We start from the raw sequence: 97,048 nt of genomic DNA on the forward strand, positions 1-97,048 counted from the left end.
TTAGCGTGTGCAAGCTCTATAATTGATTGATTAAGCCCATTTAACTGCGCTGTTGTTTGGCTTAGGTTTTGCGCTGCGGCAACACGCACCGACTTTAATTTGTCGGTTAATAGTTGTTTGTAGCTTTTTAAGCGCTCTGCTTCGGGCAGTAAAAAACCTACTCTAGCAATCGCCAAGCGAATAAGCGGAAGCGGTGAATTAACCCAACTTTTTACTGTGGCATCGTTTAGCTCAGCCCCTGAATTGCCTAAATAAGCAATCGCACTGGCGCGATCTATTTCGTTTAACGAAAAGTCATTAATTAAGCGTATATGTGCATTTTGCGATATGGCTTTTAATGAGCGCAACTCAAGCATACTGTGCTCGCTTGCACTTAATGCCGATGCTTTACCATGCCATTTTTCAAGCGTGCTTGCTGCCCATTCATTTGTTTGACCGTCGTGGCATTGCACACAGGCATTGGGTGTATCGTATTTTATTGATATATCAGGGCGAGGAATTTTAAAGCTATGGTCGCGCCTGTCATCAACGCCCATGTATCTGTTGGTTGGCATATGACAGCTAACACATTGTGCACCGGTTGATTGTTCTTTATGACGATGATGCTCGGGTTTGTTGTATTCACTGGCACTGTGACACTGCAAGCATAGCCCATTCGTTTTTGTTTTTACTTTCATAGTGTGTTTATCGTGGCAGTCAACGCAGTTAACACCGGCTTTGTACATTTTACTTTGTGTAAAAGAGCTAAACACATACACTTCTTCTTTAATTTGACCATCGGCGTGATACAAATTAGGTTCTAAAAATGAAGGACTAAATTGGTCCAAAAATGCTTGGCTGTTATCAAAACCATCAGTAAGCGGGCTTCTAAGCGAGTGGCACGCATAACAGCCTTGCATAAAGCTGTTATCGCGGGGTTCACCTTGCCAAGTAGCAATTTTATTATCGCCAATTATTTTCCACTGCGACATATTGGTCGGGCTTGTTTGAGCTGTCTTTATGATTTTTTTAGTTTTATGTTCATCCTTTATATCGCTGTGGCAAGATTTACAGCCTACATTTATATTTGAAAAGTGCGTATCAAAGCGCTCTTTTTCACTGTTGAAATTACGTTTTAAATTATCTGAGTGGCAATCGGCGCACATGCCGTTCCAATTTTGCAGAGGTTGCAGCCAATGAAGGCGGTCGTTTGGTTTTACATCCTCGTTAGCGTAGTTGGCATACCATCGTTTGCCGCCTTTGTTTTTAGGGCGGCTATCCCATGCAAAAGGAAATACTTGGTACTTACCTTTTTCAACTTCAATTAAATACTGTTGCAGCGGGTCAAAGCCAAATACATAACTTACGGCGTACGTTTTTTTAGTGCCTTGCTCGGTTAAATCAACTAAAAAGGCATCATTTTCTTTATAAAATTCGGCTTTTTGGGAAAAGTGGGTCGTCGTTACATTATTAAAATCCCCAAGCACGGTATCTTTATTGGCTAAAGCCATTGAACTGGCATGGTCTGATTGTTTCCAATCGCTGGTTTGTTTTTGATGACAAGATTGGCATTCATCGTTTGCAATAGCTGAAAAACAGCTGCATAAAAAAGAATAGCAAAGAGGCTCTTTATTATATTTATCATTTTGGACTCGATCCATAGTCTTTATTTATATTAGCAAGTATTAAATTCTCGCTTGAGATTTATTCATGTATTTCATTGCAATCAACAGAGCTTGTCTTGGTAATAGCTGAAAAGTGACACTCGCCGTTATCAAGCCCTGTATAACTAAAATAGATATTTTTAAGTGAAACTTTATAATATTAGTGGTTTTATTTGCATATTTATTGGTGCTTTAAATCCTGATCACACTTGCAACCCTTATCAAATACTCTATTCCTCGTGATTTGAAATAGTACGACCCTTAATCTTAATTAGTTCGAATTGGAGATTTATATTGACCATTGATAAAAGCATGATTGTCAACCGTTAACAATAACAAAAAGACATCAAATATTAAACTTCATTAGCATTAATATTTAAGAGTAATTAGATGTTAGATAACACAGCGATGCAGCTTTATAAGTTATTAAGTTACATCGATATAATGACCTTAGGCATAAACGCTAATAGTCGGGTATAGCTGACTAAATTGTAAAATTCATTTTTGTATATAAGTGAGACATAACTAAGGTCATAACTTCACTGGTCGTTGACATTTTTGAGTGTCATCGTCGAGTAATTGCTTGTTTCATTGAGGGGAGTATTTTGCAAAAATCGTCGACATCGACATCGAAAACTAATTCAACAGTTTTAATCATGCCTGTTCCTTGTTTATCCAATCGTTCTTGAGCGAAAGTTCGGAACTCGGGACAGGCACTTAGTTCAATTTCTTAAACAAGATTCAGCTTAGTTAATTTATTACTACTGACTTTAAATTCGATTTGCAGTGGCGTTGATTAAGCATAAAGTTTATTTCATCACTTGATATTATGTTTTACGGCTTTAATTGCTGCGGCGCTATCTTGTGCTTTTAGTGCTTCTAAAATAGCGCGATGCTCGTTTACACATTCAGAGCTTGAGGTGATGCGTTTATAATTTAAACGCATACGCATGACATACGGGTACCAAATATTAACTAACTCTTCACCACCCGCTTGATAAATTAAGTATTGGTGAAATGAGATATCGATTTTAGTTACTTCGGTGTAATCTTCGCGATCAAGGGCATCTTCTAGAGATGCTAAGATACCTTCAAGTTCTGCAATGTTTTGATCAGTTAAATTACCGTTTAATTCAGTGATTGCATACTCTTCTATGCTGCGGCGAAGTTTAATCATTAAACGTTGTAACTTAGGCTCTAGTACGCTGTTGACTGATGCACCGCAATTGTTTCGCGAAATCAACAGACCTTCTTTTGTTAATTGCAAAATCACATCTCGAATTGGACCTCTGGAGAGACCAAAGCGCTCAGCCAGCTCTTTTTCATTTAACTTAGTTTGTGGTGGCATTTCACCAGAGATTATATCTGAACGTAATTGTTCAGCGATTTGATCTTTTACAGACAAAATTTTTGTTGCTCTGTTACCAGCCATATTTATTCCTAGATTTAATTTACTTTATGTGACCTTAGCTGCGGTTAAAAAATAGTCGTTATTCGAGTTAAGATCATGTACTTATCTCAGTGTATATAAAAAAAAAGGAATGGTCTATTGTTAACACATTACAACAGACCAATAAATGTACAATTAAATGATGAATGTGCAATTATTTTTTAAATCGTCGCTCATACATAGACTCATTCATCGCTTTAGCGGCTTCAATCATTTCAATGTAGGGTCTATCAGTGACACTTATAAAGCCTACGTTATAATTTTCGCCATCGTAAGCTCTGCCTGTAATCGGAGAATCTATATACTGAAACCAATGAGCACCTATAAAGTAGGGGTTGTCGATCACTGAGTTCATATAATCGGTATACATATTTGCTCTGTCTTGTTGATTAGCAGCATGTATTAACCCAGGATGAAATAATCCTGAATCAGATGAACCAACATGAAACTCACCAATTATAGCGGGTTTGTCAAATTGTGATAAAAACGCCCACTTGTCATCCCTTAGGCCTTCTTTGTATGCGTTAAAACTTATTACATCAACATATTTAGCCGAGGCTTTAACAACTTCTATAGGCATGCCCCAATCAGGAAAACGCGCACCTAAATACATATGATTTGGTAGGTATTTATCCATAGCGGCATTTACCACACTAAAGTACTTATCAGCATAGGCGGTGAGTAATATAGAAAAATCGACAAGCTGCTCTTCATTTTTTATATCAATCGTTACACCTTTGTCAAACTCAGCCCATGAGGCTAAGTTTAAGTGCCATACCTTATTAAGTTCAGCGACATCAGTATATTTTTCTTTCATTAAGCGAGAAAATTCAGCTTTAGTAGGCACTGTTTTAGCATCACGGCCTAATGTGTTTATTACAATACCATAATGGCTTTTAACAGAATCAGGGCGGCCAAAGCTTTTTTCGTTATCAATGAATACACCTACTGCCCAAGGCGAATTTTTAACTTCTTTTGCAACAACACTAACGGTTTCGTTAGCACGCACTGTAAATTCAGGGTCGAATACATCCGGCATGGCTCCCCAAAAATCGTTGCCGCTTGATACGGTTTTAAAATCACCTATAATCCAACCATTGGCAAAATAGGGCACTTTTTGATTATCGTAGTAGCTCGGATCTGTCCAGTTGCCTAATGAACTAAAGCCCCATGTAATCATTCTATCGAGGGTAACTTCTCGCCATTTTTGCATGTAATCTGCATTATTTTGACCATATTTGCGTTCTAAATTAGCAGCGTAGAAGCTATATGTTTCACCGTGTTCTAACGGACCCGAATGCGCACTTTTACGATAGCCAAAATGTTTACCGAGTGTATCGCTATAATCAGGTAGCCATTCAAATAAATTTTTACGCACTTGTGACGCTACAAAGCGGCTTTTAAGCGCTTCTTTATTTACTTGGTTTAAACCTTTTGAATCCTCAGGTGTTACACCTGCATCAGCTGGTTTAGCTAACAACGCTTGATCAAAATCGTAACCCGTCAGTGTTGTTGAGTTTGCAAGACGAATAATATCAATGCCAGTTGCAAGATATAAATAGCCATCAGGGTCGACTAATGACCATTTATCATTGTATTTAGCCGTTCTAAAATAACCAGTCGCTTCTAATTTTGGACCTTCTGCCCAGCCACCAAAGCGTGAGCGATTAGTAGGGCGTTTAGAAAGTAACTGTGTTGCTTCTTGTTTTTTGTCGCTCAATAGCTCGGCTTCTGAATGTACTTTCCCTGCAAATTCTTGTTTTGCATTTTGGCCAAATTCATCAACAATTTTGGTTAAAAAAGCGGTATTAAATTGAGGGTTTTTACGAAGTGAAATAGATTTTATTGCCAGCTCTTTGTCATGTAATGTACTTTGCACGCTAATTGCTATTTTAGCGATGCCTTTTAAGTTGAGATTTTTTTTACCCCACATAGAAATAAACTGTACCTCATCAGACTCCCACGTATCTGGGTTAGAGCGAAGACCAGAAGTAAAGTTAAGTTCTACATTTTCTTTGCCATCGGGCGTTGCAAGGTCGTGGCCGTCAAGTTTTGCGTAATACGTGTTGTATCCACCTACCGGCACATTAACGCTACGCGTATAGTTAGCACCGTCAATATCGGAGATATCTAAATAAATTTGTACAGAGTGTGTTCCCGGGTTTGCCAATTCAAAGGCAAGATTGAAATCATTAAATTCACTCCAATCCCAAGGTTTTTCCGGTGAAAAAACAATACTAGCGTACGAGTTTTTCTTAGATTGAAACTGTACATTTAAAACCGAGTTTTCATTTTTTACTATAGCGGAATTACTTTGGTAATCAACAGACGTCGCTGTATGGTGAGTGTCATCTGCAAATAAATACATTAATGTATTAGTAGATTTAATCTGTACGGCATCTGTTGTGGGGCGAGCAACTTTAACGTCTTCTTGATTACAGGCACTTAACGCAAGCAAGAGCGATGTGAGGAGTATGTTCTTTTTATATGTCATTGCTGTTTAACCTTTAATTACAATTTAACATACCATACATTAAAAAAACAAATTTGAAAATTGTTAACAATGTGCAATTTTGGCTTTTTAGAATATACACCAGTAAGGTAATGATTTTATTTAATTATTTTTTTATATTTATTACAAAACAAATGAACATAAAGTAACGTTCTTTAAAATATAGGTTGCAAGTATATTAATTTTAAAATACTCTCGAAATCACACCCATGGTTAATTGTTAACAATATATGATTTGGTACAACCCCTTACTTTATTCTCTACATAAAGTAACACACAATAACAACAAAGTTGGATTGAAGTATGAATGGTAGTAAACGTAATGTGTTTTTCTTTGCATTTATTGTCGCCTTTGGTGGCTTTATATTTGGATTAGACGCTGCTCTTATTTCAGGTACGGTTCGTTTTGTATCGGCAGAATTCAATTTATCAGACATTCAAATTGGCACAGTCGTGAGTGCGCCTGGTTTTGGTGTGCTATTTGCTTTAGTCATTACCGGTTACATATGCAATATGTTTGGCCGAAAAAATACTTTAATAGGCATTGCGTTTATATACATACTGTCGGCAATTGCATCGGTTTTAGCGCCAAGTTACGAGCTATTAGTTGCTGCTCGTTTTATAGGTGGATTAGCATTCACGTCTTTATCGGTCGCTGCTATGTATATAGGTGAAGTTGCACCGTCTAAGTACCGTGGTAAATTAGTGTCTATGATTCAAATAAATATTGTTGTTGGATTATCCGCAGCGTATTTTGCTAACTACTTACTTGTTGATTTAGCTCACAGTAATTTTGAGTGGGTAACACAGTGGAATGTGCAAGATAATTTATGGCGCTGGATGCTAGGCGTTGAGATTGTTCCTGCTGTTTTATGGTTTTTATTATTATTTACTATTCCTCAAAGCCCGCGTTGGTTAGTTATGAAAGGCAACGAAACACGCGCTATAACTATCTTGCATCGTTTAAATAAAAATACTGAATTGGCCCAAGAGCAACTTAAGAGTATTAAAGAGAGCTTGGTTGATTACAGCGAAACAGGTGGGTATTTTTCTTCATTTAAACAACTACTCGAAAGTCGTGTTCGCGCCGCTGTCATTATTGCTTTTACTATTGCTATTGTGCAGCAAGTGACGGGGATTAACGCCATAATGTTTTATGCTCCAACGGTGTTTGAACAACTGGGAGTCGGCACTGATGCGGCTTTTCTTAACGCTGTTTTAATTGGTTTAGTCAGTATTGTATTTACTGTGGTAGCTATTGCTTTGATAGATAAGTTAGGGCGCAGACCCCTTGTTATTTGGGGATTAGCAGCTGCAACACTTAGTTTGTTTATGTGTTATTTAGGCTTTAGCCAGGCAGAATATAGTTTGTCGGCTGAGGATATAGCCTCATTTTCAGCGTTAAATTCTATTACAGGACTGGAGCACATAATTGGTACTGTGTATCACAGTGATATTGAATTTAAGCAAGCACTAGCGAGCGTACTTACTGCTTCGCAACAGCAATTATTTGAAAGCGATTTAATTTCACGCGCAGCAACTATAAACGCGCCACTTATATCATTTGGTATAGCGGGCTTTATTGCAGCCTTTCACTTTTCGATTGGGCCAATTATGTGGGTGATATTTTCTGAAATATTCCCGACTCGTATTCGAGGTGTGGCCATTCCTACCTTCGCATTTATTGCCAGTGTAATTAGCTATTTTGTTCAGCAGTTTTTCCCATGGCAGCTAAGTAATTTAGGCGCTGCAAACATCTTTTTACTTTATACCGTATCGGGTGTTGCCGGCTTTGCATTGCTATTTAAGTTTATGCCAGAGACTAAAAATAAATCGATAGAAGAAATTGAAGTCTACCTAGAAGGCCTACACACTAAAAAAGTACAGGAGGGTGTGTGAGTACTTTACTCGCTATTGGCGAATGTATGGTCGAGCTAGTACCAACAGGTATTAGCGAATGTAAGCAGTCTTTTGCGGGCGATACTTACAATGCTCTTGTGTATGCAAAGCGTTTTGCAAACACACTAAATTGCGCGCTATTTACAGCTGTAGGTAGCGACGTACTGAGTGCCAATATGCTCAAATGTTGGCAACAAGAAGGTATTAGCACGCAAAACGTGATTACAACAGCAGACTATAACGTGGGTATTTACGCTATTTCAACGGATGCTGATGGTGAGCGAAGCTTTGATTATTGGCGTAATCAATCAGCAGCGAAGCATATGATGAGTTTATATACTCAAAAGCCATTTAATTTAGGTTTGAAAGAATCAGACTGGGTGTTTTTCAGTGGCATTAGTTTAGGTATTTTAGATGATGAATCTAAACAAAGTTTACTCACATTATTAGCTGATTTTAAAAAACAAGGCTGCACAATTGCGTTCGACCCTAATTATCGCGCGCGTATGTGGCAATCAAAAAGCCACGCTATTGAATGGCTAGAGCGTGCTTATGCGCTTAGTAATGTAGTTTTACCAGGTCTTGATGATCACCGTGTGTTATTCGGTCATTCAAGCAGTGCAGAGATTGTTAAGTACTGTACACAATTTGATATCGACGAAATTGTTATTAAAGCTGGTAGTGCCGGGATGCAGGTTTATTGCAAAGATGATCTTAAAGCGTCATGTCCGTTTACACCCGCTGCAAAGCAAGTTGACAGTACAGCGGCAGGTGACTCATTTGCGGGAACCTACTTAGCCGCCAGAATGTGTGCCCAAAACCCTCAAAATGCATTAGAAATGGCTGACAGTGTTGCCTCACAAGTTGTGCAGCATCAAGGCGCGATTTTACCTCTTGACGTATACCAGTCGCTAAATATAAGCCTAGGTAAGTAAGGAATTAACATGTCTGATAAAAAATTAAGTTTAGCAAGTAAGCGTGCAATAGAGCGTGGCTACGATAAATATGGCCCGCAGTGGCTGACAGAATTTGATGTAGAACCTTTGCTGGGTGATTTTGCCTATGAAGAAGGGGTTATACGTCGCGATCCTTCATCTGTTTTATACATTGATGGTGTTTATCATTGTTGGTACACCAAAGGTGAGGGAGAAACAGTTGGTTTTAATACACAAGACTCAAGTGCAAAAGTGTTTCCTTGGGATTTAACGCAAGTTTGGCATGCAACGTCAAAAGATAGCATAACGTGGCAAGAACAAGGGATCGCTGTGAGTCGAGGCGACGCTGGTAACTATGACGATCGCGCTATTTTTACCCCTGAAGTATTCGCGCATCAAGGTAAGTATTACTTGGTGTATCAAACGGTACAAACACCGTACACCAATCGCCAATATGAGCATATTGCCATAGCGCATTGCGATACCCCTTTTGGTCCTTGGATTAAATCACCTGAACCTATTGTTAGCCCAAGTAAAGATGGTCAATGGCACGGTGATGAAGATAATCGCTTTGCAGTAACAACTAAAGGTAGTTTTGATAGCCATAAAGTACACGATCCATGTTTAGTATTTTTTAATAACAAATTTTACTTGTATTACAAAGGTGAGACCCAAGGTGAGGGAATGAACTTTGGTGGTCGTGAAATCAAACACGGTGTTGCTATTGCTGATGATGTATTAGGACCTTATGTTAAATCGCCTTACAACCCTATTTCTAATAGCGGTCATGAGGTCGTTGTTTGGAATTACAAAGGTGGTATTGCTAGTTTGCTAACAACCGATGGCCCTGAAAAAAATACTATTCAATTTGCTCAGGACGGTATTAATTTTGAAATTATGGCGCATATAAAAGGCGGTCCAGAAGCAATTGGCTTATATAGACCTGCACAAGGGTTTGATCAAAACCCAGCGCCAGGCATTAGTTGGGGCTTGTGCCATAAATACGATGCCAGTTGGAACTGGAACTATATTTGTCGTTTTACTCCTCGTAAGCAAGTGCTCGACGCCGGTACCTTTCAAAACAGTAACTAGGGAAAGTAAACAATGAGTGAGCAACAAAATCAATTTGACCCGACAGAGCATCCACATCGGCGTTTAAACCCATTATTAAATGAATATGTGTTGGTGTCGCCACACAGGGCTAAACGACCATGGCAAGGTCAAGAAGAAAGTGTAGATATTGAGGTTAAACCAGAATACGACAAAAGCTGTTTTTTATGTAAAGGCAATACGCGTATTAACGGCGAAGTAAATCCAGATTACAAAAACACCTTTGTGTTTACTAATGACTTTGCCGCCTTGCGTGAAGGTGTGCCTGATGTGGAGCAAACCGATCCCCTATTTAGCATGCATACAGAGCGTGGCACTGCGCGTGTTATTTGTTTTTCGCCTAATCATGCAAAAACACTACCAGAGCTCAGTGTTTCGCAAATTACAAATGTAGTAAGCACATGGCAAGAGCAATGCCAAGAGTTATCAAAAACTTACAACTGGGTTCAGGTATTTGAAAATAAAGGCGCTGTAATGGGATGCTCTAACCCGCATCCACATGGTCAAATTTGGGCACAAAATAAATTACCGAGTTTGGTTGCACGTAAACATACAAACCTTAGTAACTATTATAAACAGTATGGCAGTAGTTTATTGCTCGATTACGCAAAACGTGAGATGGAATTAAATGAACGCGTAGTATGTGTAAACGATGATTGGCTTGTGGTTGTTCCTTATTGGGCTGCATGGCCATTTGAAACACTGCTATTACCTCGGTTTGCGGTTACTCAAATGATAGAGCTGACAGACGCTCAACAAAGTACTCTAGCTGAAATTATTAAAAATATAACGACTCGTTACGATAACTTATTTCAGTGCTCGTTCCCTTACTCTATGGGCTGGCATGGCGCGCCTTATGATGGTCAAAGCCACTTATTTTGGCAATTACATGCGCAGTTTTTACCGCCATTACTACGATCAGCCAGTGTTAAAAAATTTATGGTTGGTTACGAAATGATGGCCGAAGCACAGCGTGATATAACACCCGAGCAAGCTGCCACTATTTTGAAGAAACAATCACTAACGCATTATAAAGAGAACACTAAATGAATGTTGAACAAAGCGCACGGTTAGCTTTTTTAAACCACTTTGGACGCGATGCCGACTTTGTTGTCAAAGCCCCTGGGCGTGTTAATTTAATTGGTGAGCACACCGATTACAATGACGGTTTTGTACTGCCTTGTGCCATTGAATACGCTACTTACATTGCAGTGTCACCTCGAACTGACGATGTAGTAAATGTACTTGCACTTGATTGCGATAACCAAACCGACAACTTTTTAGTAAATAAACCGCTTAATAGCCACAGTACGCAAACGTGGAGTAATTATGTTCGCGGCGTAGTTGATGAACTGCAAAAACGAAATCATCAACTCAGTGGCTGCGACATATGCATCACAGGTAATGTCCCGCAAGGAGCTGGTCTTAGCTCATCGGCTGCACTTGAGGTAGGTATTGCTTATGCGTTTAATCATTTATGTGAATTGTTTATTGAACGTAAAGAGATTGCAAAAATAGCACAAGCAGCAGAGAACAACTTTGTAGGGTGTAACTGTGGAATTATGGATCAGCTTATATCGGCGTGTGGTACACAAGGTAAAGCACTAGGGATAGATTGCCGCTCACTTGATTTAGTGGAAGTGAGCATTGACCCTGCTATGACCATTTTAATGATTAATTCCAACGTTAAACGCGGCTTACTCGATAGCGAGTATAACCTTCGACGCGAGCAATGCTATAGCGGCGCTAAAGCTTTTTCAAAGTCAAGTTTACGTGAGGTGAGTATTGAGGAGTATGAATCGCAAAAACATATGCTAAATAAAGACGTTGCTAAACGTGTAGAGCACATTGTTTATGAAAATCTCCGCACCCTTGAAGCTATGCAGGCTTTTACTCATAACGACATAACGAAACTTAGTACATTAATGGCTCAAAGCCATGGCTCTATGCGTGATTTATTTGAAATAACTACACCGCAAATAGACACATTGGTGGATATTATTAGCCAAGTAATACAAAACAATGGTGGTGTAAGAATGACTGGTGGAGGCTTTGGCGGGTGTGTCGTCGCATTTGTACCCAATATACTGGTAAAAGATGTTATTGCTGCTGTTGAGTCGCAATACGAGCGTTTAACAGGCTTGAAAGAGTCTATTTATACCAGCTTACCGTCTGCTGGTGTATCACTCATAAGAACGTGAGGAAAATTCAATGAAAAAAGTACTGGTTACGGGAGGCGCAGGCTATATAGGTAGCCACACTGTTTTAAGCTTATTAAAAGATGGCTATAACGTTGTTGTGATTGACGATTTAAGTAACTCGAGTCGTGAATCGTTAACTCGTGTTGAAGCTTTAGCGCAACGTAAAGTTGAATTTATTCATGCCAGTTTACTTGATTACGATAAGTTATGCGCCGCATTTACAACGCATCAGTTTGATTCGGTCATTCATTTTGCAGGTTTAAAGGCGGTGGGGGAGTCAATAGAAAAACCACTTGAGTATTATTATACCAACTTGGTGTCTACCTTAAATTTATGCCAATGCATGCTTAAATATAATGTTAATAAACTCGTGTTTAGCTCATCAGCTACAGTTTATGGGCAAGGGGCATCAGTGCCTTATACCGAAAACTTACCTCTAGGGCGTGCAGCAAGCCCGTATGGGCAAACAAAAGTAATGATTGAGCAAATACTACAAGAAATAGTAGCGTCAAATACTGGTTTGCAAGTAGCAAGCTTACGCTACTTTAACCCTATTGGCGCAGATATTAGCGGCCAAATAGGGGAAGATCCATTAGGTATTCCAAATAATTTAATGCCCTTTATAGCTCAGGTAGCGGTAGGTAAACGTGACAAATTAGCTATTTTTGGAGGCGATTACCCTACTGAAGACGGTACATGTGAGCGGGACTATATACACGTTAGTGATTTAGCCAAGGGTCATATTAAAGCGCTTAAATGGCTTGGCGAGCAACACCATAGCTTATATGAAGCATTTAACTTAGGCACTGGCACTCCTTATTCTGTGCTTGGTATCGTAAAAGCATTTATTGAGTATACCGGAGTTGATATTAACTTTGACATTGTAAAGCGCCGCGATGGCGACTTAGCTGCTTTTTGGGCCGATTCATCTAAAGCCAAGGCTATTTTAGGCTGGCAATGTAAATACACCCTTGCAGACATGATGAAAGACACGTGGCGCTGGCAAAGCAATAACCCTAATGGCTACCCAAATGTATAACCTCCTTATGTAAAAACACTGTCTACACAAGGCGTCCTAATTCACACACAATAATAAAGGTGATTAAAATGAAACGCAGAAGTTTTTTAAAGCTCAGCGCCGGCCTACTAAGTTCAAGTATGCTCTGTGGTTGCAGCGGTTTATTTGCATCATACCGAGGTGACTTAACCTCAACTGCACCATTAGATAATACGAATTTAAGCAAGCAAGTGTGGCTCGGTAAGCATTTTTGGGGGAACAGACTCCAAGACTGGCAACGCATAGGTAATGAGCTTTTATGTACTCGAGAAGAAAAAGATTTTGAAGCGCGTACCGTATCGTTACTCACCAGGCAGCTTAATAGCTCTTTACAAAGTGGGCGTATAAAAGCCACCGTACGCAATTTAACGCCGAACGAAAAAGGCTTTTGTGGATTTTTATTAGGGATTGGTAAAGGTGAGCTAACAGCTAAAGGTGCTGCTTTAGCGCAGCGAGCTGGTGGCGAAAATGGCGGAATAATTGCGGCCTTTGACAGTTTAGGTAAATTATCATTTAGACAGTTTGATGATGAAAGCAAAGCCCTTGATTTTACTATTATTAATCGTACTCCATTTAATATACAACAATATAAAAGCGGCGATAAAATAACACTCGATTGCCATTTAGACCCAATAGATGCAAACCATTTTGATATTCGTCTTGTGGCAAGTAACACAAATACTGCCCAGGAGTTAGGATTTGCAGTACTTCACAAAGTCCCCGCAGATCAACTGCAAGGAGGTATTTCGTTATTAAGCTCCTCAGAGCCTTTTGTAGCAGGTGCTCGTTGGGGGTTTAGTGATATTGAAACCGGTGGAGGTAAAATAACTCTAAATAATGCCAATACCTTAGGCCCCGTTATGGGGTGTATGTATAGTGTTAATCAGCAGGTACTCAAGTTATCTTGTCAGTTAATGCCTATTAATATTAAAGAATTTTCACGCGTAGAGCTGCAATATAAGTTTGAAAACCAATCCGATTGGCAGCATGCAGGCACAGCAAAAATTGAAGATGGTTTTGTAGCAAGGTTTAGATTAAGTAATTGGGATTATTTAAAACAAGCTCAATACAGAATTGTTAACCCACAAAAGCCTGATGACACTTTATATTCTGGAACTATTGCTAAGGACCCACAAAGTAGTAAAGAATTTACGATTGCATTGTACTCTTGTATTATTCCTACTTCTAAAAGCTTAGACAACACACATTACACACGCCTTATTAGTAGCGAGCGCGATTTAGGACGTTACACCAAAGACAATATTTTATTTCCTCACACTGAACTTGTAGAAAATGCTAATTACCATAACCCTGATATGTATGTCTTTTGTGGCGATCAGTACTACGAAACATACCCGACTCGCTATGGTCGCCACACCAAAGATGCCAAACTAGATACCTTATATAAATGGTACTTATGGTACTGGGCGTTTGCCGATAGTATGAAAGATAAGCCTACACTTGTTTTAGTTGATGACCATGATGTGCTGCAAGGTAACTTGTGGGGCGATGGTGGCGATCACTCCGATATGCTAAAAGAAGAAGATGGCGGTTATAAGTGGGACAAAGACCTTGTTAGAATGATCTACCGTATGCAAAATGGGCATAATCCGGACCCTTACGATCCCACACCGATAAAATATGATATTCCGGTTAGTTATGCTGCATTTGAATATGGCGGTATTAGTTTTGCGATGGTTGAGGATCGTAAATTTAAAACGCCACCTGATTACAAAGCAAATAAACTTGCCACAACGGGGGAGTTATTAGGCAAACGCCAAGAAGCCTTTCTAAAAAATTGGCAAAGCATGCATCCAGGAAAACCAAAAATATGTATTACAGCCTCAATGTGGGGGTCGCCTCAAACCGATGAAAATGGTAAAGGACTCATTGATTACGATTCTAATGGCTATCCAGCGGATGGGCGTACACGCGCAGTAAAATTAGTAAGTGATGCTAATGCATTAGTAATTGCGGGAGATCAACACCTCGGATTGCTTGCCTATCAAGGAATCAATACTTTTGATGATGGTAGCTTGTTTTTTGCAGGCCCAGCTAGCGCAGCATTTTGGCAGCGATGGTTTGAACCCCACGCACCTTTACCAAATCAGCGAAACAACGACAAAAACACCGGTGATTTTACAGACACGTTTGGCAATAAAATGCGAGTTCTAGCGGCAGCTAACCCAAAAGTTACGCATAAAGTTTTTGCTAAACAAAATACAACGTGGGGTAAGTTTTTAGCTGACAGAAACTTAAAAAGTGAAGGTTATGGGATTATTAAAATAAACCATGCAAAAAAATATTATCAATTAGAGTGCTGGGAGTGGAATACAGATCCATCAACAGAAAAGCAGTTTACTGGTTGGCCGTATATAAAAGAATTTTGATTAGGCTAGAACTATTGACGATAAACTCTGTGTAAATATTTACTTTAACACAGTTACTTAAGAGCAATTTAATGCTTACGCATTAAGTTGTTTTTTTATAATTAAACTAATATTGTTAACAAAATACAGTTGACAATTGTTTGGTTATTATATTATTGTTTACAAAAGATTAACCTGCCAACATAATAAAACCTTAGAAAGGGAACACACACATGACAATCATCAACAAAGCGTTCAAATTGAGCGCGATTACGGCCGCAGTACTTGCAACACAATTGGTGTATGCCAAGCAAGACGAAAGCACACAAGAAAAAACGAAAGTAGAAGCCGATATTGAAATAATTGAAGTAAGCGGTTTAGCGGCGAGTCTTAAAAAATCCATTAATGATAAGCGTTTTGCTGAAAACGTTGTTGACTCCATAAACGCTGAAGACATTGGTAAGTCCACTGATCAAAACATCGCTGATGCGCTTTCACGCGTAACAGGGGTATCTGTACAAACTGTTGATGGTGAAGGCGCACGGGTAACTGTTCGTGGCGCTAATTCACAACAAAACAATATTAGTATGAATGGGGTGCAATTGGGCTCAACTGGCTATAGCCAAGGTGTCGATTTATCACAGTATTCTTCAGATATCTTATCTAAGATAGAGGTTGTAAAAACCCCAAGTGCAGATCATGAAGAAGGTGCGTTGGGCGCAAATATTAACCTTAGTACAACCAAACCACTTGATTTAAATTATGAAATAAATACGGTAACACTTGAAGGCCGTTATAACGATCTGTCTGAAGAAGATAACTACAAAGTATCAGGTACTTTTTCAAGAAAGTTTTTTGATGATACGTTTGGTGTGGTGGTTACCGCAGTTAAAGAAACAAATACTTATCGTAAAGATCAATTTTCAGCAACGGAGTGGTATGCATTAGAGTCGCCTCTAGCTACAGATACAAACGGTAATATTGTTGAAAACGTTGTTGGTATAACCCCTCGTAATGTTCAGTATCAATATCATGAAAGTGAAAACGATAGAACTAATTTTAATATTGGTTTGCAATGGATAGCATCAGAGAATACTGAATTTAATTTTAATGCTATTTTGGGTAAGCAAGATATAAATAACTCAATGCATGGTATTAACACGCGCTCTTCTCAATATGGAAATTTAATTGAAGGTGTTGAGCCTGGCTTAGGCGGTACAGGCCCTGCATTATTTACAGATCCCGAAGCAAGTTGGCGGACTATTGATCTTGAAACGAATACGTTTACAAAATTTGTAAACCGTTTTAGTAATGGTGGACTTGTGCAATCTGAAGGCGATTTTGAAAATAAAAATCAGATCCTGTCATTAGATATGAATCATAGTTTTACCGATTCATTGATGATGAAAGCAGGTGTTGGCTATTCAAAAACACAGCAAATACCTAATAACTCAGTTTACGTTGCATTACAAAACTTTGGAAATATTAATGCGTGGATAATCAATAATGTACCACCAGAAGATATAGAGCCTGTTGGTTATGATTGTACTAGCAGCTCCGTGTGTACGCTAGTTGCGGGTCAGGGTTTAATTGATTATGGCCCTAATGACAATTTTGGTGATCCGCTGAATGTGTGGGATAACTATAGTACAACAGGTTTTAATCCTGATGAACTAAGGGCTCAACATCTATCATATATGAGCCGTTCATTAAATGAAGTTGAAGATACCCAAAAATCATTATTTGTAGATTTTGATTACGCTCTTAATTTCGATAATTTCAGATCGATTGAGTTTGGTGCTAAATGGTCAAACCGTACAAAATACGTTGATGCGCAAATTGGTACATTCAGCTCAGTGGGTGAGGGCGTTGTGGTAACAAACCCTTACACTGGTAACCCGGCTGTATTGGGCAGTGGATTGCGCGATATTTCTGGCGATTTGATAACCAATGGCGAAGAGTTTCCAGTTCATGACTTTATGGCTGGTCTTGGTTATGCTCGTGATAGCATTACAGATGGTTGGAATCGTTTTTCAGCATTTAAAGCATTTGAAGTTGCCCAAGGTAGTAGTGAAGTTGCTTTTAATACGGATGATTCGAATACACGCAATACTGAACTAGACAACTTAGCATTTTACACTAAGTTAAACTTTGAATTAATGGATGGTAAGATTTCTGGTGATTTTGGCGTTCGTTATGTTAAAACCACAGTAGAGGTTCAAGGTGCATCAGGAGTACAGTTTGCATTTGACCCATCTAACGCAGCTCGTTTAATGGACCCATTTAAACTGGCAGAGCTACGCGATACTAGTTTACCTGAATGTGCGCCAATTTTATTCTATGGTACTGATTATAATGCAGAAACACGTTGGTCTCGTGTAGACGGTTTGGGCTACGACACAAATGCTACAAAAGACTTAAGAGATGATACTGCGTTAGCTAACCAAGGTGCATGTCACGATCCTAATGCTGTACGCGGGAATCCAAATGAATCTGAGTGGTGGTTATGGCGCCATTCTGATGTATCAACAGAAAAAAATTATGTTTATGGCGAACGCAAGTTTGATGATAACGGCAACTTATTACCAACTGAGGACCGAAGCCTTCGTTCATTCAGTGTGACAGATGAGCATGACTATGATTTATTCTTGCCAAGTTTAAATATTAATTATTTATATGATGAAGATACTATAATTCGTTTTGCGGCCTCCAAAACAATGGCTCGCCCTCAAATAGACTCGTTGCGACCTGGCTTCAAGGTAAAAGAAACACAGTGGGGTGGTGAAAATCGTAATAATACTATCACGCTCACTAACCCTAAACTTGATCCATTAGAATCAATTAACTTAGATATTTCTTATGAGTGGTACTTTAATGAGTCTGGTCTGTTAGCTGCAACTTTGTTTTACAAAGATATGACTAATTTTGAAGAGTCAGAAACTATTGTGACTTATATGGATGATTTACGTGGTATAGGTTTAACGGAAGGTGAAACTTACGACCCGAATGATCTTGTACTTATTTCAGGACAAGACAGCCTTGAAGGATGTATGCCTAGACGTTTTCAAGGCAGTACAGACTACCAAGAAGAATGGCTATATTCTGATGATTTAGAACAGTTGTGTGCCAAGTTCAATACTACGCGTATTAAAAACGGTAAAGGCGCGTCGATCAAAGGTCTAGAGCTACAATACATGCAAACTTACGACAATTTGCCAGGTATTTGGTCTGGTTTGGGACTACAAGCTAACTACACATATCAAGATAGTGAGTATGACCAAGAAGTATCATCAATTGATAGCAATGTTAAGCTACCATCGCTTGCTGTTGCTTATACACCAAAGCATAGCTACAACCTGACAGGTTTTTGGGAAAAGGACGGCCATCAACTCCGTCTATCATACCAAGGTACAACTGATCAGTTAGTACAACGCTCTTGGGAAAATGGTTCTTTGTGGGAAGAGGGACGCCAGACGCTTGATTTTTCAGCAAGCTATAAAGTAAATGATAAAATGACGGTTTCACTGCAAGTAGCAAACTTAACGGATGAGGGCGTACGCCAGTACTTTACTAGTCGCTTCTTATCCGCTGGTGGTCAGACTTTCTCTGAAGGTAGTCCACTTGAAGGCGAAGCAACCAAGTCGCGTACGGTTTATCAATACCATACTGGCCGAACACTTAGACTTAATGCCCGTATTAACTTCTAAAACGATAAGATAATGAAAAAGCCCGCAGTATTACTGCGGGCTTTTTTATTTTTTAATAAAAATAGTGTCATTTTGATTTCTCAAGACAATACCTAGCATGAAATAAAACTTATAACTCGTTAGATAAAACAACAAGAAAGGGTAAAACATGTTTAAAGTATTTTCTAAATGTACGCTGGCAACAATAGTTGTCACATCGTTTTTTGCTGGTGCTGATCAACCACGCGAACTTGACTCCTCAACATGGCAATTACAGTGGAATGATGAGTTTAATTATGCAAATGCTGAATTAGATAAAAACTGGGTTTCTCAAAATGGGCCGACAGAAAACCCATGGGTATTAAGTAGTCGCTGGCGCGATAATGCACAAGTTAAAGACGGAATACTGCACTTATTAGCAAAGAAAGAACCTCGAGGTGGCCAAGACTGGACGACAGGTAATATTTGGTCAAAACGCTCATTTCATTATGGCTATTATGAAGCTCGCTTTAAATATGCTGGTGCCTATGGCACGAATAACTCATTTTGGTTTTGGCCAAAACAAGGGGTTAAAGATGGCTTAAAGGCATGCGAGATTGATATTAATGAAGGGCATTTCCCTAATATAATTAATACCAACGTACATAACTGGACTGATACTTATACACTACCAAATGGCCGTGTTACTCACAGTGATAACCAGTTACACCACACTTTAATCGGCAAGCCTGATCACACTGTTGAGTTTAACAAGCCAGTTAAAACCAAAAAAATACGATTAACATCGACTAATCCTACGTCTCTTCATATTTCTGAATTTAGAGTCTTTGCGCCTAGCGCTCAATACCCTGATGCATTTGACGAAGAAAAAATAAAGAATATAAGCAATTTAGCGCAAGCTGACGATGTTTCTATAAAAACGAATGGGTTATTTAATAAGTTAATATCAGAAGAGTCTTTTGCTATTGATGGTAATCCGCAAACACGCTGGGTGTCAGAAAAGCATGGTGAAAAGTTTTTAGAACTCAGTTGGGATAAGTCGCATGAAATTGGCGCTATTCAATTTATAAATGGTTGGTTGCAAGAGCATGGTGTTGATAAAGGTGCTTATCGCAATTTAATTTCCGATTACAACATCGAGTATCACGATGGAGAAAATTGGCAAAAAATCACTTCATATAATGCCGCTAACGTTGCTGATTTTTCAAAAGAGTTTCATACCTATGGGCTTGAGTGGGATAAAGATTACTTTAATTTTTATTTTGACGGTGAACTCTATTACACCATGAGAAATGATGTCTGCTTTAGTGAAACAACGATGTTATTTAGTTTAGCTATTTTAAAAGCGGCGATTGCAGGTCCTGTAAGTGATGATATTGATGGTACCAGCATGGCGATAGATTGGGTTAGGTACTACACCCGAAAAGAAAATAGCGAGGACTAAGGCTATGCATATTATTGATATAAGTGTAGTCGTTATATTTTCTTTGTTGATCATTGGGTGTGGCTTAAGTTTTTCTGCTGCTGGAAAGAATATGAAAAGCTTTTTCTCTGCGGGAGGCGCGCTACCTTGGTGGATGAGCGGGTTGTCACTGTTTATGAGTTTCTTCTCGGCAGGTACATTTGTTGTATGGGGAGCTATTGCATATAAGCATGGCTGGGTGGCGATTACTATTCAATGGACTATGTGTTTAGCAGGGGTGTTGATTGCTTTATTTATTGCGCCTAAATGGCAGAAAACCGGTGTATTAACCGCAGCAGAATTTATTAAGCAGCGCCTTGGCTTAAATGTACAAAGAACTTATACCTATATTTTTCTCTTAATTGCGAGCTTTTCGACTGGTGCTTTTTTATATCCTGTGGCAAAAATAGTTGAAGTCGCTACGGGTTTATCTCTTGAATATACCGTCATCATTTTAGGACTATTGATCTTAGCCTATACCGCTGTTGGCGGTTTATGGGCGGTGATAATTACCGACATTTTGCAATTTGTGGTGCTCACTGCAGCGGTATTAATTGTGGTACCGCTATCATTTGAGGCGATTGGCGGCATTGAGAACTTTATCGACAAAGCACCTGATGATTTTTTTAACTTAGTAAATGATGAGTATTCATGGGAGTTTATCTTTGCCTTTGGACTCTATAACTTATTTTTTATTGCTGGTAACTGGTCTTATATTCAACGCTTCACCAGTGTGAAAACACCAAAGGATGCAAAAAAGGTTGGGGGACTATTTGCGATTCTTTATCTTATTTGCCCAGTAGTTTGGATGTTAGCCCCGATGATTTACCGAACGATGAACCCCAGTCTAGTTGGGTTTGAAAGTGAAGGAGCTTATTTGCAAATGTGCAAAGAAGTATTGCCGGTAGGGATGCTTGGATTAATGCTAGCAGGAATGGTATTTGCGACATCAAGCTCAATTAATACGTCTTTAAACATCGCCGCAGGTGTTATCAGTAATGACATATATAAAAATATAAAACCAGATGCTTCCCAAGCTACGCTAGTCAAGGTCGGTCGAATTGCAACTGGCGTACTCGGGCTAATTACGATTATTGTTGCGTTACTAATTCCCTTACTTGGTGGTGTAGTTGAAGTGGTAATGACCATGGCTGCGCTCACTGGTGGACCGTTGTTTTTACCGCCCATTTGGTTGCTTTTTTCTCGTTATCAAACTGGGAAAACGATTTTAATAACCACTATTTTTAGTTTACTGGTGAATGCTTTTTTTAAGTTTGTGAGTCCTTGGTTATTTGATTTTAGCTTAGATAGAGCGCAGGAGATGATGATGGGGGTGTTATTTCCTGTATTGATGCTAACGGTATTTGAGTTGTACTTAAGAGCACAAAGAAAAACACCTGCGTGTTATGAAAACTACTTAGTCGAATTAAGCCAAATTAAACCGACGGCCGAATTAATAACTCCAGAAAAAAGCGCGGATAACAATCATGGTATTCGAGTTTTAGGGTTTGGTATTCTCTCTACTGGCGCGATTATGCTTTCGTTGGCCGCAATTGCCACCATCGGAAAAATCGAAATAACATTAATAAGCAGTGGCATTTTTATATTAGGGGGTGTTTTAGTTTTTAAGTTTAGAAGTAAGGCAGTAAAGGTACGTATCAATGAGCAATAGCAATAACAAATTAAAGCAGCAAAGTTACCCATGGGATATTCCAGCTAAAAAACCAGCACGAGAATTGAGTGCAGCAATGTCGAGGTTGTATGACAATTATTTAACCCCTCGTCCGGAAGACAATCCTTTATTTACTAGTTTTAAGTACACTGAGCTCACGGGCTTTAACTATCATAATAATGATGGGACTATTTCAAGACGCGACCCATCTAAAATTATCAAAGTTGATGGTCTTTATTATGTTTGGTACACAAAACGGTGTACTCAATTTCCACCAAAAGGGGCGCAGCACTGTAACGAGTTGACTCCATCCACTGATTGGGATTTATCCGAAATTGGCTATGCCATTAGTATTAATGGATTTGACTGGGTTGAACAAGGTATTGCCGTCACTAGGCCCAAGCACCCGCAGTTAGGTTGGCGCTCGGTTAGTACACCAGATATCTTGATTTATGAAAATAAATATTATCTTTATTATCAAGCCTTTAATGAAGCTAGCGGTAAGAAAGGTGATCATTGTCCGGTAACACTATCAGTTGCCGATACGCCAGATGGACCGTGGTTGCCACATGGTGAGGTTATTATTGAAAATGGTGAGCCGGGAAGTTGGGATCAATTCTCGATTCATGACCCTTATTTATTAATTTATAACGGAAAAATACATTTATACTATAAAGCCGCCTACGGAGATAGACCTGATTACTTAGTGGGTAATGGCTTGGCAACCGCGAATAATCCTTTTGGGCCTTTTGAAAAACACCCTCTGAACCCTATTTTAAACTCAGGCCACGAAACTACTTATTTTCCGTTTAAATCAGGAATAGCTGCTTTTACTATCAGAAATGGCAATGAAAGTAACACCATTCAATATTCACCTGATGGGGTGAACTTTTCGATTGCCGCAGTGACCTCCCTCATGCCAATTGCAGCAGGTCCTTATGTTGCCAATGCATTTGACTGTGCAAGCAAAGCAAACGGGATTGAGTGGGGCTTGTGCCACTTTTCAGACAAACAAGCGCGCAATAAACACAGTTTTTTAGCCAGATTTGATTGTAGTTTAATGGTAAATGAGCTTGAAAAAGAATTAAAAGTCACGGATGTACCTCACCAGCCTAGTGTTTATTTTGCGCAGTCATTAAGCCCAGAATTAAAAAATAAACGCTCATATCAAAAACAAGAAAAAGAGATCAAGAGTTATGATTAAGCAAAACTTTAATGAAGCTGCACGCGAAAATAAGAAACAACAATTAAATACTCAGTTTGTGGTTGCCGGTGGTGGCTTAGCAGGTACATGTGCAGCAATCAGTGCGGCGCGAGCGGGTAGTAAGGTTGTGTTAATTCAAGATCGTCCCGTACTCGGTGGTAATGCGTCAAGCGAAGTAAGATTATGGGCGTTGGGGGCAACATCGCATATGGGCAACAATAATCGCTGGTCACGCGAGGGTGGGGTTATTGATGAAATCATGCTGGACAATCTTAAGTTAAACAGACACGGTAACCCATTAATTTTCGATACCATTTTGCTCGACAAAGTAATTGCCGAAAAAAATATTACCTTGTTGTTAAATACCTCTGTGGTTGATGTAAATAAACAACACAGCACTAAGATTGCCAGTGTAGAGGCATTTTGCAGTCAAAATTCTACTCATTACATTATTAGTGCGCCGTTATTTTGTGATGCGACCGGTGATGGCCTTGTTGCGTTTAATGCTGGAGCGGGGTTCAGAATTGGTGCTGAATCAAAAGCAGAGTTTGGTGAGCTGTTAGCATCTGATGAAGAGAACATGGAGTTACTTGGTCATACATTATTTTTCTACAGTAAAAAAATGGATCAGCCTATTAGTTACAAAGCCCCTGATTTTGCTTACTCGTATGAACAAATAGAGGCGATACCTCGCTGTAAAGATATTGCCGGAAGTGACTCTGGCTGTAAGTTTTGGTGGATAGAATTTGGCGGAATACGCGATACTATTTATGAAACGGAGGATATTAAATGGGAGCTTTGGAAACTCGTTTACGGAATTTGGGACTACATAAAAAATAGCGGCAGGTTTGATGATGTCGAAAATCTAACTTTAGAATGGGTAGGCACAATTCCTGGCAAACGCGAAAGCAGGCGCTTTGAAGGGGAATATATGATAAAACAGCAAGATATTATTGAGCAAACCCAGTTCAATGATGCTGTATCTTTTGGTGGATGGGCGATTGATATTCACCCCGCTGAAGGCATATACAGCGAACGACCTCCTTGCTCTCAATATCATTCAAAAGGGGTTTACCAAATACCGTACCGCTGCTTTGTTAGCCGTGATATAGAAAATTTATATTATGCAGGACGAATAATCAGCGCAACACATATGGCGTTTGGTTCAACACGAGTTATGATTACCTGCGCACACGGCGGACAAGCGGTGGGGGCAGCTGCTGCTATGTGTAATAAACTCAATATCACACCCAAAGAGCTATTACAGCCAGAACACATAGCACAGTTACAGCAAAACCTGAATCTAAATGGCCAAAGTATCCCTGGGATCCGTTTAGATAAGCACAATAATTTAGCAGCCCAAGCCTCTATTACTGCATCGAGTGAATTAGTGTTCAATGGTTTTCAACCTGGCGGCCGTAGAATGCAATTAGATTCATCGTGTGCACAGTTGGTTGCTTTTGCAAAAGGCCAAGGACCAACAATTAGCATAACGGTTTTTGCTCATAAAGAGACAGAGTTAACGTGCCAATTACGCACTAGTATCAAGCATGAAAACTATACGCCAGATGTTATAAATAAAACTATCAGTTTGTCTGTCACGGCGGGCGAAAGTACGCTCGAATTTGATTTTAGTGATTGCAGCTTAGAGATGCAGTACGGGTTCATTTGTTTTTTACAAAACAGTGATATGGAGCTTGCTACCACAGAGCAGCTTATTACGGGCACTATGGTTGTGTTCAATAAAGTTCACAAAGCGGTATCAAATAAAGGCAAACAAACAGTGCCTGAGAATAGTGGTCTTGAAGAGTTTGAATTTTGGACACCAGCGCGGCGGCCAAACGGTCAAAATTTGGCAATCGGTATATCTCCCGCCATTCATAATAACCAAGCGACGCAGGTAATTAACGGCTTTGTGAGGCCTTGGCTACAAACGAATGCATGGGTTGCTGATTTAGCAGATCCATCGCCAACCCTAAGGTTAGCATGGCCAGAAAAAGTAACGATGAGGCAAATAGTTCTTTATTTTGATAGTGACTTTGACCATGCGTTAGAAACCGTATTAATGGAGCATAACGAAGACCAGGTACCTTATTGTGTGCAAACCTATACAATTAAAACAGATTCTGGTGAGGTAATTGCACACGTTACGGGTAATTATCAAAGTATTAATAAAATCGATTTAGTAGAGCCTATAACAACGCAACAATTGATTCTAGAATTCGCTCATCCATCTAAAAATGTGCCTGCAGCACTGTTTGAAATTCAAATTAAGTAAAGGGAATTGAATAAATGAGTTTATGGCTAACAGGATTACATATACGACTTGAAAAGTGCGCTCAGCTGTTTGTTTTTATATCCTTTATTTTTTGCCTTGGTGGTTGTCAAAGTATCAGTGATGAACAATCTCGACTTAATTATTTTTTAGTCGGCAGCTACACAAATGAGCCTGATCAGGGCGTTTATTTAGTTTCTTATAATGAAAGTGATGATCTATTAATTAACGAACGCGTCGTTGTATCGGCAACCGATCCAAGCTATCTAAATTGGCAACCGACAATAAATAAATTGTATAGCATTGGCAGAGGGCTTGATAAAAAATCTGTTATTAACGTTTATGACTGGAAAAGTAAAGCGTTTACAAAGCTTAAAACGTACCCGATTGAAGGAAAAGGGCTATGTCATATTAATATTTCGGATGATCGCCAGCAGTTAGCTGTTGTAAATTACACGACAGGTAATAGTGAACTGTTTAATATTAATAAGGCAGGATTATTAGTATCACGGGGTCAATTTACTAATACAGGAAGTAGTATTACGCCCAGACAACGAAGTGCTCATTTACATTTTTCGGGGTGGGATAAGCAAAGTCGCTATCTGTATTTGACGGATTTAGGTACAGACGAGATTATTGTTTTTGATAGCTTAAAAAGTGATTTTACGCCAGTACACCGCATTGAATTAACGCCGGGGGATGGGCCTCGTCATCTTGCTTTTCATCCGGCTAAAAAATTAGTGTTTAGCTTAAATGAATTGAGTAACAGTATTAGTATCTTCAAAATATTACAAAATGGTGCGTTATTACACGTTTCAAAAACAAATATAATGCCCGCAAAAGTTGGCGAGCAACAAAACCTTGCATCGGCAATTCGTATTTCTGAGGATGGTCGTCATGTTTATGTTGCTGTGCGCGGTGAGAATGCAATTTATGGTTATCAATTAATGGCAGAAACCCGACTACAATTAATTAATAAAGTCTCAAGTGACGGTTTACATCCTCGTGATTTTAATTTTTCAAAATCACAAAAGCAGCTATTAGTGGCTAATCAATATAGTAATAATGTTGTGATTATTAAGCGTGATTTAGCATCTGGGAAGTTATTTACGACTCAAAGTCAATTGCAAATTGACGCACCATCTTACGTCAGTTATTTCAATTAGGACTCTGATTTGAAAGAAAATATAATATCGTTAGATGGTAAAAGTGATGGTTCTATAATTGACGATATATTACAAGGCAATGTTGCTGCATATTCTCTGTTAGTTGAGCGTTATCAGTCTGCTGTGAGGGCCTTTTTAGTTATTCGACTAAATACCCCTCACGAAGCAGAAGATTTAGCACAAGAGACCTTTATTATTGCTTTTAAAAAAATCGCTGAGTTTAACAGTGAAAGTTCCTTTTTAGCTTGGTTGAGGGGGATTGCTGCTTATTTATTAAAAAACCATCAACGTAAACACCGAGCCGTGACATTAGGCAGCGCTGATGAGTTAGAGCATTTAATAAATCAACACATTGATGAAAATATCCATGAAGGGGCCGAGCTTGATATGTTTGATAATTTAACTATTTGCCTTGAAAAATTAACCGAGAAAATGCGCAATTTATTAACTGAACATTACACATTAGGTGTTTCATTGGCTGAGCTATGTCGAAAATATGAAGATAAACATTCTACTATGACTATGCGCTTATTTAGAATTCGTCAATCATTGAAAACATGTATTGATAAAAGAATACAGCAGCAGCAACGATGAGCATGACTGAACAAATGACGAAGCACCAACAACAGCTATTAGCCGCGTATTTGGCTGGCGAAGATGTTGCCGACGAATTGCTTGAAGCCTGTCAGCATGATGTTAATTTACTTGCACAAGTGAGTAAATATGTGACGAGTGAACGTTTATTAAAAGCACATCATCAATCGGATATGCGACCAGACAATTTTACCCGCAGTGTAATGGCAAAACTAAGCGAGCAACAAAAAACGATTCGGCCGAAAAGTACAATGAGCTGGTTTTCAAGCCCGTATGCGCTTGCTGCAAGTATTATGCTTTTTGTCAGCGTTATATTTTTGGCAGAGCACTTGGACTACACAAATAAGTTTGCTGAAGTCACAAAAATGACTGCTTCGCATAATGCTAATTTTTCTGTTGGCAGTCAATTAGGTCAAGGAGATATTATTCTTGAGCATGGTTACAGTGAAATTTCACTCGAAAATGGCGTGGTACTCGTTTTAGAAGCGCCGGTTAAAGTGAATTTGCAATCCAGAGATAAAGTAACGCTTCATCATGGTAAGTTAGTGGTCCGAGTACCACAAAATGCAATTGGCTTTAGAGTTGATACCCCAAGTTCAGAGATAATAGATTTAGGCACAGAATTTGGCGTCGAAGTGTCTAATAGCGGTGAATCTCAAGTACATGTGCTCGATGGTGAAATAAAAGCGCGTGGCAATAAAACGCAGTCTTATCAACATGTGAAAAAAGATCAGGCATTAGCGTTTGATTTAAATCATCAAATTACCAGCTTTGTTAGCGTACCTTCTGATTTTATGCGTGTATTACCTGGAGACTCAATAGAAGAGCCTCACTTATTACATTGGTCATTTGATGATAAGCAGCAACATAATTATCTCTCCAGCGGCCGTGGTATTGATGGGCAACAGTATGTAGCCAAAGATAAATCACCTATTGATGAACCGTTAACAGAGGTAGCGGGTGTATATGATAAGGCAATTAGCTTTAATGGTGAAAATAATTGGTTAGAAACACAGTACCCTGGTGTTGGCAGTGATAACCCCAGAACGGTCGCCTTTTGGCTCAAAGTACCTAGTGATTTTTTACCTGAAAATGCATACGGCATTGTGAGCTGGGGATTACAGCAAGATTATTCAGCGTGGCAAATTTCCCCTAATCCAGAGTTAATTGACGGGCCTTTAGGTAGGATCAGAATAGGGACCTATAATGCTCAAATTGTGGGTAATACCGACTTGCGAGATGATGAGTGGCACCATATTGCAGTGGTTCTATACGGTGGACTAAAGAGTAACTTAGCGACACATGTTTTGCTATATGTTGATGGTAAGCTTGAAAAAACGCAGAAAAAATCAATCGCTAAAGTCGCAACAAATTTACAGCACCCAGCCTCTCGGCCACTGACGATAGGCAAAAATATTGGTTACATAGAAGGCGCAACACATGAGAAGCAAATGTTCTTTAAAGGCGGACTCGATGAGCTTTATGTAGTAGAAGTGGCATTGAATCAACAGCAAATAATTCAACTAATGACTCATAACCAGTTAAATGAATAAAAATATGTGTCAGAGTGCATTTTCATAACATTACCTATTACTCGTTAAAGTATAAGGTAATAAAATGAATAAAATGAATAAAATGAATAAAATAATTAGATGCTTATCTATCTTTGTATACTCAACGTTAGCTTTAAGCGGTGAAGGTGTTGCAAGGGAATTTGACTTGCAACACGATAACAAGACTATTTTAATTGACGATTTTGAGCACGCTAGTAACAGTTATAAACTAACAAATAAAAATATAAAAACGACACAAGTAATTAAAAATAAAAATAAAGCATTAGAGCTTTCGTTTTCCACTAAGCATAAATTCTCTGGGATCACACTCAAACCGAATAAGTTATGGGATCTGAGTGTTTTGGGCAATAGCGCTTTATTTTTCGATGTTTCAAACGTAAGCGACTTTCCAGTGATGCTCAGTGTGAATATCACAGGTAAAGATAAACAAGTCCAAAGACGCACAATTGGGCTAACAACTAACGAGCACGCTACATTATATTTTGAGCTCAACTCCCAGACTTTAAATGTTGATACAGGACTCAGAGACACTCCTGGTAGCTTTAAAACAGCCGCACGAAAAATGATCTTGAGAGGCGCTAAACTCAATGTAGATTTTAGCCAAGTTGAAAGTATCGCTATCTATACAGAAACTCAAATAAATCCAACGGCTGTAACCGTCGATAATTTACGATTCGAAACGATACCCGATGCAAAACCAGATTTTTTAACAAACATCGTCGATAAATTTGGTCAATCTACACAGGTCAACTACCCGTTAAAGGTCAGCTCTGAACAACAATTAAGAGCAATCGCAAATAAAGAATTAAATGATTTGTCGAAAGTAACCCCGCGGGCGGATAGAAGTAAGTTTGGCGGTTGGAAGCAAGGGCCTAAGTTAAAGGCAACAGGTTTTTTTCGTACGGAAAAAGTAAATGGCAAATGGGCGTTAGTTGACCCCGAAGGTTATTTGTTTTTTTCCTCAGGCATTGCCAACGCGCGAATGGCTAACACAACAACATTTACAGGTGTAGATTATCGCGATGATGCGGTCAGAGCGCGTGACCCTGATGATGTAACGCCAGAAGATTCAAAGGGCTTAAATAGTAATTTAGCTAAATATCAAAAATCAGCCTACATCGCTTATCCAGACCGAAGAGCCATGTTTAATTGGCTACCACAGTATAATGATAAGTTGGCAAATCACTATAGTTACAAGCGCTCATCTCATCTTGGACCAATCCAACATGGGGAAGTTTTTAGCTTTTACCAAGCAAATTTAGAACGTCGTTATGCTCAGCAATACCCAGATTCTTATATTGATAAATGGCGCGAAGTAACCTTAAAAAGAATGCAATATTGGGGCTTTACTTCGTTTGGGAATTGGACCGATGCTAGTTTTTATAATAATCAACAAGTTCCCTATTTTGCGAATGGGTGGATCATCGGCGACTTTAAAAGGTTGAGTTCTGGTTTTGATTATTGGGGAGCCATGCCTGACCCTTTCGATCCTGAATTTGTTAAAAGAGCGAACATAACCACTCAAGTTATTGCCCAAGAAGTACAAAATAACCCTTGGTGTATTGGGGTGTTTATTGATAACGAAATGAGCTGGGGAGGAGAGGGCTCAACAACCTTACGTTATGGCATTGTACTTGATGCACTATCTAAAACGACTGGGAATAGCCCGACCAAATCAGTGTTCAGTGATATGTTAAAACAAAAGTATAAAACCATTAGCCAGCTAAATAAGGCATGGAATAGAAATATTAAGTCATGGAAGGTATTTGATAATACTGGCGTTAACTATAAAAAAGACAGTAATTTTAATAACACTATGATTGCCGATTTGTCGTGGTTGTTAATACGTTTCTCCGATGAATATTTTAAGGTTGTAAATCATTCTTTAAAATCAGTATTGCCTGACCATTTATATATGGGCGCGAGGTTTACTTCTTGGGGGACATCGCCAGAAGCTCGCTGGTCTGCTAAGAAGTATGCCGATGTGATCAGTTATAATTATTATCGTGAAGGACTAGACCCAATGACATGGGATATGTTGAAAGAACTAGATATGCCTACGATTATTGGGGAATTTCACATTGGTTCAGGTGATACTGGTCAACCGAATCCAGGCATTATCCATGCTGCTAATCAACGCGATCGTGCTGATATGTACAAAACCTATATGAAAACGGTTATTGATAATCCGTATTTAATTGGTGCTCACTGGTTCCAATATATTGATTCGCCAATTACCGGTCGGGCGTATGATGGCGAAAATTATAATGTTGGATTTGTAACAACAACAGACATTCCCTACCCAGAGTTAGTTGAAGCGGCTAAACAAGTTCATAAATCTTTGTATCAGCAGCGTTATGGTGATGTGGAAATTAAATAAACTCATTTAACTGCCCTCATCGATGACTTTAATTGGCATTGATGTTGGTATTCTTTTGGTGATAACTCGGTGTGTTTTTAAATACCGTTGAAAAGTACGCTGAGTTATTAAATCCTACCGCATAGGCTTCAAGGTAATCACGATGAATATCATCGCTACTCAGCGAGAGTTTGATAACTTTTGTTTTCGTGATGGCGCGCGTGGTTATTTTTCATATGGTAAAGCAGAACAACAGGCTTACCCTTCTCAAAAGATGGAGCGAGACTTTAAACACTATGCTGAACACGAAGGGTACTTAGTGGATACACTTGCGACTCAAGCCAGTCATTTTACTGATTAATCAGTCGCCAAATAAACAACCTTTCTTTGCTGTATTATCGCTTTCAGCGGTTCATAGGCCGAGTAAGCAACGGATGCTGCTTAAGCTCAGTTTGCACATTTTATAGGCGAGGGGGAATATTAGCTGCGATGAATTTTGCTATGGATCGCCCGATTGTTGTCGTATTAGATAAGCTTAACGCACTTAAAGTTAGTGATAAAACTCTAGGACATATTTTGGTTGATACATTACCTGCTAAACAAGCGAAATTAGCCAAGCTGTGGAATGAGTGGAATAAGCACAATACAAATAATGTATTGCAGCAATCATGGGAATACAAAGCACAAATAGATAAGTTTTTTGAGCAGTTAAATAAGCAGAATATTGAACAGGCAAAACAAATCCCAAATTACATTATCAAGTAAATATAATAAGCCCCCTGTCGTTATTCGCTTAATTAAGGGGGTATGAGAGTTGCGGCTATAGATCAGTTATTTAAGTTACCAACACTTATCAATTGATCTGTAGGTTGTTTATTTAAATGCTCAGAGCTGCCATCTCGCCATGTAACAATAACTGATGAGATTGAATCTGCCTGTGCTAATCCAAAATGTACAATATTAAGTAAGCTTTGCGAGTGGGTAGCACTTTGTGAACCAATAACTTGATATTGGCTCGCAGTTGCTGTTTTAATTTGTACTTTTGCACCATATGGATCAACCCCACTTTTTGAGTACCCAACTCGAATAAGGGTGAAGTGTGCGTGACTTAACTCTGTGGTATTTTTATATAAATGCCATTGGCCGTTATCTTCATCTCCGCTTAGTAGGTCGAGTTTTCCGTCTAGGTTGAAGTCAAATGCGGCTCCCATATCGCCATGTGAGTCTAAGCCACGTTCGGTATCGGCGTTATGAGTGATTGTTGCTTTAAAGTTGTAATCACCTTGGTTAATGAGTAAAACATCGGCAACTCGCTCTTTTAGTTCACCAAAGCGATAGACCATAAAGTCTATTTTTGTGTCGTTATTAAAATCGCCAGGTACAACTCCCCAGTTATTACTGTTTGTTAATGCTGGTAATTTAGATGAAATATCAACTAGCTTACCATTATCGTTACGTAGTAATACATCAGGAAGGGCGAGATTTTGTGGTTGCCAATCGCTTTGATAGCCTTTTACATTTTTGAATGATGCGCGTACATCCCATGCAAGGTTATCGGTAAGTACCCATTCTACTCGCCATCTATTATTCCCTAAATACCCAATGTACCAGCCAGTTTTATCAAGCTTAGTTGGAAACCCGCGCGCTCTTTTCTGGCTAATGGTTGTGTTTTTATTGGGTGTATTTATTAATTCTTTTTTCTCGCCTATGTATACATCCATATGGCTTAATAGCTTGGCACGCGGGAAGTGATAAAAGTCACTTAGTATAAGGCTTCCTGAGTTTGTGTTGTCGGTAATGAGTGTTATGCCATCGTGACTTTTATTACCTTCATCACGCAGGTCTAGTCGTTTGCTACTTTTATTAAACGATAGACTGTTATTAGCGATAGTGTAGCTTAGCTTTCCGCGAGCAAGGTAGTAGTCCATATCGCCGTCGTTATCTATATCAGCTTGCGCAACTGCGAGCGTGCCTTTGTAGGCTTCACTATTTGCACCTAATAGATCTTGAGTCGTATTGGCGAAGGTAAAGTCGTTATTACCTTGATAAATAGCTAAATTGTTGTATCCATCAAAAGCAAAAATATCGAGTATGTCATCGTTATTGTAATCGGTTAATAATACACGCTCGGCTTTTATATTTTCAAAAGTAGCTGATGGGTGATAAGTAAATTTTCCATTGCCGATATTTTCAAAAATGATATTACGAGGGGAGTTTTCGTGAATTAATTTTTCGGCGTTTACTTGGATAAAATCAAGATCACCATCGCTATCTATATCAACCCAGCGCACAGAACGCCCGCGAGCCCCCATTTTAGATAAGCCAGCTTCGACGGTTTTATCTTCAAATTTACCATTATTGTTTTTAAGTAGTCGCTGGGGTTGAGGTGTAGTGCCATTTCCACCACCTAGTGCAATAAGTACATCGAGATCACCATCGTTGTCGTAATCACCGGCCGACATACCGTGTAGATCTGCTCGTGGAAAAATATCGTTTTGTAGTGTGTATGTGCCATCTCCATTTGCCATAAATAAACGAATAGGAGTGGTGTCGTGATTTGTTAGCAGCAGGTCATAATGACCATCACTGTTTATATCGGCAATGGTAGGGCCGCCATATTTCCAGTTTTTTTGTGTTATTAAGCCAGCTTGTTCAGACACATCAGAAAATACAACGTTGTTACTTGTTTGGCTACTGGGCGTTTGTGTGGTTTGGCTGCATCCCGCTAAGTTCATAGCGCTAATTATCACTAAGCTAAAAATTGATTTTTTGTTTTTAATCACTATTGTGCCTCCTTATATTGTGTTAATTGTTGACAATATAGATTGAAAGTAAAACATACAAGTAAATTTTATTACCCAAGCCTTAATGTTTTTAACTGACTCGCTTTACTGCTCTGAAGTTATATTAAATATTAAGAGTGGCTTTACAAATTACATACCTAGGTGTAAATTGTTAACAATAAACCATATCAAAGATATGATAGTTCACTTTGATATTCCTCGTATCGGCATTGTTTTAATGATGCATTACTTGGTCACTATTTAATTAAACATTCTTGAAGGTATAAAAATATGCAAGCTGCACAATATATAGGTAACAAGTCATTTAACATTGTTGAAGGCACATCTATTAAACCTAAAGCGGGTGAGATTAGATTGAGTGTTGGATACGTTGGGATTTGTGGTACTGATATGCACATATACCATGGTGTGATGGATCAACGAGTGTCTATTCCGCAAACAATTGGCCATGAAATATCAGGTGTTGTTGCAGAAATAGGTGAAGGCGTTGAAGGCTTTGCTGTCGGCGAAAACGTGGTAGTACGTCCACTAGATTGGTGTGGCGATTGTCCTACGTGTAATGCAGGGCATACGCATATTTGTCAAAACTTAAAGTTTATGGGAATAGATACGCCAGGTGCTTTTCAGTCAAGCTGGACAGTTAAAGCGCGTACTTTGCATAAATTACCAGCAGGCGTTGATTTAAAACAAGGCGCATTAATAGAGCCGTTATCGGTTGCGTGCCATGATGTACGACGCTCGCGCTTACAAGCGGGTGAGAAAGTTGTTGTGCTTGGTGGCGGGCCAATTGGGCAATTAGTTGCTGCGGTTGCTAAAAGTGTTGGCGCAGAAGTACTCGTGTCTGAGCCTAACGAAAGCCGCCGTGCTTTTGCCGATGAGCTAGGTGTTAAATCGGTTAATCCCATTGAAGAAGATTTAGCTGCCTATGTAGATAGCTGGACGCAAACAAAAGGTGCTGATGTTGTATTTGAAGTATCAGGCGTAAAACCCGCAATAGAGGCTATGACTGAAATAGCAGGGCGCCGGGGTCGTATAGTCATGGTGGCTATTCACAGTGTTAAACCTGAAATCGATTTATTTCAATTTTTTTGGAAAGAGTTGGAGTTATTAGGTGCACGTGTATACGAAGCGGCCGACTTTGATTGGGCTATCGAATTAATTTCATCGGGCCAAATAGATCTTAAACCTTTTATTAGTTCGGTTAGTTCGTTAACTGATATTGGTAGTGCATTTGCGAGTATGGATGGAAATCCAGAAGGCATGAAAGCGCTTGTTGAATGTAACTCACAATAATAAAAATTATAAAGGTATGAAAATGAATAATATGTTAGAAAAATTTAGTTTAGAGGGCAAAGTAGCCCTTGTTACAGGTTGTAAGCGCGGTATTGGTAAAGGTATTGCTCTAGGTTTAGCACAGGCTGGCGCTGATATTATTGGTGTATCTGCAAGCTTAGAGCTTGAAGGCTCTGAAGTAGAAAAAGAAGTTAAAGCCCTTGGCCGAAATTTTAAAGCCTACCAATGTGATTTTGGTGATCGTGACGCGCTTTATTCGTTTATTAATGATGTAAAAAGTGATTTTCCAAAAATTGATATTTTAGTCAATAATGCAGGTACAATCCTTCGTGCTCCTGCGGCTGAGCATGGCGATGATTTATGGGATAAAGTGATTGAAGTTAACTTAAATGCTCAATTTATTTTAAGCCGCGAAATAGGCAAACAAATGATAGAGCATGGCGAGGGTAAAGTTATTTTCACGGCTTCTTTGCTCACTTTTCAAGGTGGTATTACAGTACCAGGTTACGCAGCTAGTAAAGGTGCTATTGGGCAATTGGTTATGGCGCTTTCTAATGAATGGGCTGGCAAAGGCATTAATGTAAATGCCATTGCGCCAGGTTACATTGATACCGATAACACTGAGGCATTACGCAATGACAAAGAGCGTAATGCTGCCATCTTAGCGCGTATTCCACAAGGTCGATGGGGAAATCCTGAAGACTTTAAAGGGCCTGCTGTGTTCTTGGCTTCTGAGGCTGCTAGTTACGTAAATGGCGCTATTTTATTGGTTGATGGCGGATGGATGGGGAGATAGTTCAATGAACTTTCATAATAATGTGAATTTTATAAATGGCGAATATGTTGCTTCTAAAGCAAGTGGCACGATTGAAATATTAAGCCCATCTACAGGTAAAAAAATTGGTGAAATACCAAAAGGCTGTATAGAAGATGCGCAGTATGCACTTGAATCAGCGAATGTAGGACAGAAAAAGTGGGCTAAATTGACAGCTCGCACACGTCAAAATATATTGCGTGTGTTTGCTAATAAAATTCGTGAAAATAAAGATATTCTTGCGCCAATGCTTGTTGCAGAGCAAGGTAAATTACTATCAGTTGCACAAATGGAAGTTGACGTAACAGCGACTTTTATTGACTATGCATGCGACCATGCACTTACTATTGAAGGCGATATTTTACCTTCCGATAACGATGATGAAAAAATATACATTCATAAAGTGCCACGAGGCGTAGTTGTGGGTATTACTGCGTGGAATTTTCCGCTGGCATTGGCTGGTCGTAAAATTGGACCTGCGTTGATCACAGGTAACTCTATTGTATTAAAACCTACTCAAGAAACACCTTTAGCAACCACCGAGCTAGGTCGTTTAGCAAATGAAGCGGGTATTCCTGCTGGCGTGCTAAACGTTATTAATGGATCAGGTTCTGTTGTTGGCCAAGCATTGTGTGAAAGCCCAATTACTAAAATGATCACCATGACAGGCTCTACTGCTGCAGGTAAGCAAATCTACAAAACTAGCGCAGAATACATGACGCCTGTAATGCTTGAACTTGGCGGTAAAGCGCCAATGGTTGTTATGGCCGATGCCGACCTTGATGAGGCTGTTGAAGGTGCGCTTTGGGGTCGTTTTGCTAACTGCGGGCAAGTATGCACCTGTGTTGAGCGTTTATATGTTCAAGAGTCTGTGTACGATGCGTTTATGGCTAAATTTATACCAGCTGTAAAAGCACTTCGTGTTGGGGATCCTATGAACCCAGATACGCAAATGGGTCCTAAGTGTAATCAACGCGAAATAGACAACATTGATCACATAGTTCAACAAAGTATTCAACAAGGCGCTTCTGTCGCCACTGGTGGTAAAGTTGCTTCTGTTGAGGGTTTTGAAGGCGGTTGTTGGTACGAACCCACGTTACTTGTAGACGTCAAGCAAGATAACATTGCAGTGCACGAAGAAACTTTTGGCCCAGTACTCCCTATTGTTAAAGTTAAAGATATGGAGCAAGCGATTGAATACTGTAACGACAGTATTTATGGCTTAAGCGCTTATATATTTACGCAAAACTTTTTCGATATTAATAAAGCCATTAACGAATTAGAAGTGGGTGAAGTTTATATTAACCGTGGTATGGGTGAGCAGCACCAAGGTTTTCATAATGGCTGGAAACAGAGCGGCTTTGGCGGCGAAGATGGTAAATTTGGTCTAGAGCAATATCTAGAGAAGAAAACCGTTTATTTGAAAGAAAAATAATACTCCAAAATTTAGCCGTAATGCAGCTTAAGCAAAAAGCCAATAATGTTTTCATTATTGGCTTTTTATTTGTCAGCAGATTACTTTAAATTAATACTTATATCGCCATTGGGTTTACAGCAGCACAACAATATTTCGCCTTCTCGTACAAACGCAAGTGGCTCTTCGTTATACTCAACACTGCCAGACACTAAAGTAGCTCTGCAAGCTCCACAGTAGCCTTCACGGCATTGGAATGCGACGTCTATTTTCATGGATTCTAAGCAGTGTAAAAGAGAAGGGCAGCCAGTATTAAATTCTATACACTGGCTGTTTTCTGCAAGCGTTATGCTTGCAGTAGACTTGTCACTCATTATAAATCAAAATCACCAAATTCTGATGCATCAACTTGAGAGTCTATTTGACCAACAAGGTATGAGCTTATTTCTGCTTCTTGTGGTGCTACTTGTACATTATCAGACACGAGCCATGAGTTGATCCATGGAATAGGGTTACTGTTGTTTTCAAACTGTGCAGGTAAGCCAATCGCAGTCATACGGGCGTTGGTGATGTATTCAACGTACTGACATAAAATATGTTTATTTAAACCAATCATTGAGCCATCTTTAAACAGGTATTCTGCCCATTCTTTTTCTTGCTCTGCGGCTTCAACAAACATTTTAATTGCTTCGTCTCGGCACTGAGCGGCAACAATCGCCATTTCTGGGTCGTCTTTACCGTCTTGCATAATATTTAAAATATGCTGAGTACCCGAAAGATGCAGTGCTTCATCGCGCGCAATAAGCTTGATGATTTTAGCGTTACCTTCCATCAGTTCACGCTCAGCAAACGCAAACGAACATGCAAAGCTTACGTAAAAACGAATCGCCTCTAAAATATTTACCGACATCATTGCAAGGTAAAGTTTCTTTTTAAGCTCAAATAAATTCACGATAACGGTTTTACCGTTAATTTCGTGTTTTCCTTCACCGTATAAATTGTAAAGTGATACAGAGTTAATTAGGTCATCGTAATATTTTGTTACCGCATCAGCACGTTCGCTAATTTTATCGTTGCTAACAATGTCATCAAAAATAAGCTCAGGTGCTTGTGTTACGTTACGGATAATATGTGTGTATGAGCGGCTGTGAATTGTTTCACTAAACGCCCATGTTTCTATCCATGTTTCAAGTTCTGGTAGCGATACGATAGGCAGTAGGGCTACGTTTGGTGAACGCCCTTGCACACTATCAAGTAATGTTTGGTATTTTAAGTTACTTAAAAATATGTGCTTTTCGTGATCTGGTAATGCCTGAAAGTCTAAACGGTCTTTACTTACGTCCACTTCCTCAGGACGCCAAAAGAAAGACAATTGTTTTTCGATTAGCTTTTCAAAGATAGGGTACTTTTGTTGGTCGTAACGAGATACGTTAACTGTTTGGCCAAAAAACATTGGCTCTTGCATTTGGTTATTATGGTTTCGGCTAAAAGTAGTATAAGACATGTTTATCACTCAAAAAAACTATCAGAAAAAGCGGGCTAAATGCCCGCTTAAAATAAAAATTAGTAACTATATTTTACACGCGCCGCCTTCACAATCGTCATCTTCCACGTCAGGAGTGTCTTCTTGTGAATCTGATGCGCCATCACGAGTATTGTGATAGTACAACGTTTTAACGCCCAGTTTGTATGCGCTCAGTAAGTCTTTTAATAAGACTTGCATAGGTACTTTACCGCCTTCGAACTTGTTTGGATCATAATTTGTGTTTGCTGAGATTGTTTGGTCAACAAATTTTTGCATTATGCCTACAAGCTGTAAGTAACCATCGTTTGATGGGATATCCCATAATAACTCATAGTTATTTTTTAAGCGTTCATACTCAGGAACTACTTGTTTTAAAATACCATCTTTGCTTGCTTTAACACTAATATGACCACGTGGAGGCTCAATACCGTTTGTAGCGTTAGAGATTTGCGACGATGTTTCTGATGGCATTAACGCACTTAATGTTGAGTTACGCATGCCGTGCTCTTTAATGTTTGCACGTAATGTATCCCAATCAAGATGAAGTGGCTCATCACAAATCTTATCTAAATCACGTTTGTACGTATCAGTTGGCATAATGCCTTGAGAGTACGTTGTTTCGTTAAACTTAGGACATGCACCACGCTCTTTAGCAAGCTCGTTAGATGCTTTCATCAAGTAGTATTGAATCGCTTCAAATGTTTTGTGAGTCAGGGCGTTCGCGCTGCCATCTGAATAACGTTTACCGTTTTTAGCTAGGTAGTATGCGTAGTTAATTACACCTATTCCTAACGTACGGCGTCCCATAGTGGCATTTTTAGCAGCCGGTACAGGGTAGTCTTGGAAATCAAGTAAGTTATCAAGTGCACGTACAGCAAGCTCAGCTAATTCTTCAAGCTCATCAAGTGATTCTATTGCACCTAAGTTAAACGCAGAAAGTGTACAAAGGGCAATTTCGCCTTCTTCGTCATTTACGTTATTAAGTGGCTTAGTTGGCAATGCAATTTCTAAACATAAGTTAGATTGGCGAATAGGCGCAACTTTAGCAATGAACGGGCTGTGTGTATTACAGTGATCCACATTTTGTAAGTAAATACGACCAGTACTTGCACGTTCTTGGGCAAACATAGAGAAAAGCTCAATGGCTTTGATACGCTTTTTACGGATAGACTCGTCTTGTTCGTATTTGACGTAAAGCGCATCAAATTCTGCTTGGTCTTCAAAAAATGCATCATAAAGGCCAGGCACATCTGATGGGCTAAATAACGTAATGTAATCGTCTTTAATTAAACGAGAATACATTAATTTATTAAATTGTACGCCGTAATCTAGGTGACGAACACGGTTGTCCTCTACACCACGATTATTTTTAAGTACCAGTAGGTTTTCTACTTCTAGGTGCCAAAGCGGGTAGAACAATGTTGCAGCGCCGCCACGTACACCACCTTGCGAACAACTTTTAACCGCTGTTTGAAAGTGCTTATAAAAAGGAATACAACCAGTGTGATACGCTTCGCCATTACGAATATGGCTACCTAGCGCACGAATTCGACCTGCGTTAATACCAATACCCGCACGTTGTGAAACGTACTTAACAATAGCTGATGATGTTGCATTGATTGAATCGAGGCTGTCGCCACATTCAATTAATACACATGAGCTAAATTGACGAGTAGGGGTACGAACACCAGCCATTATTGGTGTAGGCAATGAAATCTTAAATAACGATACCGCATCATAAAAACGTTTAATGTAATTAGTACGCGTTTCACGTGGGTAATCTGAAAATAAACTTGCCGCTACTAAAATATATAAAAACTGTGCGCTTTCGTAAATTTCACCTGTTACACGGTTTTGAACGAGGTACTTACCTTCAAGCTGTTTTACAGCAGCGTAGCTGAAGTTAAGATCGCGAGAATGATCAAGGTACGCATCAAGCTCATCTAACTCTTGCTCTGTATAATCTACTAATAAGTGAGCATCATAGCGTTTGTCTTCAACCATTTTAGTTACATGATCAAATAAACGTGGTGGCTCAAATTGGCCATAGGCTTTTTTACGTAGGTGGAATACAGCTAAACGCGCTGATAAATACTGGTAATCTGGCGATTCTTTTGAAATCTGATCTGCAGCTGCTTTAATAATGGTTTCGTGAATATCTTTGGTACGAATACCATCGTAAAATTGAATGTGTGATTTTAATTCAACTTGCGAAACCGAAACGTTGTTCAAACCTTCGGCGGCCCATTCAATAACGCGATGGATCTTATCAAGATCAAGCGGCTCTTTACGCCCGTCACGTTTGCTTACAGATAACTGTTGGTTCATAGCTTTGCCTGTATTCCTTGGGGATTATGTATTTTGACCAATGTTTACACCTCAAATTAGCAAGGTGTAGTGCTCATTTATTATAGGTTTCACCAAATTAGTGAATTTAATTGAATAACATTTGGCCACAATATCTGGTGTTGTTCAATTTAGAGATCACAAGATAGTGTGGTCTGCATTGTTTTGCAAGGGACATAATTGCCCCTGTTTGTGGATAACTTTGGGATAACGCATTTGTGTTAGTAGACACTCACCTTCGAACAATCATTTAAGTTGAAATATGCAAAAATCAACTAATGATCTGCTAAATTTACGCATTTAAAAAATAAATTTTGACTGCTTTTTTTATCAGCAAGCTTTGCCTAAAAACTAACACAATCACAATATATAGTGTTTATTAATTAACATAGCACTATATATGGTTAAAACCATCAATTGGACTTAGCCAGTTTAAATTGGCTTTCCAGCTTAATGCCTCATCTTCACTGGGAATGTAACCCCAAAGTGCAGTCGCGGTATGCATACCTGCTGCTTTGCCTGCTTGTATGTCACGCTGTGCATCACCAATGTATAAACAACGCTTTGGCTGTACTTGCATAAGCTTTGCACAATGTAGCAGTGGTAAAGGTGATGGCTTAGCCTCTGCTAAAGTGTCACCACTTATTACTATACTGGCATTTTTTAAAGCAGGAATAGCTGCAACTAAAGGATCGGTTAAAAACCCAGATTTGTTAGTCATGATCCCCCATTTGATCTTTTTCTGATCTAGGGCGATAAGTAACGATTCAACTCCGCTGAAGCAGCGTGTGTGATTTGCTATGTTTGCAGCGTACTCGTCAACTAATTGCTTTATAAGCTCGCTTTGGGGTTGTTTGTCCCATAACGCTTTAAAACCAGCCTCTAATAATGCGCCAGCGCCGTTAGATGCCGCAGGACGGTATATATCACTACTAACAGGCTCTATTTTATTGCTAATAAGCACCGCGTTTAAAGCGGCACCTAAATCATCAGCAGTGTCGAGTAGGGTGCCGTCTAAATCAAATAAAAATGCATCGTACTCAATAAGGGGGTGGGGGGCTTGAGAGTTAGCCATTAAGCTAACTTCTCAAAATAAAGTATGTAATTTACACTAACGTCGTTATTAAGCGTATATTGCTTTGATAGTGGGTTATAAGAAAGGCCTGTACTTGCACGAACTTTTAAACCCGCTTGCTCTGCCCATGCAATGAGCTGTGCAGGTTTTATAAAATTTTTATGGTCGTGTGTACCTTCAGGCACCATTTTTAAAAGCTTTTCAGCACCAACAATAGCGTATAAGTATGCTTTAGGTGTTTTGTTCAGGGTTGAAAAAAACACGTCTGCGCCTGGTTTGGCTAATGCGGCTACGGCATGAATGATAGATGCCGGGTCGGGAACGTGCTCAAGCATTTCCATACAGGTTATTACATCAAAGCGCTCTGGATTTTGTGAAGCAAACTCTTCTGCAGGCACTTTTATATAATCTACATTTACGCCAGTTTCTAAACTGTGTAACTTAGCAACAGTTAAAGGCTCTTGCCCCATGTCGATGCCAGTTACTTTTGCGCCCATACGCGCCATGCTTTGGCTTAAAATACCGCCACCACAGCCAACGTCGAGTGTTTCTTTATCGAATAAGCCTTGCGTTTTGTTTGCTATAAAGTCTAAACGTAACGGGTTAATTTCGTGAAGAGGTTTGAATTCTCCGTCTAGGTCCCACCAACGCTCGGCGATGGCTTCAAATTTTGCTATTTCTGCGTGATCTACATTTTGATGTTCGGTCATAAAATACTTCCTCGTCAATCTGAGGCCATTATATAGGGCTAAATTGATAAATCGCAAAGTTTTGCGCCTGTAAATTAAAATTAATTGTGATAGCATGGCTGTTAGAAATAATAACAATACTCTTAATCCCCAATACCGGGTCGTTGAGAGCTGATACTGAAGGAATGTGATATCAAATGACTGATCTCGCCAATGAAATTCTGCCAGTCAATATTGAAGACGAGTTAAAAAACTCCTACTTAGATTACGCGATGAGCGTAATTGTAGGACGTGCATTACCAGACGTACGTGACGGCTTAAAACCTGTTCATCGCCGCGTTTTGTTTGCAATGAACGAGCTTAGTAATGACTGGAACAAGCCTTACAAAAAATCGGCCCGTGTGGTCGGTGACGTAATCGGTAAATACCACCCACACGGCGACAGTGCAGTTTATGACACGATAGTTCGTATGGCTCAGCCATTCTCACTACGTTATATGCTTGTAGATGGCCAAGGTAACTTCGGTTCGGTTGATGGCGATTCAGCTGCGGCAATGCGTTATACAGAAGTACGTATGGCAAAAATGTCGCATGAGCTATTAGCTGATCTTGAAAAAGAAACGGTTGATTTCGTTCCTAACTACGACGGCACAGAACAAATCCCTGACGTTTTACCAACAAAGGTCCCTAACTTATTAGTTAACGGATCATCAGGTATTGCGGTAGGTATGGCTACAAATATCCCACCACATAACTTAACAGAAGTTATTAATGGTTGTTTAGCGCTTATAATCAATCCTGAATTAACTATAACTGAGTTAATGGATTATATTCCGGGCCCAGATTTTCCAACCGCTGCAATTATCAACGGTAAGAAAGGTATTGAACAAGCATACCAAACTGGCCGTGGTAAAGTGTACATGCGTGCACGAGCTGAGATTGAAACGGATGAAAAAACAGGCCGTGAAACAATTATCGTTCACGAAATTCCTTATCAAGTTAACAAAGCACGCTTAATTGAAAAAATTGCTGAGCTTGTTAAAGATAAAAAAATTGAAGGTATTAGTGCACTACGTGATGAATCAGACAAAGACGGTATGCGTATCGTTATTGAGATCAAACGTGGTGACGTAGGCGAGGTTATTTTAAACAACTTGTATGCGCAGACTCAGTTACAAACTGTGTTTGGTATGAATATGGTTGCGTTAATTAACAACCAGCCTAAGTGTTTCAACTTAAAAGAAATGCTAGAAGAGTTTATTATTCACCGTCGTGAAGTAGTAACTCGTCGTACAGTATTTGATTTACGCAAAGCCCGCGATCGTGCACATATGCTAGAAGGTTTAGCTATTGCGCTTGCAAACATTGACCCTATTATCGAACTTATTCGTAAATCCCCTACACCTGCTGAAGCTAAAGTTGCTTTAACGGCACGTTCGTGGGAATTAGGTAATGTAAAATCAATGCTTGAAAAAGCAGGCGAAGATAATGTAGCACGTCCAGATTGGCTCGCTGCTGATTTAGGTATTCGCGACGGTCAGTATTTTATTTCAGAGCAACAAGCCCAAGCAATCCTAGATTTACGCTTACACAAGCTAACAGGTCTTGAGCATGAAAAAATCCTGAGTGAATATCAAACACTATTAGATTTAATTGCTGAGCTTTTACATATTTTGGCAACGCCAGAGCGTTTAATGGAAGTTATTCGTGATGAGTTAGTTGAAATTAAAGCACAATACGGCGATGAACGTCGTACTGAAATTAATGCAGCGGCTCACGATATTAGCTTAGAAGATTTAATTACCGAAGAAGACGTTGTAGTAACGCTTTCTCACGAAGGTTATGTGAAATATCAGGCATTGTCTGATTACGAAGCACAACGCCGTGGTGGTAAAGGTAAATCAGCAACGAAGATGAAAGATGAAGATTTCATTGAGCGTCTACTCGTTGCAAATACGCACGATACTATTTTATGTTTCTCTACGGCCGGGCGTTTATATTGGCTTAAAGTATATCAGTTACCACTGGCAAGTCGTGCAGCGCGCGGTAAGCCAATTGTTAACTTGTTACCACTTGAAGCTGATGAACGAATTACTGCTATATTGCCAGTACGCGAGTACGCAGAAGATAAATACATCTTTATGGCAACAGCATTTGGTACAGTTAAGAAAACACCATTAACGGCTTACAGTCGTCAACGTGCAAGCGGTATTATTGCTGTTAACTTAAATGAAGGCGATAGCCTGATTGGGGTTGATATTACCGATGGTAGCAACGAAATTATGTTGTTCACTGATGCAGGTAAAGTTGTACGTTTTAAAGAAGCTGAAGAAACAACGGTTGTTGATGAAAACGGTAATCCTGTATTAGACGAAGAAGGTAACCCTGAGATTCGTTTCAAAGGTGTTCGCCCTATGGGTCGTACTGCTACAGGTGTTCGTGGTATTAAAATGCCAGATGAGCAACGCGTAGTATCGTTAATTGTACCAAAAACTGACGGTGCTATTCTGACGGTAACTGAAAACGGTTACGGTAAGCGTACGCAACTTGAAGATTACCCATCGAAGAGTCGTGCAACACAGGGTGTTGTATCAATTAAGGTGAGTGAACGTAACGGTGCTGTTGTTGGTGCTGTGCAAGTTGACGACAACGATGAAATAATGATTATTTCAAATCGTGGTACCTTAGTACGTACTCGTGTTAATGAAGTTTCTACGGTTGGACGTAACACTCAAGGTGTTATTTTGATCAGAACTATTGACGAAGAGCAAGTAGTTGGTTTACAACGTATAGAAGAGATTGAAGTTACTCAAAGTGACTTGATTGATATTGAAGACGTTGAAACTGTAGATACGGTTATTGATGGAGTAGCGGATGATAATCCTCCTTCAGAATAATTGATATTGAAAAAGCGGCCTTGGCCGCTTTTTTTAATGTTGTTGAAAAAAATTAATAGAGTGTGAAATTATATTCATTCATTAAAATCGTAAGGTTGAGTGGATGGGGATTATACGTTCATGCTTAGTAGTTAAATTACTGGAATGAGGCAAAGGTAATGAGTAAATATAATTTTTGTGCGGGACCGGCTATGCTTCCGCAAGCGGTTATGAAAAAAGCGCAAAAAGAGTTTCTAGATTGGCAAAACTTGGGTGTTTCTGTAATGGAAATGAGCCATCGCAGCAAAGAGTTTTTAGCATTAACTGCAAAGTGTGAAGCGAGTCTTCGCCGCTTAATGAATATCAGTGATGAATTTGAAGTGTTGTTTATGCACGGTGGCGGTCGTGGCCAATTTAGTGCTGTTCCTTTAAATTTGCACCAAGAAGGCAAAACAGCGTTTTATTGCGAAAATGGCGTATGGTCGAAAAGCGCCAGAGATGAAGCGAATAAGTTCACTCAAACGTCTTTTACGGATGTACGTAATGATGCTGATGGTGAATTTTCAATTAAAGACGTTGCTGACTGGGAATTACCAGAAGATGCGGCGTACATTCATTATTGCCCTAACGAAACGGTAGATGGACTCGAGATTTTTGATGTACCGAGTCACCCAACTGCGCCGATTGTTGCTGATATGTCATCGACTATTTTGTCTCGCGAAATAGACGTGAACAAATTTGATTTAATTTACGCTGGTGCGCAAAAAAATATCGGTCCATCGGGTATTTCAATCGTTATTGTTCGTAAAACACTACTTGAGCGTGAAGGGCTAGCAAAGCCTGGTATTTTAGATTACGCCCTTGAAGCAAAACAGGGCAGCATGTTTAACACGCCACCTACTTTTGCATGGTATTTAGCTGCCGAAGTCTTCGAATGGTTAGAGAGAAATGGCGGCGTAAAAGCCATGGAAACACAAAATATTGCAAAAGCTGAGCTACTGTATAATTTTATTGATAATTCTGACTTTTACTCAAATATAGTCGCTAAGCATTGTCGTTCACGTATGAATGTTCCTTTTTGGCTAAACGATGAAAGCTTAAATGAGCAGTTTGTAACTCAATCCAATGATGCGGGTTTACTTGCACTTGAAGGGCACCGAATTGTAGGCGGTATGCGTGCGAGTATTTATAACGCCATGCCACTTGAAGGTGTTCAAGCCCTAGTAGACTTTATGGCTGCCTTTGCTAAGGAGCACAGTTAATGGAACAGCTTCGTTTAGAACCAATTACAAAAGTAAATGGCACGGTAACCCTACCAGGCTCAAAGAGCTTATCGAATAGGATTTTGCTCTTAGCAGCACTGGCAAGCGGTACTACCGTTGTTGAAAATTTGCTTGATAGCGATGATATACGCCATATGTTAGGTGCTTTAAAATTATTAGGTGTGCATGTAACTTTAAATGATGAGCGAACAGTCGCGACAGTAAACGGCGTTGGTGGCGTATTTAAAACGCCTAGCGAGCCATTGTTTTTAGGGAATGCCGGCACTGCTTACAGACCTTTAACGGCTGTACTTGCTGCTGTTACTGGTGAATATGAGTTAGTAGGCGAGCCGCGCATGGAAGAGCGTCCAATAGGGCATTTAGTTGATGCTCTTCAAGCATTGGGTGGTGATGTTACTTATACTAAACATAAAGACTATCCACCACTTAAGATTATGGGTGGGCAAATTAAGGGCGGCTCAGTTGAAATTGACGGTAGTATTTCAAGTCAATTTTTAACTGCATTACTAATGGCTGCACCTTTGTTTAGTGGTGATACAAATATAACCATTAAAGGTACCTTGGTTTCTAAACCATATATTGATATTACGCTTGATGTAATGGCACGTTTTGGTGTTAATGTTGAACACAGTAATTATGCAACTTTTAAAGTTAAAGGTGGTCAACAGTATCAATCACTCGATCGAATTATGGTTGAAGGGGATGCGTCTTCTGCTTCTTACTTTGTTGCTGCAGCTGCGATAGCGGGTGGTGAAATTGAGATTAAAGGTGTAGGTGCTAAATCGGTTCAAGGTGATATAGGCTTTGCCAAAGTAATGGAGCAAGTAGGCGCGAAAATCGATTGGTATGATGAGCGTTTAGTTGTTCGCAAAGGCGAATTAAAAGGCGTAGATATTGACGCTAATGCAATTCCTGATGCAGCTATGACACTCGCAACAGTTGCTCTTTTTGCTAAAGGTCCAACTGCCATTCGTAACATTTATAACTGGCGAGTAAAAGAAACAGACCGTTTATATGCAATGGCAACTGAGCTTAGAAAAGTAGGTGCAGATGTTGTAGAAGGGCATGATTTTATAGAAATTACACCACCTGAACATTTCAATGATGTAGCAATAGATACCTACGACGATCACCGTATAGCCATGTGCTTTGCCATGGTTGCTGTTGGCGGGAAACCTATAACGATTAATGATCCAAAGTGTACTTATAAGACATTTCCTACATTTTTCAATGTTTTAGCGTCAGTCAGTGAATAGGGCTTTTATAACTAATTATAAAAAGTTACACACTAATAGCAGATATATTTTTATAACTGGCGTATAATATGGCGGTTTATTTAGGTGTGCATTGCAGGAGGTTTAAATGCAGGCGTTATTAATGCCCGTGATCACCGTTGATGGCCCAAGTGGTTCAGGTAAAGGAACTGTTTGTCGCTTGTTAGCCGATAAGTTAGGGTGGGATGTATTAGATAGCGGTGCGATTTATCGCGTTTTATCTTTAGCTGCACTTCATCACCAAATTGCATTAGACAATGAAGAAGGGCTTGTCCCTCTTGCTGCAAATTTAGATGTGCAGTTTTTGGTAGATAGCCAAACTAATGCAGGAAAAGTTATTTTAGAAGGCGAAGATGTAACGACTACTATTCGTAATGAAGAAGTAGGCGCTGCGGCATCAAAGGTTGCAGCATTACCTCGCGTTCGTGAAGCATTATTACGTCGCCAGCGAGCGTTTCGTACTGAAAGTGGCTTAATTGCCGATGGTCGCGATATGGGGACTGTGGTTTTTCAAGATGCGCCGTTAAAAATTTATTTAACAGCAAGTGCAGAAGAGCGTGCTCGTAGGCGTTTTGTTGAGTTGAATACGCGCGGCCTTGATGTTACACTGAGTGGTCTATTACAGGACATTCAAGCTCGTGACGAGCGCGATATGAATCGTACCGTTGCTCCGCTTGTGCCGGCAGACGATGCTATTGAACTCGATACTAGCGAACTCAATGCTCAGCAAGTGTTTGATAAAGTTATGACTTTATTAGATGTTGCGATATCTGAAGGTAAGCTTCCTAAACGAAGCTAAACACATTTTATGCACCAGCAGGATGCCAGTGTTATTTTAACAACCCCATGCAGCATGGTTGCTTATTGGTATTAATATATGAGACGTATATTCGTATGTCAGAAAATTTTGCGCAGTTATTTGAAGAAAGCTTAAAGGGTTTTGAAGCAGAGCAAGGCTCTATTGTTAAAGGTACAGTAATCTCTATCGAGAATAACATTGTACTTGTAGATGCTGGTCTTAAATCAGAAAGTGCTATCCCTGCAGAGCAGTTCAAAAATGCTGCTGGTGAACTTGAAGTTGCTGTTGGCGACGAAGTAGATGTTGCACTAGATGCAATTGAAGACGGTTTCGGTGAAACTATCCTTTCTCGTGAGAAAGCGAAGCGTCACGAAGCGTGGATCCGTCTTGAGAAAGCATGTGAAGAGCAAGAAACTGTTACCGGTGTTATCAACGGTAAAGTTAAAGGCGGTTTCACAGTTGAAGTTGATTCAATCCGTGCTTTCCTACCTGGTTCACTTGTTGATGTTCGTCCAGTACGTGACACAACTCACCTTGAAGGCAAAGAGCTTGAATTTAAAGTAATCAAGCTTGATCAAAAACGTAACAACGTTGTTGTTTCACGTCGTGCAGTTATCGAATCTGAAAACTCACAAGAACGTGAAGAGCTTCTTGCTAACCTTGTTGAAGGTCAAGAAGTTAAAGGTATCGTTAAGAACCTTACTGACTACGGTGCATTCGTTGACCTTGGTGGTGTTGATGGTCTACTACACATTACTGATATGGCTTGGAAGCGTGTTAAACACCCTTCAGAAATCGTTAATGTTGGCGACGAAATCGCAGTTAAAGTTCTAAAATTCGACAAAGATAAAACTCGTGTATCTCTAGGCCTTAAACAGCTTGGTGAAGATCCATGGGCAGCTATCGCTGGTCGTTACCCAGAAGGTTCTAAACTTTCTGGTCGTGTTACTAACCTTACAGATTACGGCTGTTTCGTGGAAATCGAAGAAGGCGTTGAAGGCTTAGTACACGTTTCTGAAATGGATTGGACTAACAAGAACATCCATCCTTCAAAAGTTGTAAGCCTTGGCGACACTGTTGAAGTTATGGTTTTAGAAATTGACGAAGAACGTCGTCGTATTTCTCTTGGTCTTAAGCAATGTATTGCTAATCCTTGGCAGGAATTTGCTCGTCTACAGAACAAAGGCGATCAAGTTACTGGTAAGATCAAATCAATCACTGACTTCGGTATCTTTATCGGCCTTGACGGTGGTATTGACGGTCTTGTACACCTTTCAGATATTTCTTGGAATACACCTGGCGAAGAAGCTGTACGTGAATTCAAGAAAGGCGACGAAATCACTGCTATCGTATTGCAAGTTGACCCAGAGCGTGAACGTATCTCTCTAGGTGTTAAGCAAATCGAAGCTGACCCATTCAATAACTACCTTGATGCAAACAAAAAAGGTGCTATTGTTAAAGGTAAAGTGACAGAAGTTGATGCGAAAGGCGCAACTGTTGAACTTATCGAAGGCGTTGAAGGTTACATCCGTGTAGCTGATATCGCTCAAGAACGCGTTGAAGATGCAACTACTGTTGTTTCTGTAGGCGACGAAATTGAAGTTAAATACGTTGGTGTTGATCGTAAGAACCGCACTTTAAGCTTATCTGTAAAAGCTCTTTTCGAAGCAGAAGAGAAAGAAGTACTAGAGAAGCTTAAGAAAGAAGAGCCAGTGTTTGAAAACGCAATGGCAGCTGCTTTCGCAAATGCACAAAAAGACTAATATATAATTAGTTTTAGTTGGAAGGGCATTTTTTGCCCTTCCTATATTTCTTTTTAAGGAAACGATATGACTAAGTCAGAATTGATAGAAACACTTGCGGAACAACACGCACACGTTCCAGTGAAAGATGTTGAGAATGCTGTAAAAGAAATTCTTGAACAAATGGCCGGCTCATTATCTACTTCAGATCGTATTGAGATCAGAGGTTTTGGTAGTTTCTCTTTGCATTTCCGTGCTCCTCGCACAGGTCGTAACCCTAAGACTGGCGATACAGTTGAGCTTGACGGAAAGCATGTACCTCATTTTAAACCGGGTAAAGAATTACGCGACCGCGTGAATGAAAGTATTGCCTAGTTAACTTAGTGGAGTAGTTACTTGTTTAAGGTCTTAAAAATTATTCTGGTTGCGCTATGCCTAATTAGCGCATTTGTATTGGGTTCTCAAAATCCACAATTAGTACAAATTAATTATATTATTGCCAGTAATACATTACCTTTAGCTGTAATAATAAGTATTTGCTTTTTACTGGGTGTTTTGATCGGTTTTTTTATTAGCTTTAAATTATTTTCACAATTGAAGTGGCAAAACTATCGGTTGAAAAAGTTATTAGTACCTGAAGAAGATAAAAAAAAGCTTGCTGCTAATAAAGACATTTAATTATGATTGAGCTTTTGTTTTTATTACTCCCTGTTGCAGCCGGTTACGGTTGGATTATGGGGAAAAACAGTGCTAAAAACCAAGCTCACTTACTTAATCGTCAGATTACCTCTGAATACAGTAAAGGCTTAAAGTTTTTACTCGATAGAGAAGAAGACCAGGGCTTAGAGCATTTAATTAACTTGCTTGAAGTTTCGGCTGATTCAGTCGAGCACTATTCTACACTTGCCACTATGTTTCGCCGTCGAGGTGAACTAGACCGCGCAATAAAAATCCATGAACTACTTTTAAAACACCCAAGCTTAAATGAACAACAAGCTGCAACAAGCCGTTTAGAACTTGCTGAAGACTATATTATGGCTGGTTTACTTGATGGTGCTGAAGAACATTTAGTCTGGCTAGTTAAAGCAGGGCATGTTGAAGCGCTCGAACCTATTATAACTTTGTATTCGCAAACTCGCGAATGGGAAAAAGGTATTAATATGTTTGAAGCCCATAGCGAGTTATTTTCTAAAGAACAGCAATTCAAAGCTATTGCTAATTTTTATTGCGAATCTGCTCTGAGTGATGATAATCCACAATTAATGAGAAAAGCAATTAGCTTAAATTATAAAGCAGTGCGTCCTCTGTACGAATTAGGTTTATTGGCTTATATAAAAGAAGACTACGTTAAAGCAATTTATTACTGGCGTGAACTTGTTACTCAATTTACTTTGTTTGCTCCGCTATTTATTGATCAGCTCGCACATAGTTATAAACAATTAAATTTAACGCATCAATTTCATGAGCTAGTAGGTGACTTGTTAGAAAAGGGCGGTGTATTAATAAAAATAAAACACTGCCAAGCTTTGCTAGAACAAGGGCATACAAAACAAGCTTTTGATTTTTTAACTGATAGTTTAAAACGTCAACCTACTATTCGTGGTTTTAGTTTTTTACTGCAATTGATGGGTGATCAAAACAAAAACACAAAAGAAGTACTGAATCAAATTGATAAATTGGTTACTTCTTACATAGCGACTAAACCTGACTTTCAATGTCAGCACTGTGGCTTTACTAGCTACACGATTTATTGGAATTGCCCTTCTTGTAAACATTGGGAAACTATTGTTCCAAGCAGAGGATTAGACGGATTTTAATAACCCCTTTAATAATACTGGATTTAAAGATGATCATTTTAGCAAATTAAACTGAGTGTTTACTTAGTTGAAATTTTTGTAAAACACAGTCTATATAAATTTCATTTATCAACACTTAAAATCACCTGCTGAAGATATCGCATTAGATCTATTTATAGTTACTTTATAGCCATACATTAGGATAGTTATGTCTTTTGAACACTCAAAAAAAATTCTTATAGCATTAGATTACGACGATCAACAAATAGCTCTAGACTTTGTTAAGCAACTTTCACCAGAGACATGTCGCCTTAAAGTTGGCAAAGAGATGTTTACTTATTTTGGTCCTACTTTTGTTAAAGAACTAATTGATTTAGGCTTTGATGTTTTCCTAGACTTAAAGTTTCATGACATTCCTAATACAGTTGCAAAGGCTGTGACTGCAGCTGCAAAAATGGGAGTATGGATGGTTAATGTACATGCATCTGGTGGCTTTGAAATGATGAATAAAGCTAAAATGGCCCTAGAAAAATTTGGTGATAAAGCACCTTTGCTAATTGCTGTGACTGTTTTAACAAGCATGGATGAAAAAGAGCTTGAGCGTTTAGGTATTGATAAGCCGGCGAAAGAGCAAGTTATCTATTTAGCTAAACTTGCTCAAGAGGCTGGACTTGACGGTGTTGTATGTTCAGCGCAAGAAGCTGAGGTACTTAAATCCGAGCTGGGGGAAAGCTTTAAACTTATCACTCCAGGTATTCGTCCAGAAGGGAGTGCAGCAGGCGATCAAAAGCGTATCATGACACCTAAGCAAGCCATTGATGCTGGTAGTGATTATTTAGTGATTGGACGGCCTATAACGCAATCTGAAAACCCTTTGAGAGTATTAACTGATATTAACAAGTCCATTGCTTAATTCAATAAAAAGTAGTTGTTAAGTGCTATGCCCTTACTTAATTGGTATATTATGCTACATTAATAGTATCAAAATTCAGTAGGGGATCTATTTTGAAGTCGTTTTTTGGTTTGTTTTTCATTATTATTGCGGGTTTTTTAGTTAACAAGTATGTTCTTTCAAGTAAAGCTTATGATGGCGTGACAAAGGTTACAGATATTATTTCTAGCTACCCTATTAACGTATATGATTTTAAAAAGACGATGGCTGATTATGCTTATCATTTATGTTATAAAAATGAAGGCGTCTTAAGTAACCATAATATTAGTATAAGTGAATGTGTTGATAATCACGATGAGCGAAAACAAGACTGTGACAAAAAGGTATTTCGTTTAGCACCACTTAATTTAGAAACTAAAGAAGATGCGCTTGATTATTCCAGGCAATATACGCAATGCACTTTACCTTATAAGTATATTTTAGGTTGATACACTTTCATTAATATTTTAGGTTTAATAAACGATAAAAACCTTATTTTCAAATCAACTAATCTAAAAAATCAAAGCGTTTAGTAAGTATACTAAACGCATTTTTGTTACTTCAAACGGATTGATTTTGCTTCAATATCTATTAACTCTTGTTTAAATAAGCCACCAATTGCTTTTTTATAATTAGCCTTACTGGTAGAAAACATCTTTTTTATTGCTTCAGGATCAGACTTATCACCAAGTGGAATAACACCGCCTTCGTTTTTAAGTTTTTGCATAATAGTTTCACCAAGGTCACTTACTTTTCCCATACCTGGCTTTTCTAGTACAACATCAATTTTTCCGTCGTCACGTACTTTTTGAATATATCCTTTAAGCTTTTGACCCACAAATAAGCTTTTAAATACCATATTGTAAAAAACAACACCGAAATGCGATTCTTCAATTAATACCTTGTAGCCAATATCTGTTTTGCCAGCAACAATTAAATCCACTTCTTGTAAGTGAGTATATTGTGGCTCATCTTTAGATAGGAAGCGATTAAAGTTGTTTGATGCACAAATACGTTGGCTTGCATTATCAAGGTACAGACGAACTAAATATGAGTGACCTTCCTGCATGCGTGGTTTTTGTTCGTTAAACGGGGTTAGTACATCTTTCTCAAGACCCCAATCTAAAAATGCACCAATACTATTAATTTCTTTAACGCGAAGCAGGGCATATTCACCTACTTGTGCGTGTGGCTTTTTAGTGGTAGCCGTTGCTAAGTTAGCGTTGTCTAAAAAGATAAATACACTAATGCTATCGCCCGCTTCAAGCTCATGTTTAATTTCTTGTTTTGGTAAAAATACTTCACCTAAATCATGGCCGTCTAAGTAAGCACCTTCGTTACTCACTTCTTTTACAAATAATGTTTGTGTGGTTCCTAGGTAACTCATAATTATTCCTGCTCAGGCTTTTTTTTACGGCGCATTGGTGTATCGCCATCAATGTTCATCGGTGCTTTAATTGGTGCTGTAGGCTTTTTAGGTTTAGCTTTGCGCTTAAATGCAGGCTTTTTAACAGCGGCGGCTTTTTCTTTAGATTTGTCCCACGCTGCCTCAGGTTTTTTCTCTTTTAAACCTTTAAACTTAGCTTTTAAGCTCTCTACGCTCGCAAATTTTAATTCGTCATTTAAAAATGCTTTAATAGCTAAATAACTTGCCCAATCTTTTGGGCCAACTAATGAGATTGCGTTACCTTTAAAGCCTGCTCGTCCTGTGCGACCTATGCGGTGTACATATTCTTCAGCGTGTTTTGGTAAATCAAAGTTAATAACATGCGTTACGCTTAGTAAATCTAAACCACGAGATGCAACGTCGGTGGTGATCAATATTTTAAAGTTTTCGCGACTAAACGAATCCATGATATCTAAACGTTTACTTTGCGTTAAATCACCAGCAAGCGCTACAGATTTGAAGCCTTTAGCATTAAGCGCTTCACTCAAACGGCTCGTGTCAGAACGCGTTGCTGTGAAGATAATACATTGGCCAACATCATCTTGGTTTAAAAAGTGCTCTAATAGCGCTTCTTTATGATCAAGGTGATCGGCAAGGTATAACGTTTGTTTAATATCGCTATGTTGCTCATTTGCTGCACTTAGCGTAATTTGCTTTGGTTTTTTTAATAGGTTGCGTGATAGAGCATCTACTTGTGCATGGTCAAGTGTTGCAGAAAACAATAACGTTTGACGTAAACGGTGATTAGCTTGCTCGTTAATCATTTTTAACTGCTCAGTAAAACCTAAATCTAAAATACGATCGGCTTCATCAAAAATAAGCAGTTCTAGTCCGCTCAATTGTAATGAGCGTTTTGTAATGTGATCAGCTAAACGCCCAGGTGTAGCAACTACGAATTGTGGGTCGTTTCTAAGTGCTTTTATTTGGTCATTAAAGTTTTCGCCGCCAAGTATTTTAACTGCCTTAATAGCTGTGCCAGCAATTAATAAACGCAGCTGAGTAAATACTTGCGTAGCAAGCTCACGCGTAGGAGCAACAATAAGTACACGAGGATCGCGTTTGCTGAGTGCTTTTTGTTTCATAACCCTTTGTACAGCAGGTAATAAAAACGCCAAGGTTTTGCCCGACCCAGTTTTAGACTGAGCGAAAATGTCATGCCCTGCAAGTGCGGTAGGCACTGCATGCGCTTGAATATCGGTGGGCTGGGTGATCCCTTGATGTGCTAGTTGTGTTTCAAGGCGTGTATCAATCCCAAGATCAGTAAACTGCAATGTGTGTTTCTCCAAAATGAGCAAATTAACTCTATAAATTTATCAGCGCATTATAGCTTACACAGCTAGGTCGCTAACAGTAAAAACCAATCTATAGCGCTATTTTTTGCAATTAAACTAAAAAAGCGTAAAATACGCGCCCCATATGCGCCGGATTTACGATTCGGTAAACGCCAATATTGGCTAACAAGGCAAAATAGGAAATATAATGACTGTTGTTCATAAAGATAATGTAACGGGCGATCACTTTGTAGTATGTGCGCTGTATAAGTTTGTAGGTTTACCTGAATTTGAAGCTATCCGTAAGCCATTACTAGAAGTGATGGAAGCAAATGAAGTACGCGGTACTTTATTGCTCGCTGCCGAAGGTATAAACGGCACTGTTTCTGCAAAACGTGAAGGGATAGACAACTTATTAGCATGGTTAGATGAGCAACCAAATTTAAAAAACATCGTTACAAAAGAATCTTACGACGATGAATGTCCGTTTTACCGCACTAAAGTAAAACTAAAAAAAGAAATTGTAACGATGGGCGTTGAAGGCGTAGATCCGCTTAAAGTTGTGGGTAGCTATGTAAAGCCAAATGAGTGGAACGCACTTATATCTGACCCTGAAGTAATTTTAATTGATACACGTAATGATTACGAAATTGAAATTGGTACATTTCAAAATGCGGTTGATCCAAATACTAAAACCTTTCGCGAATTTCCACAGTGGGCTAAAGAAAACTTAGACCCTGAAAAACACAAAAAAGTGGCGATGTTTTGTACCGGCGGTATCCGCTGCGAAAAATCGACAGCCTACATGAAAGAGCAAGGTTTTGATGAAGTTTATCACCTTGAAGGCGGTATTTTAAAATACCTAGAAGAAGTGCCAAAAGAAGAAACCATGTGGGAAGGCGAGTGTTTTGTATTTGATAATCGTGTTGCGGTTGATCACGACCTACAAAAAGGCTCTTATGATCAATGCCACGCGTGTCGTATGCCAATTACAGAAGACGAAAAGTTAAAGCCTGAATACATGGAAGGCGTCTCTTGTCATCATTGTATTGAAGAAGTAACGGACGAACAACGCACACGTTTTGCAGAGCGACAAAAGCAAATAGAACTAGCGCAAGCGCGCGGTGAGGGCCATATCGGTAATGAGGCACAAGCTGTTTTACAGCAACGTAAAGAAGCTAAAAAAGCCCAAAAAGACGCTCAGCGCGGTAAATAAATTTATACAATAAGTGTTACATTTAAAGAGTCTATTTAGGCTCTTTTTTTGTGCCCCAAATTGTCCAGTAATTGTTTTCACACCCCGATGATAGTGTTAGTCTGCAAAATAGATTTAGTCATTTTAATGCGCATACAGGAAGGGGTTTATGCAAGCCGAACAAGTTGAAATCGCACAATTTTTAGCACAACATCCTCCTTTTGATGACTTACCTCAAAAAGCGCTTAATGAGCTAGCTCAACAAGTAGAAGTGGCTTATTTCAGAGCTCAAACAGATATTTTGAGTTTTGGACAAGACATTTCTGATTTGTATGTAATTAGAAGTGGCTCTGTAGAAATGTATCGCCGAAATGGCGAGCTGTACAATCGTTTGGCTACCGCAGGTATATTTGGTCAAATGGGTTTATTGATGAACCGTAAGGTGCGTTTTCCTGCAACTGCTCTGGAAGATACGTTAGTGTATTGCATAAATATTGAGCTATTTAATCGTTACTGTGATGACTTTGATGCGTTTGCTGATTACTTCGAAACAGACGGTAACGTGCGTTTGCATCAAGCTATTGTCGAGCAAGCCGATGGTAATGACCTGACAACCGCGAAGGTAAAATCATTAATTCACAGAGATGTAGTCACCGTAGATGCAACTTCTACGATACAAGATATCGCTAAATTAATGACCGAAGAGGCGGTATCGTCAGTGTTGGTAACAGATGTAAATAAACCCATAAATGATGACCCAGAAGAAGATGATGGACAAGTAGTTGGTATAATAACTGATAGGGATTTACGCACTAAAGTAGTGGCTAAAGGGCTTGCCTTTAACACGCAAGCAAAAGATATTATGTCCACTAACTTAGTGCTTTTAGATGCTAATGACTATATTTTCGAAGCAGTACTTGCCATGCTTAGAGATAACTTACATCATTTGCCAGTCGTACAGAAAAGACGCCCAATAGGAGTTATCTCTCTCTCTGATATTTTGCGTTATGAATCTCAAAGCAGCTTACTGTTAGTGCGTGGCATACTGGCTCAACAAACAATAGAAGATTTGGCGCATTATGCACGCCAATTGCCCAATGTGTTTGTTCGTATGGTGAATGAAGATGCAAACTCACACATGGTTGGTACAGCCATGGCTGTTATAGGGCGTACATTTAAACAAAGACTACTTGTATTAGCAGAAGAAAAGTTTGGACCACCTCCTGTGCCTTATTGTTTTATTGCTCTGGGCTCAATGGCTCGAGACGAGCAACTTATTGTAACCGATCAAGACAACGCGCTTATTTTAGATGACAGTTACGACGACGAAAAACATAACGCGTATTTTCAAAATATTGCTGATTTTGTGTGTGATGGCTTAGCGCAGTGTGGTTACACCTACTGTGATGGAGAAATTATGGCGTCGTTTAAAAAATGGCGTAAAACTCGCTCACAGTGGTTCGATCAATTTGCAGATTGGATAGCGCAGCCAAAACCACAAGCGCTGCTTAATAGCGCTATATTTTTTGATTTAGACGGTGTGTGGGGTAAAACTAAGTGGGCCGACGAGCTTAAAATATTTATAGCAAAACAAAGTAAAGTAAATCGCGTGTTTTTAGCTAATATGGCAGCAAATGCTAGAAATAGAACACCTCCACTTGGCTTCTTTAAAGGCTTTGTTATGGAGCATAATGGCCAACATAAGCGTTCAATGAACTTAAAGCGAAGAGGGACTGCACCTCTTTCTGATGTTATTCGCGTGCACGCATTAGCCATTGGTTCACGCAAACAAAACTCGTTTGAGCGATTAGAAGATATTATTGACGCAAAACTTTTACCACAGGGCAAAGCGCAAGATTTACGTGATGCACTTGAGTACATTGCCATGATGCGAATTCGCCATCAAGCGTGGCAAATAGAGAAGGGCGAAGAGCCCGATAACGACTTAGACCCACATTTACTTTCTCCGTTCGAGCAACGAAACTTAAAAGAGGCATTCGCTATTTTAGAAAAAGCACAAAGCTATTTAAAATTTAGCTACACAGCAAACTCTGGTATGAAGTAGCCTATGAATCCGCGTAATCATAAAGCAATTAATTGGCAAGCTAGGTATAACGAGCTTGCAAATAGCACCAAAAATAAACTCTTAAAACACTTTTATGCGGGTGCTTATAATCAAGACAAAGCTGCAATAAAAGACGTACCTTTTGTAGCAATGGATTTTGAAACAACAGGCTTAAATAGCCAAAACGACGATATAGTGAGTGTTGGTTTAGTGCCGTTCAATTTAGAGCGCATTTATTGTAAGCACAGTCGGCATTGGGTTGTGCAGCCTAGGCGTAATCTTCATGAAGAGTCTATTTTAATACATGGAATAACGCACTCTGAGGTAAATGAGGCCCCTGACTTTAATCAAATTATAGAGCCTTTACTTGAAGCGCTCAGTGGTAAAGTTGTCGTGGTGCATTACGCTGCAATAGAGCGCCACTTTTTAAACAATGCTTTATTACTAAGACTTAAAGAAGGGATTGAGTTTGCACTGGTAGATACAATGGAAATAGAAAAAAGAGCACTAAAAGCAAGGCAAGGGTTATTAGGGCGGCTGTTTAACACAAAATTAGGTTCTCTTAGACTAACAGATTGCCGTGCGCGTTATTCTCTACCTGCATATCAAAATCATAATGCGCTAACGGATGCACTTGCTACAGCTGAGCTTTTACAAGCGCAACTGAGTCACCATTATCGTGTAGACACGCCCATTTCAGAGCTGTGGCTCTAGCTTTTAATGACCAAACAAAAAAACGCCGCAAAATTGCGGCGCTTTCGTTACTAGCTAAAAGTGTTACTTACTAAAAGTATTACTTAACTGGGCGAGGCTCAGTTCGTAAACCTAAAACTAAGCTTAAACACATAAACAACAATACAATAGTAAATGGCAACCCTGTAGAAACAGCGCCTGCTTGTAGTGCTTCAATTGCTTGTGTGCCACCAATCCAAAGTAAAGCAGCTGCAATTGCGCCCTCAACCGATGCCCAAAATATACGTTGTGGTACCGGTGCATCAATTTTACCGCCAGCTGTAATTGAATCAATTACTAATGAACCAGAGTCAGATGACGTAATGAAAAATACCAACACTAATAAAATTGCAATAAACGATAAAATATTAGATAAAGGTAACTCATCAAGCATTTGGAACATAGCTAAAGGTACTTCAGTTAAACCATTAGTGCCTAACGCACCAACACCATTAACTACTTGATCAATCGCAATACCGCCGTAAATAGACATCCATAAAACAGTAACTAGAGTAGGGATAAGTAAAACCGCAATTAAGAATTCACGAATTGTACGACCCCGTGATACACGCGCGATAAACATACCTACAAACGGTGACCAGGAAATCCACCAAGCCCAGTAAAACACAGTCCAACCATGCATCCACGTTTCGTCTTCACGGCCGTGAGGATTACTCAATGGAATAATATTTTCTACATAGCCCATTACGGTAGTTGGTACATTACCCATTGCTACAGCAAAGCCTACTAAACAAACAAACAATAATAATGAAAACGCAATTAGCATATTTACATTACTTAGCAGTTTCACACCACCGTCAATACCACGAACCACAGAGACAATGGCTAAAAGTGTTACACCTGCAATAACTAAAATTTGAGAGCCAATGCCACCTTCTGTGCCAAATACATGGTTAATACCTGCAGAAGCTTGCTGCGCACCTAAACCTAAAGACGTTGCAAGGCCAAATAACGTAGCAAGTACAGCTAAAATATCAATGATATGACCAGGCCAACCCCACGCTCTATCACCTAATATAGGGTAAAAAATAGAACGAATCGAAAGCGGTAAACCTTTGTTATAGGTAAAAAACGCAAGAGATAAACCAACAACAGCGTAAATAGCCCAAGGGTGAAGACCCCAATGAAACATAGTTGCGCCCATTGCTAATTTTGCAGCTTCTGGTGTGTTAGCGGCTACATTAAGCGGTGTTTCGTACCAACCAGTAAAGTAAGCAACTGGTTCAGCAACGCCCCAAAACATAAGGCCGATACCCATACCCGCAGCAAATAACATAGCAAGCCATGAAACGCGAGAGTGAGAAGGTTTAGCGTCATCACCACCAAGGCGAATATTACCGTAAGGAGAAACAATAAGTGCTAAACAAAAGAGTACAAAGAAGTTAGCAGCCCACATAAATAGGGCATCAAAATTATTAATAATATCGGTCTTGATACTATCAAGCGCTGTTTTTGCAGTTTGTGGGTCGGTAACAAGTATGGCGATTAAAAAGATGACAATCAGGCCCGCACTAGTTCCAAAAACAGGGTTGTGTATATCAAAACCCCACTTTTGTACGTTGTCCTGACCTACGGTGTAATCCGTGTTGTCAATACTATATTTGTCATGATTTTCCTTCATGCAATACCTCTTTAGTTGTCCTAACAAGCCAAAATAAATTCGGCGTCATATCGAATTACATTAGCCTTTAAATATTAAGTAAAAAGTAATACTGTAATTATTTGAAGACTAACTAATTTGAAGTGTGATCATACAACTAGTAGTGTATGAGTTAAATATTAAATGTAAATGTATTTGTATTTAAAACGCTGTTTACATGGCCAAATTCATAATTGTTTTATTTAAAGGCCCTAAAATTAAAAATTCAGTGAACGTTAAAATTTAGTTTGCTATTAAAAGTATTAATTTACTTGATTAAGTAAAAAGAGATCATTTTTAAGTAGCTTAATTAATGCTTAAATATTAGGGCTTGTTAGTCTTTTAGGATTGAAATTTATTAAATCTAGGCGCAATTTAATCGCTCCTAGATTTATAGCTTAGCAGTTCGGTAACAGCTTATGCGTTATTTCTCATGCTTGCATGCACGTAAAAATAATCAAAAGCCGGCTAGCAAGGAGCAAATTTTTCTTCAAGGCTATTATAAATTTATAAGCCGATAAGCATCTTTAATCAAGTTGTAATATGAATATGATTTAACACAACATTAGGGTATGTTGAATTTGCAGTAGTGTGTTTGGTTTTTAGGCAAGGCAGAGGCTATGTAGTGTGGTCATTCCCCATAAATAGGCGATAACGCAGCATAAATACCAAACATACACTGCCCTTTGGGTTCTTTCTAGGGACGATTAACTCTTTGTTACTCGGTTTTTACTTAGCCCACTAGGTTACAAACCTCGTGCCGCGATTTAATCGCCCCTAGATTGAACAAATTTCAATCCAAAAAGCTCAGCATGCCCTAAGCTATATTTTATAAATAGATAGGCAAAGGATTATTACTATTATGCGTGAAAGCGTTACAAACGATACCAATCAAAACGAACTTGTTAAACGCTTTTGCAGCGTTAGAGGCGAAAGCCTAGCCATTATTGAACCACTGACTGTAGAAGATTGCCAATTACAAGCTATGGCAGATGCTAGTCCCACTAAATGGCATTTAGCGCATACCACGTGGTTTTTTGAAACGTTTTTACTTAGTGTTCATTGTAAACAGTACGCAGTGTTTAACCCTCACTATAAAATGCTTTTTAATTCTTACTACAATGGGATTGGAGAGCAATTTAAACGGGCAAACAGAGGAAGCTTATCTAGGCCAGGTTTAGACGAAGTGCTAGCTTACAGAGAACATGTAGATAGCCGCGTGATTGAATTACTTAAGACTGACGTTAACCCGCACATTAAAGATATTATTCAACTTGGGTTACACCACGAGCAACAGCATCAAGAGCTAATGCTTATGGATATTAAATATAACTTTTCAGTAAATCCATTGTTTCCTCAATATAAAACATCGCTTTTAAATAGCCAAAAAAAATCAGCTGATATTAAACCCCTTAATTTTATCAATTTTGAACAAGCCATTATTAATATTGGCACAAATGCCGACGATGAATTTGCATATGATAACGAGTGCCCCAAACACCAAGTACTAATTCATCCATTCAGTTTTGCTAATAGATTGGTCACTAATGGTGAATATTTAGACTTAATAAATGCCGGTGGATATAGCAATCCACAATATTGGTTAAGCGACGGTTGGGCGCATATTCAAAACACTCGTTTAACGCATCCATTATATTGGCATTGCATAAATAACGAATGGTTTGAGTTTACACATTACGGATTGCAGCCTTTAAATTTAAGTGCCCCCATCAGCCATGTTAGTTATTTTGAGGCCAGCGCCTATGCTAATTTTGTAAAGGCTCGCTTGCCTACAGAGTTCGAATGGGAATATGCAGCTAAAAATACATCTTTAACAGACACTAATAATAACTACCTAATACCACAACAAGCAAAAGATGATACCGAAATAAACCAGTTAGCGGATTCATGTTGGCAATGGACAAACAGTGCATATTTACCATACCCCGGTTTTAAACCTATTGAAGGAGTAGCAGGGGAATACAATGGTAAATTTATGAATAACCAAATGGTGTTACGTGGTGGGTGTGTGTTTACCCCTCAAAACCATTTACGACAAACATACCGAAATTTTTATTACCCACATCAAGCGTGGATGTGCAGCGGGATAAGACTAGCTAAGGATATAGTATGAGCCAAGTAACAGCGATTAAAAAAAGTAACATAACCGACACTGAATTTTTAAACGACGTGATAAGCGGATTAACTCAACAACAAAAAACGCTGCCGTGTAAGTATTTTTACGATGATAAAGGTGCTGCATTATTCGAGCAAATAACATCCTTACAAGAGTATTATGTTACACGTATTGAGCTGTCTATTTTAGAGCAATACTCGCAGTCGATTGCTCAAATGCTACCTGAAAACCTCTCTATTATTGAGCCCGGGTGTGGTTCGGGTAAAAAGGTTGCGTATTTATTAGCGCATATGGCAAACGTAAAAACCTTCGTACCGTTTGAAATTTCTGAGGAGATGCTCAGTTATTCACTTGCACATTTGTCGCCATTATTTCCAGATTTGGCAATTTCGCCATTACTAGGAGACTTTACACATAATCAAATGGTTAAACAGCTAACCAAAGACACCGCTTTAGATAGTCAAACCAATTTGGTGTACTTTCCGGGCTCGACTCTTGGCAATTTTTCTCCAGTTAAAGCCATCGAGATTATGAATAATTTCCATCGCTTATGCGGTGTAAACGGTTATGTATTAATTGGGGTTGATTTAGTTAAAGAGCGCCAAGTGTTACTTGATGCATATAACGATAAAGCGGGAGTTACCGCCGCATTTAATAAAAATTTACTACAACGTATTAATAACGAGCTAAACGGCACATTTAATATAGATAACTTTAGCCACGAGTCACGCTTTAACGAGCAACATAGCCGTATTGAAATGCATTTAGTAAGTAATTGCACTCAAAGCGTGATTATAAATGATCAGCAAATAGACTTTATAGAAGGTGAAAGTATCCATACAGAAAACTCTCACAAGTACACGCTCGAGTCGTTTAAGCAGCTAGCAGCGCAAGCTAATTTAAAGTTAGAGCAAACATGGCAAGACGATAGTAACTATTTTGCATTGTGCTTATTAAGGCCGCTTTAAACGTTTACTTAATATGTTTAGGGCGTGTTGATCTTTGATAGTTGAATTTGCAGCAATATGTTTGCTTTTTTGGCAAGGCAGAGCCTATGAAGTGTGGCTATTCCACATAAATAGGCGATAACGCAGCATAAATGCCAAACATGTGCTGCCCTTCGGGTTCTGCCTAGGGGCGATAAACGCTTTGTTGCTCGATTTTTACTTAGCCCACTAGGTTACAAACCTCGCGCCGCGATTTAATCGCCCCTAGATTGAACAAATTTCAATTCGCAAAGGTCAACACACCCTAGTAAATGACAACTTTAGCATTGTTAAACTCATAATTTAGCAATGCGCCATTATTTGATTGCTGTATAAGCTTAACTTTATTTAAACCATGTAGTCTAAATAGCAGGGGGGCAATAACAGTTATTGCTGAGCCCGTTGCACTGTCCTCATTTACTCCAAACTGGGGTGCAAAGTATCTAAAATGCGCTATGGCATTTTTCTTGTCTTTATTTTTTATACTAAGGGCAATTACTGCATTCTTGTGGAGTTTACTCAAAGCTTTAAAATCAACGTGTAAGCTTTTTAAATCGTCTTTTTCAACGTCTTCATTAAATTCTTTATTAAATAATACAACCGTATAACCGTTTTTATCGCCGGTACTGTAGGCTGCTTTTATTGCTGATGAAAACACACTTTTTAACTCACCTGCAGCTAATTCGCTTTTTTTAGGCTCTATGCTTTTTAGTAATAACTGGGCGCGTTGTTTTTTTACTCTTATAGTAAAACGCTCATGACTCATTGATGTAAGTACTTCTGGGCAATAACCAAAATGCTTTATTAAAAAATTAGCGGCCGCTAAAGTGCCATGTCCACAGCGTTTAATTTCACTTGTTTGGTTAAACCAGCGAATATTACAATGGCGTTTAGTTATCTCATTTTGATTTAAAAATACGGTAGCAGGGTGGTTTGATTGTGATGCAATATATTGCATTGTTTTTGATGTTAACCCATTTTTATAAATAACAATTAAAGCACTAGAGCCTTTTAAGTTATTTGCAGGGCTATAAAAAACAGATTCGGTGGAAGTGAGTTTTATAAAGCGAAGCGCAAGCCATTTGGGCTTACGCTTCGTTAAACAAAGAGTGTTAACCTTTGCTTGCATACGCGTCGTTATGAACGCCCGCAGCACGACCTGATGGATCTGCATTGTTTTGGAACGATGCGTCCCATGCAAGTGCTTCAGGAGTCGAACACGCTACCGATTTACCATGTGGTACACATTTAGCTGATGCATCACCCGGAAAGTGCGATTCAAAAATAGTACGGTAGTAGTAAGCTTCTTTTGAATCTGGTGTATTAATAGGGTATTTAAATTTTGCATTTGCAAGCTCTTGATCGCTTACTTGCTCGTTTACAAACTCTTTTAACGTATCAATCCAGCTGTAACCAACACCGTCTGAAAATTGCTCTTTTTGGCGCCATAAAACTTCATCAGGCAAGTAGCCATCAAAGCCTTCACGTAAAATGTGTTTTTCAATTTTGCCATCTTTACACATTTTAGCTTCAGGGTTGATACGCATAGCAACATCAACAAATTCTTTATCAAGGAACGGTACACGTGCTTCTACGCCCCATGCTGCCATTGATTTATTAGCACGTAAACAGTCAAACATATGCAGTTTTGATACTTTACGGTTTAGCTCTTCATGAAACTCTTGTGCGTTAGGGGCTTTATGGAAGTATAAGTAACCACCAAATAGCTCATCAGCACCTTCGCCAGATAACACCATTTTAATGCCCATCGCTTTAATTTGGCGAGCCATTAGGTACATAGGTGTAGAGGCACGAATTGTTGTTACGTCGTAGGTTTCTATGTGGTAAATCACTTCACGTAATGCATCAATACCTTCTTGAATGGTAAAAATGATAGGGTGGTGAATAGTACCAATCATGTCAGCTACTTTTTGGGCCGCGGCTAAATCAGGTGAACCCTCAAGGCCTACTGAAAAAGAATGCAACTTAGGCCACCATGCATCGCTTTCGTCGTTATCTTCAATACGTTTTGCAGCAAAACGCTGGGTGATAGCAGAGATAACTGATGAGTCTAAACCACCAGAAAGTAATACACCGTAAGGCACGTCACACATTAGCTGGCGTTTAACGGCCGCTTCTAATGCATCTTTAACGTCTTGTGCTTGTGCGCTGTTATCTTTAACTGCATCAAACGTTTCCCAATCACGCTTGTAATAAGGCGTCATTTTACCATCTTTGCTGTACAGGTAATGCCCTGGTGGAAATTCTTCAATATGCTTACAAATTGGAGAAAGTGCTTTTAGCTCAGAAGCAACGTAAAAGTTACCGTGCTCGTCGTGACCAGTGTAAAGCGGGATAATACCAATATGGTCACGGCCAATTAAGTAGGCGTCATTTTCTTCGTCGTATAAACAAAATGCAAAAATGCCATTTAGGTCATCTAAAAAGTCAGGCCCTTTTTGTTTGTACAGCGCTAAAATAACTTCACAGTCTGATTGAGTTTGAAAAGTAAAATCAACATCTAGCTCTGCTGCAAGTTCTTTATGATTATAAATCTCGCCGTTAACCGCTAAAATATTTGTTTTTTCAGGATTGTATAAAGGCTGTGCACCGCTTGATACACCAACAATAGCTAAACGCTCATGCACTAAAATAGCTTTTTCAGATGCGTATACACCAGACCAATCTGGGCCTCGGTGTCTAAGCAGCTTTGACATTTCAATTGCTTGGGTACGCAATTGAGTGGGATCAGATTTTATGTCTAATACCCCAAAAATTGAACACATAGTAACTCCTCATTCCTATTATGTGTGTAGCAAAGCCAATTTGCTGTGCTGCGAAACCTTGTTTTATCAGAAAAAATTACTCAAGTCACATAGCTTTTACAATTAATTAAGAATAATTTATGCACCAAGTTATATTTAACTGCACCAAAGTGGTTAATGTGTGGTGCCTGCTGCTATTTTTACGTCACTATTATTGTTCAAAGCTTGCGCAATCATCACTTTCAGCGCGTTAATAACGGTTTCCTCACTCATGCTTGGTGCGCCATTGTGGTGCACAGCTTGGCTTGGTAAATAAGGAATATGCACAAAGCCACCTTTCATTACAGCGCAGTGATCATTTATGTAATGCATAAGACCATACATAACGTGATTACACACATACGTGCCTGCCGTATTCGAAATGGCAGCTGGTATATTACTGTTGTGCAATGCTTGTAACATGCGCTTTATTGGTAAGTTTGTGAAATAGGCATCAGGGCCATTTTTTTCTATTGGTGTATCGACAGGTTGATTACCTGTATTGTCTTTAATACGTGCATCGTCAACGTTTATTGCTATTCGCTCTATTGATATTTCACTGCGCCCACCAGCTTGACCTATACATAAAACAACCGCCGGATTGTGCGACTCAATGGCGTTTATAAGCTGACTGATAGACGAATTAAACTCACAGGCAAGTTCTAGTGTACATATTTTGTGTTTCATGATGATAGTTTCATCAAGTTTTTGCACTGCTTGCCAAGAAGGGTTTATAGCTTCGCCACCAAAAGGCGCAAAGCCGGTTATTAATACACACGCCATTGAAGAAGTTGATTTAGTCATTAAACACCAAGCTATACATTAAAATAATATTAACGGCGAGTAAGGTAACTGCCGTCGGAATTTGAACCTTTATTACATGGTACTTATCTTTTAAGTCTAAAAGAGCGGCAGGAATAATATTAAAATTGGCTGCCATCGGCGTCATTAACGTACCGCAATAGCCGCTATACATACCTAGCGCCACTAAAGGTGCAGGGCTTGCGCCATGACCTTCAATTAAAAATGGCATCGCAATACCAGCAGTCATCACCGGAAATGCAGCAAACGCGTTACCCATAATCATGGTAAAAAATGCCATACCTACACAATACAAAACAACCAGCATAAAACGGTTATCAGGGGCTATAAATAAAGTAACTAATTCTTTAATAGAGTCGCCTGTTTGCGCCACAATAAATACCCCACCAAGCATGGCTAGCATTTGCGGTAAAATGGCTGCCCAACCAATAGAATCTACTAAACGGCGTGATTCGCTTACGGCTTGAACAGGGCTACCACCAGTGATTTTCCAGCCAACAAGTAATGCAAAAATACAAGCAATGGTTAAAGATGCAAGTGTTAAATGGCGTTGATCAAGTAAGTAAACATTGTTTATAGCTACATTATCAAATAGTACAGTAAAGACTACGGTAACAATTGGGATCATTAAAGCGGGAATAAATAACTTATTGCCTAGAGTTTTAGCGCTTTGGTTTTGATCCTGCTCGCTAGGAATAGAGTAACTTCCCATGGAAACTAAATTTAAGCCGGCTAATAAAGCAATGAGTAATACGCTAATACCCACCATTAAATACGTTGTTTGTGCACCAAGAGTTGCAATAGCAAAATCACCAAGTAAAAAGCTACTGCCAAATAAAAACCAAAATAGGGCGGTTGTAAGCCTTTTTGGATGATTTTTGTCTTGCAGGGTACGTACTACTAAAAACATTACCATGATGCCAATAAGCAGGTATATGTTTTCAATGGTCACGAGTGCAGTGCTTGTATGCGATACATCGGCATCAATTACTTTACTCATAGTATTGGCTCCGGTGCATTGTACTTTTGAACCGCTTTTGCAATTTTACTTTCGAGTCGAGCTAGTCTAAATAAGTGGATAACCAAGGCGCATAGCGCGGTAGGGATTGCCCATAAACCAATATGCAGCGGTTCAATACCGGTTATGCCGTTTTCTTTTAAAAATGCATCCATAAGTAAAACAGCACCAAAGGCTATAAATATGTCTTCCCCAAAAAATACCGCAATATTATCAACTGCCGCCGCATGCGCGCTGATCATATCTTTTACGGGTTTAGGCAATTCGCCATATTTATTTGTAGCAGCTCCTAATGCCATAGGAGCAAGCAAAGGGCGTACCGTTTGTGCTTGCCCACCGAGTGAGAGTAAACCAAGTGCAGCCGAGCATTCTCTAACAATAAAATAAAGAGCGAGTATACGCGCGCTGGTGGCTGTTTTAATTTGTGAAATCCAATCGCGGGCACGTTGTTGTAATCCATAACGTTCAAGCAGTGCAATAACAGGTAAAATTAAAATGAAGCTCGCTAATTGGCGCGAGTTCATAAACTTTTCGCCAAACGTTTGCAGCAAGCTGATAAAATCAAGATTGACTGCCCAGCCGGTCGCAAGTCCTGCAAAGGTAACCACTAGTAAAGGGTTAAAGCGCAGTGCAAAACCGATTACTACAACAGGAATGCCAATAAGCGGCCAATAATTTAAATCGAACATAGTTTTCCTATTTATTTTTAGAATGTTTTTATAGGTTATTTTTAAGTGCAAGGCTCAATTGATGTAGGTGTCCGTCAAGTTTCTGCTTCGCCTTTGCTGCTTCTTCAAACGTTACATATTTAAACTCAACAGTATCTAAAGGTCTAAATTGTGCAAATTGATGTAAGTCGGCTTCAATAACAGTGCCTAAAAGCGGATAGCCCCCTGTGGTTTGGCCATCATTTAGTAACACAATAGGCTCTCCATTTGGTGGTAGTTGAATACTCCCAGGACTCACCCCTAATGATGGCAAAGAGTGCGAATGCCCCAAATTATTTTTATGCTCAAGCCTTACGCCCATTCGGTTGCTGTTACTACTAACTTTAAATGCGGTAGATACAAAGTTGCTAAGTAAAGGCTCGCCTAATAAATTAGCATGAGGGCTTTGGTGCAGTCGTATAAGCTTGCGCTGGGCGGGAGCCATTGCGCCTACTTTTATAAACTCTCCATAATAAGGAGTAATAGGTATTTCATCACCAGTAGTGAGAGCTCTACCTTCAATACCAGCAAAACACGCGTTTAAATCTGTAGATTTAGAGCCCATAACCTCGGTATTTTGTATACCGCCTTTCACTGCTAAATAAGCTCTTAAGCCGGCTCTACCAGTAGCAAAGTTCAGTACTTGTTTGTTTTTTACTGCATATGTCCAGCCAGGATAAATTGCATGTCCATCGAGGGTTGCTTGCAAATCGGCACCATGCAGTGCAATTACTGTGTCGCAAGTAAATTCAAGCTCGCACAAACCAACGGTTATTTCTAAAACTGCATCATTGTCGTTATTGTTAAGTAATCTATTAGCAATTATTTGTGCAATGGGGTCCAAGCTACCCGCTTTGCTTACACCTAAATGGCGGTAGCCTTCACGGCCAAAATCTTGAATTGTAAGCAATACACTACTTTTAAGTACTTTAATCATGATTTGCTCCTTTATTAACGAGCGGAACAAATTCAAGCGTATCGCCTGGTTGAATTAAACAAGGTTGCTCAGAGGTCGAATCAAACAAAGCAGTATCTGTATGACCTATTATATGCCAACCACCTGGGGTATCTGCGGGGTAAATTCCGGTTTGTGCAGCACCTATCGCAACAGATCCTTTAGGAACTTTAATGCGAGGCTCGTCACGCCTTGGTGTATGTAATTGCTCATTTAAGCCATGTAGGTAAGCAAAACCGGGCTGAAAGCCTAAAAATAAAACGTGGTACTTGGTGTTACTATGAATATTAATAACTTCATCGGCACTTAAATTATGATAGCGAGCCACGTAATTAATGTCCTCACCCTTGTAGGTTGTTTCGATTAAGTGATGCTGCCCCTTAAATGTACTCGTTTTAATATCATTCCACAGCGAAGGTAGCACTTGTAACCACTGTTTTAAGTGTTTATCTGATTTTAAATAAAGAGTGAGCGAGTTCATGGCGGGCACCAAATCGCTAAATTCATCAGTGCTTTTACAGTGGCTAGTTAAAGCCCAAATTTTCTTTTGAATAGAGAGTCTATCTGTAGCGTCTAAATGCGATGCATCAAACAGTAAGCTACTGTTTGTTAATGCATAAATATGAGGAGCTGGCTTCATTAAATAAACCTATTTGTACAACATAATTTAAACGTAACACAGTTTTACTAATTTATTTACACCATTGCGACTAAGTGGTTATTTTTATTTGCTCAGCTTAGTTTAAGAGTATTTTTATATTCAATTAATCGTATTTAACTTATTGAGGACTAAAACTTAATACGCTTCGTACTAAATAAGTAATTAGCTTGAAATGAAAATTAAGATAAGGAGGTCTTAATTAGCACGCACTTGTTTATGAGGTACTTTATGAAACACCAGCATTTATTATATTTATCAGGCGCTGCTATTATATTTAGCGCAGGCAGTTTTGCTTTATCTATGGAAAAGGTTGAGCACAGTAATGTCGAAGCAACCATGCATGTAGAAACTATTGTACTTGGATCCGGTTGTTTTTGGGGAGCCGAAAAACGCTACGAAGCGCTTAATGGCGTTATAGATGCTGAGTCGGGTTACGCTGACGGCAAAGGCTTTAAAGCAACGTACAGAAACATTACTGATCAGTCTCGTCGTTTTGACGAGAACAATTATGCTGAAGTTGTACAAGTTATGTATAACAGCAATATAATTTCAGCAGAAGATCTATTAAAAAACTATTTTGAAAGTCACGATCCTACGCAAAAAAATCGCCAAGGGAACGACATCGGTACGCAATATCGTTCAATCGTATTAACGACTACCGATCCGCAGGCTAAAGTTGCAGAGCAAGTTAAGTCGAAATATCAGCAACTTTTAACTGATGCGAGCTACGGCAAAATTGAAACAGTTATTAAACCGCTTCAAGGCTTTGTATCGGCAGAAGAGTATCATCAAAATTATTTAGAAAAGAATCCTAATGGCTATTGCCCAGATCATTCTACCGGTGTTGTTTTTAATAAAACACCCGTAGAAAAAGTAGATAACACTGCTTTATTAGCAGGAAAGCAAATCGTAGTCTTAGATTCACGTGAATACTGCCCATACTGTGAAAAATTCAAAAAAGCAGTCGCAAATGATTACAAAGGGACAATACCAATGTCGTTTCGCCATGCTGACCAACTTGATGATTTAACTATTAAGTCAGCCACGTGGGCAACACCGACCATTTTGTTTTTAGAAAATGGCGTTGAGGTATATGGCCGTCAAGGTTACGCAACGCCTGAAGAGTTTTATAAAGCATTAGGCGCTTTTAAATTAGGTAACAGCGATGCTTACAAAGTTGCATTTGATGCGCGAACAGATAGACCTTACTGTAAAGAGTACAAAGAGTTTAAAAATACACCTGACGGTACTTTTGTAGATAAATTAAGTGGTGAGCCACTATTTGATACAAGCGATAGGTTTAACTCAGGTACTGGTTGGTTGTCGTTTACTCATCCAGTAAAGAACAATGTAACACAGCATGACGACAGTAGTTGGGGTATGACTCGCATTGAGCTTCGCTCAAAAAGTACTGGTATACACTTAGGGCACTTGTTCCCAGGTGAAGGTCCAAGAGGGCGCGATCGCTATTGTATTAACGCAACCGTACTTGATTTTGTGCCGCGAGATAAAAGTTAAATTAAAATTATTCCAGACATAATTTAATTTTCAAAAAAATATTAGGGCGTGTTGATCTTTGTGGATTGAAATTTGTTCAATCTAGGGGCGATTAAATCGCGGCGTGAGGTTTGTAACCTAGCGGGCTAAGTAAAAACCGAGCAAAGCTTCCGCGTCCTGCTCACGCCCCTTACCTACATCCCTGTCTCTTATACACAAGTCTTTGAATATCGTTAAGTCTGTGATCTAATCGATCATCATCACTCATAGATTTATCATATGCACACAAACACTTCTGAAGAATGGGCTCAATTAATTTTTGGTAATGCTAATTTAGGAGATCCGAGACGCACCCGACGATTAGCTCTACTAGCAAGCGATATGGCTGAGAATGCAGACAGCTCAATTGTTAAGGCTTCTGATACACCCGCAAAAATTGAAGCCGCTTATCGTTTCATTAGAAATGAGAAAATATCCCCTCAAGCGATTGCCGATTCAGGATTATCACAAACGAGTGAAGCGGTAAAGCAGTTGCCTATGGTTCTCGCTATCCAAGATTGACATTTAAACACAGTGTTTGCAAAGAATTAGGCGATGTGAACTGTGCAAATACATTAGGAAAACCATCAAAAACAAGAACGCTATATGCGCATTCAACTTTAGCAATTGATGCAGATACGGAGCACGTTATTGGTTTACTCGACCAGTACTATTGGTTTAGGAAATCAAAGGTTAAAGGGACTAAAGATCAACAACAGCAACGCCCTTACGAAGAGAAAGAAAGCTATCGCTGGCAACAAACATTAATGGATATAAAAAAACGTACAGGTGAATTATCAAATATACTTAACATCTGCGACAGAGAAGCTGACATTTATGAGTACATGACTTACCAAAAAGATGAAGGGCATCGATTTTTAGTCAGAGCAAAAGAAAATAGAAAATTAATAGAGCCTCAATGCAATCTCAATCAGTTAATAGAAACAGCGCAGGGTCAGTGTTGTTACACTATTAATATAGCGCAACGTGCGGGAAGAAAAGCGCGTCAGGCCCGAATTACATTGAACTATCAACCTATAACACTCGCCAAGCCTAAGCGAGTACAAGGGCAAGAATCACCGACATTGAGCGTCAATGTCATTGTCTGTCAGGAAAAAGAAAGTACGCAAAAAAATCCATTATGTTGGATTTTATATACGACAGAGCCCGTAAATACAGCAGAAGATGCCCAGAAATTAGTAAGATACTATGAACTTCGCTGGCGTGTAGAGGAGTTTCATAAAACATGGAAAACAGATGGAACCGAAGTAGAAGATTTACGTTTGCAGCACAGTGATAATATTTTACGAATTGCGATCATTAAGGCGTTTATTGCTGTCAGGTTATTACAGCTGCAAAATATGGCGCAAAGGAGTGAATTAGACAAAGAAGTGAGATGTACAACTTGTGTTAAAGAGATGACGTGGAAATTACTATGGGCAAAGGTTGAAAAGGATGTGTTGCCGGATAAAGTACCGTCTCTCCATTGGCTATACTATAGTTTAGCGAAATTGGGAGGGTGGTATGACAGTAAAAGAAATGGTCGAGTTGGCGTAAAAGCACTCTGGAAGGGGTGGTTGAAATTAGCAGAAATGGTCGAATCTGCCGAATTGTTAATATCAATTCAGCAGACAGAAAAGTTGTGATCAAGAGACAGACCTACATCCATGTAGGCAACAAAGAGTTAATCGCCCCTAGAAAGAACCCAAAGGGCAGCACATGTTTGGTATTTATGCTGCGTTATCGCCTATTTATGGGGAATAACCACACTACATAGGCTCTGCCTTGCCTAAAAAGCCAAACAGCCTGCTGCAAATTCAACCACGAAAGGTCAACACGCCCTAGTAAGCTTTAACTTACTAGGGTTTTAATAGGAGCTGTTGAGCTTTTAGGATTAAATTCGTTCTATCTAGTGGGGGGAATCGCGGCGCAAGGTTTGGTACTTATACTTTGTGAACGGCTATGTATGGCTAATATCAACACATTATAAGTTTTGTTTTGCCTAAAAATAAAACATGCCGTTGAAAATTAAATCTTTTGAGATAACAGTTCCTAAAGTATTTAACTTATATTCTATATATATTATGTAGTTGCAAGTAAATAAAAATAGCTCAAGCTAAGTCACCACCTAACTTGAACTATTTTTCACACTGACAATATCTTCACACACAATATAAAGATTCTGCTTGCTACAATTTCGTAGTCTTGTATTACAAATCATGTGGTATGAGCCAAGAATAAAAACAGTTCAAGCTAAGTCACCACCTAACTTGAACTGTTTTTCACACTGACAACATCTTACACACACAATATAAGATTCTTTTAACTGCAACATTTGAGTCACTAAAACCCAAAAAGTTGCATTTATTACTCTTTATGAAACAGTTAAATTGAATTTTTTCGAGCTTATAATGTAACTTTAGTATTTAACCTTATTTTCGACAAACGATAAAAACGAAACCAATGGGTGAAAAAAATTAAACTATAGACTTTAGTCTAATGCGTGGCGCTAAGTTTATGTATTTAATTAAAAAATATTATTCATATTTGCAGGGAGTTATACAAATCTGCTTATATATGGGGTCTATTTAACGTTAAGAAAATTACGCTAGAACTAGGCAAAAATTTTTGTATCTAGTTGTTCTCGGCAATTGCTCCCTGCATTGCTCTACCTCCTGCATCCATGCAGTCGTAAATAAAAAATTTTTAACGACGTTATAGTGCAATTTAATTCGTTAAATTGATCAAAGATTTATGCCGGTTGGTATTAGACGAATTCAGTAATACAACACACAGTATGTTGTATTACTGAACTCGTCTAATCGGGGGTTATTCTTGGATTTTTCTAAACGTATTTACAACCCACTTCGCAAATAAATCAAGTGGGTGATTAGGTGTGTTGGATTCGTGTTGTACTAAGTAGTATTTATCTTTAGTTGTTAAAGGCTGTTCAAATAATTTATACAGCCACTTCTCATCTAACCAACTTTGACTAATTGGCAGTGGAATAAGCGCAATGCCCATGCCTTGCTGCGCAGCACGTGCTACACCAAACATACTGTCTATTTGGATAATTTGCGAAGGAGAAAAGTCATCAATGCCTGCTTTTTCAGCCCATTGATGCCACGCCCAAGGACGCGCTTTATGTAGAATTAGCGGAACTTGGTTTAATGCTTTACGATGATCATTTTTCCACTGGTTGAGCAGTTTTTCATTACACGCAGGGATATATTCAAGATTAAATAATTCAGTTACTAAGCCTTCAGTAGGTTTACTAGAGGACAATACAATAGATAAATCGCTATGCCGTGTTATTTCTTTGCGTGTTTTAAGCGTATCCATTTGTAAATTAATATTAGGATGCTCTGTCGTCCACTCACTTAATTTAGGCATAAGTAGTTCGCTTGCAAAAAACTCAGGCAAGGTAATTGTTAAATTAGTGTTTTGTTGCATCTGACTAAACTCGTTAATGGTACCTTCTAACATGGTAATGATAGGAGATACGGCATCAAAAAAGTTTTTACCAGCTGTTGTTAAACTTATTGAACGTGTTTTACGCTGAAAAAGTTCAATACCAAGCTGTTCTTCAAGTTGTTTTATTTGATGGCTTACTGCCGAAGGTGTTAAGTACAGCTCATTAGCTGCATGCTTAAAACTTAGGCTTCTTGCTGCAAAGCAAAAAGATCGAAGGCCACGAATAGGAGTTTGCATGTTTTCCAGTATTAAGTTGTTTGTATAGCCTAGTATAGGCAAAAATCGAACCAGTTAGTAATGTTAGTAATTTCAACAAGTTAAAATTACTCATAGAGCAAGTTCACAAAAGTGGTGCATGATAACAACAAAGTAGTGCAAATGCTCTAGCTAACTAATCATCTATTTATGCAATTATTATAGATAAAAATTTACTACAGATGTATGAATTAGCCTAAAAATAATGCAAAAGGACAAAAAAAATCCCTCTTGCGAGGGATTTTGGGTAACTCAGCGCCATTGGCACTGGGAATGAGGTCGGTACAGGGTAAAGCGTTATTTTTAAGCTAAAGCCTAAAAAACCATTTCTGGAACTTCACCGTCAACAAGTAATTTACCTGCTGTTTTACTAATGATTTCATCAACAGATACGCCCGGAGCACGTTCTAATAGATGAAATGCGCCGTCTTTAACTTCTAATACGGCTAAATCTGTTACTATTTTTTTTACGCAATTAACGCCAGTAAGCGGTAAAGAGCAGGCCTCTAATAGTTTAGAGTCACCATGCTTACTTGCATGGGTCATGGTAACAATAATATTTTTCGCGCCAGCGACTAAATCCATCGCGCCACCCATGCCTTTAATCAGCTTTTTAGGGATCATCCACGATGCGATGTTGCCGTTCTGGTCAACTTCAAATGCACCCAGAACGGTTAAGTCTACATGACCACCCCGTATCATGGCAAAACTATCTGCACTATTAAATATGGCTGCACCTTTGGCTGCTGTCACGGTTTCTTTACCCGCGTTAATCATATCGGCGTCTAGATCTGCTTTAGTGGGGTACGGGCCCATGCCTAAAAGGCCATTTTCGGACTGTAACATAACTTCAATATCATCTGGTACATAGTTTGCGACGAGTGTCGGAATTCCTATGCCCAAATTTACGTAGTAACCATCTTGAAGTTCTTGTGCAACGCGCATTGCAACTTGTTCACGTGATAATGCCATAATTATGCTCCTGCTTAATCTCGTGTTGTTACACGTTCAATGCGTTTTTCAAAGCTGCCTTTAATAACGCGATTTACAAAAATACCCGGGGTATGAATTTGGCTTGGCTCAAGCTCACCCGGTTCTACAATTTCTTCTACTTCGGCAACGGTAATTTTGCCTGCTGTTGCAGCCATTGGATTAAAGTTCATGGCGGTGTGTCTAAACACTAAATTACCAAAGCGGTCGGCTTTCCACGCTTTAACAATAGCAAATTCGCCCGTTATAGATTCTTCTAAAATATACGGGCGACCATTAAACTCTTTTACGTCTTTGCCCTCAGCAACTGGAGTACCGTAACCGGTGGCGGTGTAAAACGCAGGTATACCCGCGCCACCAGCTCGCATTTTTTCAGCAAGTGTGCCTTGAGGCGTAAGCTCTACATCAATTTCGCCACTTAATAACTGCTGCTCGAATAGGGCGTTTTCGCCAACGTACGAGGCAACTACTTTTTTAATTTGTTTGTCTTGTAATAAAATACCTAAACCAAAGTCATCAACACCACAGTTATTAGATACTACAGTTAAGTTTTTTGTTTGCATGTGCTTAATTTGTTTAATTAAGCCCTCAGGAATACCACATAAACCAAAACCACCGGCAATAATGGTATCGCCGTCTTTTAATCCTTCCATTGCAGCTTCGTAACTAGAAACTACCTTATCAAAACCGGCCATGAGTCTCTCCTCATTGTGTGCTATTTGTTGTTAATTATCTTTAATCATCATTTTATAAGATAGCCATTTAACCTGAACTCTGGTTAAGAGATTTACTAACTTATGAATCAGGGTGATATTTAAGTTTATTTTCTCTAGCCAAAGATTTTCAGTGAAAACAAGGCGAATTTACGCGTCAATAGCTGGCCTATTGCAAGTAAATTCAACGTAGTTAGTGCTGAAAATAGCTGCTCGAGATAGATTTATTATCCAGAGCTCAGGTTATTTAGTGTGTAGTGCCACAGATACTTTGCTCACAGGTTGCTTACCAAGTGCTTTGGTTATTTCCCAGCCAGCGTCACTTAACCTTTGTAAATCAATTCCATGCTCAATGCCAAGCCCTTGCAGTAAGTAAACGACATCTTCGGTGGCAACATTTCCTGACGCCCCCTTAGCATAAGGACAGCCACCAAGGCCCGCAACTGCCGCGTCAACCGTTGCAATACCTAGGCTTAAAGCTGCGTAAATATTTGTGAGCGCTTGGCCGTATGTATCATGAAAATGCACCGCCAACTTGGCTTTATCAATGTGCGTTAAAAGTAACTCGATTAACTGCGTTACTTTTTTTGCGGTGCCTACACCTATGGTATCGCCAAGGCTTACTTCGTAACAGCCTAAATCTAATAGCTTTTGCGATACATTCAGTACTGCTTGCGGGTTAATTTCACCCTCATAAGGGCAACCTAGCACACAGCTTACATAACCACGTACACGAATATTATTAGCTTTAGCAAACGCCATTACTTCGCTAAAACGTTCAATACTTTGCTCAATTGAGCAGTTTATGTTTTTTTGACAAAACGACTCACTCGCAGCGGTAAATATGGCAAACTCTTTAATGCCGACAGCGTGCGCTGCATGTGCGCCTTTTAAGTTAGGTGTAAGGGCGCTTAAATTTACATCGGGTAAATTAAGGGCTGATATTACATCCGATGAGTCTGCCATTTGCGGCACCCATTTGGGTGACACAAACGCGCCAGCTTCAATATCTTTTGAGCCAGCAGCACTTAAGGCGTTAATAAGTGTTACTTTATCGGCTGTACTGACTATTTTTTCGTTTTGTAAGCCGTCTCGCGCGCCAACTTCAACAATACGAACTTTACTTGGAAATGCACTCATTATGCTTCCTCAGTCGTATCTTCTACTATCGCAAGTAGAGCGCCATGCGTGACTAATTCGCCTTCACCAAAACAGTAGCTTTTTAAAATTCCGTCATGCGGTGCGTTAAGCGTGTATTCCATTTTCATGGCTTCAATAATTACAACCGCATCACCTTTGGTAATTGTGCTACCAATGTCGATTAAGTGCTTAACTACCGTGCCATTAAGCGGCGCGGCAAGTGGCAGTGCTTCGCTTTCGTGCGAACTAATATAATGTTTATCAACTAGTTCAAGCTTAGTTTGCAGTGCTTTATTCATAACAGTGACAATATTGGTCGCAGTACTATTGCTCACGGTACTATTGCCTACATTATTTACATGCGCACTATGTTTTTCGCCATTAATAAATACACTGCAAAGACCATTATTTAATGAGCCTTGTAGGTTAAATACGTGCTCGTTATGCGTAATACTATAGCCCGCTGACGTTTTTATAGCGCTTAGCTGTAAATCGGCAAAAGGGACTTTAATTACTTGTGGTGCATTGAGTGTAAAACCGCTTAGTTGTTGCCAAGGGCTTGCACTGTTTGGCGCACTTTGTGTGCTAGTTAACGATTCTAAATAGGCAAACGCACCAATAAGTTGGCTTGCTTGCAATAACGATTCATCAACAGTAACTAACAAGTCGCCTTGCTCTGCAATAAAGTGTGTGCTTGGCGCACCTTGTTTAAACGTAGGGTGGCTTGCTAAATTATGTAAAAAGCCAATGTTAGTGCTAAAACCCGCTAAATGAAATTGCTCAAGGGCGTGTTGTAAACGGCTCAAGGCTTGTTCGCGATTGTCGTCGTGCACAATAAGTTTTGCAATCATCGGATCGTAAAACGGGCTAATTTCGTCGCCTTGTGCAATGCCTGTATCAATGCGTACAAATTCACTGTTAAGGGGTGTGTGTAACGCTTCAATAGTGCCCGAACACGGGATAAAGTCGTTAGCTGGATCTTCTGCGTATATACGCGCTTCAAAGCTATGACCCTGCAATTGAATATCGCTTTGTGTCAGTGGCAATGTTTGCCCGCCCGCAATATTAATTTGCCAATTGACTAAATCTACACCGGTTACCATTTCGGTCACTGGGTGTTCTACTTGAAGGCGCGTATTCATTTCCATAAAGAAAAATTCATCGCCACACAGTAAAAACTCAACCGTACCCGCGCCTCTATAATTTATAGCCAATGCACAACGTACAGCCGCTTCACCCATTTCTTTACGTAGTTCGTCAGATAAACCCGGAGCAGGGGCTTCTTCAATTACTTTTTGATGACGACGTTGCAAAGAACAATCACGGTCGCCTAAATAAACACAGTTACCATGGTTATCCGCAAATACTTGCACTTCAACATGGCGAGGCTGGTTTACGTAGCGCTCAAGCAATACTAAATCGTTACCAAAACCGGCAATCGCTTCACGTTGCGCACCTTGTAATGCGCTTATAAAGTCTTGTGCTTTTTCAACCACACGCATGCCTTTACCGCCGCCGCCAAAGGCCGCTTTAATGAGTACAGGGTAGCCAATTTTTTCAGCTTCACTTTGTAAAAAAGCAGGGTCTTGTTTATCACCATAATAACCTGGTACTAATGGCACATTAGCAGCTGCCATTATTTCTTTAGCGCGGGTTTTAGACCCCATTGCTTCAATGCTACTTGCTGGTGGTCCTACAAAAGCAATGTTATTAGCTTCGCAGGCTTTAGCAAATTCGCTGTTCTCAGATAAAAAACCATAGCCTGGGTGAATACAATCAGCGCCGCAGTCTTTGGCAACGTGTAAAATTTTGTCTGCTACTAAATACGAATCTTTACTAGGCGCAGCACCAATATGGTAAGCCTCGTCAGCCATTTTTACGTGCTGGGCATGTTTGTCTGCATCAGAATAAACCGCGACCGTGGTTAAGCCCATTTGTTTTGCGGTGCGTATTACTCGACACGCAATTTCTCCACGATTGGCAATCAGTATTTTTTGTAATCGTTGTGTGTTCATAATCAATCCTACAGTTGCCAAGCGGGTGAGCGTCTATCAAAAAAAGCAGTTAGCCCTTCTTGACCTTCTTCAGATACGCGAATTTTTGCAATACGCTCAGCGGTAAGCTCAATGAGTTCATCGGTTATTGGTTTATTTGCTACATCGTTAATTAATGCTTTTGCGGCTTTTACTGCAACAGGTCCATTATCAATCAGTGTTTGCAGCATATTATCGACCGCACAGTCTAAATTACCGGTTACTTGATGAATTAAGCCAAGTTGCTTAGCTGTATGTGCATCAAACACTTCAGCCGTTAAAAAGTACCTGCGAGCAGCGCGCTCACCAATCGCTTTAATTACATACGGGCTAATAACCGCCGGAATAAGACCCAGCTTTACTTCGCTTAAACAAAATTGAGCATCGTCTTTACTAAGGGCTATGTCGCAACAAGCTATTAAGCCCAGAGCACCACCAAAAGCAGCACCTTGCACAGCGCAAATTGTAGGATGAAGGGAGCTTGCCAATACCTGCATTAATTTAGCTAATTGCATTGAATCAGCTAGGTTATCGGTGTAGTTGTTATCAGCCATTGATTTCATCCAAGCTAAATCAGCACCGGCTGAAAAGTGTTTACCCTCAGTTTTTAAAACCAAAGCACGAATATCAAGCGTATTTACATGTTCAATACACTGAATAAGTTCGTGTATTACTTCGCTGTTAAATGCGTTTCTTTTTTCTGGGCGACTTAACACAAGTACAGCCACATTAGATTTTGTTATTTGTAGTGTTACTGACATTTTGCGCTCCGGTTACATTCTAAATACGCCAAATTTCGAATCACGTTTTGGTGCGTTATTAGCAGCCGTTAACGCAAGCCCTAATACACTTCGCGTGTCGGCAGGGTCTATAATGCCGTCATCCCACAAGCGTGCACTTGCGTAATACGGATGACCTTGCTCTTCGTACTGATCAATAATTGGCTTTTTAAAGTCACTGATTTCTTGCTCGCTAATGCTTTGACCTTTGCGTGCTAAACCATCTTGTTTAACTTGCGCCATTACACCCGCAGCTTGCTCGCCGCCCATTACCGAAATACGGGCATTAGGCCACATCCACATCATGGTTGGTTCAAATGCGCGGCCACACATACCGTAGTTACCTGCGCCGTATGAGCCGCCAATAAGAACTGTGAATTTAGGCACATCAGCACACGAAACCGCCATCACCATTTTAGCGCCGTGCTTAGCAATACCTTCGGCTTCGTATTTTTTACCCACCATAAAGCCGGTAATATTTTGTAAAAACACTAAAGGAATATTGCGCTGAGCACACAGCTGAATAAAGTGCGCGCCTTTTTGCGCCGACTCACTAAATAAAATACCGTTATTAGCCACTATGCCAACGGGGTTGCCATAAATGCTGGCAAAACCGGTGACCAGCGTTTCACCAAAATAACGTTTAAATTCATCAAATGATGAGTCGTCTACTGTGCGCGCTATTACTTCGCGTACATCAAATGGCTTTTTGAGATCGGTGCCCACAATGCCGTAAAGCTCGTTTATATCGTATCGCGGTGGTTTTACATCATCTAGAAGAGGGGCTGTAGGGCGTGTGTAATTAATACGCTCAATACATTGGCGCGCAATAGAAAGCGCATGGGCGTCGTTTTCAGCGTAGTGATCGGCAACACCCGAAATTTTACAGTGCACGTCGGCTCCGCCTAGTTCTTCGGCGGTTACTTCTTCGCCTGTTGCTGCTTTTACAAGGGGCGGACCTGCTAAAAATATAGTGCCTTGATCTTTTACAATAATGCTTTCGTCTGCCATTGCAGGTACGTACGCACCACCTGCGGTACATAATCCCATTACCACGGCAATTTGTGGGATACCTTTACCTGACATACGGGCTTGATTGTAAAAAATACGACCAAAATGCAGCTTATCCGGAAATACATCATCTTGCTCTGGCAGATTTGCACCGCCCGAATCCACCAAATAAATACACGGTAAGTGGCAACGCTCTGCGATGTCTTGTGCGCGTAAATGCTTTTTAACGGTAAGCGGAAAATATGTACCGCCTTTAACCGTGGCATCGTTTGCAATAATCATGCATTCAACGCCTTTAACACGGCCAATACCGGCTACAACGCCTGCACAAGGTATTGCTTGTTCGTACACACCAAAGGCAGCAAATTGCGAAATTTCTAAAAACGGTGAGCCTTCATCAATTAATGTACTTATACGGTCGCGTACAAATAATTTACCACGGCCTTCGTGGCGCTCTTTTAATGCAGCGCCTCCGCCTTGGCTAATTGTTGCTACTTTACTACGTAAATCATCCACCAGCGCTGACATATTTTTATGGTTTTGCACAAACGTTGGATCGTGAGGATTAACGCTCGATTTTAAAATCGTCATGGTTTAATCCTTAACGGCTTTCAGTGAAAAGTTCGCGGCCAATAAGCATGCGGCGTATTTCTGATGTACCTGCACCAATTTCGTATAATTTAGCGTCACGAAGAAGACGGCCCGTTGCGTATTCGTTTATGTAGCCATTGCCACCTAAAATTTGAATCGCATCAAGTGCCATTTTAGTTGCAAGCTCAGCTGCGTATAAAATTGCACCAGCGGCATCTTTACGGGTCGTTTCACCACGGTCACACGCTTTAGCTACCGTATATACGTATGAGCGGGCAGCATTCATTTGTGTATACATGTCGGCTACTTTGCCCTGAATTAACTGAAATTGACCAATCGGGGTATCAAACTGTTTACGCTCATGAATGTACGGTACAACTATGTCCATACACGCTTGCATTATGCCAAGCGGGCCCGCTGCAAGTACTACGCGTTCGTAATCAAGGCCACTCATAAGTACTTTAACGCCTTCGTTTAAGTTACCTAAAATATTCTCTTCTGGCACTTCGCAGTTTTCAAATACTAGCTCACAGGTGTTTGAGCCGCGCATGCCCAGTTTGTCGAGCTTTTGCGCTGTTGAAAAACCAGGAAAGTTGCTCTCAACAATAAACGCGGTAATACCTTTAGCGCCGGCGTTTAAATCTGTTTTAGCGTAAATAACTAATGTGTGTGCATCTGGGCCATTGGTGATCCACATTTTATTACCGTTTAAAATGTACTTATCGCCTTTTTTTTCGGCTTTGAGTTTCATCGATACAACGTCAGAGCCCGCATTAGGCTCGCTCATTGCAAGAGCACCAATGTGCTCGCCACTAATAAGCTTTGGTAAGTATTTTTCTTTTTGAGCTTGTGACCCGTTACGGTTAATTTGATTAACGCACAGGTTTGAATGTGCTCCATAGCTTAATCCTATAGAGGCACTGGCACGGCTAATTTCTTCCATAGCAATAACATGTTCTAAGTAACCTAATCCTGCGCCGCCAAGTTCTTCAGATACGGTCATACCTAGTACGCCCATTTCGCCCATTTGAGTCCAAAGTTGATTTGGAAAAGCGTTATCTAAGTCCGTTTTTTCAGCAAGCGGGGCAATCTCCTGACTCGCAAAACTGTTTACGTGGTCGCGGATCATATCGGCGGTTTCGCCAAGGCCAAAGTTCATTTCTTTATATAGTGAAATAGTGCTCATGATTCATTCCTGTGTGACGTGTGTGTTGTCAGTGTGTTTTTATTTTAAAAATAAACTTACTCGTCTATTTTATTAAGCGTGTCTCTGCAGCGGCGCTCGGCCGTCACTAACTCCATAAGAACAACTTTAATGTCGTCCATTTGTTGAGATAGGTCTGCTTTTTTTTCTGAAATAAGGTCAAGCATAGTAACCAACTGCTTAGCGCTTGATTTATCTGCGTCGTACAGTTCAAACAAACGACCGGTTTCGGCCAATGTAAAGCCAAGGCGCTTACCACGTAATATTAGTTTTAAACGCACTTTATCGCGTTTTGAATAAATACGGGTTTGACCATTACGTTCTGGAGTAATTAACCCTTGGTCTTCGTAAAAGCGAATAGAGCGGGTTGTAATGTCAAATTCTTTAGCGAGTTCACTAATGCTAAATGTTTGTTCATTACTGGCCGGGATTTTGGCTGAGCTTGCAAAGTTTGTTTGATTATCTGGTTTCATAATTGTATTTACCTCATTCGAATAACCCCAATATAAGTGAAGTTTACGTAAAGGTAAAGCTTGGTGTGATTTGAAACTATTTATAAAGGGATGTTTAAGCGAGGTGTTGATTTATATTATTAATATTCAATGGGTTATTTTTATTTTGTCAGTGTAGTCTAACCGATGGAAAATAATCCTTACACTTATAAAACTAAAAATTAAGCTGTTTTTAGTTGACGTTGGCGTAAACGTTAGTATTGTGTAAGGGTATTGAATAATAAATGAATACTAAATTAATAGAGCAAATATACTAACAACTATTTGCATATAAATACAATGGAGTTAGTTATGACTTTAGAATCAGTGGTAATTGTAGCAGCAAAACGCACCCCAATGGGTGGTTTTATGGGAGCGTTAAGTGATGCGCAGTCTACCGAGCTTGGCGCTACCGCCATTGCCAGCGCACTTGCACAAACTGGTTTAGCTAATGATGCAATAGACGAAGTAATTATGGGCTGCGTATTACCAGCAGGCCTTGGACAAGCACCTGCACGCCAAGCAATGTTAAAAGCAGGCCTTGCACTTAGCACTGGCGCTACAACAATTAACAAAGTATGTGGCTCTGGTTTAAAAGCGGCCATGCTTGCAAACGATTTAATTAAAGCCGGCTCTATTCAATCTGCTATTGCCGGTGGTATGGAAAGCATGACAAACGCACCGTACTTTATTCCAAAAGCGCGTGGCGGTATGCGCATGGGACATGGCGAAATAAAAGATCACATGATGAGCGACGGCCTTGAAGATGCTTACGATAACAAAGCAATGGGTTGTTTTGCACAAGACACCGCCGATGAATACGGCATTGGCCGCGAGCAAATGGATGCGTTTGCATTAGGCTCATTAAGTAAAGCTAAAGCCGCGATACAAAATGGTAGCTTTGATAACGAAGTTGCACCCCATACAATGCAAACACGCAAAGGCGATGTAACAGTATCGATTGATGAGCAACCAGGTAACGCTCGCCCAGAAAAAATTCCTACCTTACGTGCAGCCTTTAAAAAAGACGGCACCATAACAGCCGCTAATTCATCGTCAATTTCAGACGGTGGCGCAGCGCTTATATTAATGAGCGAATCAAAAGCAAAAGAGCAGGGCTTAACACCGCTTTGTAAAATTGTGGCGCACAGCACGCATTCTCAAAAACCAAGTGAATTTACAGTAGCGCCAGTAGGGGCTATGAACAGCGTGCTTGAAAAAGCAGGTTGGGCTGTAAACGATGTTGACCTTTGGGAAATTAACGAAGCATTTGCCATGGTAACCATGCTGGCTATTAACGAGTTAAAACTTGATGAAAGCAAAGTAAACGTTAACGGCGGTGCATGTGCATTGGGTCATCCAATTGGTGCAAGCGGCGCGCGTATTTTAGTAACGCTAATTCATGCCCTTAAAAACCGAGGCCTTAAAAAAGGCATTGCGTCTTTATGTATTGGTGGCGGTGAAGCGGTTGCTATGGCCGTAGAAGCTTACTAATTACAGTTACATCAATAGCTAGACGAATACTTACACGAATAACTATAAAAGCGCTGCACTAATAATACTAACAAAGCAGCGCTACCAATTTTAAAAGAGAACACACAACTCACACACTAGGATTTAATCATGCACCAAGTACCACTACTTATTAATGGCGAATTTATTCAATCAGCATCAAAAGAGCTTATCGATGTTATAAACCCAGCAACTCAAGAAGTACTTGCACAAGTGCCATGTACCACAGAATCAGAAATGGACGCGGCAATTGCCTCAGCTTCTGAGACGTTTAAAACATGGAAAGACGTACCTATTACTGAACGTGCTCGCATTATGATGAAGTACGCTGCGCTATTGAAAGAACACCACGATGAGCTTGCTACCATTATTTGCCACGAATTGGGTAAAACATTTGAAGATGCAAAAGGCGATGTTTGGCGCGGTATTGAAGTAGTAGAACAAGCCGCTAACGCACCATCATTAATGATGGGTGAAACAATGGAGAACGTAGCGCGTAAAATCGACACGTATTCTTATATGCAGCCACTTGGCGTGTGTGCGGGCGTTACTCCGTTTAACTTCCCTGCAATGATCCCACTTTGGATGTTCCCGCTGGCTATTGTGTGTGGTAACACCTTTATTTTAAAACCGTCTGAGCAAGATCCACTTACACCAATGCGCTTAGCTGAGCTATTTATTGAAGCCGGTGCACCAAAAGGCGTATTACAAGTTGTTCACGGTACAAAACCACAAGTAGACCGCTTACTAGAAGATAAAGCAGTGCGTGCTATTTCGTTTGTTGGCTCGTGTGGTGTAGGTGCTTATATTTATTCTAAAGGCACACAAAATCTTAAACGTGTGCAAGCGTGTGTTGGTGCTAAAAACCACATGGTTATCATGCCTGATGCAAGTAAATCGCACGTCGTAAATAACTTAGTAGGCGCATCGGTCGGTGCTGCTGGCCAGCGTTGTATGGGTATTTCTGTTGCTGTATTTGTAGGTCAAGCAAATCAGTGGGTAGATGAAATTAAAGCAGGCTTTAAAAATGTACGCCCAGGCGTATGGGATGATGCAAACGCGGCATACGGTCCACAAACATCAAAAGCAGCAAAAGCACGTATTTTATCACTCATTGCCGGTGGTAAAGAGCAAGGTGCTACCTGTTTAATTGATGGTTCTGACTTTACGGTTGAAGGGTATGAGCAAGGTAACTGGGTCGGCCCAACGTTATTTACCGATGTAACCAAAGAGATGGATTTATACAAAGAAGAAATATTTGGCCCAGTACTGGCGTGTATGTTTGTAGACACGCTTGATGAAGCAATCGCACTTATTAACGACAGCCCTTACGGTAACGGCACCTCGTTATTTACCTCAAGCGGCGCAGTGGCTCGTAAATTCCAACACGAAATTGAAGTAGGCCAAGTAGGTATTAATGTGCCAATTCCGGTGCCTCTTCCGTTCTTTTCGTTCACTGGTTGGAAAGGCTCATTTTATGGCGATACTCACACGTACGGTAAACAAGGTATTCGTTTTTATACAGAAACTAAAACGATTACATCACGTTGGTTTGAAGACGACATTGCGTCGGGTCCAAACATGAGTATTAACTTAAAATAATCGTAATTAAAAAATGAGTAAATAAAAGAATAATTAATAAAAAAGATGGGCGCGAAGGCTACTTCACACACAACACACACATAAGCCTTCGCCGCTCGTCACAAACTATCCCTGTGACGGGAAACACTAACAACACAACTAACACAATTAAAGAGGTCTACCATGGACTTTAACTTATCAGAAGATCAACAAGCCTTTGCTCAAACAGCACGCCAATTTGCCGAGTCAGAACTTGCGCCCCATGCCGCAAAATGGGATCGCGAACATATTTTTCCTAAAGACACGATTAAAGCTGCGGGCGAGCTTGGTTTTTGTGGTTTATACACGCCAGAGGAAGCAGGCGGCCTTGGTTTATCTCGTTTAGATTCGAGCATTATTTTTGAACAACTTGCTATGGGCTGTACCGCAACAACGGCTATGTTAACCATTCATAATATGGCTACCTGGATGGTAGCAAGTTTTGGTACCGATGCCGTTAAAGACAAATACGTAGAGCAATTAGTAATGGGCGAGTTACTTGCCTCTTACTGTTTAACAGAGCCAGGCTCGGGCTCAGACGCCGCATCACTTAAAACCAAAGCCGTGCTTGAGGGCGATGAGTACGTTATTAACGGCTCAAAAATGTTTATATCGGGCGCGGGCGAAACCGAAGTATTAGTTGTAATGGCACGTACAGGCGGCGAAGGCGCTGCGGGTATTTCGGCATTTGTAGTGCCTGCCGACGCAAAAGGCGTTGAATACGGCAAAGCTGAGGAAAAAATGGGTTGGAACGCACAACCTACACGCCTAATTAGCTTTGAAGATGTACGCATTCCTGCACATAACTTATTAGGCGCAGAGGGAGAAGGCTTTAAATTTGCGATGCAAGGCCTAGATGGCGGCCGAATTAACATTGCCACATGTTCAATTGGTACAGCGCAAGCGGCGCTTAATACCGCCCGTGAATATTTAAAAGAACGTACACAATTTGGTAAACCATTGGCTGCGTTTCAAGCATTGCAATTTAAAATTGCCGATATGAACACCGAGCTTGTAGCTGCGCGCCAAATGGTAAGGCTTGCTGCATTTAAACTTGATAATAACGACGTTGAAAAAACCACTTACTGCGCCATGGCTAAACGCTTTGCTACTGATGTTGGCTTTACCGTGTGTAACGACGCACTGCAAATTCATGGTGGTTACGGTTACATAAAAGAATACCCGCTTGAGCGCCATGTACGTGACGTACGCGTTCATCAAATTTTAGAAGGCACTAACGAAATTATGCGCGTGATTATAGCGCGCCGTATTTTGGCTGAGTCTGCAAGCGACGTTTTATAAGGAGCAATGTATGTCAGAATCAAAATCTAATCCGAGTATTGAACTAACAACCGAAGGTCATGTTGCTATTTTAACGATGTCTAACCCGCCAGCAAACACTTGGACAAAAGACACCCTAGTTGATTTAAAAAATACCGTTAACGCGCTTAATAATAATAAAAATATTTATGCATTAGTACTGACTGGTGAAGGCGAGAAGTTTTTTAGCGCTGGTGCCGACCTAAACGTATTTGCTGGTGGCGATAAAGGCGTAGCCGCCGATATGTCGCGTGTATTTGGTGAAGCATTTGAAGCGCTTAGTAATTTTAGAGGCGTGTCGGTTGCGGCCATTAATGGTTATGCAATGGGCGGCGGGCTAGAAGTTGCGCTTGCGTGCGATATACGTATAGCTGAAGAACAAGCACAAATGGCCCTGCCTGAAGCTAAAGTTGGCTTATTACCCTGTGCGGGTGGCACACAAAATTTAGCATGGCTAGTTGGCGAAGGCTGGGCAAAACGCATGATTTTATGCGGCGAGCGCTTAAAAGCTGATAAAGCCTTGCAAATTGGCTTAGTAGAAGAAGTAGTACCACAAGGCGAAAGCTTTGCAGCGGCGTTAAAGCTTGCCAACCAAGTGGCTGATCAAAGCCCTAGCTCGGTAGCTGCGTGTAAAACATTGATTCAAAAAGGGCGTCATCAACCAATGGCAAGTGTATTGCCTCTTGAACGTGAATTATTTGTTGGTTTATTTGATACCGAAGATCAACAAGAGGGCGTAAATGCCTTTTTAGAAAAACGCCGCGCTAATTGGGTAAACGGCTAATGAGTGCTTTAACATTATTAAATAACGCCGATGAGCCCGTGATATTTGAAACCGCAACCGCAGAAAACGGCAGTTTAATAGGGCTTATTACACTCAATGCGCCAAAAGCGTTAAATGCACTTAATTTTGAGATGATCAAATTACTTGAGCCGCAATTGCAAGCTTGGCAAGACGATGATGCTATTGCAATGGTGTTGTTAAAAGGCGCTGGCGATAAAGCATTTTGTGCTGGTGGCGATGTTGTAAGCCTTCATCATGCAATGGCGCAAGGTAAACCAACAAGCCTAGTTGAAGAGTTTTTTACTCTAGAGTATAAACTTGACTACCTTATTCATACCTTTGATAAACCAATCCTTGTTTGGGGTAACGGCATAGTAATGGGCGGCGGCTTAGGGTTAATGGCCGGTGCTAGCCACCGCGTCGTAACTGAAACATCACGCATTGCCATGCCAGAGCAAACCATTGGCTTATATCCAGATGTAGGCGGCAGTTACTTTTTACATAAAATGCCACAAAGTGTGGGGCTATTTTTAGGGCTAACGTCGGCATCAATTAACTGTGACGACGCGCGTTTTGTATCGCTTGCCGATCACTTTATCGACAGCACTAAATATGATTCCATGCTTACGCAAATTTTAACTGCAAAGTGGGGCAAAACCGCAAGCTTAAATCATGAGCGTTTAACTAAGTTATTAAACGATTTAGACAACCAATCTGCGCGTATGCCAAAAGGCAATGTAAAAGCTAATTTAAAAACGATTCAAAAGCTGGTTGAATTTACAACCTTGCAGGAGCAAGTTGATTATATTTTAGGGTTAGCTACTGATGATAAATGGCTACAACGCGCCCAAAAGTCACTTAAACACGGATGCCCACTAAGCTGCGCACTCGTTAGTGAGCAATTAAAAACGAGTAAAGGCAAAAGCTTATTAGCGTGTTTTAAAATGGAGCTGGGTATGTCGGTTCGCGCTGGCGAAGTAGGTGAATTTCAAGAAGGTGTAAGGGCGCTATTAATAGATAAAGACGGCACGCCAAATTGGCAATACAAAACACTTAGTGATGTACCACAAACAATAATCGACAGCTTTTTTGCTAATCGCTTTGGCGAAAACCACCCACTCAATGGCTTAGACACACCAACACACAAATAAAGGAAAGACGATGACTAAACTCAATATCGGTTTTATCGGCTTAGGCAATATGGGCGGCCCAATGGCGGCTAACTTAATTAAAGCTGGACATACTGTGAGTGTGTTCGATTTAAACCAGTCGGTCGTAAATGAACTTGCAAGCAAAGGCGCAAAAGCAGCAATTGATGCAAAGCAGTGCGCAACCAATGCTGACGTACTTATTAGTATGTTACCTGCAGGCAAGCATGTTAAATCGCTGTATTTAGGAAATAACGACGACAGCGGCTTAATTAACGTGCTAAACAATAATACATTAGTAATTGATTGCTCAACAATAGATGCAGAATCAGCACGCACTGTAGGCAGTGCACTTGGCAAACAAGGCATAAGCTTTGTAGATGCACCGGTATCGGGCGGTGTTGCAGGGGCAACCGCAGGCACACTTACTTTTATTGTAGGCGGCGAAAAAGCCGCGTTTGATAAAGCACATACAGTGCTGAGTGATATGGGTAAAAACATATTTCATGCAGGCGATATTGGCGCAGGGCAAGTAGCAAAAATATGTAATAACATGCTACTTAGCATTTTAATGGCAGGCACCAGCGAAGCACTGCAAATGGGTATTAATAACGGCCTCGATCCTAAAGTACTTAGCGACATAATGACCGCAAGTTCTGGCCGTAACTGGACGCTTGAACTTTACAACCCTTGCCCAGGTGTAATGGATACAGCCCCTGCTAGTAACGATTACAAACCAGGCTTTATGGTTGATTTAATGGCTAAAGATTTAGGCCTTGCCATGGAAGCCGCGCAGCAAAGTAATTCATCAACCCCAATGGGTTCAATGGCTAAAAATTTATACACTATGCTACAGCACCAAGGTGCGGGTAGTGATGACTTTAGTGCCATTTTTAAACTGTTTTCTAAGTAGGAGCAACGCGTGGAAATTAAAAGTAACACGGTAGTAATAACCGGAGGCGCACAAGGTTTAGGTTTTGCAATGGCGCAAAAGTTTGCACTTATGGGTGCTAACATTGCTTTAATAGATATGGCACAAGACTTATTAAACAACGCATGCGAGCAATTAACGCAGCTTGAAGGTGTAACCAGCAATATTAAAGGTTATGCCGCAAACGTAACAAATGAGAGCGAAGTAGAAAACGTATTTAATACCATCAACAGCGATTTTGGCCACATTGGTGTGCTTATAAACAACGCCGGTATTTTACGCGACGGCATGTTTATAAAAGCTAAAGATGGCAAAGTCGTTAAAAAAATGTCTCTTGAGCAATTTCAATCAGTGATTGATGTAAACCTAACCGGTGTGTTTTTAGCAGGGCGGGAAGCTGCAAGCCACATGATTGAATCAGGCAAAGGCGGCGTTATCGTTAATATGTCGAGCGTAGCGCGAGCAGGTAACATAGGCCAAACAAACTACGCAGCATCAAAAGCAGGCGTGGTGGCACTTACGACCACATGGGCTAAAGAACTTGGTCGATTTGGTATACGCGTAGGCGCTATTGCACCAGGTGTAATAAGTACCGCCATGACCGACGCCATGAAGCCCGAAGCCAAACAACGTATGCTTGCAGTAACGCCAGTAGGGCGCTTAGGCGAAAGCGACGAAATTGCGCATACTGCACAATACATAATCGAAAACGACTTTTTTACCGGTCGTGTGGTTGAAATAGACGGCGGCATTCGTTTGTAAACCGAACTGGATTAAGGTTGATTAAAAGCATGGCTATTTTGGGCTGTGCTTTTTTGTTTTAAATCGGGGAGTTTATAATCTTGAAAAAGGGCTGATAACTCCATTAGCACCTTGTTGTAGTACATGGGTATATATTTGTGTAGTACGCACGTCGCTGTGACCTAGTTGTGTTTGTACTGTGCGTATATCAGCGCCGCTTTGCAGCAAATGCGTAGCGAATGAGTGGCGCAAAGTATGTGGGGTAACGTGTTTGTTAATATTTGCATCAAAAGCGGCTTTTTTAACAGCGCGTTGTAATTGCTTTTCATCAATATGATGGCGCCTTAACTGTTTACTCTCAGGATCAAGATTTAGGGCCTGTTTATCTTTCGAGGTTAAATTTGCAGCAGTGTGTTTGGTATTTAGGCAAGGCAGAGCCTATGTAGTGTGTTATTCCCCATAAATAGGCGATAACGTGGAATAAATGCCAAACATGCGCTGCCCGAAGGGTTCTGTCTAGGGGCAATTTACTCTTTGTTACTCGGTTTTTACTTAGCCCACTAGGTTACAAACCTCACGCCGCGATTAAATAGCCCCTAGATTGAACAAATTTTAATCCTGAAAGGTCAACAGGCCCTGATTTATGTGATGAAAATAAATATTGCCAGCCTAGCTGTCTATTGTGGTTTGGATACTTTTTACGTAACAAATGCGGCATATACGCACCGCAATACAAAGGGTTTTTAAGATCTAACTGTAGATAACTATCAACTAATTGTATTTGGGAACGCAATTACGGTGTTAGCTCTACGGCAAGGGTTACAACACGATTTTTGCCTCCTTTGCCATCACAAATTCGAATGCAGTTATAGTCAAAGTCAATATCCTGTACTCGTAAACGCAGTACCTCCATTAATCGCATACCACTGCCATAAAGAAGTGCACATGCTAAATAATGCTTTGCAATACAGTGTTTAAATAGCGCTGAAACCTCTTTCTAAGTAAGTACAACGGGTAATTTTCTTGGGCGTTCACTTTTTACAAAAACTAAAGATAATGAGAGGGGGCTCTTAATTATTTCTTTATATAAGAAACTTAATGCATTTAATGCCTGAGTTTGACTGCCTTGAGCTACATCTTGCGAGTTTACTAAATGGTTTAAATATAATTCCACTTGGGTGTCTCCCTTAGAGCTTGGTGTTGCATATTATTAAAGCGGATATAGCCAGCTATCCAAAAAAGATAAGCTTCAATAGTGCTCTTTGCATACCGCTTGCTATACATTTGGTCTTTAATCATGGTTAGAAACAGAGATTTCATAAACGATATTCAAATTAAAAAGGATGCTGTATGTATAGACAGTTAATGATGTTTTGTCTAATAACATTATTAAAAGTCGTTTTGGTGTATTTTAACAACGATAATTTTATAACTTGCGTAATAACTTGTTTACATTGAAGTTATTTAGTGGAATTATTGAGCCATGTAATATACGCCGTTTTGGGGTTTTATAACCCCCCAAAGTGGTGTTCAATAAGCTGTTATGCATTAAATTCAGAATATGGAGGTTTTCGTGGACAGAAAAGTATTTAAATTGCCTTTTACAATAGTTGCTATACAAGACTGGCAATGTCCTACCTGTCAAAAAGGACTTTTGAGAATAAAAGAAGGTACATTTTTTAGTGAAGAAACATCTTTATCAAAAAAAGCACATGATCATGAAGCTTGGGATCCTGATTGGATCTCATCTGTATATTCATGTTTATTAGAATGTTCAAATAATTCATGCAAAGAGACAGTATCAAATACAGGAAAAGGATTTGTCGATTGGGATATAGAGCACGACGAGCATGGCTATCCTGAGCAAGTTTACGGTGATTTTTTCAAGCCATTATTTTTTCACCCTCATTTAAAGTTAATATCTGTACCTGATAACACTCCTGATGAAGTTAAGAAAAAATTAAACGACTCATTCCAATTATTTTTTAGTTCGCCTTCTGCCGCTTCTAATCATGTAAGAGCTGCTATTGAGTCTTTGCTCAATAATTTAAATGTTAATAGATACCGAGTTTCAAATGGTAAACGACGTTTAATTAATTTACATCAAAGAATAGACCTTTTACCCGCCAAATATGTTGAACTTAAAGATTTACTAATTGCGGTTAAATGGCTAGGTAATGCCGGCAGTCACTCAGGCAAAGAGTTAACTGCTGATGATGTTATGGATGCATATGAAATAATGGAGCATATACTCTCTGAAATATACGAAAATAAATCTACTAAATTAAAAGCTCTAGCTAAAAAAGTTAACAAGGCGAAAGGTCCCAAGAGTTAATGCATAATCGGGTAGCCGGAGGTCTCTAACCTCCAGCCCCCACACCACCCATCATGCGGGTCCGCAATGGGCGGTTCATCTCCCGTAATGAATATTGATCCAAATATCTCTCAATGACACTAAACCTTGTGACGCTAAGTAGTCATTGCCT

Annotated in this window: 76 protein-coding genes and 2 pseudogenes; 47 read left to right on the forward strand and 31 right to left on the reverse strand. The window is 39.7% G+C overall.

Going from position 1 to position 97,048, the window contains the following annotated elements; all coding sequences use genetic code 11:
- From NRL14_RS14485 to NRL14_RS14495, 3 genes are all read right to left on the reverse strand, one after another.
- Nucleotides 1-1,640 (reverse strand): multiheme c-type cytochrome (locus NRL14_RS14485; protein WP_306724975.1); only part of this gene is annotated, 1,640 nt, incomplete at its 3' end.
- Between the two features lie 820 nt (nt 1,641-2,460).
- The gene (locus NRL14_RS14490; RefSeq protein WP_138682030.1) at nt 2,461-3,075 is read right to left on the reverse strand and encodes a GntR family transcriptional regulator; all 615 of its coding nucleotides are present in this window, start codon (nt 3,073-3,075) and stop codon (nt 2,461-2,463) included.
- Nucleotides 3,076-3,247: 172 nt separating this feature from the next.
- Nucleotides 3,248-5,587 carry an agarase gene (locus NRL14_RS14495; protein ID WP_306724976.1) on the reverse strand — a complete coding sequence of 780 codons (2,340 nt, stop codon included), beginning with the start codon at nt 5,585-5,587 and terminating at the stop codon, nt 3,248-3,250.
- 321 nt (nt 5,588-5,908) lie between these two features.
- Here NRL14_RS14495 and NRL14_RS14500 point away from each other — a divergent pair, with 321 nt between their 5' ends.
- The 18 genes from NRL14_RS14500 to NRL14_RS14585 all read left to right on the forward strand — a co-directional run bounded on the left by NRL14_RS14500 (nt 5,909) and on the right by NRL14_RS14585 (nt 31,933).
- Nucleotides 5,909-7,504, forward strand: coding sequence for an MFS transporter (locus NRL14_RS14500; protein ID WP_306724977.1), 1,596 nt, complete (start codon nt 5,909-5,911; stop codon nt 7,502-7,504).
- Nucleotides 7,501-8,439: a sugar kinase gene (locus NRL14_RS14505; RefSeq protein ID WP_306724978.1), complete on the forward strand. Its 939-nt coding sequence runs from the start codon at nt 7,501-7,503 to the stop codon at nt 8,437-8,439. Before NRL14_RS14500 ends, NRL14_RS14505 begins: the two co-directional genes overlap by 4 nt.
- 9 nt (nt 8,440-8,448) lie before the next feature.
- Entirely contained in the window at nt 8,449-9,531 is a 1,083-nt protein-coding gene (locus NRL14_RS14510) for a glycosyl hydrolase (protein ID WP_306724979.1), read from the forward strand.
- Between the two features lie 12 nt (nt 9,532-9,543).
- A complete protein-coding gene (locus tag NRL14_RS14515; protein ID WP_306724980.1) occupies nt 9,544-10,599 on the forward strand; it encodes a UDP-glucose--hexose-1-phosphate uridylyltransferase in 1,056 nt (351 codons plus the stop codon).
- Complete coding sequence (gene galK / locus NRL14_RS14520; RefSeq protein WP_149605594.1) at nt 10,596-11,750, forward strand: galactokinase; 1,155 nt, start codon at nt 10,596-10,598, stop codon at nt 11,748-11,750. The genes NRL14_RS14515 and galK overlap by 4 nt, the downstream gene beginning before the upstream one ends.
- A 10-nt stretch (nt 11,751-11,760) precedes the next feature.
- Complete coding sequence (galE, locus tag NRL14_RS14525; protein ID WP_306724981.1) at nt 11,761-12,789, forward strand: UDP-glucose 4-epimerase GalE; 1,029 nt, start codon at nt 11,761-11,763, stop codon at nt 12,787-12,789.
- A gap of 68 nt (nt 12,790-12,857) precedes the next feature.
- Nucleotides 12,858-15,197 (forward strand): alkaline phosphatase D family protein, encoded by a 2,340-nt coding sequence (locus NRL14_RS14530; RefSeq protein WP_306724982.1) that lies wholly within the window; start codon nt 12,858-12,860, stop codon nt 15,195-15,197.
- Between the two features lie 212 nt (nt 15,198-15,409).
- Nucleotides 15,410-18,883, forward strand: a complete 3,474-nt coding sequence (locus NRL14_RS14535; protein ID WP_306724983.1) for a TonB-dependent receptor — start codon at nt 15,410-15,412, stop codon at nt 18,881-18,883.
- 148 nt (nt 18,884-19,031) lie between these two features.
- Nucleotides 19,032-20,306: a family 16 glycosylhydrolase gene (locus NRL14_RS14540; protein WP_306724984.1), complete on the forward strand. Its 1,275-nt coding sequence runs from the start codon at nt 19,032-19,034 to the stop codon at nt 20,304-20,306.
- Nucleotides 20,307-20,310: 4 nt separating this feature from the next.
- Nucleotides 20,311-21,996 (forward strand): sodium:solute symporter family protein, encoded by a 1,686-nt coding sequence (locus tag NRL14_RS14545; RefSeq protein WP_306724985.1) that lies wholly within the window; start codon nt 20,311-20,313, stop codon nt 21,994-21,996.
- Nucleotides 21,986-23,200 (forward strand): glycoside hydrolase, encoded by a 1,215-nt coding sequence (locus NRL14_RS14550; protein ID WP_306724986.1) that lies wholly within the window; start codon nt 21,986-21,988, stop codon nt 23,198-23,200. Before NRL14_RS14545 ends, NRL14_RS14550 begins: the two co-directional genes overlap by 11 nt.
- Nucleotides 23,193-25,478 (forward strand): FAD-dependent oxidoreductase, encoded by a 2,286-nt coding sequence (locus tag NRL14_RS14555; protein ID WP_306724987.1) that lies wholly within the window; start codon nt 23,193-23,195, stop codon nt 25,476-25,478. The genes NRL14_RS14550 and NRL14_RS14555 overlap by 8 nt, the downstream gene beginning before the upstream one ends.
- A 14-nt stretch (nt 25,479-25,492) precedes the next feature.
- On the forward strand, nt 25,493-26,641 hold the full coding sequence (locus tag NRL14_RS14560; protein ID WP_306724988.1) for a lactonase family protein: 1,149 nt from the start codon (nt 25,493-25,495) through the stop codon (nt 26,639-26,641).
- 9 nt (nt 26,642-26,650) lie between these two features.
- Nucleotides 26,651-27,235 carry an RNA polymerase sigma factor gene (locus tag NRL14_RS14565; RefSeq protein ID WP_007376617.1) on the forward strand — a complete coding sequence of 195 codons (585 nt, stop codon included), beginning with the start codon at nt 26,651-26,653 and terminating at the stop codon, nt 27,233-27,235.
- Between the two features lie 2 nt (nt 27,236-27,237).
- Nucleotides 27,238-28,788, forward strand: coding sequence for a LamG-like jellyroll fold domain-containing protein (locus NRL14_RS14570; RefSeq protein WP_306724989.1), 1,551 nt, complete (start codon nt 27,238-27,240; stop codon nt 28,786-28,788).
- Between the two features lie 64 nt (nt 28,789-28,852).
- The gene (locus tag NRL14_RS14575) at nt 28,853-31,189 is read left to right on the forward strand and encodes a beta-galactosidase (protein ID WP_306724990.1); all 2,337 of its coding nucleotides are present in this window, start codon (nt 28,853-28,855) and stop codon (nt 31,187-31,189) included.
- Between the two features lie 142 nt (nt 31,190-31,331).
- Nucleotides 31,332-31,529, forward strand: coding sequence for a hypothetical protein (locus NRL14_RS14580; protein ID WP_007583024.1), 198 nt, complete (start codon nt 31,332-31,334; stop codon nt 31,527-31,529).
- A gap of 128 nt (nt 31,530-31,657) precedes the next feature.
- A complete protein-coding gene (locus tag NRL14_RS14585; RefSeq protein WP_306724991.1) occupies nt 31,658-31,933 on the forward strand; it encodes a hypothetical protein in 276 nt (91 codons plus the stop codon).
- 62 nt (nt 31,934-31,995) lie between these two features.
- Here NRL14_RS14585 and NRL14_RS14590 read toward each other — a convergent pair whose 3' ends face one another.
- The gene (locus NRL14_RS14590; RefSeq protein ID WP_033039571.1) at nt 31,996-33,951 is read right to left on the reverse strand and encodes a CRTAC1 family protein; all 1,956 of its coding nucleotides are present in this window, start codon (nt 33,949-33,951) and stop codon (nt 31,996-31,998) included.
- Between the two features lie 291 nt (nt 33,952-34,242).
- Here NRL14_RS14590 and NRL14_RS14595 point away from each other — a divergent pair, with 291 nt between their 5' ends.
- Genes NRL14_RS14595 through aldA form a run of 3 tightly spaced genes read left to right on the forward strand, consistent with a single transcriptional unit; the run spans nt 34,243 to nt 37,514 of the window.
- Nucleotides 34,243-35,265 carry a zinc-binding dehydrogenase gene (locus NRL14_RS14595; RefSeq protein ID WP_306724992.1) on the forward strand — a complete coding sequence of 341 codons (1,023 nt, stop codon included), beginning with the start codon at nt 34,243-34,245 and terminating at the stop codon, nt 35,263-35,265.
- A 31-nt stretch (nt 35,266-35,296) separates the two neighbouring features.
- Nucleotides 35,297-36,061, forward strand: a complete 765-nt coding sequence (locus NRL14_RS14600; RefSeq protein WP_033016439.1) for a 2,5-didehydro-3-deoxy-L-galactonate 5-reductase — start codon at nt 35,297-35,299, stop codon at nt 36,059-36,061.
- Nucleotides 36,062-36,065: 4 nt separating this feature from the next.
- The gene (gene aldA, locus NRL14_RS14605) at nt 36,066-37,514 is read left to right on the forward strand and encodes an aldehyde dehydrogenase (RefSeq protein ID WP_007376607.1); all 1,449 of its coding nucleotides are present in this window, start codon (nt 36,066-36,068) and stop codon (nt 37,512-37,514) included.
- An 80-nt stretch (nt 37,515-37,594) separates the two neighbouring features.
- On the opposite strand, the gene yfaE is transcribed toward aldA, so the two are convergent.
- The 5 genes from yfaE to ubiG all read right to left on the reverse strand — a co-directional run bounded on the left by yfaE (nt 37,595) and on the right by ubiG (nt 43,149).
- Nucleotides 37,595-37,867 carry a class I ribonucleotide reductase maintenance protein YfaE gene (gene yfaE / locus NRL14_RS14610; protein WP_008139206.1) on the reverse strand — a complete coding sequence of 91 codons (273 nt, stop codon included), beginning with the start codon at nt 37,865-37,867 and terminating at the stop codon, nt 37,595-37,597.
- A complete protein-coding gene (nrdB, locus tag NRL14_RS14615) occupies nt 37,867-38,997 on the reverse strand; it encodes a class Ia ribonucleoside-diphosphate reductase subunit beta (RefSeq protein ID WP_007376605.1) in 1,131 nt (376 codons plus the stop codon). The genes yfaE and nrdB overlap by 1 nt, the downstream gene beginning before the upstream one ends.
- A 66-nt stretch (nt 38,998-39,063) precedes the next feature.
- Entirely contained in the window at nt 39,064-41,346 is a 2,283-nt protein-coding gene (gene nrdA / locus NRL14_RS14620) for a class 1a ribonucleoside-diphosphate reductase subunit alpha (protein WP_149605579.1), read from the reverse strand.
- A gap of 412 nt (nt 41,347-41,758) precedes the next feature.
- The gene (locus NRL14_RS14625; RefSeq protein ID WP_306724993.1) at nt 41,759-42,439 is read right to left on the reverse strand and encodes an HAD family hydrolase; all 681 of its coding nucleotides are present in this window, start codon (nt 42,437-42,439) and stop codon (nt 41,759-41,761) included.
- A complete protein-coding gene (ubiG, locus tag NRL14_RS14630; RefSeq protein ID WP_306724994.1) occupies nt 42,439-43,149 on the reverse strand; it encodes a bifunctional 2-polyprenyl-6-hydroxyphenol methylase/3-demethylubiquinol 3-O-methyltransferase UbiG in 711 nt (236 codons plus the stop codon). The genes NRL14_RS14625 and ubiG overlap by 1 nt, the downstream gene beginning before the upstream one ends.
- A 176-nt stretch (nt 43,150-43,325) precedes the next feature.
- On the opposite strand from ubiG, the gene gyrA reads away from it, so the two are divergent.
- The 10 genes from gyrA to NRL14_RS14680 all read left to right on the forward strand — a co-directional run bounded on the left by gyrA (nt 43,326) and on the right by NRL14_RS14680 (nt 54,278).
- Complete coding sequence (gyrA, locus tag NRL14_RS14635) at nt 43,326-46,025, forward strand: DNA gyrase subunit A (protein WP_306724995.1); 2,700 nt, start codon at nt 43,326-43,328, stop codon at nt 46,023-46,025.
- A 158-nt stretch (nt 46,026-46,183) separates the two neighbouring features.
- Nucleotides 46,184-47,266 carry a 3-phosphoserine/phosphohydroxythreonine transaminase gene (gene serC, locus NRL14_RS14640; RefSeq protein WP_306724996.1) on the forward strand — a complete coding sequence of 361 codons (1,083 nt, stop codon included), beginning with the start codon at nt 46,184-46,186 and terminating at the stop codon, nt 47,264-47,266.
- On the forward strand, nt 47,266-48,543 hold the full coding sequence (gene aroA / locus NRL14_RS14645) for a 3-phosphoshikimate 1-carboxyvinyltransferase (protein WP_007376599.1): 1,278 nt from the start codon (nt 47,266-47,268) through the stop codon (nt 48,541-48,543). Before serC ends, aroA begins: the two co-directional genes overlap by 1 nt.
- A gap of 106 nt (nt 48,544-48,649) precedes the next feature.
- Nucleotides 48,650-49,360: a (d)CMP kinase gene (cmk, locus tag NRL14_RS14650; RefSeq protein WP_306724997.1), complete on the forward strand. Its 711-nt coding sequence runs from the start codon at nt 48,650-48,652 to the stop codon at nt 49,358-49,360.
- A gap of 95 nt (nt 49,361-49,455) precedes the next feature.
- The gene (gene rpsA / locus NRL14_RS14655) at nt 49,456-51,123 is read left to right on the forward strand and encodes a 30S ribosomal protein S1 (RefSeq protein WP_002961176.1); all 1,668 of its coding nucleotides are present in this window, start codon (nt 49,456-49,458) and stop codon (nt 51,121-51,123) included.
- Between the two features lie 66 nt (nt 51,124-51,189).
- Complete coding sequence (gene ihfB / locus NRL14_RS14660) at nt 51,190-51,477, forward strand: integration host factor subunit beta (RefSeq protein WP_007376597.1); 288 nt, start codon at nt 51,190-51,192, stop codon at nt 51,475-51,477.
- A 21-nt stretch (nt 51,478-51,498) separates the two neighbouring features.
- Nucleotides 51,499-51,780 carry a lipopolysaccharide assembly protein LapA domain-containing protein gene (locus NRL14_RS14665; RefSeq protein ID WP_007376596.1) on the forward strand — a complete coding sequence of 94 codons (282 nt, stop codon included), beginning with the start codon at nt 51,499-51,501 and terminating at the stop codon, nt 51,778-51,780.
- A 2-nt stretch (nt 51,781-51,782) separates the two neighbouring features.
- Nucleotides 51,783-52,919, forward strand: a complete 1,137-nt coding sequence (lapB, locus tag NRL14_RS14670) for a lipopolysaccharide assembly protein LapB (RefSeq protein ID WP_007376595.1) — start codon at nt 51,783-51,785, stop codon at nt 52,917-52,919.
- Between the two features lie 187 nt (nt 52,920-53,106).
- Nucleotides 53,107-53,811, forward strand: a complete 705-nt coding sequence (gene pyrF / locus NRL14_RS14675; protein ID WP_008139217.1) for an orotidine-5'-phosphate decarboxylase — start codon at nt 53,107-53,109, stop codon at nt 53,809-53,811.
- Nucleotides 53,812-53,903: 92 nt separating this feature from the next.
- A complete protein-coding gene (locus NRL14_RS14680; protein ID WP_008139224.1) occupies nt 53,904-54,278 on the forward strand; it encodes a hypothetical protein in 375 nt (124 codons plus the stop codon).
- A 107-nt stretch (nt 54,279-54,385) separates the two neighbouring features.
- Here the strand turns inward: NRL14_RS14680 and NRL14_RS14685 are convergent, their stop codons facing one another.
- On the reverse strand, nt 54,386-55,216 hold the full coding sequence (locus NRL14_RS14685) for a S1 RNA-binding domain-containing protein (protein ID WP_149605575.1): 831 nt from the start codon (nt 55,214-55,216) through the stop codon (nt 54,386-54,388).
- Nucleotides 55,217-55,218: 2 nt separating this feature from the next.
- Nucleotides 55,219-56,547 carry a DEAD/DEAH box helicase gene (locus NRL14_RS14690; RefSeq protein WP_008139225.1) on the reverse strand — a complete coding sequence of 443 codons (1,329 nt, stop codon included), beginning with the start codon at nt 56,545-56,547 and terminating at the stop codon, nt 55,219-55,221.
- 208 nt (nt 56,548-56,755) lie between these two features.
- On the opposite strand from NRL14_RS14690, the gene NRL14_RS14695 reads away from it, so the two are divergent.
- The 3 genes from NRL14_RS14695 (at nt 56,756) to NRL14_RS14705 (ending at nt 60,521) form a co-directional block, all read left to right on the forward strand.
- On the forward strand, nt 56,756-57,763 hold the full coding sequence (locus NRL14_RS14695) for a rhodanese-related sulfurtransferase (RefSeq protein WP_007583069.1): 1,008 nt from the start codon (nt 56,756-56,758) through the stop codon (nt 57,761-57,763).
- Between the two features lie 148 nt (nt 57,764-57,911).
- Entirely contained in the window at nt 57,912-59,807 is a 1,896-nt protein-coding gene (locus NRL14_RS14700) for a DUF294 nucleotidyltransferase-like domain-containing protein (protein ID WP_306724998.1), read from the forward strand.
- A 3-nt stretch (nt 59,808-59,810) separates the two neighbouring features.
- The gene (locus NRL14_RS14705; protein WP_007376590.1) at nt 59,811-60,521 is read left to right on the forward strand and encodes a 3'-5' exonuclease; all 711 of its coding nucleotides are present in this window, start codon (nt 59,811-59,813) and stop codon (nt 60,519-60,521) included.
- Nucleotides 60,522-60,600: 79 nt separating this feature from the next.
- On the opposite strand, the gene NRL14_RS14710 is transcribed toward NRL14_RS14705, so the two are convergent.
- A complete protein-coding gene (locus NRL14_RS14710; RefSeq protein WP_007376589.1) occupies nt 60,601-62,181 on the reverse strand; it encodes a BCCT family transporter in 1,581 nt (526 codons plus the stop codon).
- 880 nt (nt 62,182-63,061) lie between these two features.
- On the opposite strand from NRL14_RS14710, the gene egtB reads away from it, so the two are divergent.
- Together egtB and egtD are read left to right on the forward strand one after the other, a co-directional pair.
- Complete coding sequence (egtB, locus tag NRL14_RS14715) at nt 63,062-64,333, forward strand: ergothioneine biosynthesis protein EgtB (RefSeq protein ID WP_306724999.1); 1,272 nt, start codon at nt 63,062-63,064, stop codon at nt 64,331-64,333.
- A complete protein-coding gene (gene egtD / locus NRL14_RS14720; protein WP_033031654.1) occupies nt 64,330-65,304 on the forward strand; it encodes an L-histidine N(alpha)-methyltransferase in 975 nt (324 codons plus the stop codon). The genes egtB and egtD overlap by 4 nt, the downstream gene beginning before the upstream one ends.
- Before the next feature lie 283 nt (nt 65,305-65,587).
- On the opposite strand, the gene NRL14_RS14725 is transcribed toward egtD, so the two are convergent.
- The 7 genes from NRL14_RS14725 to pxpB all read right to left on the reverse strand — a co-directional run bounded on the left by NRL14_RS14725 (nt 65,588) and on the right by pxpB (nt 72,268).
- A complete protein-coding gene (locus NRL14_RS14725) occupies nt 65,588-66,451 on the reverse strand; it encodes a PhzF family phenazine biosynthesis protein (protein WP_306725000.1) in 864 nt (287 codons plus the stop codon).
- Entirely contained in the window at nt 66,435-68,108 is a 1,674-nt protein-coding gene (gene asnB / locus NRL14_RS14730; RefSeq protein ID WP_033032304.1) for an asparagine synthase B, read from the reverse strand. Before asnB ends, NRL14_RS14725 begins: the two co-directional genes overlap by 17 nt.
- A 153-nt stretch (nt 68,109-68,261) precedes the next feature.
- A complete protein-coding gene (gene pcp, locus NRL14_RS14735) occupies nt 68,262-68,930 on the reverse strand; it encodes a pyroglutamyl-peptidase I (RefSeq protein WP_306725001.1) in 669 nt (222 codons plus the stop codon).
- Nucleotides 68,923-69,948 carry a DUF979 domain-containing protein gene (locus NRL14_RS14740; RefSeq protein ID WP_149614884.1) on the reverse strand — a complete coding sequence of 342 codons (1,026 nt, stop codon included), beginning with the start codon at nt 69,946-69,948 and terminating at the stop codon, nt 68,923-68,925. The genes pcp and NRL14_RS14740 overlap by 8 nt, the downstream gene beginning before the upstream one ends.
- On the reverse strand, nt 69,945-70,655 hold the full coding sequence (locus NRL14_RS14745; protein WP_007376582.1) for a DUF969 domain-containing protein: 711 nt from the start codon (nt 70,653-70,655) through the stop codon (nt 69,945-69,947). Before NRL14_RS14745 ends, NRL14_RS14740 begins: the two co-directional genes overlap by 4 nt.
- A gap of 28 nt (nt 70,656-70,683) precedes the next feature.
- Nucleotides 70,684-71,610: a biotin-dependent carboxyltransferase family protein gene (locus NRL14_RS14750; protein ID WP_306725002.1), complete on the reverse strand. Its 927-nt coding sequence runs from the start codon at nt 71,608-71,610 to the stop codon at nt 70,684-70,686.
- On the reverse strand, nt 71,603-72,268 hold the full coding sequence (gene pxpB / locus NRL14_RS14755; protein ID WP_007376580.1) for a 5-oxoprolinase subunit PxpB: 666 nt from the start codon (nt 72,266-72,268) through the stop codon (nt 71,603-71,605). The genes NRL14_RS14750 and pxpB overlap by 8 nt, the downstream gene beginning before the upstream one ends.
- A gap of 249 nt (nt 72,269-72,517) precedes the next feature.
- Here pxpB and msrA point away from each other — a divergent pair, with 249 nt between their 5' ends.
- From msrA to NRL14_RS14770, 3 genes are all read left to right on the forward strand, one after another.
- A complete protein-coding gene (msrA, locus tag NRL14_RS14760) occupies nt 72,518-73,807 on the forward strand; it encodes a peptide-methionine (S)-S-oxide reductase MsrA (protein ID WP_306725003.1) in 1,290 nt (429 codons plus the stop codon).
- A gap of 258 nt (nt 73,808-74,065) precedes the next feature.
- The gene (locus NRL14_RS14765; RefSeq protein WP_306725004.1) at nt 74,066-74,347 is read left to right on the forward strand and encodes a transposase DNA-binding-containing protein; all 282 of its coding nucleotides are present in this window, start codon (nt 74,066-74,068) and stop codon (nt 74,345-74,347) included.
- Between the two features lie 35 nt (nt 74,348-74,382).
- On the forward strand, nt 74,383-75,471 hold the full coding sequence (locus NRL14_RS14770) for an IS4 family transposase (RefSeq protein ID WP_306725005.1): 1,089 nt from the start codon (nt 74,383-74,385) through the stop codon (nt 75,469-75,471).
- Between the two features lie 1,183 nt (nt 75,472-76,654).
- Here the strand turns inward: NRL14_RS14770 and NRL14_RS14775 are convergent.
- From NRL14_RS14775 to NRL14_RS14815, 9 genes are all read right to left on the reverse strand, one after another.
- Nucleotides 76,655-77,536, reverse strand: a complete 882-nt coding sequence (locus NRL14_RS14775) for a LysR family transcriptional regulator (protein WP_008135272.1) — start codon at nt 77,534-77,536, stop codon at nt 76,655-76,657.
- Between the two features lie 333 nt (nt 77,537-77,869).
- Nucleotides 77,870-78,526, reverse strand: coding sequence for a 3-oxoacid CoA-transferase subunit B (locus NRL14_RS14780; RefSeq protein WP_008135271.1), 657 nt, complete (start codon nt 78,524-78,526; stop codon nt 77,870-77,872).
- Between the two features lie 14 nt (nt 78,527-78,540).
- On the reverse strand, nt 78,541-79,239 hold the full coding sequence (locus NRL14_RS14785) for a CoA transferase subunit A (RefSeq protein ID WP_008135270.1): 699 nt from the start codon (nt 79,237-79,239) through the stop codon (nt 78,541-78,543).
- 261 nt (nt 79,240-79,500) lie between these two features.
- The gene (locus tag NRL14_RS14790) at nt 79,501-80,397 is read right to left on the reverse strand and encodes a hydroxymethylglutaryl-CoA lyase (RefSeq protein WP_306725006.1); all 897 of its coding nucleotides are present in this window, start codon (nt 80,395-80,397) and stop codon (nt 79,501-79,503) included.
- Nucleotides 80,397-82,412, reverse strand: a complete 2,016-nt coding sequence (locus NRL14_RS14795; RefSeq protein WP_306725007.1) for an acetyl/propionyl/methylcrotonyl-CoA carboxylase subunit alpha — start codon at nt 82,410-82,412, stop codon at nt 80,397-80,399. Before NRL14_RS14795 ends, NRL14_RS14790 begins: the two co-directional genes overlap by 1 nt.
- 8 nt (nt 82,413-82,420) lie before the next feature.
- Nucleotides 82,421-83,191: an enoyl-CoA hydratase/isomerase family protein gene (locus NRL14_RS14800; protein ID WP_306725008.1), complete on the reverse strand. Its 771-nt coding sequence runs from the start codon at nt 83,189-83,191 to the stop codon at nt 82,421-82,423.
- A 12-nt stretch (nt 83,192-83,203) separates the two neighbouring features.
- The gene (locus tag NRL14_RS14805) at nt 83,204-84,811 is read right to left on the reverse strand and encodes a carboxyl transferase domain-containing protein (RefSeq protein WP_306725009.1); all 1,608 of its coding nucleotides are present in this window, start codon (nt 84,809-84,811) and stop codon (nt 83,204-83,206) included.
- Nucleotides 84,812-84,821: 10 nt separating this feature from the next.
- Nucleotides 84,822-85,997: an isovaleryl-CoA dehydrogenase gene (locus NRL14_RS14810; RefSeq protein ID WP_007376571.1), complete on the reverse strand. Its 1,176-nt coding sequence runs from the start codon at nt 85,995-85,997 to the stop codon at nt 84,822-84,824.
- Nucleotides 85,998-86,053: 56 nt separating this feature from the next.
- Entirely contained in the window at nt 86,054-86,488 is a 435-nt protein-coding gene (locus NRL14_RS14815; RefSeq protein ID WP_002961872.1) for a MerR family DNA-binding transcriptional regulator, read from the reverse strand.
- Between the two features lie 330 nt (nt 86,489-86,818).
- On the opposite strand from NRL14_RS14815, the gene NRL14_RS14820 reads away from it, so the two are divergent.
- The 7 genes from NRL14_RS14820 to NRL14_RS14850 all read left to right on the forward strand — a co-directional run bounded on the left by NRL14_RS14820 (nt 86,819) and on the right by NRL14_RS14850 (nt 94,583).
- On the forward strand, nt 86,819-88,000 hold the full coding sequence (locus NRL14_RS14820; protein WP_008135263.1) for an acetyl-CoA C-acyltransferase: 1,182 nt from the start codon (nt 86,819-86,821) through the stop codon (nt 87,998-88,000).
- A 129-nt stretch (nt 88,001-88,129) separates the two neighbouring features.
- Nucleotides 88,130-89,620 (forward strand): CoA-acylating methylmalonate-semialdehyde dehydrogenase, encoded by a 1,491-nt coding sequence (locus NRL14_RS14825; RefSeq protein ID WP_182703247.1) that lies wholly within the window; start codon nt 88,130-88,132, stop codon nt 89,618-89,620.
- A gap of 162 nt (nt 89,621-89,782) precedes the next feature.
- Nucleotides 89,783-90,940 (forward strand): acyl-CoA dehydrogenase family protein, encoded by a 1,158-nt coding sequence (locus NRL14_RS14830; protein ID WP_002961869.1) that lies wholly within the window; start codon nt 89,783-89,785, stop codon nt 90,938-90,940.
- A gap of 10 nt (nt 90,941-90,950) precedes the next feature.
- Nucleotides 90,951-91,742 carry an enoyl-CoA hydratase gene (locus NRL14_RS14835; protein WP_306725010.1) on the forward strand — a complete coding sequence of 264 codons (792 nt, stop codon included), beginning with the start codon at nt 90,951-90,953 and terminating at the stop codon, nt 91,740-91,742.
- On the forward strand, nt 91,742-92,893 hold the full coding sequence (locus tag NRL14_RS14840; RefSeq protein WP_306725011.1) for an enoyl-CoA hydratase/isomerase family protein: 1,152 nt from the start codon (nt 91,742-91,744) through the stop codon (nt 92,891-92,893). Before NRL14_RS14835 ends, NRL14_RS14840 begins: the two co-directional genes overlap by 1 nt.
- Nucleotides 92,894-92,903: 10 nt before the next feature.
- Nucleotides 92,904-93,803, forward strand: a complete 900-nt coding sequence (gene mmsB / locus NRL14_RS14845) for a 3-hydroxyisobutyrate dehydrogenase (RefSeq protein WP_306725012.1) — start codon at nt 92,904-92,906, stop codon at nt 93,801-93,803.
- 9 nt (nt 93,804-93,812) lie between these two features.
- Nucleotides 93,813-94,583 (forward strand): SDR family oxidoreductase, encoded by a 771-nt coding sequence (locus NRL14_RS14850; RefSeq protein ID WP_306725013.1) that lies wholly within the window; start codon nt 93,813-93,815, stop codon nt 94,581-94,583.
- A gap of 72 nt (nt 94,584-94,655) precedes the next feature.
- On the opposite strand, the pseudogene NRL14_RS14855 reads toward NRL14_RS14850, so the two are convergent.
- The 3 genes and pseudogenes from NRL14_RS14855 to NRL14_RS21085 all read right to left on the reverse strand — a co-directional run.
- Nucleotides 94,656-94,937, reverse strand: a pseudogene (locus NRL14_RS14855) (tyrosine-type recombinase/integrase); the annotation flags it as partial.
- Nucleotides 94,938-95,355: 418 nt separating this feature from the next.
- Nucleotides 95,356-95,529, reverse strand: a complete 174-nt coding sequence (locus NRL14_RS14860; RefSeq protein WP_306725017.1) for a tyrosine-type recombinase/integrase — start codon at nt 95,527-95,529, stop codon at nt 95,356-95,358.
- Nucleotides 95,530-95,559: 30 nt separating this feature from the next.
- A pseudogene (locus tag NRL14_RS21085) lies at nt 95,560-95,882 on the reverse strand (site-specific integrase).
- Between the two features lie 253 nt (nt 95,883-96,135).
- On the opposite strand from NRL14_RS21085, the gene NRL14_RS14870 reads away from it, so the two are divergent.
- Nucleotides 96,136-96,897 (forward strand): DUF4145 domain-containing protein, encoded by a 762-nt coding sequence (locus NRL14_RS14870; RefSeq protein WP_306725015.1) that lies wholly within the window; start codon nt 96,136-96,138, stop codon nt 96,895-96,897.
- The last annotated feature ends 151 nt before the right edge of the window (nt 96,898-97,048 follow it).

This window comes from Pseudoalteromonas sp. 20-92, from assembly GCF_030847595.1.
Lineage (GTDB): Bacteria > Pseudomonadota > Gammaproteobacteria > Enterobacterales > Alteromonadaceae > Pseudoalteromonas > Pseudoalteromonas fuliginea.

Bases quoted from the DNA above. Each gene is read 5' to 3' on its own strand.
- ihfB (WP_007376597.1), top strand. From the start codon at position 51,190: ATGACTAAGTCAGAATTGATAGAAACACTTGCGGAACAACACGCACAC.
- pcp (WP_306725001.1), bottom strand. From the start codon at position 68,930: ATGACTAAATCAACTTCTTCAATGGCGTGTGTATTAATAACCGGCTTT.
- NRL14_RS14840 (WP_306725011.1), top strand. From the start codon at position 91,742: ATGAGTGCTTTAACATTATTAAATAACGCCGATGAGCCCGTGATATTT.
- NRL14_RS14705 (WP_007376590.1), top strand. From the start codon at position 59,811: ATGAATCCGCGTAATCATAAAGCAATTAATTGGCAAGCTAGGTATAAC.
- pxpB (WP_007376580.1), bottom strand. From the start codon at position 72,268: ATGAAGCCAGCTCCTCATATTTATGCATTAACAAACAGTAGCTTACTG.
- NRL14_RS14765 (WP_306725004.1), top strand. From the start codon at position 74,066: ATGCACACAAACACTTCTGAAGAATGGGCTCAATTAATTTTTGGTAAT.
- aldA (WP_007376607.1), top strand. From the start codon at position 36,066: ATGAACTTTCATAATAATGTGAATTTTATAAATGGCGAATATGTTGCT.
- NRL14_RS14695 (WP_007583069.1), top strand. From the start codon at position 56,756: ATGACTGTTGTTCATAAAGATAATGTAACGGGCGATCACTTTGTAGTA.
- NRL14_RS14580 (WP_007583024.1), top strand. From the start codon at position 31,332: ATGAATATCATCGCTACTCAGCGAGAGTTTGATAACTTTTGTTTTCGT.
- NRL14_RS14775 (WP_008135272.1), bottom strand. From the start codon at position 77,536: ATGCAAACTCCTATTCGTGGCCTTCGATCTTTTTGCTTTGCAGCAAGA.
- NRL14_RS14600 (WP_033016439.1), top strand. From the start codon at position 35,297: ATGTTAGAAAAATTTAGTTTAGAGGGCAAAGTAGCCCTTGTTACAGGT.
- NRL14_RS14820 (WP_008135263.1), top strand. From the start codon at position 86,819: ATGACTTTAGAATCAGTGGTAATTGTAGCAGCAAAACGCACCCCAATG.
- NRL14_RS14530 (WP_306724982.1), top strand. From the start codon at position 12,858: ATGAAACGCAGAAGTTTTTTAAAGCTCAGCGCCGGCCTACTAAGTTCA.
- NRL14_RS14490 (WP_138682030.1), bottom strand. From the start codon at position 3,075: ATGGCTGGTAACAGAGCAACAAAAATTTTGTCTGTAAAAGATCAAATC.
- NRL14_RS14500 (WP_306724977.1), top strand. From the start codon at position 5,909: ATGAATGGTAGTAAACGTAATGTGTTTTTCTTTGCATTTATTGTCGCC.
- NRL14_RS14825 (WP_182703247.1), top strand. From the start codon at position 88,130: ATGCACCAAGTACCACTACTTATTAATGGCGAATTTATTCAATCAGCA.
- NRL14_RS14800 (WP_306725008.1), bottom strand. From the start codon at position 83,191: ATGTCAGTAACACTACAAATAACAAAATCTAATGTGGCTGTACTTGTG.
- NRL14_RS14815 (WP_002961872.1), bottom strand. From the start codon at position 86,488: ATGAAACCAGATAATCAAACAAACTTTGCAAGCTCAGCCAAAATCCCG.
- NRL14_RS14555 (WP_306724987.1), top strand. From the start codon at position 23,193: ATGATTAAGCAAAACTTTAATGAAGCTGCACGCGAAAATAAGAAACAA.
- NRL14_RS14805 (WP_306725009.1), bottom strand. From the start codon at position 84,811: ATGACGATTTTAAAATCGAGCGTTAATCCTCACGATCCAACGTTTGTG.
- NRL14_RS14545 (WP_306724985.1), top strand. From the start codon at position 20,311: ATGCATATTATTGATATAAGTGTAGTCGTTATATTTTCTTTGTTGATC.
- NRL14_RS14570 (WP_306724989.1), top strand. From the start codon at position 27,238: ATGACTGAACAAATGACGAAGCACCAACAACAGCTATTAGCCGCGTAT.
- NRL14_RS14540 (WP_306724984.1), top strand. From the start codon at position 19,032: ATGTTTAAAGTATTTTCTAAATGTACGCTGGCAACAATAGTTGTCACA.
- NRL14_RS14585 (WP_306724991.1), top strand. From the start codon at position 31,658: ATGAATTTTGCTATGGATCGCCCGATTGTTGTCGTATTAGATAAGCTT.
- NRL14_RS14780 (WP_008135271.1), bottom strand. From the start codon at position 78,526: ATGGCATTATCACGTGAACAAGTTGCAATGCGCGTTGCACAAGAACTT.
- NRL14_RS14575 (WP_306724990.1), top strand. From the start codon at position 28,853: ATGAATAAAATGAATAAAATGAATAAAATAATTAGATGCTTATCTATC.
- NRL14_RS14835 (WP_306725010.1), top strand. From the start codon at position 90,951: ATGTCAGAATCAAAATCTAATCCGAGTATTGAACTAACAACCGAAGGT.
- yfaE (WP_008139206.1), bottom strand. From the start codon at position 37,867: ATGAGTGACAAGTCTACTGCAAGCATAACGCTTGCAGAAAACAGCCAG.
- galK (WP_149605594.1), top strand. From the start codon at position 10,596: ATGAATGTTGAACAAAGCGCACGGTTAGCTTTTTTAAACCACTTTGGA.
- rpsA (WP_002961176.1), top strand. From the start codon at position 49,456: ATGTCAGAAAATTTTGCGCAGTTATTTGAAGAAAGCTTAAAGGGTTTT.
- egtB (WP_306724999.1), top strand. From the start codon at position 63,062: ATGCGTGAAAGCGTTACAAACGATACCAATCAAAACGAACTTGTTAAA.
- cmk (WP_306724997.1), top strand. From the start codon at position 48,650: ATGCAGGCGTTATTAATGCCCGTGATCACCGTTGATGGCCCAAGTGGT.
- NRL14_RS14740 (WP_149614884.1), bottom strand. From the start codon at position 69,948: ATGAGTAAAGTAATTGATGCCGATGTATCGCATACAAGCACTGCACTC.
- NRL14_RS14495 (WP_306724976.1), bottom strand. From the start codon at position 5,587: ATGACATATAAAAAGAACATACTCCTCACATCGCTCTTGCTTGCGTTA.
- NRL14_RS14830 (WP_002961869.1), top strand. From the start codon at position 89,783: ATGGACTTTAACTTATCAGAAGATCAACAAGCCTTTGCTCAAACAGCA.
- nrdA (WP_149605579.1), bottom strand. From the start codon at position 41,346: ATGAACCAACAGTTATCTGTAAGCAAACGTGACGGGCGTAAAGAGCCG.
- NRL14_RS14685 (WP_149605575.1), bottom strand. From the start codon at position 55,216: ATGAGTTACCTAGGAACCACACAAACATTATTTGTAAAAGAAGTGAGT.
- NRL14_RS14750 (WP_306725002.1), bottom strand. From the start codon at position 71,610: ATGATTAAAGTACTTAAAAGTAGTGTATTGCTTACAATTCAAGATTTT.
- NRL14_RS14785 (WP_008135270.1), bottom strand. From the start codon at position 79,239: ATGGCCGGTTTTGATAAGGTAGTTTCTAGTTACGAAGCTGCAATGGAA.
- egtD (WP_033031654.1), top strand. From the start codon at position 64,330: ATGAGCCAAGTAACAGCGATTAAAAAAAGTAACATAACCGACACTGAA.
- gyrA (WP_306724995.1), top strand. From the start codon at position 43,326: ATGACTGATCTCGCCAATGAAATTCTGCCAGTCAATATTGAAGACGAG.
- nrdB (WP_007376605.1), bottom strand. From the start codon at position 38,997: ATGTCTTATACTACTTTTAGCCGAAACCATAATAACCAAATGCAAGAG.
- pyrF (WP_008139217.1), top strand. From the start codon at position 53,107: ATGTCTTTTGAACACTCAAAAAAAATTCTTATAGCATTAGATTACGAC.
- galE (WP_306724981.1), top strand. From the start codon at position 11,761: ATGAAAAAAGTACTGGTTACGGGAGGCGCAGGCTATATAGGTAGCCAC.
- asnB (WP_033032304.1), bottom strand. From the start codon at position 68,108: ATGTGTTCAATTTTTGGGGTATTAGACATAAAATCTGATCCCACTCAA.
- ubiG (WP_306724994.1), bottom strand. From the start codon at position 43,149: ATGACCGAACATCAAAATGTAGATCACGCAGAAATAGCAAAATTTGAA.
- msrA (WP_306725003.1), top strand. From the start codon at position 72,518: ATGAAACACCAGCATTTATTATATTTATCAGGCGCTGCTATTATATTT.
- NRL14_RS14560 (WP_306724988.1), top strand. From the start codon at position 25,493: ATGAGTTTATGGCTAACAGGATTACATATACGACTTGAAAAGTGCGCT.
- lapB (WP_007376595.1), top strand. From the start codon at position 51,783: ATGATTGAGCTTTTGTTTTTATTACTCCCTGTTGCAGCCGGTTACGGT.
- mmsB (WP_306725012.1), top strand. From the start codon at position 92,904: ATGACTAAACTCAATATCGGTTTTATCGGCTTAGGCAATATGGGCGGC.
- NRL14_RS14550 (WP_306724986.1), top strand. From the start codon at position 21,986: ATGAGCAATAGCAATAACAAATTAAAGCAGCAAAGTTACCCATGGGAT.
- NRL14_RS14745 (WP_007376582.1), bottom strand. From the start codon at position 70,655: ATGTTCGATTTAAATTATTGGCCGCTTATTGGCATTCCTGTTGTAGTA.
- NRL14_RS14810 (WP_007376571.1), bottom strand. From the start codon at position 85,997: ATGAGCACTATTTCACTATATAAAGAAATGAACTTTGGCCTTGGCGAA.
- NRL14_RS14710 (WP_007376589.1), bottom strand. From the start codon at position 62,181: ATGAAGGAAAATCATGACAAATATAGTATTGACAACACGGATTACACC.
- NRL14_RS14795 (WP_306725007.1), bottom strand. From the start codon at position 82,412: ATGAACACACAACGATTACAAAAAATACTGATTGCCAATCGTGGAGAA.
- NRL14_RS14790 (WP_306725006.1), bottom strand. From the start codon at position 80,397: ATGAGTGCATTTCCAAGTAAAGTTCGTATTGTTGAAGTTGGCGCGCGA.
- NRL14_RS14535 (WP_306724983.1), top strand. From the start codon at position 15,410: ATGACAATCATCAACAAAGCGTTCAAATTGAGCGCGATTACGGCCGCA.
- NRL14_RS14625 (WP_306724993.1), bottom strand. From the start codon at position 42,439: ATGGCTAACTCTCAAGCCCCCCACCCCCTTATTGAGTACGATGCATTT.
- NRL14_RS14595 (WP_306724992.1), top strand. From the start codon at position 34,243: ATGCAAGCTGCACAATATATAGGTAACAAGTCATTTAACATTGTTGAA.
- aroA (WP_007376599.1), top strand. From the start codon at position 47,266: ATGGAACAGCTTCGTTTAGAACCAATTACAAAAGTAAATGGCACGGTA.
- NRL14_RS14510 (WP_306724979.1), top strand. From the start codon at position 8,449: ATGTCTGATAAAAAATTAAGTTTAGCAAGTAAGCGTGCAATAGAGCGT.
- NRL14_RS14515 (WP_306724980.1), top strand. From the start codon at position 9,544: ATGAGTGAGCAACAAAATCAATTTGACCCGACAGAGCATCCACATCGG.
- serC (WP_306724996.1), top strand. From the start codon at position 46,184: ATGAGTAAATATAATTTTTGTGCGGGACCGGCTATGCTTCCGCAAGCG.
- NRL14_RS14725 (WP_306725000.1), bottom strand. From the start codon at position 66,451: ATGCAAGCAAAGGTTAACACTCTTTGTTTAACGAAGCGTAAGCCCAAA.
- NRL14_RS14700 (WP_306724998.1), top strand. From the start codon at position 57,912: ATGCAAGCCGAACAAGTTGAAATCGCACAATTTTTAGCACAACATCCT.